Raw genomic sequence first — 115,343 nt, forward strand, 5'->3', positions numbered from 1 at the left:
CCGCCGACACCAGTTCCGGCAACATCGTCGTGGTCCGGGTCGGTGATGGGGCCGCGGCGTTGAGCAGTGTGGCCGCACCGGTCTTCCTCGACGAGTACACGCCCGCGGGTGCGCTGGTGCGCACGATCACGCTGCCGACCTCGGTCTCGGGCAGCAACCGCCGCTTCACCATGGCGGGCAGCGCGACCTCCGAGGGCGCGCTCGCCCTCTCGGCCGACGGCCGCTATCTGACGCTGGGCGGATACGACGCCGACCCCGGCCTCGCCGGTGTGGCCACGAGCAGCACGGCGACGGTGGCGCGGGTGGCCGCGCGGGTCGACGGCGCGGGCGCGGTCGACACCACCACGGCGATCACCGACGCCTTCAGCGGCGCCAACATCCGCGGTGTCGTCTCCGACGACGGCTCGCGGGTCTGGGCCGTCGGCTCCTCCGGCGGTGTGCGCCTGGCCACCGTCGGCGCGGGCACGACGACGCAGATCAACAGCGTCGCGCCGACGAACCTGCGGGCCGTCGCCATCGCCGACGGCCGGCTCTACGTCTCCACCGGCAGCGCCCCGACCGGCGTCTACGCCGTCGGCTCAGGGTTGCCGACGACCGGCGGGCAGACCCCGTCGCTGGTCACCGCCGTGCCCAGCCCGTACGCCATCCTCGCGCTGGACCGCGACCCCGGGGTGCCGGGTGTCGACACGCTCTACGTAGCGGACGACTCCGCCAGCCCCAACGGCGGGATCGCGAAGTACTCGTTCAACGGGTCGGCGTGGACCGCGCGCGGCAACTTCCGCCCGAGCGGCAGCGGCGCCCGGGGCATCACGGGTTCGGTCACCGGTGCCACGGCGACGCTGTTCGCCACGACGAACGCCGGATCGGCGCAGCTGGTGAAGGTGGAGGACACGGCCGCCTACGACGCGCCGATCAGCGCCACGGCCGTCGTGCTGCAGACCGCGGCCACGAACACCGCCCTGCGTGGCGTCGCCTTCGCCCCGGCCGGCGGCTCGGTGCCGACGACTCCGGCGATCACGACGCAGCCGCAGGACATGACCATCAGCTCCGGTGCCACGGCGACGCTGACCGCCGCCGCGACCGGCACCGGCCCGCTGAACTACCAGTGGTACGCGGGCACCTCCGGGGACACGTCGACGCCGGTCGGCACCGGAGCGTCGTACACCACCCCGGCCCTGAGCAGCACCGCCACCTACTGGGTGCGCGTCACCGGCCCGGGTGGACAGGTCGACAGCGTGACCGCGACCGTCACCGTCAACCCGGTCACCCCGGCGTGCACCGGCGCCGTCACGGCGATCGGCGTGGTGCAGGGCACCGGCGATGTCAGTCCGCTGGCCGGGCAGACCGTCACGGTCCGCGGCACCGTCGTCGGCGACAGCGAGGGCCCGAGCCCGGCGCTGCGCGGCTTCTACCTCCAGGACTCCGGCGACGGCGATACCGCCACCTCGGACGGTGTCTTCGTCTTCGACAACGGCGCCAACCTCGTCAGCCTCGGCGACGTGGTCGAGGTGACCGGCCCGGTCTCGGAGTTCCAGGGCCAGACCCAGCTCACCGGCACCGCGACGACGGTGGTCTCCTGCGGCACGCAGGGCACCGTCGCCCCGACCGACGTCACGCTGCCCCGCGCGAGCGCCACCGACCTGGAACCCTACGAGGGCATGCTGGTGCGGTTCCACCAGACGCTGAGCGTCACCGAGCACTTCCAGCTCGGCCGGTTCGGGCAGGTCGTGGTCTCGTCGGGTGGTCGGCTGCGCCAGCCGACGGCCGACATCCGGGCCACCGACACCGCCGCCGTCGCGGCGGCCCAGCTGGCCAACAACCTCAACCGCCTGATCATCGACGATGCCGACCAGGCGCAGAACCCCGACCCGATCGTCTTCGGCCGGGGCGGCCAGCCCCTCTCGGCGAGCAACACGCTGCGCGGCGGCGACACGGTCACCGATCCGGTCGGGGTGCTGACCTACACGTGGGCGGGCAACTCGGCCAGCGGTAACGCGTACCGGCTGCGCCCGCTCGGCGCGCTCGGCGGCACCGCCTCCTTCCAGGCGGGCAACCCGAGGCCGTCCGCGCCGCCCGCGGTCGGCGGCTCGCTCAAGGTGGCCAGCGCGAACCTGCTGAACTTCTTCAACACCTACACCGGCTGTCACCTCGGCACGCTCGGCGCGGTGACCGACTGCCGGGGCGCCACCAGCGACACCGAGTACCAGCGGCAGCTGGCCAAGGAGGTCGCGTCGCTGCGCTTCCTCGACGCCGACGTCATCGGCTACATGGAGATGGAGAACGACGGCTACGGCCCGGACAGCGCGCTGCAGGCGCTGGTGAACGCGCTGAACGCCGCCGACGGCCCCGGAACCTGGGCCTTCGTGAACGCTGACGCGGCCACCGGCAGCACCGACGTCGCCGGTACCGACGCGATCAAGGCGGGCCTGCTCTACCGCACCGCGGCGGTGACCCCGGTCGCCGGTGCCACGTTCGTCGACGTCAACCCGATCTTCGAGCGGCGCCCGGTGGCGCAGACGTTCCAGACCCCGGCCGGGGCGCGGTTCACCGTCATCGCCAACCACCTCAAGTCGAAGGGCTCCTGCCCGACCTCGGGTCCGGACACCGACCAGGGCGACGGCCAGAGCTGCTGGAACGCCCACCGCACCGAGCAGGCCAACGAGCTCGCGAGCTGGATCTCCACCACGGTCGTGCCGGGCGCGGGCGACCCGGACGTGCTGATCGTCGGTGACCTCAACTCGTACGCGGGCGAGGACCCGATCGCCGCTCTCGAGGCGGCCGGGTTCACGAACCTGGTCAAGGCCTTCCACGGCGACGACGCCTACTCGTACGCCTTCGACGGCCAGTGGGGCTACCTGGACTACGTGCTGGCCAGCGGCCCGGCCGTCGGGCAGGTCACGGGTGCCGGGGACGTGCACCACAACGCCGACGAGCCGTCGGTGCTGGACTACAACACCGATTTCAAGACCGCCGGGCAGATCGCGTCGCTCTACGCGCCCGACCGGTTCCGGACCAGCGACCACGACCCGGTGGTGGTCGGCCTCGACCTCGGCGTCGCGCCCACGGTCACCGGCACCCCGCCGGCGGGCACGGTCGGCGAGCCGTACGGCTTCGCCTTCACCGTGACCGGCTCGGGCCCGGTGGCGGCGAGCGTCACGGCGGGCAGCCTGCCGCCGGGCGTGGCCCTCACGGCGGACGGCCAGCTCAGCGGGGCTCCGGCCAGCGCGGGTGACTTCGCCTTCACGGTGCAGGTGGCCAGCGCGTTCGGGCAGGCCGAGCTGCCTGCCTCGATCCACGTCGGTCCGGGTACCAGTGCCACGGTGCTCGGCGCGCAGCCGAACCCGGTCACGACCGGCGCTGCGCTCACCCTGACCGCGACCGTCACCGCGGCCGTTCCGGCCACCGGCACGGTCACCTTCCGCGAAGGCGCCACCCCGATCGGCACGGCTGCGCTCAGCGGTGGCACGGCGACGCTGGTCACCTCGGTGCTGCCGGGCGGCGACCACGCGATCACGGCCGAGTACTCGGGCAGCGCGGATCTGCTCGGATCGCAGTCGGGCCCGCTCGCGGTGGCTGTGGTCGACCCGGTGACGCTCGACGGCGTGCTGCCGGGCGGCACGGTCGGGTCGGCCTACTCGGCGTCGGTCTCGGCCGGCGGCGGTGGCCCGATCACCTTCGCGCTGAGCGATGGGGCGTTGCCGCCCGGTCTGTCGCTGTCCGCGTCGGGTGTCGTCTCCGGTACGCCGACCGTCGGCGGTGGTTACACCTTCACCGTCACCGCCACCAACCCGGTCAGCACGGTGGCCCGGGACTACACGGTCACCGTGGCCGCCGCGGCGACCACGACGGCGGTCACCTCCTCGGCCAGCCCGTCGGTGCTCGGCGCGCCGGTGACCTTCACGGCGACGGTGGCCGGCCCGGCCGGGACCACCCCGACCGGGTTCGTGCAGTTCCGCGTTGACGGGGCTGCGGTCGGCGGTCCGGTCGCGCTGTCCGGTGGTACGGCCACCAGCAGCCCGATCGCCAGCTTGGCGGTGGGGCAGCACCAGGTCACCGCCCAGTACCTCGGTGGTGCGTCCTACCTGGCCAGCGCCGGTACGGCCACGCAGCTCGTCCGGTACGCGGTCCGGGTGATCACTCCGGCGGCGGGTGGCGCGGTGCGGGCCGGTTCGGTGGTGCCCGTCACGTTCCAGCTCACCGACGTGTCGGGGGCACCGATCCCGCTGCTGGAGTCGGCCTGCCTGCTGCTGGCCGGCCGGGTGAAGGTGTCGGCCTCGGGGGCGCAGTCGCTGTCGGCGACGACGCCCGTGTTCGAACCGATCACGCGTACCTTCGCTGTCCTGTGGCCGACCGCCAAGCGTCCGACGGGTCCGGTGACGATCACGGTCACCGTGACCTACCCGGGCGCCCCGGCGCAGCAGGTGGCCACGACGATCACGCTGACCTGACCGTCCGCGTGAGCTGCTGAGGTTTAGCAGTTTCGGGGAAAGTGCGGGAATCTTGGCCTTGATTCGAGCACTTTCCCCGAAACTGCAGACTGTTCACCGGGCCGGGCGCCGTTACGGCGCCCGGCCCGGTCGTGTTCGGGGTGGGGGCTCGGGGGCGGGGGTCAGGGGGCGGGCACGTGGATAGAATCGACCGCTGACCAATGTGGAGGAGAGCAGATGGCGCGCGGCAATGGTCGGTCTGGATGTGGCTGTCTGCTGCTGTTCCTGGTGGCGCCGATCCTGGTGAGCCTGTTCGTCTCCATCCCGGGCATGATCCTCGCCTCGCCCGCGATCGTGGCGTTCCTGCTGGTGCGCAAGCCGGACCAGATCGCGGCGTATCCGTCGTGGTGGATCGGGGTGGCGCTGGCGCCGGTCGTGGCATACCTGGTGGTCCGGATCGCCGCCCGCCGTAAGGCTCATCCCGGCCAGCGCATCCACCTGATCCGGGCGGGCATCCTCACCGCGCTGTGCACGGCCGCGGCGCTGACTGCCCTGTTCCTGGACGAGAAGTACCTGCCTGCGGCGGTGACCACCGCTGCGCCGTCGGCCACCGACGAGGAGCGGCTGAAGTCGCTGGTCTTCGCGCTGCCGATGGTCGGCCCGCTGGCCGCCGCGCTGGTGGCGCTGCTGTTCTACGCGGTGCTGCGGCTGCTCGACCGCAAGGTGCCCGACCGGCGGCCGGTCGTGTACCGGCCCCAGGGCTCGCACGTCTCCGTCGAGCTTGATCCGCAGCCGCAGGAGATCTGGTGGGGCGAGGTGGAGTTCCGGGAGGGAGACGGGTCGAAGGATCGCCCGTTCGTGGTGCTGCGGACATACCCGGAGTATCTGGAGGTTCTGCAGATCACGTCGCAGGACAAGTCCCACCGCGACGACCACATGTGGTTCTGGTCGGAGAGCGACGACGTGTACTCGGCCGGGCCCGGCTATCTGGAGCTGCGGGTCCGGCGCCTGGACCGGATCGACCTGCGCCGCCAGGACTCCGGCTACTGCCCGGACGAGATCTGGAACCAGGTCCGCCATCTGCGCGAAGGCCAGGCGCCCCGCTCCCGTACCTCCTGACGAATGCGGTGCGGTTTCGGGGAAAGTGCATGAATCTTGGCGACTATTCGTACACTTTCCCGGAAACTGCGGCAAACCCACGCGCGTGCGAGGCGATCGCCCGCACGGGCTGGGACCTAGTGGCTGGTGGTGCCCGGTGGCCCGGCTCCGCGCGGTCGTCGGCGTGGTCTAGAGTCGCCGAGTCGTCTTCGGGGAGGATCATGATGGCGGACGTGGATGCCACGGGCGTAAGGCGCCGGCGCACCCTGCGAGTGCTGCTGGCGGCCGGTGCGGCGGTGCTGGCAGGCGGGGTCGCGGTGGCCGTGCTGGCCGCCGGTGGCGCGGGTTCGGGTGCCGCGCCCGGCGCGGTGGACGCGCCGCTATGGTCGGCGCCCACCTCGGCGCAGCCTTCCGCCGTCCCTTCGGCGGACGGCTCCGGCACGCCGTCCGCGCCGCCCTCGCCGAGCGTCAGACTCGTGCCCAGCCCCACCGCACCCAGCCCGGCGGGGGCGCCGAAGCCGACCGCCAAGGCGCCGTCACCAGCGGCGCCGAAGCCGAAGCTGACCGTGACGTCGTTGACCGTCACGTCGCACATCGACGCCACCACCTACACGGCGACGGTGCGGGTGCAGCTGAGCGGATCCGGCACGGGTGAGCTGCACCTGACGGTCTACTACCCGTCGAACCGGGCCTACGAGTCCGACATCGTCCTCAAGAAGTACCAGATCACCGGGCCCGGCACGATCGTCAAGACGATCACCCTGCCGACGAAGACCGTCTGCGCCCAGTACGACCCGGACAACTATCAGCGTGGCTACTACGTGGACCTCAACGGCCAGGTGTTGTATCCGCTGCAGGGCTCGAAGGACTCGAAGGTCGAGTGCGTCAAGCCCGCGGGCTGACAGCGTCAACGGCGGCGGTGCCAGCGCAGCGGGCCGGGGTGCAGGGTCCACAGCAGGCGCCGCCACCACGACCGGCGGGCCTTGAGCTCGTCGATGTAGGCCAGCGCCCCGCTGCGGGCCTTCTCGGCCTCCGCGTCGTCGGAGGTGCCGGGCCCGAACACGGCGGTGTTGACCGTACCGGCGACCTCGTCGAGTGCGGGTGCCCGCAGCCGGACCGTGTGCTTGCCCCGGACCAGCGCGGCCGCGTCGGCGGCGTGCGCGGCGGTCTCGGCGGCGCTCAGGTGCCCGCCCGCCGGGTGCCCGGCCAGCCGTAGCGCGTCGCCGACCTCCAGCCACGCCCCGGCGATCCGCTCACCGGGGGTGCCCTCGTCCAGGCGTCGGCGGCGGAGCGCGGCCCGTGCCAGCAGCACGAACACGATGAAGCCGACCAGCAGCACCAGCAGCAGTCCGCCGCCGCCCGCCCCGGCGATGAGCGCGACGGGCACGCCCGCCGCCTGTCCGGTGGGGCTGGGTCCGGCTTCGGTGGCGGTCGGCTGGTTCGTGTCGTACGTCGGGACCGGCTCGGGGGACTGCGGCGGCGGCGACGAGGTCTCCGGCAGCGGCTTGAACTCGTTCTCCAGCGGCTTGACGTCCTGGTCGGGCTGCGGCAGCGGGTGGAACGGGATCCAGCCGAGGTCGGTGAAGTACACCTCGGGCCAGGCCAGCGCGTCCCCGGCGGTCAGCGCGCGCTGCCCCGCGTGGGCCTCGAAGCCGACCACGACCCGGCTGGGCAGGTTCAGCAGCCGGGCCAGCACCGCGAACGTGGCGGCGAACTGCTCGGAGGTGCCGCGACGACCGCCGCCGTTGGGTGGCCCGAACAGGAAGAAGTCCAGGTTGGGGTAGGCGTGGCCGCTGGGCGCCTGCGAGTCGAGCTGGTAGTGGTCGGACAGGAACTGTTCGATCGCCAGCGCCCGCTGGTAGGGGGCGCCGTTGTCGGCGCCGAGCTGCTGCGCCAGCCGGATGAGGTGGTCGGGGACGCCGGGGCCCAGGGCCAGGTAGCGAGCCATCTGCGACCCGGTGGGGACTTCGGCGCCGGGCAGCAGGTTCACGTCCGGTTCGGCCTGCTGCGACACCACGGTGTACGTGGTGCCGGGGGTGAGCCCGGCCGGGAACAGCAGGGTGCCGGTGAGCTGGTCGTAGGAGACGCGTACGCCGTCGACGCGGCGGGCGGTGGCCGCGGCGGGCAGCAGTTTGCCGGTGAGCCCGGACACGATGATGGTCTGGCTTACCGCCTGCGCGCCCTGGCCGGGCTGGCTGGATTGGGGCGGTGGCGGCAGGGTGCGTCCGGCGGGCCGGTAGGTGGCCCCGACGCGCCAGGTGACACCGTCGTAGTCGGACAGCACGGCCAGCCGGATGCGGGCGTCGTGGTCGGTCTGCACGTCGAGCAGTTGCTGCTGGGGCTGCAGTGCCCAGCCGGACAGCCGGATCAGCGGGTTCTCGTCGAGGGCGTCGAGGTCGGGCGGGTCGATGAGTGAGCGCGGGTCCAGCGGTGCGGTGGTGACCCGCTGTGCGACCGGCTGTTCCAGCGCGGCGGTCAGCCCGATGATCAGCAGCAGCCCGACGGCGCCGGCCAGGGCCGTACGCAGGCGCAGGGCGCGGCGGGTGGCGGCGTCGACGCCGGTGTCGGGGGTGCGCACCCGGCCGGTGAAGACCAGGGCCGCCACGGCCAGGCCCGCGAACGCGAGCACCGGCCAGGTCAGGCGCTTGGCCGACGGTCCGACCAGCCACAGCGCCCCGGCGAACAGCAGCACCGGCGGGGCGAGGCCGATCAGGGTGCGGCGGGTGCGGGTGGCCAGTTCGGTGGCGGCCAACCCGGCCAGCCAGGTGACCACGATGGGTACGGCGACGGTGTCGGGTTGCGGTTCGACCGGCAGCAGTACGGCGATCAGGCGTGGAATCCCGTCGCGCAGCGCGTCGGCGGCCAGCTGGGTCAGCGGCCCGTCGACCCCGGCCCGCTGCGCGGACAGGTGGAGCGCGTAGGCGAGGTAGCCGCCCAGTGCGAGCACCGACAGCGGTGCGACCAGCCAGGCTCGCAGCCGGGTGCAGGCGACGCTGACCAGCACCGAGCCGGCGGCGGCGCCGGCGACGAGCTGTGTGAACAGGGTGCCGGAGTAGATGCGTCCGGCGACGGCGCCGCTGAGCACCAGCATGGCCAGGATCAGCAGCGGCAGGGTCAGCGCCCGCAGCGCTCGGATCACCACCGGGTCACTCCATCCCAGACGGCGGCGAAGTCCTCGCCGTCGTGTGCGCGCAGCAGCAGCACTCCGGCGGCCTGCGGTTCCTCCAGGACGCGGGGGCCGAGCAGGCCGACCGCGACCGACGGGAACGGGCCGCGCAGGCCGCTGACCAGGCCCAGGTCGGCGGCGCCGCCGAGGCCGGTGAGGTAGATCAGGGTGTCGCCGGGGCGGTGCTGGCGCAGCCGCCGGGTGGCGTCGAGCAGCCGGGTGTCCTCGCCGTCCGGGGCGGGTGCGGGTTCGGCTTCGGCGAGCACGTCCAGCAGGGCGCGGGCGGCGCCGCGGATCCGGCCGCCGCCCGCGGCGGCGCCGCTGGCCAGTTGCAGGGTGATGGGGAGGTCTTCGCGGGTGGCGGCGGCGACGATGGAGGCGGCGGCCTCGCAGGCGGCCTCGAACGCCTCCGACACGGGTCCGACGCGGTCGGGCCAGGAGTCGGCGCGGTCGTCGAGCAGCACGACGAGCTGCGGCAGGCTGGTGTCGAGGTGTTCGCGGACCATCAGTTCGCCGACCTTGGCGCTGGTGCGCCAGTGGACGTGGCGCAGCTCGTCGCCGATGACGTATTCGCGGAGGGTGTCGAAGGTGATGGCGCCGTGCGGGACGCGGTCGAGGCGGCCGTCGAGGCTGCGGGAGATGCCCGCGGGCACGGCGCGGATGGGGTGGGTGCGGGGGTAGACCCAGATGCGGCTGGTGCCGCCGTGGCTGCGGGTGGCGGTGATGAGGCCGAGGGGGTCGCGGCGTACCACCTGCAGGGGTCCGACCTCGACGATGCCGCGCCGGTCGGTGGGCACGGGGTAGCTGATGTCGGTGTCGCGGCCGGGGCGCAGGCGTAGCAGTGGCACGGGCACGGTGCGGGCGGGCTGGTCGGCGCGGCCGCAGCGGTCGTGGGCGATGAGTGTGGCGGCGCCCAGGCGGCTGGTGTTGCGTACGGTCAGGGTGACGGTGCTGCTCTCGCCTCGGGCGACCCGGTCGGGTTCGACCGAGCGGGTCACCGACAGGCGTGGCCGCAGCGCGGCGTGTCCGAGGGCGTAGCCGAGCGCGGCGAGTGCCGTGGAGCCGAGCACGGCGAGGTCGGGGTAGCCGAACCGGTACCCCGCCCCGAGCAGTGCCGCACCGCCGATTCCGAGACCGGCCCCCCGCAGTGTGATGCGCATCAGGCGGGCCGTGCTCCGACCGGCCGGGTGGGCTCATGGGTTGGCCCGGTCTGGCCCGGCAGTGGCACCGGCACCGCTTCGACGGCGTCGCGCAGCACCTCGTGGGCGGTGACGCCGCGCAGCTGCGCGTCGGGGGTGAGCAGGATGCGGTGGGCGAACACCGGTTCCAGCAGCACCTTGACGTCCTCGGGCAGGACGTGGCCGCGGCCTTCGGTGAGCGCGTACGCGCTGGCGGCGCGGGTGAGCGCGATGACGCCGCGGGGGCTGACTCCGACGCGCACGTGCTTGTGTTCGCGGGTGGCCGCGGCCAGCCGGACGGCGTAGGTGTAGAGGGGGTCGGCGATGTGGACCCGGTTGGCCAGGGAGATCGCCTCGCCGATGGTGGTGACGTCGGTGACGGGGGTGATCGCTTCGGGGGAGCGCAGCGCGGCGCCGCGCAGCACCTCGATCTCGACGGCCTCGTCGGGGTAGCCGACCGACAGTTTCATCAGGAAGCGGTCGAGCTGGGCCTCGGGCAGCCGGTAGGTGCCGTCCATCTCGACGGGGTTCTGGGTGGCCACGACGAGGAAGGGCCGGGGGACGGCGTGGCGTACGCCGTCGACGGTGACGTATCGCTCCTCCATGACCTCCAGCAGCGCCGACTGGGTCTTGGGCGAGGCCCGGTTGATCTCGTCGGCGATGACGATGTTGGCGAAGATCGGGCCGGGGTGGAACTCGAACCCGCGGTTGGCCTGGTTGAAGATCGTGACGCCGCTGACGTCGGAGGGCAGCAGGTCCGGCGTGAACTGGATGCGCCGCCAGGCGCCCTGCACGGACGCGGCGATGGCGCGGGCCAGGGTGGTCTTGCCCACCCCGGGCACGTCCTCGAGCAGGACGTGCCCCTGGGCGAACATGGCGACCAGCCCCAGCCGCACCACCTCGGGCTTGCCGAGCACGACGGTGCTGATCGCGCCACTGAGCTTGGCGGTCAGATCGGCGAAGGCGCGCACCTGCGCCGGGGTGAGCGGCTGGGGCTGGTTCACGTACTGCGTCCTTTGTGCTCGGTCAGGGTGTGCTCGGTCGGCGGGTGTTCGGTCAGCACTGGGGGAGAAGATCATAGTTGTTGCTGGTGTTGCCCGAACTTTCCAGGTTCACGAAGGCGAACGGCAGGTAGTTGGTGCTGGTGACCTTAATCCACTTGTCGCTCTTCTTGTTGCCGTTGTTGCCGGCCGCGTTGAGGGTGGCCGACCGGTTCTGCGAGTTGGTGGTCACCCCGCCCTGGTACCAGCAGATCGGCGTGACCGAGGTGTTGTTGCTGTAGTACTTGTTCATCGCGCAGCAGCCGTTGTCCTGGGCCAGCACCCCGGAGCCGTTCGGCTTGTACGCCCACACACCGTCGGAGCAGCCGCTGCACTTCGCCCACGCGGCCAGGTCCGGGGTCTGGGGCCCCTGCGCGGCGGTGGTGGCGTTGCCCGCGTCGTTGCTGATGGTGACCGTCCAGGTGTAGGTGTTGCCCGGCCACAGTCCGCTGACGGTGTAGCCGCCGGAGCCGGTGTTGCAGCCGATGCCGCGGTTGCTGCCGTTGAGGGTCAGGGTGCAGGTGGCGCTGCCGCCGCCGTCGTCGTAGGCGAAGTGCACGACCATGGAGTTGTAGCCGATGTTGCTGGTGCTGGGGTTGGACACGGTCGGCGCGGTGATGGTCTTGGCGCTGGTGGTGTCCTTGGCGCCGGTGCCCGCCTCGTTGACCGCGGCGACCTCGACCGTGACGACCTCGCCGTCGCCGAAACCGCTGAGGTTGACGTTGGTGCCGGTGACGGTCTGCGTCTTGCCGCCCGCGGTGACCTTGTATCCCTCGATCGGGCGGCCGTTCTCGGCCGGGACGCCCCAGGTGACGTGGATGGTGCCCTTGGCGGTGCCGACGGTGCTGGCCGACAGCGACTTGACCTGGCCGGGTTTGTTGAACGGCACCACGGTGTCGCTCTGCGGGGACGGCTGCGATCCGGCGCCCTTGTCGTTGACGGCCACCACGGTGAACGCGTACTGCGTGCCGTAGTCGAGTTCGCCGTCGGCGATGGTGAGCTTGACCGCGCCGGTGGTGGTGCCGATGGCGACCGACGAGCCGCCGGAGACCGCGGTGACCTCGTACCGGGTGATCTTGCGGCCCTGGCCGTTGGCGGCGGGCCAGCTCAGGTCGACCGTGCCGTCGTTCTGCGCCTTGGCGGTGACGGCGGTCGGGGCGTCGGGCACCTCACCGGTCGGCATGACCGCGTTGCTGCGCCGGTCCGGGCCCGCGCCCTTGCCGTTGACCGCGTGCACGCTGAACGTGTACGTCTGCCCGTTGACCAGGCCGGTCGCGACGTAGGTGCGCTGGTTCGCGCCGACGGTGACGGGCGTGGCCAGACCCGGCCACGAGATCACGTACTTGGTGATCTTCGAACCGTTCTCGGGGGCCTTGCCCCAGCTCAGCCGGACCTGCTTGTCACCGGCCGCGGCCGTGACGTTGCGCGGCGAACCGGGCTTGCCGACCGCGGGCTTGACCGGCGGCGGCGCCACCGGCGCGGGCGGCGGCTCGGCGCCCAGCACGTCGCGGGCGAACTTCTCCACCACCTTGATCTGGTTGTGCTCGTCCACCACCCGCGCGGTCGAGGAGCCGGGCGCGTTGATGAACAGGTGGTTCTCGCGCACCTCCAGCTCCAGCTTGCCGCCCGGGTTCTTGAAGGTGATCGTGTCGACCGGGTTGCCGTTGCCGTCCAGCACGTACACGGCGCCGGCGAGGTCGTCGGCGACGTAGAACCGGCCCGCCCACGGCACCGCCGCGCTCAACCGGTCGCCGGTGCCCGGCACGGTGAACTCACGCACCTGGTCACCGCTGATGACGTAGACGTGGCGCCCCTCGCCGACGGTCACCGGGATGTCCGGGCCGGTGGCGCTGCCCGGCACGATGCCGCCGGTCGCCTGGTCGACGGTCACCTTGTGCAGGTCCTCCGCGCCGCGCAGCGTGGTCAGCGTGCCGGTGGTCTGGTCCAGCACCGCCACCCCGTTGTCCAGCACCGACAGCGCCAGGTCGTGCGAGGGGGACGCGACGGCCTCGGTACGCACCAGCGACGGGCTGCCGCCACCGGCGCCCCCGGCCCCGGCCGTCCCGAGCGACTTCGCGGGCGTGATCGCCGACACGGTGCCCTGACTCGGCACCGCGATCCACAACCGACCCTCACCGTCGAAGACCCCACCGGTGATGCCCGGCGGGTAGTGCAGCTCCTCGCCGATCGGCTGCAGCGTCGCCGGGTCGAGCTGGCTCACCACGCCCTGCACCGGGTCGATGATGAACGCGTAAGACCCCTGCAGTGCGATGGTCACCCCCAGCCCCTGCTGCGACTCCTGCGCCGCCGTGATCTGCAGCGTGGCCGGGTCGATGGCGCTGATGCGCCCGGTCGACTCGTCGCGCACGATCAGGTAGCGGTCGGACTGGTTGACCTGCACGAAGTGGCCCTGCGAGGCGGTCAGCGCCTGCGAGCGGGTGTCCACCTTGCCGGTCAGGCCGTTGACGCGGGCGAGTTCGCCCTTGGTCAGGCTCCACAGCCACGCGCTGGCGTCGTAATTGGCCGACACCTGGTCGTTGGCGCTCAGCCCGAACCAGGTCAGCCCCATCGCTGCCACGAGTGCGAGCACCGTCACGATGGTGACGATGCCGCCCTTGGTCCGTGCTTTACGTGTGATTGCGCCTGGTGACAGATCCGCCATGGATCGGCCCCTCCCCCTAGAGCGCAGGGCACTGGAGACCCCGCAAAAATGGCGTTCCTCCGTGAAGCCGTCGTCATCCTAGGCGCTCTATGTGACAGGCGAAAGTTCGGTAGGGCTGGTCAACTGCTCGCGGACGGCGTGACCGTACGATTTGTACACTTGAGTGCCGAGCGCAGGAGGTCCTTGCCGGAGTAGATGGTCATCACCGCGAAGCAGTAGTCGAACTTCGGGTTGAGGCCGTCGAAGGTGAACTCGGTCACCCCGTTCTGCGGTGACGCCCAGCGTTGCGGCTCCTCGCCGGGGCGGCCGACCAGGATCCACTGTGCCGCGACACCGTTGGACGGGTCGGACCAGCTCAGCGTGATCTTGTCGCCGTGCTCGGTGAGGAACAGGTCGGTGGCGGCGCCGCGCACGTCGGCGGGCGGCGGGTCGTCCTGCTGCGGGAGCACCACCATCACCAGGGTCACGGCCGCGGCGAGGATCGCCACGACGGCGGCGGTGATGGCCGCGATCACCGGACCGCGGCCGCGCGGGGCGGGCGGCGCGGGCACGGGGCCGGTGGGGGAGACCACCACGGGTACGGGCAGTGCCGCCGGTTGCTGCAGCACATGGCGTACGGGTGTGTCCGGCGGTGCCAGCACCGGGATGCCCGCGGGCAGCTGCGGGACAGCGGTGTCCGGGACCGGCGCGGGTTGCGTGGCCCGCACCGGGAAGGGCTGCGCCGGTGCGGGCTGCGTGGCCGGTGCCGGGAACGGCCGCTCCGGCGCGGTCGGCTGGTGGCGCGTCTGCGGCTGGGGCTGGGCCTCGGGCGGCGCGGGCAGGCGCTGCGCGGGCACGGCCGGGGCGCCCGCCGACGCGTCGGCCGTCGGGGCGGTACCGCCCGGTCGGTTGAGGTGCGGCAGGTCCAGTTCGGGCAGTGGTTGCAGCAGCCGGGCGGACGGCGCGGCGTCCTGCTGCGGCGCGACCGGGTGGTGGATCGGCGCGGGCAGCTGCTGCGACGGCGCGGGCAGCTGCGATGGCGCGGCCTGCTGCGTCGGCGCGGGCAGTTGTGGTGGCGTGGCCTGCTGCGACGGCGTGGCCTGCTGTGATGGCGCGGGCAGCGGCGCAACCGGCGTGAACCGCTGCGCCAGGGTGGGTCGCTGGGGTTCGGGGCGGCGCTCCTCGGCGGGTAGCGGCGGCCACGGCGGCGGCGCGGCGGGACCGCTGGTCGCGGGCTGCGGTGCGGCGGGCCCGCCGGGCAGGGAGTGCGGCTCGACCGGCGTCGCGGGCAGCGGCTCGACCGGCTGCGGCGTCACCGGCAGCGGTGCGACCGGCTGTGGTGTGATGGCCTGCGGTGCGACGGCTTGGGGCCGGTCGGGGACGGTGGGCGCGGCGGCGGCCGCGTCGGTCGCGCCGGGGCCGAGCCAGGCCTGTGCGGCCGCGATGCGCTGCGGGTCGAACCCGGCGTCGGCGCCGTACGACGCGACGCGGGCGTAGTGGCGGCGGGCTTCGTGCCGGTTGCCGAGCTCGTCGGCGATCTCGGCGAGGTCGTACGACATCGCCAGCAGCATCGGGTGGTCGTCGCCGTGCCGGTGTGCCCCGGCGTAGAGCGCGTTCTCCAGCACCCGGCGGGCGGCGGACAGGTCGCCGGACTGTCGGTGCAGGCCCGCCAGCAGGTGGCCGGTGACCAGCACCTCGGGGTGGTCCTCGCCCGCGCTCATGGTGGCGGCGTCCAGTGCCTGCTCCAGCAGGGCACGGGCGCTGCTCAGGTCCCCGCGGTCGCGGCGGGCGAGCGCTTCGGCGCGGATGTCGGACAGCGAAGTGGGCGACGGCACGCGCCCCATGCTGCCGTACGCCCGCCGCCGACGCCACCCCGCAAGATCGCGCCGGGGCAGGCTATTTGCGGCCGGGTTTGGTGTGTTTGAAATGCACGAACAGGCGGCCGAAGTTCTTGGAGTCCTTCTCCACCCGGTGGTACATGGCCTTGATCTCCTTCTGCTCCAGGAAGCGCAGCACGGTCTTCTTGAGCGCGCCGGAGCCCTTGCCCGGGATGATCTCGATCATGGGGGCCTTCTTGGCCACCGCCTCGTGCATGATGTCGTTCAGGGCGCGCTCGATGTCGCGCCCCTTGTTGAAGATGTCGTGCAGGTCCAGTACGAGCTTCACCGCGCTGAGCCTACCTGCCGCATGCCGCGGTTGTCGGCCGGTATTCCCGTTTGCTGACGTTCCGCCGGGTGTATCGCCGCAGGTATCGCCGCAGCTCACCGGGATGGTGATCATTCTTAACAATCGACATATTGAAATGACCATGTTTCTGGTGGTCTGCTGTGAGCCTCCTCAACCCCCTATGGGAGGCATTCATGCGACGACGGTTGACCGTCCTCGTATCCGCAGCCGCGCTGCTCGGCTCACTGGTCCTGACCGGACCGGCCGAGGGCGCCCCGTTCACCGCGGAGCCGATCAGCAGCTCCGCGCAGTATGTCGTCAACGGTCCCAAGACCCTGGCCGACCGCGACGCCGTCGCCCGTACCGGTGCCGCGATCGACGCCGTCGTCGACGGCAAGATCGAGATCACGGCCACCGCGGCCGAGGTCAAGGCCATCAAGGCGCTGGGCTTCACCCTCACCTCGCTGGCGGCGCAGCCCGCTGGGCCGGATGCGCAGGCCCAGGCGTTCCCGTCGGCCGACTCCAATTACCACGACTACGCCGAGATGACCTCCGAGATCAACTCGCTGGTCGCGGCGCACCCCTCGATCATGTCGAAGTCGACCATCGGCAACTCGTACCAGGGCCGGGCGATGCCGGTGATCAAGATCTCCGACAACGTCGCCACCGACGAGAACGAGGTCGAGATCCTGATCAACGCGCACCAGCACGCGCGTGAGCACCTGACCGTCGAGATGGCGCTGTACGTGCTGCACCTGTTCGCCGACAACTACGGCACCGACACCCGGATCACCAACATCGTCAACAGCCGTGAGATCTGGATCGTGCCGGACATGAACCCCGACGGCGGCGAGTACGACATCGCCACCGGCTCCTACCGGTCGTGGCGCAAGAACCGCCAGCCCAACAGCGGTTCGAGCTACGTCGGCACCGACCTCAACCGCAACTGGTCCTACCAGTGGGGCTGCTGCGGCGGTTCCAGCGGTTCCACGTCGAGCGAGACCTACCGCGGCCCGTCGGCGTTCTCCGCGCCGGAGACGACGAACCTGCGCAACTTCGTCAACAGCCGGGTGATCGGCGGGGTGCAGCAGATCAAGGCCAACATCGACTTCCACACGTACTCGCAGCTGGTGCTGTGGCCGTTCGGCTACACCACGGCCAACAACCCCAGCGGCATGACGGCCGACCAGTACAACACGTTCGCCACGCTGGGTCAGCAGATGGCGGCGACCAACGGGTACACCCCGGAGCAGTCCAGCGACCTCTACATCGCCGACGGCACCTCGATCGACTGGATGTGGGGCCAGCACAAGATCTGGGCGTACACCTTCGAGATGTACCCGGGTTCGTCCAGCGGTGGCGGCTTCTACCCGCCCGACGAGGTCATCCCGGCGCAGACCAGCCGCAACCGCGAGGCGGTGCTGATGCTGGCCGAGGCGGCCGACTGCCCGTACAAGGTGATCAACAAGCAGGCGCAGTACTGCTCGTGAGCCGCGCGGTCGAAACCGTGCTGGTCATCCGGCGGTAACCTGCCATTAAGAAGATCAGGGCATCTGGTTCGTCCAGGTGCCCTGATCTTTGTTTCTCGGTCGCCTTGGCCGTGGTCCGGTGGATGTTGTTTACTGTGTGACGATTCTCGGATTGATCACGTGGGGCCCGAGCTGTCTGGTATGGACATGGCCTTGGAGGATGCAGTGACCCAGACCTCCGCCCGCGTGGAGACCCTCTCCGCGGCGCGCGACTTCGCCGACCAGTTGCGCTGGTGGCGCGGTGTGCGCGGGCTGTCGCAGGGCAAGCTGGCGCAGGCGATGCCGCACAGCGAGGCGATGATCGCCAAGGTCGAGTCGGGTGAGCGGTGGCCGACGGAGGATCTGGCGCGCCGCTGCGACGAGGTGCTGCAGACCGGTGGGGTGTTGGCGGTGCTGTGGCCGAGCGTCCGGGCCGAGCAGCAGGCCAGTGACGGGCGGCGGCGCAGGCGCAAGGACGCCGATGGACTTCCGTCGGCCGACGCGCGGCAGTTGCTGGCCATGGTGTTGGCCGACGCCTCCGCGGCGCAAACTCATCCGTTCGTACGTGATGCCTTGGCCGCTTTGGATGCCACGGACAACTAGCCGGTACGGCTAGTTGTCCGGATCGGAGATCTACCCGACCAGCCAGACGTACTTGCAAATGGGATCGCAGGCGTGCGCGCCGCGCCACACTACGTCGAACTTCAGACACAACCGATTCCAGGAGGCACTGCCATGTCTGTCCTGACGCCCCAGGCGGAGGGCTCGCCGACGGCGACCACGCCGGTCGGCGATCCGGATCTCAGCAAGTTCGGGTACACCCCGCAGCTGCGCCGGACGCTGAGCTTCACTGACCTGCTGTTCTATGGCCTCATCTACATGGTGCCGATCGCCCCGTTCGCCATCTTCGGTGGGGTGTTCCAGGCCTCCGCGGGCATGGTCGGTCTCGCCTACATCATCGGCATGGCCCTGATGATCTTCACGGCCGCCTCGTACGCGCAGATGGTCAAGGCCTTCCCGATCGCCGGCTCGGTGTACAACTACGCCGGTCGCGGCATCGGCGCCCCCGCGGGCTTCTTCGCGGGCTGGGCGATCCTGCTCGACTACATCCTCGTGCCGGGTCTGCTCTACCTGGTCGCCTCGATCACCATGAACGGTGTGCTGCCCGACATCCCGTCGTGGGTGTGGCTGCTGGTCTTCGTGGGAATCAACACGATCATCAACTTCTTCGGCATCCGGCTGACCGCCGTCGCGATCAACCTGCTGCTGGTCGGCGAGCTGATCGTGCTCGGCATCTTCCTGGTCGTCGGCATCACCGCCATCGCGCAGGGCAAGGCCAACGGCAACTGGACCGACGCGTTCTTCAACAGCGACAACTTCAGTTGGGCCGTCATCTTCGGGGCGGTCTCGGTGGCCGCGCTGAGCTTCCTGGGCTTCGACGGCATCTCGATGCTGGCCGAGGAGAACAAGGGCGGCTCGCGGCAGGTCGGCCGGGCCATGTCGGCGGTGCTGGTGCTGGCGGGCCTGCTGTTCGTGGCGCAGACCTGGGTGGCGTCGCTGTTCGTGGCCGACCCGGCCGGTCTGATCGCCAACGGCGACCCGGCGGGCTCGGCGTTCTACGACGCGGCGGCCGTGGCCGGCGGCGGCTGGCTGGCCAAGGTGTGCCTGATCGCGACCGCGATCGCGTGGGGTCTGCCGGACTCGATGGTGGCCCAGACCGCGATGTCGCGCCTGCTGTTCGCCATGGCCCGGGACCGGCAGCTGCCGGGCTTCCTGTCGAAGGTGTCGCCCAAGCACGCCTCGCCGACCGGCGCCGTGCTCACCACCGCCGCGATCTCGCTGGCGGTCGGCGGCGTCGGCCTGTACTACCTCAACGACGGCAGCCTCGTCTGGCTCACCAACGTGATCAACTTCGGTGCGATGGTCGCCTGGGTCGTGCTGCACATCTCGGTGATCTGGCACTACGTGGTCCGCAACGGCAGCCGCAACTACCTCGCCCACCTGGTCATGCCGATCATCGGCATCGCGTTCCTCGGCGTGGTCATCAAGTACATGAAGGTCTACACCCTCACGTTCGGGTTCCTCTGGCTGCTCGCCGGCCTGCTCATCCTGGTGATCATGTACCTGGCCGGGCGCCGCCCGCGCCTGTCCGGTCTCGGGGGCGAGCCGGTCGAGTCGGTGGACGCCGCCGCGTGAGCGAGTTCTACGAGTTCAACCCGACCCCGGAGCAGTACGCCTACACCTTCGGCCCGAACAAGCCGCTGGCGAAGGTCCGCCCCGGGGACGTGCTGAAGATCCGCACCGAGGACTGCTTCGGCGGCCTGGTGCGGGGCTTCGGCGACCTTCCCTCGCAGGTGTGCACGTTCCCGTACCTCAACCCGGTCACCGGGCCGTTCTACGTGGAGGGGGCGCAGCCGGGCGACACGCTCGCGCTGCACTTCGCCTCCATCACCCCGGCCCGCGACTGGGCGGTGTCGAGCACGTTCCCGCACTTCGGGGCGCTGACGGCGACGTCGCACACGGCGATGCTGCACCCGCCCCTGGAGGAGCGGGTGTGGGTGTACGAGATCGACAAGGCCGCCGGGATCGTGCGCTACTCGGCGCGCAACTCCGACTTCACCGTGGACCTGCCGCTGGACCCGATGCACGGGACCGTCGGCGTGGCCCCGGGGGCGTTCGAGTCCCGGATGACGATCACGCCCGACGCCCACGGCGGCAACATGGACACCCCGGAACTGCGGGCCGGGACGACCGTGTACTTCGGTGTGAACGTCGAGGGCGCGCTGTTCGGCGTCGGTGACGGTCACGCCCGGCAGGGTCAGGGCGAGGTCTCCGGGGTCGCGGTCGAGGCCGCGATGGAGACGGTCGTCGCGGTCGAGCTGATCAAGAACGTGGCCACGCCGTGGCCGCGGATCGAGTCCGACACGCACCTGATCTCGACCGGGTCGGCGCGGCCGCTGGAGGACGCGTACCGCATCAGCCAGCACGACCTGGTGACCTGGGTGTCGGAGCTGACCGGCCTGGACCTGCTGGACTCGCTCCAACTGGTCACCCAGGCCGGGGAGGCCCCGGTCGGCAACGTGGTGGACACCAACTACACGATGGTCGCCAAGCTGGCCAAGCAATACCTCGGGCGGACCAGCGTGTACGACGGCGTGCACGCGCGGCTGAAGGCGCTGGGCGCCGGGTACCGCTGACACTTCACCGTGGTGGGGGGGGGGGGGGGGCGGGCCCCCCCCCCCCCCCCCCGGGGGGGCAGAAAGTAAAGGAGCAAGGCCACCCGGCGGGGGTCCGGGGGGGGGGCGGGGGTAACCGCTGACATTTCAGGGTGGTGTGGCGGGGTTCGCCCCGCCCACACCACACCCGTTTTCGGAGGACAGCATGGAACTGGCTCTCGCCGACGAGCTCTTCCTCATCGGGCACGACGAGTACAGCGGCAAGACGAAGATCAACAATGAGGTGCTGTCCTGCGGCCTGGCCGCCGCCGCGCTCGGTGAGCTGTTGCTGGCCGGAACCCTGGTGGTCGAGTCGGGCCGGGTCGCGGCCTGGTCGGCGCGGCAGAACGGCGACGCGGTCAACGACCAGGTGGTGGCCGAGCTGCAGAAGGTCGGCACCGGGCATCCGGTGCAGAACTGGATCCAGCATCTGCGTACCGACGTCAAGGAGGTCGTCGCCCACCGCCTGGGCCTGCGCGGTGTCGTGCGCCGGGAGACCTCGCGCGGCCTGACCGGCCGTACCCAGGTCCGCTACCCGGCGGCCGACCCGACCGAGGCGACGCGTTCGGTGGTGCGGCTGGGGTTCCTGCTGGGCCGCCCCAGCGAGGTGCTGGATGTGCCGTCGGCGCTGCTGGCGTCGCTGACCACGGTGATCGGGGTCTCGATCGTGGTGCCGATGTTGAGCAACGGGGCGACCCGCGACCGGCTGGAGTCCGTCCGGCTCGGGTTGCCGCAGGAGCTGCGGGAGCTGGTCAAGGGCGTCGAGTCGGCGATCGCGACGGTGGCCCTGCAGGCGCGGGGCTGAGCGCGGCGGACTCCCACCGGACCCACCGGTTGGCGAACAGTCGGGTACTCAGCCCGTGTACGACGATGCTGAGCCCGACCACGACGACGACCATGTCGGCGACCCAGTCGGCGTCCAGGCCGCTCAGTTGCTCCAGGGCGATGATGCCGAGCACCATGCTGTCCAGGCCGCGCGGTCCCCAGAAGCCGAGCGCGAGCACTTCGCGTCGGGGCAGGTGGGTGCCGATCAGGGCCAGTGCCACCGGGATCATGCGGATGACGGTGAGGCTGGCGAAGGCGTAGAGGAACACCCGCCAGTCCAGGCCGTCGGTGAACGACGGCACGACCAGGGACCCGAACACGAACCAGACCGCGGCCGACAGCACGGCCACGGCGTCCTCGCAGGTCTGTAGGGCTGAGCGGGGCAGGTCGGGTGCGGTGGCGCGGCAGGTCAGTCCGGCGGCGAAGGCGGCGACGAAGCCGTTGCCGTGTAGTACGTAGGCGCCGGCGAACGCGGCGATGGCCAGGGCGAGCAGGCCGACCCGTTCGGCGTCGTCGGTGCTCCAGTCGCGGCGGCGGGCCCAGAGCAGCAGGCGGGCGCCGCCGAAGCCGCAGGCGGTGCCGACGATGACGGAGATGAGCAGTTCGAGCAGCACTTCGGGGACGGTGGTGCCGCCGGCGGCTCCGGCGAGCACGATGAGCAGCAGTGGTGCGGCCAGGCCGTCGTCGAGGCCGCTGACGACGGTGATGGTCTGGCGTAGGTCGCCGGGCAGGCGTTGGTCGTGCAGCAGTGGGGTGATCGGGGTGGAGTCGGTGGCCGACAGGGTGACGGCGGTGATGGCGCAGACCCACCAGCCGGCGCCGGCCAGCAGTGGGATCGCGGCGAGGTAGCCGAGCAGGACGGTGAGTGGGAACGCGATGAGCAGCATGCGCAGGGTGACGCCGGTGTGGGTGCGCAGCCAGCGGATGCCGATGTCGGTGGCGTCGGTGAACAGGACCACGGCGAGGGTGAGTTCGACGAGGTGGCGGACGGTGGGGCCGGTGAGTTCGACGTCGACGAGCGGGTGGGTGCCGCTGGTGAGGATCATGCCGGAGGCGGCCATGGCGATGGGGACCGTGACGCTGTAGCGCTGGGCTGGTCGGGCGATGACGGCCCAGGCGACCAGCACCAGGCCGAGCATCAGTACGGCGAGCATGCGCGACCCCTCACCCTGTCCATTCAACCGGCCGGGGCGTCTCGGCGGGGCGCATTGCGGCGATCGGTGGTTGCGCAGATGGTTGCCGGGTGCGCCATATTAAATGATCGTTGTAAATATTGCGCATGTCGAACGTGCTCTTCCCAACTGAGTGATCAGTCAGGCACACTCTTCGGGTGACGTACGACGTGATCATCGTCGGGGGCGGGCACAACGGCCTGGTCGCCGCCGCCTACCTTGCCCGCGCCGGGCGCCGGGTGCTGGTGCTGGAACGCCGCGAGATCGTCGGCGGGGCCGCCGTCTCCGAACGCCCGTTCGGCCCGGACTTCCTGGTGACCTCCCTGTCCTATGTGGTGAGCCTGCTGCCACCGGACATGGTGCGCGACCTCCGGCTGGCCGAGCACGGCTACCACGTCTACCCGCAGGGCCCCTACTTCGCGCCCCGCCGCGACGGCCGCCACCTGCACCTGGTGAACGAACCGGGGCACCGTTACGCCGAGATCGCGAAGTTCTCCAAGGCCGACGCCGACGCCTATGAGCGTTGGGAGGCGTGGCTGGGGGCGCTGGGTGCCAAGGTCGGGCCGCTGCTGGACGCCATACCCCCGAAGCTCGGTTCGAAGCGGCCAGGTGACCTGCTCGCGCAGGCGGCGCTGCTGGGCAAGGTGCGCGGCGTGGACGTGCGGGCCGCGTTCGACCTGACCCGGCTGTTCACCGCCAGCGTCGCCGACCTGGTCGAGCACCGGTTCGAATCCGACGCGATGCGCGGCCTGCTGTCGGTGTCGGGTGTGATCGGCACCTGGGGCGGGCCCCGCAGCGCCGGGACCGCGTTCGTGACCCTGCACCACCACCTGGACCAGACCGGCGGCCAGGCGGCCGCCTGGGGCTTCCCGCGCGGCGGCATGGGCGGGGTCACCGCCGCGATGGCCGCCTCGGCGCGGGCGTTCGGCGCCGAGATCCGCACGCAGGCGCCGGTGGCCCGCATCGACGTGCGCGACGGCCGCGTCACCGGGGTCACGCTCGCCTCCGGCGAGGAGATCTCCGCCGGTACGGTGATCACCACCGCGCATCCGAAGACCTCGTTCCTGGACCTGATCGACCGGGCCGAGCTGCCCGCCGACTTCGTCGAGGACATCGAGGCGTGGCAGACCCGCTCGGGCACCGTGAAGGTCAACTTCGCGGTGGACCGGCTGCCGGTGTTCACCAGCCACCCCGACTTCGACCCCGACGTGCACGGCGGCACCATCGTGCTGTCGGAGTCGCTCGACGACGTCGAGACCGCGTTCCAGGAGGCCGCTGCGGGCCGGGCCGCGACCCTGCCGTTCGCCGACATCTGCATCCCGTCGGTGTTCGACCCGACCCTCGCCCCCGAGGGGAAACACGTGGTCAGCATGTTCACCCAGTACGTCCCGCACACCTGGGCCGCCGACCCGCACACCGCCGAACTCGACGCCTACGCCGACCGCCTTGTCGCGCGGATGGAAGCCGTCGCCCCCGGCTTCACCGACTCGATCATCGGCCGCCAGGTCATCGGCCCCCACCGGATGCAGACCGAGTACGGCCTGATCGGCGGCAACATCTTCCACGGCGAACTGACCCCCGGGCAGATGTTCCACTGCCGCCCCGCCGCCGGCTACGCCGACCTGCGCACCCCGATCCGGGGCCTCTACCAGGCCGGATCGGCCACCCACGGCGGCGGCGGAGTCACCGGCATCCCGGGACGCAACGTGGTCCGGCAGGTGCTGCGCGACCGGGGGCGGCGATGAGCGCCGCGACGCCGCCCAGTGCCTCGCCGTTGCCCGGTGCCTCGCCGTTGGCCGGAGCCGCGCCGCTGGCCGCCGACGGGCTGGCCGACGCGCTGCGGCCGTTCGGGCAGTCGCGGATGCTGCCGGTCGCCGCGTACACCGACGAGCGGGTCCTGGCCTGGGAGCGGCGGCACCTGTTCGCCGGGTCGTGGACGTGCGTGGGGCGGCGCAGCCAGCTCGCCGCCGAGGGCAACCAGCAGGAGATGACCGTCGGGGACCTGTCGGTCGTGGTCACCGTCGGGGAGCGGGTGCGGGCGTTCGCCAACGCGTGCCGTCACCGGGGCCATGAGCTGCTTGGGTCGGGGGAGCGGTGTGCGCGGCGGGCGATCGTGTGCCCGTACCACGGGTGGTCCTACGACCTGGACGGGACGCTGAAGGCCGCGCCGCGGATGGGCGAGGAGTTCGAGGCGCGCGCGTTCGGGCTGTTCGAGCTGCCCGCCGTCGACTGGCACGGGTGGGTGTTCGTCAACGCGAGTGCCTCGGCGATGCCGTTCGAGGAGCACCTGGGGACGCTGGACGATTTGGTCGCGCCGTACGCGGCCGAGCACCTGACGGTCAAGGCCGTGCACCGGTACGAGGTCGCCGCGAACTGGAAGATCATCGCCGAGAACTACCACGAGTGCTACCACTGCCCGCTGATCCATCCGGAACTGTGCGCGGTCACCCCGCCGACCTCCGGCGACAACTGGCACGAGCCCGGCCACTGGCTCGGCGGGTCGATGCGGCTGCGCGAGCACGCCGAGACGATGTCGTTGGACGGGCGCTCGCGCGGCATCATGCTGCCCGGCGTGGACCCGCGCGAGGTCCGCTACCTGGGGCTGTTCCCGAACGTGCTGCTGTCGCTGCACCCCGACTACGTGATGGCGCATCGGATGGTGCCGCTGGCGGCCGACCGCACGTTCGTGGAGTGCAGCTGGCTGTTCGACGACAAGGTCACCGACCCGTCGTACGCGGTGGACTTCTGGGACGTGACCAACCGGCAGGACTGGGCGGCGTGCGAGTCGGTGCAGCGGGGCATGTCCTCGCCGCACTACACCCCGGGGCCGCTCGCGCCGAACGAGACCGCGATCTATGACTGGGTGACGCTGCTGGCGCGGGCCTACCGCGACCCGGCCGGGGTCCTCGGGCCACAGATGGCGGAAAACCGGTCATAAGCCCACGTAGGGCTTGCTACTCCTTATATGGTGCGAAACGGCGCGTGCCGGGACGGTCGGCGCGCACGACACCATCTGCGAGGGGCAGCTCATGACGGGGTTCACGGGGGTATCACGGCGCCGGGCGGCAGCCTGGTCGGCCACGGGGGCGGCGCTGGCCGCGATGCTGGCGTTGACCGGACCGGCGGCCGCCCACCAGGCCCCCGACGGCGACGCCACCAGTGCCGCGGCGGTGAAGCCGTGCGAGCCGCTGACCAAGTTCAGCCGCAAGAACTTCAGGGACAGCGCCGAGGTGACCAACAAGTTCTACCCGCTGGTCTCGGGCTACCAGTACACGCTGCAGGGCTTCTCCGACACCGGCGGCGGCCTGCAGCCGCACACGGTCGTCCTGTTCGTCACCGACTTCGTCAAGGAGATCGACGGCGTCAAGACCCGGGTGCTGTGGGACGTCGACACCAACGACAACGTACTGGCCGAGTCCGAACTGGCGTTCCAGGCCCAGGACAAGGACAAGAACGTGTGGGTGCTGGGGGAGTACCCGGAGGAGTTCGACGAGAACGGGAACTTCACCGGCGCGCCGAACACCTGGATCTCCGGTGAGGAGGGCGCCCAGGGCGGGGTGCTGGTGCCCGGCAACCCGAAGAAGGGCAAGCAGTTCCTCGAAGGGTTCGCACCCGAGATCGACTTCCTGGACTGCGGGGAGGTGCACCGCAAGAGTCAGGACGACGTGTGCACGCCGCTCGCCTGCTACGACGGGGTGCTCGTCATCGACGAGACCAGCCCGCTGGATGAGGAGGGCGGCATCCAGCGCAAGTTCTACGCCCCCGGCGTCGGCAACGTGAAGATCACCGCGGTGGACGATCCCGAGGGTGAGACGCTGGTGCTGGTCGACAAGCACAAGCTGCCACTGGACGAGCGGCTGCAGGCCGACCTCGACGCGCTCAAGCTGGAGAACCGGGCGTACGAGATCAGCGAGGTCTACCAGAGCACCGACCCGATGTTCCTGGACCCCACCGGCCACGACCGGGGCGACCACGACCGCAAGGAGCTCGTCAAGCGGCTGAGCAAGAAGCTCGCCGCCCGCTCGTGACGGGCTGAAATCCCAGGCCGGTCCCGGGTTCTGTTGACATCTGGTAGATCATGTTGAAACCTGTTTCGCGTGCGATACCTGGAGACGATCAACCCCGGGACCGGCGCCCTCACCCCGCGCGCCCACCTGACCACCGACGCCCCCCGACTGGACCTCAACGGTGTCTGGCGGTTCCGGCTGTCGGCCACCGCCGACGTCGACGACACGTTCGCCGGTGCGGGCTACGACGACAGCGGCTGGGACGAGATCGGACTGCCCGCACACTGGCCCCTGGCCCGGCGAGACGGCAGCTGGGGCCTGCCCGCGTACACGAACGTGCGCTACCCGATCCCGGTCGACCCGCCCCACGTGCCCACCGACAACCCGACCGGCGACCACCGCCGCGTCTTCGACCTGCCCGACGGGTGGCCCGGCGGCGACGCGGTGCTGCGGTTCGACGGGATCGACTCGTGCGGGCGGATCTGGCTCAACGACACCGAACTCGGGATCACGTACGGCAGTCGGCTGCCCAGCGAGTTCGCCGTCGGGCACCTGCTGCGGCCCACCGGCAACGTCCTGGCGGTGCGGGTGCACCAGTGGTCGGCGGGCACGTACGTCGAAGACCAGGACATGTGGTGGCTGCCGGGCATCTTCCGCGACGTCACCCTGCTCGCCCGGCCCGCCGGCGGGCTGCCGGACGTGGCCGTGCACGCCGACTACGACCATCTGACGGGGCTGGGCACACTGCGGGTCGACACCGGCGGTGTCGCGGCCGTGGTGACCTGTGCTGAGCTCGGGTTGAGCGTCGGGGCCGGTGATGCGGTGACCGTGCCGGTCGGCCCATGGACCGCCGAGACACCGCGGCTGTACCGGATCGAGGTCGCCACCGCCGCCGAGCGGGCCGTGCTCGACGTGGGGTTCCGGACCGTGGTCGTCGAAGACGGGGTGCTGAAGGTCAACGGGCGGCGGGTCCTGTTCCGGGGCGTCAACCGGCACGAGTTCGATCCGGACCGGGGACGGGTCGTCGACGAGGCGCTGATGCGCGCCGACCTGGTGCTGATGAAACAGCACAACATCAACGCGGTACGGACCAGCCACTACCCGCCGCACCCCGACTTCCTGCGTCTGTGCGACGAGCTCGGCATGTGGGTCGTGGACGAGTGCGACCTGGAGACCCACGGGTTCGAGGAGAACGGGTGGCGGCGCAACCCGACCGCCGAACCGCAGTGGCGGGACGCGCTGGTCGACCGGGCGCGGCGGATGGTCGCGCGCGACCGCAACCACCCCAGCATCGTGCTGTGGTCGCTGGGCAACGAAGCCGGGGTCGGCGAGAACCTCGGGCACATGGCCGACGCGGCGCGGGCGCTGGACCCGAGTCGGCCCATCCACTACGAAGGTGACCGGAGCTGCCGGTACACCGACGTGTACAGCCGGATGTACGCCGACCACGCCGAGGTCGAACTCATCGGGCAGCGGGCCGAACCGCCGCTGGAGGATCCGGAGCTGGACGCGCGGCGGCGGGCGATGCCGTTCATCCTGTGCGAATACGCCCACGCGATGGGCAACGGGCCCGGCGGGCTGGCCGAATACCAGCGGCTGTTCGAGACGTACGAGCGGTGCCAGGGCGGGTTCGTGTGGGAGTGGCTCGACCACGGGATCCGGTCGTGGACGGCCGACGGGCGAGAGTTCTACGCCTACGGCGGGGACTTCGGCGAAGAGCTGCACGACGGAAACTTCGTGTGTGACGGACTCGTGTTCCCGGACCGGAGTCCGTCGCCGGGGCTGGTCGAATACAAGAAGGTCATCGAACCGGTGCGGATCACCGCTGGTGCGGCCGGGGACGTGGTGATCGAGAACCGGTACGACTTCGTGGAGCTGGCGGGGCTGGTGCTGCGGTGGGCGTACGCGGTCGACGGGGTCGAGCAGGCGGCGGGCGAGCTGGCCTGCCCGGCGCTCGCGGCCGGACAGCGCGCCACGCTGCCGCTGCCAGCCCTCGACCTGGCCCCGGCTGCGGTAGACGAGTCTGATCTCGGGCGGGCGCCCGAGGGCTGGTGGACCGTCAGCGCGGTGCTCGCCGGAGACGCGGCCTGGGCGAACGCCGGACACGAGATCGCCTGGGGCCAGTGGCTGGCGTCCACGTCTCTCGACACGGCGGCCACCGCCGACCCGGCCGCCCACCCAGAGACGGGCTCGACCGGGCGGCCGGAGGCGGACTCGACGGGGCGGCCGGAGGTCGGCTCGGTCACGCGACCTGCCGGGCAAACGGGGGTGTCGGTGCAGGCCGGGTCCCCGAGTGCCCGGCAACTTGGCGAGGGTGACCCGGTCTCCGGCCGGGCGGAACAGCGTGTGGAGGCCGAAGTCGCATCAGGCGCGGGCTTCAGCGCGCCGGACGCAGCGCTGTTCGACGAGCGTGGGCAGGTCGTGCGGATCGGTGGGATCGGAATCGTGGCGCCGCGGGTGGACCTGTGGCGGGCGCCGACCGACAACGACGCGCCCGTGCTGGCGCCGCAGTGGCGGCGAGCGGGGCTGCACCGGGTGCACCAGCGTGTGATCGACATGGTGCGTAGCGACGAGACGGTGACGGTGCGGACGCGGGTCGCGCCCGCAGCGATCGACGCCGGGCTGCTGGCCACCTATCGCTGGTCGGCTTGCGGGGACGTGCTGCGGCTCGACCTGGAGCTGGTGCCCGACGGTCAGTGGGCGGTGCCGCTGCCTCGGCTGGGTCTGCGGTTCGCGTTGCCGGGCCGCTACGACCAGGTGGAGTGGTACGGGCGGGGGCCGGGGGAGGCGTACCCGGACACGCGGCTGGCGGCGCGGATGGGGCGGTGGCGGGCGTCCGTCGACCAGTTGCAGACGCCGTACGTGCGGCCGCAGGAGAACGGGGCCCGGGTCGATGTGCGGTGGGCTGAGCTGCGCGACGCCAGCGGGCGCGGGGTGCGGATCGAGGCGGAGCCGCAGTTCGGGCTGACCGTACGGCGGTGGACCAGCGAGCAGCTCGACGCGGCCGCGCACACCACCGACCTGGTGCCGTCCGAGCACGTGTGGGTGAACATCGACCTCGCCCAGTACGGCATCGGCAGCCGCTCCTGCGGCCCCGACACCCTGCCCCAGTACGAACTCCATCCCCGACCCGCGTCGTTGACCGTCCTGCTACGACCCCTCTGAGCGACAACCACCGGGCGGCGGCATCGGCTGCCGCCCGGTAACCTGTTCGGGCGGCCCGCCGGGCACCGCTGACAGCGTCGTTGCCCCCACCCGCACGTGATGACACGTGCCCAGGTGGGAGAACGTTCGGTGGCGCTGGTCCGCAAATCCGCCGCGGCATTGCTCGACGACGCCCGTGCGGGCACCCTCATCTCCGTGCTCGCAGAGCAGGCCCGCATCGCGCTCAACAGTGGCGTCTCCGTCGCCGAGGTACGCAGCTGGGACAGGAGCCTGCCCGCCTTCCTCGGTGACCTCGTCGACGCCGGGCTCGGCCATGTCGAGGTGCTGCTGGAGCACCAGCTGCCCTACAGCCCCAAACGCGCCGACGTGATCCTGTGCGGCACCCATCCGCGCACCGCGCGGCCGTCGTACGTCGTGGTCGAGCTGAAACAGTGGAGCCGGGCCGAGCCCGCCGGCGAGGACCTGGTGCAGATCGACCACTACGCCCAGCCGGTGCTGCACCCCGTCGAGCAGGTACGCCGCTACTGCCAGCAGCTCGTCGACTTCACACCGATGCTCGCCGAGCAGGCCGACAGCGTCCACGGCATCGCGTACCTGCACAACGCCCTCGACACCGGGGTCTGGAACATCCGCCAGTACCGGATGGACGAGTACGGCACGCTCTACACCCTCGGCACCAAGGACGCGCTGATCGAGCGGTTGCGCGCCCGCCTCGACCCGGGCGCGGACCGCGACCGGGCGCGCAAGGCCGCCGAGGAACTGCTCGCGGCCGAGGTCGCGCCGTCGAGGAAGCTGCTGGACGTCGCGGCCAAGGAGATCCAGGACCGGGAGCAGTTCGTGCTGCTCGACGAGCAGCAGGTCGCGTTCAGCACCGTGAAGGCGGCCGTGGAGCGCTCGCGGACCGCGCGGCAGCAGACCGTGGTGATCGTCCTCGGCGGCCCCGGGTCCGGTAAGAGCGTCATCGCGCTGAGCCTGCTCGGCGAGCTGAGCCGCCACGGCCACCGGGTGATGCACGCCACCGGGTCCAGCGCGTTCACGAACACGATGCGCAGGGTCGCGGGCAGCCGCAACAAGCGGGTGCAGGGCCTGTTCGGGTACTTCAACAACTTCATCAGCGAACCGCCCAGGTCACTGGATGTGATCATCTGTGATGAGGCGCACCGGCTGCGGGAGACCAGCGTCAACCGGTTCACACCCAAGGACAAGCGGCAGGCGGCGCGGCGGCAGATCGAAGAGCTGATCGACGTGGCGCGGGTGCCGGTGTTCCTGCTCGACGAGAAGCAGATCGTGCGGCCGGGGGAGATGGGGTCGGAGTCGGCGATCCGGTACGCCGCCGAAGGGCTGGGCTGCAAGGTCGAGGTGGTGCGGCTCGACGGGCAGTACCGGTGCGGCGGGTCGGAGTTCTACGACGCGTGGGTGGCGCGGGTGCTCGGGCTGCGGCGGGACCCGGCCATGCCCTGGTCGAAGCTGGTGACCCGCGAGGACGAGCACTTCGTGGTGCGTACGGCGCGGACTCCGGCGGAGCTGGAGGCGTGGCTGGTGGGGCGCCAGCACGAGCACTCGGGGACGGCGCGGATCGCGGCCGGGTACTGCTGGCCGTGGAGTGACCCGCGGCAGGTGGGGGACCGGAAGGTGCTCGTCGATGACGTGGTCATCGGGGAGTGGGCGCGGCCGTGGAACGTCAAGCCGGAGCAGAAGGTGCCGGACGCGCCGGAGTCGTACTTCTGGGCCTCCGATGAGCGGGGGTTCGGGCAGGTCGGGTGCGTTTACACGGCTCAGGGGTTCGAGTACGACTGGGCTGGGGTGATCTTCGGGCCGGACTTCGTGTGGCGCGGGGACGGATGGGTGGCTCGGCCGCAGTACTGCAAGGACCCGGCGGTGAAGAAGGCGGACGGGAGCCAGTTCACGGAGCTGATCCGCAACACGTACCGGGTGCTGCTGACCCGGGGCATGCGCGGGGTGATCATGTACTCGACCGATGCGGAGACGCAGGCGTACCTGGAGCGGATGGCTGCCTAACGGGCGTCGGACGGCGGTCTAACGGGCGGCCAGGAGCGCCTTGATCTGGTCGGGGAGCGGTGGTGCGCCCAGGCGGTTGTCGACCGTCAGGTGGGGGACGGGTGGTTCGACACCGGCGCGGATCGTGGTGGTGTAGCCGTCGAAGTTCGCCAGCTTGGCGGCGTCCCGGGGAAGGGCGCGGGTGGTCAGGCGGGAGTGCAGGGTGGCGGGGTCAGTGCGTACCCAGACGAGGTGGACCGGGTCGCCGCCCAGTTCCTCCACCCAGGTGGACCAGCGGTCGGGGTTGTGGATCTGGCTGGTGAACGGGCCGTCGAGGAGGACGGGGCAGCCGTGGGAGCGGATGGCTCGGGCGGTGGCGGTCATGCCGCCGTACTCGTGGATCTTGATGTGGGCGTCGTACCAGGGGCCTTCGCGCTCGCTGAAGGGGCGGCCCGCCGCCGCCAGGGTGGCGGCTACGAAGCTGCCGTAGAGGACGTCCTTGTCCAGGTGGGCGGGGGTGGGGGTGAGGGCCTTGAGGAGCAGTTCGGCGACGGTGGACTTGCCTGCGCCGGGTGGGCCGGCCACTACCCAGATGTCGGCTGTCACGGGAGGGACGATAGCCGGGCGGTAACCCGATGTGCGTGATCAACCTTGGCCGTGTACAGTTATGGCTCGTGCGGCTGACGTCGGACACCTGCGGAAATGTGCGCGGGTGGGCGGGGGAGGTCGGACACCACCGGTCCGGGTGGCGGAATGGCAGACGCGCTAGCTTGAGGTGCTAGTGCCCGTATAGGGCGTGGGGGTTCAAGTCCCCCCTCGGACACACACTAGTACATGATCCATCTGGGCTGGCCTCCGCTTTGATCAAGCGGGGGCCTGGTTCGTATGTAAGCCGAAGTCCGAGTTGTCGATACAGTTCCGCCTTGTCGGCCGGATCGGCGACCTTGAGGATGGCCGCGATGCCTGACATGGCCTCGACAAGCGTTCCGATCTCACCCGGGGTCATGGTTCGGCGGCCGGTAAGCGCCCGCAGCTCCGACTCGGCCGCGGCCTTCTCGGCTTGTGCTTGGGCGATCCACTGCTGGACCAGTACTGGGTCGGTGCCGACTTCGAGCGCTGCGCGGTACCGGTCGAGCTTGGTATTGCAGCCTGCGATCTTGGTCCGGGCGGCGTCGATACGGTGTCTGTCGCGGTCGTCGTGCTGGGAATCGGCCATGGCTTGCAGGGTGTCGCGAAGGTTGGCGGGGGAGAACGCCCTGGCCACCCATGGGTCAATCAGTTCGACGATCTTGTCTTCGCGCAGGTAGACACTGCGTGGATGGGCCAGTCGCTTGGAGTCGGCGTATTCGGCGGCGTAGGTGCACCGGTAGTGCCTGCGGCCGTTGTTGAAGCTGCCGACCATGCGCCTACTGCACAGGCCGCAGAAGATCAGTCCTGACAAGGTGTAGCTGTGCTTGCTCCGGCGGGGTTTGTGCTCGACGTCGGGTCGGCGGGCGCCTGCGGCGATGAGCGTCTGTACCTGTCGGAAGGTGTCATCGTCGATGATGGCTTCATGCGCCGGATCGTTGGAGTAGATCCAATCCTGCTGTGGGCTCCAGCGCATCTTGGTGTCGTGGCCCAGAGCCACGTCCTCGACGTCGATGAGGACTTCGGTCTTGCGCTGCTTGTTCCACACCTGGCGGCCGGTGTAGCGCGGGTTGGTGAGAATCACGCGCACCGCCGACTTGCCCCATGCGTTGACGTGTCGGTGCGGGTTGCGTTGTGGGTCGCTGGCGGACGGGGACAGGATGCCGTCACGGGTCAGGCCCTCAGCGATGGCGTATAGGCCGGTGCCGCGCACGAACTCCCGGTAAATGCGCTGCACCACCGGCGCGGTTGAGGGGTCCGGCTCGAGCCTGTGCAGGCGCCTGCCGTCCGACGCCTTCGCTGGGTTGGGGTGAGGGCCGGCGTCGATGAGGCGGTAACCGTATGGAGGGCGACCGCCGAGGAACCGGCCCTCCATGGCTGCCTGCGCCGCCATGGCGGACCGGACTCGGATCTTGATGCGGTTGCGCTCGCCCTTGCTCATTCCGCCGTACAGCGCCATGACCAGGTCGTGTGCGTCGCTTCCTGGGTCGACTGCACCGCCGACCTCCGGGATCCACAGCTGCACGCCGTAGTGCTCGAAGAGTGGAAATGTCAGGCCGAACTGGTTGCCGTAGAAAGCGCGCTGTGGCTCGCCGATCACCACGCCCTCGAACCCGCGGCGCGGCTCTCGCAGCGCCGTGAGGAGTTCGGCGGCACGCGGCCGCCGCTTCCACGGCAGCGACCTGGATGTTCCGATGTCGAAGTACTCGGCGACGACTTGGTGACCGGCTGGTTCGATCAGGCTGCGGGCCCGGGTCAGCTGCCAGTTCCGTGAGGCTTCTGGATCTTGGTTGTCCTCGGTCGAGACGCGACCATAGAACGCGAATCTCATGTGTTCTCCTGTTGGTGATCTACGGGATGCGCACGGCTGTGTGAGAGGTTTCGAATCAGGCGGAACAGCGCGGACGCTGCCTGCGTGGTGAGCAGCGGGTCGTGGTCCGGCAGCTCAATGGCGAGCGCGTCGGGGTGCGAAGCTGCAGAGGGCTTGCTGGCCAGATCTTCTGCTGAAGATTGGTCGGCCTGGCGGACCTGTGGTGTCGGTGTGCCCGACGGGGTCTGCTCTTGCTCGCGCTTGGGGTGGTCGGCAGTACTGGAGTTCGTTGATGTCATGTGTCCCCAAGGGATCGCTGACGCCGCGATGCGGCGTCGTAGCTCGGTAGGCCATGGGGTCCTCCTTCGTGTCGTGCAGTGCTGAAAAGGGTGATCAACTGCGGTTGGCTGGGTGCGGAAGGGGCACTGGCAGTCGCGGGCAAGAGATCGGCATCTCTTCGATTTGTCGGATGTAGTGTGTGGCCCGGGTACGTTTAGCCATGATCGCTACCCCGCATGATCAACTAGTGGGTGGGGACCGTCGATCGTCGGTCCGTCCAGGGAATTGGTCAAGCCGTACTTGCGGCGGCTGAGCTGGTAAGAGGCAATGAGGAAGGCCCGGTCGACTGCATGTCGATCGGGCCTGCGCGTCCTCGAGAAGAGGCCGGTTGTGGCGTACCGTGCTGTACCCGCCGCCGTTCGAGTTCCCCCGTATCGGAGATACCGGGCGAACTCGAACCGGTGGACCCGATGGGGCGCTCGAACCGGTGGACCCGATGGGGCTCGAACCGGTGGACCATACGTCACAGAATCCGAACCGTGTTCCCGCTGTTCAGGGGCCGGTCGTGACCGTCCCGCCTGTTCGACCGCGCAAGATCCAGCCGTTGTGATCACCAGCGGGGTCGTGGCGCCGCGGGAACGGCAAGATCCGGGCAATCGGCGGTTGCAGAAACCAGCCCGACACCGAGTAGGCAGGTCGGCATGTTGGCATCAGCGGTCTTCGTGACCGCCGAGTAGTGGCTATCAGACCTGCTTGTAGAGGGCGGTGGCTTCGGCGACCCGGCCCGCCTCCTGGTAGGCGCTGGCGAGGTTGTTGCGGGAGATCAGGGTGTGGGGGTGGTCGTCGCCGAGTACCCGCCGACGGTCGGCCAGGACCTGCTCGTAGAGGGCGATGGCCTCGGCGACCCGGCCCGCCTCCTGGTAGGCGTAGGCGAGGTTGTTGCGGGAGATCAGGGTGTCGGGGTGGTCGTCGCCGAGCACCCGCCGGGAATCGGCCAGGACCTGCTCGAAGAGGGCGATGGCCTCGGCGACCCGGCCCGCCGCCCGGTAGGCGCTGGCGAGGTCGTTGCGGGAGATCAGGGTGTCGGGGTGGTCGTCGCCGAGCACCCGCCGACGGTCGGCCAGGACCTGCTCGTAGAGGGCGATGGCCTCGGCGACCCGGCCCGCCGCCCGGTAGGCGTAGGCGAGGTCGTTGCGGGAGTTCAGGGTGTGGGGGTGGTCGTCGCCGAGCACCCGCCGACGGTCGGCCAGGACCTGCTCGTAGAGGGCGATGGCCTCGGCGACCAGGCCCGCCGCCCGGTAGGCGTAGGCGAGGTTGTTGCGAGAGTTCAGGGTGTGGGGGTGGTCGTCGCCGAGCACCCGCCGGGAATCGGCCAGGACCTGCTCGTAGAGGGCGATGGCTTCGGTGACCCGGCCCGCCTCCTGGTAGGCGACGGCGAGGTTGCTGCGGGAGATCAGGGTGTCGGGGTGGTCGTCGCCGAGCACCCCCCGGCGGTCGGCAAGGTTGTCGGACAGTATCGACACGGCGCCGGTCAGATCGCCGGCAGCCTCAAGCGCTCGGCCCATCCAGTCGGCCTGGACCAGCAGCAGCGCGGGAGGATCGCCAGCCGAGTTCTCGCGAACCGCCAACACTTGCCGGGTGAGTTCATCCACCTCGGCCCGGCGCAGCGCTACCTGTGCCAGGGGCAGACCGTCGGTGAGGACGTCGAGCATCTGCGACGCCGTATCGACGGCTTCGGCCAGGCTGGGATGCGCGCCGTCGTGAGAGGCGAGGTGTCGCACCACCCGCGCGGTCAGCCGGTGAACCACGACCAGCACCCCATCGCCCGCTACGCCAGCGGATCCGCTGAGCGTGACCAGCGACCAGCCCGCCAACACATCCAGCGCGGCCCGCACCCCGCCGGACAACCCCAACCCCGCCTCGCCCCGCACCAGCAGCCGACGACTCACACCATCGGCCGACAACACCGACAGCACCCCGAGCAGCCGTAGCGCGTCACCGGAGGCGTCGGCCGCGTCGACACCGGCCATGCTCAGTGCGGTCGCCTTCAACACCCCCGGATGAGACGCCCCCGACTCCTGCCGCAACGTCTCATCCAAACGCTCACCGGCCAACAACCGCAGATACCCCGCGTAGGTCTCCCCGTTACGCGCCACGTAAGCACCTGCCTGTGCCAGACCCAGCGGCAACCACCCCAACTCCCGACCTAACGCCACCGCGTCCGGGCCATCTGCCAGGCCGGTCGTTTCGCGTAGGAACGCCCGCCCTTCCGCCTCGGTGAACACCCCTACTTCCACCGCGGCGACTCCGTCCATCCGCAGGAACTCCCGCCGATTCGACGTGATCACAACCTTCACCCCGCCACGCGTGGGCAGCCACTCCCGCAACACCTGCGGATCGTCGACGTTGTCGAACACCACCAACCGCCGCGCCCGGCCGCCATCGCTGAGCCAGCGCACTGCGAGCCCGGCCAGCACCTCCGGCGCATCGTCCGCGCCACCCAAGCCACGCGCCCGCGCCACCTGCGCCAACCCCGCGACCGGCCCCGACTCGGCGTTCAACCACGCGACCAGGTCGAACCCGGCCGCATCACACTCACGCGCGAACGCCGCCGCCAGCTGCGTCTTACCCGCACCACGCTGCCCCGGCAACGCCACCAACGCCACCCGACCACGACCACCCACCGCCCGACGCAGCGCCTTCATCTCACGCGATCGCGCCTGAAAGTGCGCCGCCCCCAGCGGAACCTGCCCCACCACCCGCGACGACAATCCGACCACCGCCGGACCGCCCGCACCATCGGCAGAGCGCACCTTGCTGACGAGATCGGGAAGGAAGGCCATGACCAGAGCCGCAACCGCCGTGGACACGACCACCACCGGCGGCTTGTCATCGGCGATCAGCGACCAGACAACGGTGGCGGTACCCACGCAGCACGCCACCGCGATCAACCCGTACTTGAACCACCGACGACCGGTCATCACCGCAATCTATCCACGGCCATCAACACGCACTACCGTCCGAACACCCCCCGCCAGGCCAACTAAGTGGGCGCTGGCGTTGTGAGTACGGCCCGCCCACCGCTGCGTAGGCACAGAACAACCCCGACCGACCGCAAGATCCGGGCAATGTACGGATTACACAGCAGGCGAACTGGAATTCCCGCAGGTAGCAGACGCATTGCCGACTGGTCTTGAAAACCGCCGCCAGGCCGCGCCCGGCAGGCGGGTAGACAGACACCGGCGAGAGGGCGCTGAGGACGGCGGTTCGCGCCGGGCCAATCGGACAGTTTGACCAGCGGAAGCCAGAACGGATCCATGGAACGGGTGAAGGCCCAGCTCAACGAGCCAGGCCTTCATGGCGGGCAAGATGCCCGAATTGTATGGGTGGACCCGATGTGGCACAACCCGAACCGCATTCACACTGCTCAGGGGCCTGCCGTGGTTGTTTCGGCGGTCCGGCGGCGCGTCGCATAGCACCGACGCCGCGCAACAGCGCGACCGAGATTTCGGTCGCGCTGTTGCGTGAAACGCCTCCGCCCGCTGGGGCTCTTGTTGACCTCACGATCGCCGTTCCTCCTAGATTGCCGAAGCGGGCACTCCCATGAGCATTGACAGATCCCTCAGCATGGTTGTGTGCGGGGTGAACATGGTGGGGTACGACTTCGCGGCCGGTGGCTTGCGGGAGTTGCTACCTCTGCGGTGGTCGGGGCGGCGATCGTTGCGTCCCTGAGCGTGGCGAGCTTGCCTCGTCCGATTGCGCTACTGGTTGCGGGTCTCGGTGCCGTGGTCGCGTTGCTGGCGCCACCGATCGTTGGCCTCTGGCTGGACGATGTCCGGGCACGCCGCGCTGAGGCGGACCGGAAGCGTTCAGTCCTCAAGGAGCTATCTGGCACGCCTGACGGTGTGTGGCGCACCGTCGCCGAGGTTGCCGCCGAGGCGGCAGCAAAGACGAGCGCCGCCGTTCGCCTGGGGATCCATCAGGCCATCCCCCTGGACGAGACTGCATATCCCCGTCTACCACGGGGCCTGCCTACCTACATTGGACGCGATGCCGACACCCAGCTCCACGGCGCGGTAAGTGCATGCATTGACAGAGGCGGCTTCGTCCTGCTCGTGGGCGAGTCGGCGGTCGGCAAGACTCGATCTGCGCTTGAAGCGCTGCGGGAGTTGGTGCCGGCATGGCGGTTCTTCCGACCGTCAAGTCCGCAGGCGATTCGCAAGCTCGTTGACGCCGGTGTAGACCGTGGCAAGCTCATCGTCTGGCTTGATGACATCCGGCGGTACTTGATCGGCGAGGACGCGATAGCCCCTGAAACACTGCGGGACCTGCTCCTTGGCACGAGTGGCACCATCGTCATAGGCGCAATCTGGCCCGCACATCTCGCGCGGTTGACTGCCCCGGCCGTCGATCTCGGCGGCGACTCGTTCGCAACGGCTCGTGACGTACTACGCATGGCCGACTTCACGATCCATGTGCCAGCTTCGTTCACGACAGAAGAGGCGAATCGAGCGTCAAGATCGGTCGACCCTCGGCTGATCGAGGCCGCTGCCGTGGCCGCCGACGGCCGCCTTCTTCAGGCGCTCGCATCGACGCCTGCGCTCGTGGGCAAATGGACGGACGGTATTGACCCGACACTGGGAGCGAGCCCCTCCGGGGTCGCGGTGCTGCAGGCGGCGGTTGCGGGGACACTTCTGGAACTCCCGCAGCCGCTATCGCCTTCCTGGATCCAGCAGGTCGCCGCTGCGTGGCTGTCGCCTCAGCAGCGCGCCAGCGCTGCTGTTGACTGGTTCGATCAGGGCGTCATGTGGGCGTGCGCGCCAGTTCGTGGCGAAGTCGCAGCCATGTACCCGGTGAGCGCAACTGTGGGTCGGATCGACGGCTACCACGTCGCTGACGCGATCGTGTTCCACGCAGACAGCGTCGAACCCACCCTTGGCTGGCCCAAAGCCGTAGTCGAGGCCATCGCAGCCCAAGGATCTCCCCAGACGTGCGCCCAGATCGGCGACGCCGCCCACGAATTGGGCTTCGACGACATCGCCGAGCGGCTGTGGCGACAGGGTGGCGATGCCGGCGACACCGAGTCAGCCCACAGGCTTGGTTGGCTTTCCCGCGAGCGCGGTGAACTGGCTGAAGCAGAACGATGGTGGACCAAGGCCGCGCAGCAAGGACATCCACACGCCACGATGTTCCTCTATGACCTGCTCCGTGCCGCGGGCCGTGAACATGAGGCCGCCCAGTGGCTCCAAGTCGGCATCGCACGCGAAGACGCCCCCGCGCTTGCTGACCGAGCCGCTGAGCTGATGCAGGACGGCAGGGACGACGAAGCCGAAGCCTGGTACCGGCGGGCCGCCATGGCTGGCGATCGGGACTCCATGTACATCTTTGCGCACCTGCAAAAGGACAAGAATCCGGCTGAAGCCGAGCGTTGGTTCGGTGAGGCAGCCCGGCTCGGCGAAACCGACGCCATGATCGCCCTGGCCGACATCCTCGAGCACACCGGCCGTCTGGAGGAAGCGATCAAAACGCTCCGTGACGCTGTTCGGCAGGATGAGCCGCATGCGATGGTCCGACTTAGCTTCCTACTTCGTCGAACCGGCGACCCGCAGGGCGAAAGCGAAGCGCTGATACGCAAAGCCTCAGACCTCGGCGATTCGTGGGCTATGACCCTCTGGGCAGGCCGGATGTATACCGAAGGCGAGGAGGAAGCGGCGGAACAACTTCTTCGCCGATCGGCGGATCTGGGCGAGAAATTCGCCCACCTCAAGCTCGGAGAGCTGCTACGAGACCGAGGTGATCATGCCGCAGCTGCGGTGGAGTATCAGGCCGCGGCCGACTACCTCGATGCCAACGACATCGACAGCCTCACTGACAGTCTGTCTGAGCTTAGCCGGGCCGATGAGGCACACGCGTGGGTCACCGCATTAGCTGAAGCGGGCAACACCGCCGCGATGATCTACCTGTGGAAGCATCCGCACCAGGCTGGCCCGTCGCAGTCGTTGGACCATTGGCTTGATCAAGCGCTAAACGTCCTGCGGACACAAGCTCAGGCAGGCGAGGCCATTCCCACGAGGTCACTCATTGATCTTCTGTCACAGGCAAGAAGGTACGCCGAGGCTATCGACTGGGCACGGACAGCAATCGCCGACGGACATGCCGAGCATGAGTCGGCGCTCGCCAGACTCCTGCACATCACCGGCAACATCCGCGAGGCGATCACGCACTATCAAACTGCTGGTTCCATGAAGTCGCCTGGCACAACTCGCGTTGATGTCTACGACGCAGAAAACGGCTTCGTCGAAGCGGGCTTGCTTCTTGAGGAACTCGGCCAGCGCACCGACGCCGCCGACTCCTACCGCCGTGCGGCCGACCAGGGCAACGCCTACGCGATGTACCTTCTGGCCTTATTGGAGGAGGAGGACCATCGTTCGGTAACGGCCCGAGTTTGGCTTCACCGTGGGCGGGCCGCCACCCGCTGGATCGGCATCGATGCACTCGTATATCGGAAGCCGATCTCCACGCCGCCGGGAGTGTGGCTACTCCTGTCGAACCTTCCCAGAGTCTTCAGACAAGCGGCAAACGTCCATCCAGCAGTCGCGCTCATGATTCTGCGGTACGCCGCCCTCCGGCGAGACGGCACGGCCATGATCTGCATCGGCCTTCACCACTACCAAAACGGCCGACAGGCACGGGCGGAAAGGTCGTGGAGAAACGCCATCAGCGAGGGCAACTACTCGGCCGCATTCTTCCTGGCCAAGATCCTGATCGAGCGCGGCAACCTAGCCGAAGCCCGCGACCTGCTACAGGACGGCGTCGATGCAGAGAACATCCAGGTGCTCCGCTTGGCGTACAGCATCCAGCGTCAGGCCGAGCTCGCCCAACCCGAAGCAACCGAAAGGGTGGCGTCGGCGGAGCCGCATGGGTCAATGTAGCAACGAACCCGCATCGCCCCTGGTCAGAGCGATGCGGGTACCTCACAAAATCGGACATTCCAATACGAATATCCCCACGGTGGACCCGATGTGGCACAACCCGAACCGCATTCACACTGCTCAGGGGCCTGCCGTGATTGTTGCCGCCGTCCGCAGGCGGGAGTCGTAGACGATTCACTACATCAAACGTATGGGCCTGCCCGTGTCACCCCGGCACTGGCAGGCCCCATCTTTTGTTGTGGACTAACCGGCCTCTGTGTTGTGTTCAGCCTCGTCCTGCTCGTCTTGCCGGGCGCTGCCCGCCGGATAGTTGAGGCGGCGTCAGGAGTAGATACCGAGGTTGATCAACCGGTAGCTCATGGCCGAGGTGCTGACGTCGAATATCTGGGCCAGGTAAGAGATGATTCGGTCGCGGCCTGACAGGTCGGAACGTTGAGCGGCCAACCTAACCTCGCGGACGACTAGGTCTTGGGGCATCAACAGCGCCGCAGCGAAGGCGTTCGCGTCAATCTCCTTGGGGTCGACGGCAAGGCTAGAGTTCTCATCTCGCCAGTTAACCTCCCGGTCCACCACGAGAGGGTCCTGTAGGTGGAGAGTCATGTGACCGATCTCGTGGGCGATGGTAAATCGTTGCCGTCTGCGTCCCGAACTCGTGTTAATGCCGATGATGCGCTCGCGACCTTCTCGGTACATGAAGCCGGACTGTTCGCCTTCGAAGCGTTGTCGGACGACCTGCGCACCCTCCCAGATAGCGATTTCCTCGACGGGGACCGGCAACCGGTCGATGCCGTACTTGTTTAGCAACTGGCTGGCAGCGGTTTCAGCTTGGACGCGACTCATCGGGCGCTCACCGACCTGCGGACGGCACCTACGACGTTAAGCACGAAGGCACGGTCATCTGCGGGAAAACTACTAGCTTGCTCGCTGAGCTTCACAAGGTCGACATCCTTCGATTGCCGTCGCTCCGGCATGAGGTCAGCCGGGTCGAGGTCGAGCGCATCGCAAATCCCATACAGCGCATGCAGTAAAACCTTCTGGCGGCCAGCCTCCAGGTTCGCAATCGAAGACCGGGTCAGGCCGATGCGTGCCGCCAACTGACCCTGGGTCACGCCCGCCTTCTCCCGAGCCACGCGGACACGCCGCCCAAAATCCTCGTAGAACCCCTTGACATCCCCGCCGTCCATGTGCCGAATTCTGCCGGTCCACGCCCCCGAGTGTCAATCACACAAACATAGGTTTGCATCACAAACGGCCAGCACGTCACTCGATCGTGTCGTTGACACGATCGATTCTTCTCAAGTAGCGTCACTCACGCAATCTTCGGATGCCAGGTAAGTTTGTGTAACAAACCTCGCCCGCATTCGAGCCCGACTGACTTGGGGATACGGCATGAGCCAGGACGATCGCGGGAAGAAGCCCGTAACGATCATCGTGAATACCCGCTCGTACGAGTGGGCCGAGAAGGAAATCTCCTACGAGGAGGCGTACGACCTTGCGTATCCCAATCAGCCGTTGGGCGACGGCGACACGGCGACGATCGAGTACTCCCGTGGCCCGGACGGTCACGGCGGCGGCTCGCTGACGGCCGGCCACAGCGTCCACGTTAAGGATGGCATGGTTTTCGATGTCTACCGCACCTCTCGTTCGTGACCCGTCCACGAGCCGCCTCCTGGATGACGGCTACGACCTCGCCATCCAGGGCGGACATCTGATTGTTCGTAAGGTCCCGTACGTCACTCCCTCCGGCGCGGTGGCGTACGGGTGCCTGGCGTACCCGATTACGGTCAGCGGCGACCGGATCAACGATGACAGCGGTGACCACCGGATCTGGTTCGTCGGTGAGCAGCCGTGCGACGAACACGGCAGGGTGCTGCCAGCAGCGTCGGCGCAAGTCCGCCCGATCACCAAAAACCTCGCGGCGGAATACATGCTCTCCAGCAAGCCGCCAAGCGGGTACGCGGACCAATACGCGAAGGTCACCTCGTACGCGCGAATCCTGTCCCACCCCGCCCAAGCAATCGATCCCGCAGTTACCGCGACCCTCGGAGCGGGATGGGACGAGGTTGAGGATGGTCTGCCCTTCGTGTACCGGGACACCGCGTCGTCTCGCGCTGGTCTTGCTGAGCTCAACAGCAAGTTTCAGGGCCACAAGATCGCGATTGTCGGCCTCGGCGGCACAGGCAGTTACATCCTCGATCAGGTTGCGAAGACGTGGGTCGATGCCATCGACTTGTTCGACGGCGACTTCCTCGACAACCACAACGCCTTCCGTGCACCCGGCGCCGCGGACATCGAGGAGCTGCGTAGCAGACCGAACAAGGCGGAGTACTTCGCGGCGCTCTACTCGCACATGCACATCGGCATCACCGCCCATCCTGTGGATCTTGACGAGGAGAACTTCTCACTCCTCGATGGGGCTACGTTTGTTTTCCTCGCCGCAGCGGACGCAGAGTCCCTGCCTGCTGTCATGGCATGGCTGTCCGGACGAGGAGTCCCATTCATCGACGTCGGAATGGGGATCGAGGAAACCGACGGACGCCTCTCGGGTCTGCTGCGTGTGACGACGCACTTTCCGGAAGACCATGTTCGCCCGCCGCGACCGCCCGCCGTCGCTCGCGGCGGTGTAGACGACTACGACCGGAACATCCAAACGGCTGATCTCAACGCGCTCAACGCCATCCTGGCCGTCATCGCCTGGAAGAAGCATCTCGGCTACTACGCCGATCACACCGCCGCCGTCGAGACGCTGTACAAGGTGTTCACAGGAGAGATTCGAAATGTGGAGGCCGGATGAGCAGGGTGTCGAACATGGTCGCGGAGTTCGCCGCGACCTTTCCGACGACTCTCAGACCGGGGGTGCTCTATGTTTCTGGCGCCTACTCCACCGCAGCTCACCTGTGCTGCTGCGGGTGCGGCCATGAAGTCATAACGCCACTATCGCGAGCGCAGTGGGTGCTTACGTTCGACGGTACCGTGTCGCTGCGACCGTCAATTGGAAACTGGACGCTTCCGTGCCGGTCCCACTACTTCATCGATAGTGGGTCCATCCGATGGGCTAGGCGGTACTCCGAACCAGAGATCGAGGCCAACCGCGAGCAAGACCGTCAACTGCTTGCCGATGCACGAGTCGACAAGCCAGGTGGGTGGCAACCCCTCATCCAATGCTGCCGATCAGTATGGCGGCGTCTACGGCGGCTATAAGCCTCATTGCCGCCGCCGACGGCGTTCGACGTCGTGGTGACCTGGAGCGACGTCATGCCTGGCCGCGGCAAGCCGGAGCCCGACATCTTTCTGCTCGCAGCTGACAAGCTGAGCGTCGATCCGACAAGGTGTCTCGTGTTTGAGGATGCGGAGGTTGGCGTCAAGGCGGCCCTAGCGGCGGGCATGGACGTGTTCAACGTTGAGACTCGCGCCTTCAGCAGGCCATTCCGTTAGGAGAGCGGAGCTCGTCGAGTAGGTACTGAACGTCGGCCGTCACGATCTCGGTGATGGGTCCGGCGAACTGGACCGCCGGGGCTGCTTTCGCGATGTTTAGCTATGGCTCCGTGCCAACGTCGAGCGGTGATCGCGGTCATTGCTGAACAGAAGTGGAACGAACTCGTCTTGACCGTAGCCGCTGTCGTGCAGGAGTTGTGTCGCCTCGTCTAGGGGGCGGAACCGGCAATGCACGTCGTGCCCGGTATCCCATGCTTCAGGGTCGCCGATCATAGTGTGGCTCCAGGCATCGCGGGGCTCCTCTGCACGTAGGTGGAAGAACACGCTGATGCAAGGGTTGCCGTTGTTGTAGAGGCTTTGCTGCACGCCGACCACACCTAGCACGGTGAGACCACCGGTGACGCCTGTTTCTTCGATCGCTTCCCGTATGGCGGCTTGGTCGGGTCTCTCCGGGATCGATGCCGCCGCCGGGGAGGTGTGTACCCAGGTCGCGCTTGGCTGAATAGTTGAAGATCAGCAGCTCAGGGCGGCGGTGGATCATGCGGGTGATGTATGAGGTGGCGCGGACCCGCGCAAGCGGTGCGTGCATGGGTTCAATGATCTCGCGCCCTCGCGCCTCTGCGCATCCTCGGGTGTCGTGTCGGCCTTGGGCTTGTCAGGACCGATGCGGGGCGAAGTAGTCCACCAGCATCTCGGTCGGCCAGGTCGCCTGGTGGATCTCGCCGCGTGGGCCGAACTCGTTGAACCATGGCTTGATGTCGAGTACCGGTGTGCCGTCGACGGCGTCGAGGTCTTCGACGTGGAGGTCAAGGCCGTCGACCTTGAGCAGCCGGCACCGGGAGACACCGAGCCAGTTGATGCGGCGCATATTGCGGTGTCCGAAGATTCCGACGGCTGGCCAGTCGGGGTTGTCGCGAGCGCTGCGGGCCCCGAGGTGGAGGTCGGTCTGATCAGTGAGGTGAAAGTGGAAGACCACTTCTAGGTGCGAGAACTCGTCCAGTCCTTGGGTGGCTTCAGGGGTGAAACGTTCGTCGTCGATGCGGATGATCGCCCTGGTTCCGCCCCAGTAGTCGTCGGTGGGCTCGGCGCGCCCGCCGATGACGTGGGCGATCGGTGTGACTTCGATGGGCCGGCCTGCCATGTGTTCCTCTTTCGTGCGCGGACGCTGTCAGGTGTGGGTTCTAGGCCGCTGTGGCCGCGAGGTAGGCGGCGGCGCGGGCGTCTAGCTCGGCGGCCGTGGTGATGCCTCGCCGCCGGAAGGGCGACAGCGCTGAGCGCATGTCGGCGACGGTTTGGCGGGCGCGGGCAGAGCGTATGCCGTCCATCGCTTCCAGGGCGGTGGACCAGTTGCCGCAGGCTTCGTCGAGGTTGCCTTGCCGGGCCTGAACTGCCCCTAGATAGCCGAGGGTGACCGCGTGGGTGCGGGTGAATGTGGCGGCCTTGCGGGTCCGGACGCTGCGGCGAAGCTCTTTGGCGGCCCCGGGAAGGTCTCCGATGTCGCGCAGGGCGCAGCCGGTCTCGTGGGCGAGGCTGGCTTCGCCGAAGAAGAACACCCGCGACGGTTCGTCGTCGCCGGGCTCGGCCTTGGCCAGGTCGTTCTCGGCCTTGATCAGGGCCGATGCTGCGGCGGCCTTATTCCCGGTGGCGGCAAGACCCCGGGCGTGCACGACGCCGAGGAGGGCGCGTTCGCGGGGGCTGGCCAGCCGGTACCGGTCGCCTTCCATCGACGCTGCCGCGAGGGCGAGGCCCTGCCGCGCGTGTCCGAGGTCGATGGCCTGATGAGCCATTGCACGCAGGGTGTGGGCAGCCATGGCAGGGTCGTCGCCTTCGGCGGCGAGCTTGACCGATGCAGTGAAGAAATGCTGCGCGGCAGAATGCTCGGCGCTATCAAAGGCCATCCATCCGACAAGGTAGGCAAGCTCGCTCGCGGCCGAGAACATCTCCCGCCGCACACGATCGTCGGCGTAGGCACCTTGGAGGTATCGAGCGACGTCGGAGGTCAGGTACTGCACGACGGACGAACTGGCGTGGCCACCGCCTCGGCGTTGGTCGAGCCGGGAGAACAGCAGCACCATCTCACGGACGGCTTCCACATCGCCGCGTCCGACCGTGATGGAGCCCAACGCGGAGCGCTCTGTGCTGCGGTCGGCCATTGACGTCCACCACGAGGACGCGGGCAGCGCGAGCGCGGCGACGGAGTACGCGGCGGCTCCCAGTAAGGACCTGCGTCCTGCGTCCACGCTGATTCTCCCGAGGTCGGCTAATGAAGCCAGCGTATCGAGATTCCAGTCCACCCCGGCAATCGACGGCGGCATCGTGGGCGCGAGCCCGATGTCTTCGACCGTGACAATCCGTCCCAGCCGACGCGACAGAAGCTCGGCCAGAAGGACGGGCGCGACTCCGGACGGATGCGAGCCAGCGACCCAATGAGAGACATGAGACCGGCTCACGGCTGCGAGCTCGCGTGCGCCGCTCTCTGCGGCAACGCGCACAAGCGCGCTGGCCACCTGCCCGTGTGACCATCGGGCCTCACCGATGACCTGCGCGAGCTTGGTGTTCGGTTGACGGCCCTGTGCCACCAGCGCCCCCTACGTCAGATGATCTTTCACCGCTTTCACCGCGTTCAAACCCTTGACAGCGTACCGATGCGCTGCCGCCCATGGTTCTCTAATTTGCATCGGCGTTACTGAATGACTACGCCACGTGCGCAAACGCTGTCAGCGAAATTCCTGACGCACTCCAAGGGGTGAGCCATGACCGATCAGATCCTTACGGACGTGGATCTCGACGATCCGCCGACCGATCCTCCAGCCGGTTGCGAGGACCCGTTTCTGTGGGAGCTTGCGCGAAGGAAGTTCGAGCTGCACCGGAGGACCGGGGCGGGCGACTGCGTGACCTGCCCTAGATGGCGGCGCTGCGGCGGCTCGCTGCTGGCGCGCGACGGATTGGCGACCGCGATGGGCCTCAAGGTCCGCGAGAGTCCGTACTGGCAGGCCTTCGCGCAGATCATGAGGTCTGATCGCGAGCGGGGCCAGCCCGCGCTAGGACCTCACTGCTGATGGTATTCGTCCCCAGCGATCTGACGCCGCACGCCCGTGAGCGCTGTACGGAACAACCACCGTGGTTAGCCACTTATGAAATCCCCGTCGTACGTGGATTTCACAAGTCCTAAGCGGAACGGGTGCGGGGGTCGTTCGCAGCGGCACCATCCAGCACAGTGAATACAACACGGCGGCAGCCCGCTACACCAGCGGCGCCGGGGCGGACGTGACAACGCCTCCGTCCGCCTCGGCGCACCTTTGACGAAGGAGACGGCAGTGGAGACCGACGACGCAACACTGGCCCAGGTCGCCCTGGACGGCTGGGAGGACCTGGCGGGCCTGGACGTGCTGGTCGGGCAGTTGCTCGAAGCGCCGACGAGCACCCACGGCCTCCGGCGTGCCTTGCGGGGGCTGCGACGCGAGATCGGCGTGTTCCAGGCGCACCGGGCCGGGTGCGAGGACCTGCCCGAGCGGATCACGGCCCGGCGAGTTCAGCTCGGCGGTGGTAGCCGCCTGCTGCCGGGCTTCGTCAACATCGACATCATCCCGCCCGCCGATGTGATCTTCGACGTGCGCGAGGGCCTGCCCATCGTGGACGGTGAAACCGAGTTCATCTTCGCCGAGCACTTCCTGGAGCACATCGACTACCCGGTCTCGGTCAAGCGGGTCATCGCCGAGTGTTATCGGGTCTTGCAGCCGGACGGGCAGCTCGTCCTAGGGGTGCCCGACGCCGGGATGATCATCGACGCGTACGTGGACAGCGATCCCGACATCCGCGAGCGCATGATGGAAGAGTGGTACGCAAACAGGGACGATCGGGCGCACTTCAACACGTATCTTGACCTCGTAAACTACGTGTTCCGCGATCAGGACGACAGCGACCGGTACACGCCTCACCTGTGGGCGTACGACCTGGACAAGTTGGTGTCTTTGTGTGCCGAAGCGGGGTTCCGTAAGGTCGAACCCTGGCCCCACGATCCGACGATCGCCAACCCCGATCGCGCGTGGGGCTCGGTGTACACCGTGGCGTACAAGTAACAGGGAAAGGCAGTGTCGTGACCACTCTGGAACGGACCCTCGTCGTACTCAAGCCCGACGCCGTGGCCCGAGGACTCGTCGGGCGGATCGTCGGGCGGCTGGAAGATGCCGGGCTCAAGATCGTCGGCGTCAAGATGGCCCAGCTCGACGACGAGATGACCCGCAAGCACTACTTCGACCTGGAAGAGCGGTTCGGCACGGCCATCTACGAAGCCAACGCGCGGGCCATGCAACGCGGCCCAGTGATCGCCATGGTGGTCGAGGGCGTCGAGGCGGTCGCGAACGTGCGCCGTCTGGTCGGCGGCACCTACCCCAACGAGGCGCCTCCCGGCACGATCCGCGGCGACTTCGCACACCAGTCCAAGGCGTACGCAATGAGCCAGGACAAGGGCGTGGCGAACCTCGTCCACGCCTCCGGCAACACCGATGAGGCCAAGTACGAGGTCGAGCTGTGGTTCGGCCCGGCCGAGCAGTTCGACTACCACACCCTCGCAGAAACCTTCACCTTCTAACGAGTGACAGGACACCGCCGATGACGACGATGCCCCCGATCCAGCTCTTGCTGGACGAATATGCGCAGGCCAAGGCATCCGGGCAGGACCGGGTGCTGGCCGAGACCGCCTACGCGCTGGCCATCCGCACCCGCGACGACGGCCAGTTCGAGAAGGCGCAGGAGTACGCCCGCGAAGCCCTCGCCGCTGCCGAGCGGCTGCCGTCGAGCACCCTCGACGACGTGGCCTCCACCCGCCAGGCGGTCGGCGGGGTGCCGCTGCCGGAGCTGTTCCACGACGGCGTGATCCGCTCCCGGCTCGAAGGTCTGCTCAACGAGTACATCCCCTAACCGCTTCGGCCGCCTGCGCCGGGAAGGACCCGACGATGACCCTGGAAATCGAGTACCGCGCGCAGCTGACCGAAGCCGAGTTCGCCACGCTGGCTGACCAGCTCGGCCAGCGTGGCGACGACCTCGGGCAAGACGACAAGCACATCTGGTTCTACGTGCTGCCCGACAAGCTGCTGAAAGTCGTTCACAACATCTCCCACGGCACCGGCAAGGTTGTGGTCAAGACCAACCGGATCGGCTCCGGCGCGGCGTTCCCGGAGACCGAGCTGCCGATCGCCGCCGCCGACGTGGCAACCGCCGTGCGCCTGTTCGATGCGCTCGGCTACGCCCCGCACATGCACGACGCCCACAACGAGCGGCGCAACTGGCGCTACCGGGACGTCGAGATCGCCATGAAGTGGAGCCAGGCGTGGGGTCACCACGCCGAGTTCGAGGTCGCACTCCCCGACGACGCCGGCACGGACGAGATCGAAAAGGGCCACGCCCTGATCGCCTCGGTCGCCGCTGAGCTGGGCGTGCGCCTGATGACCGAGGACGAGCTGACCGAGTTCACCCTCCAGTTCGAAGCCCGCCAGGCCGCCACCTCCGCCAGCTAGCACCACGCCAGCCGCTCTAGCGGCGTCCTCAATATCCGCAGTTCACGACCGTGCCCACCGGGAAGGACAGGCATGGCTGACTTCAACGCGCCCTTCTTCGGGTCCGTCGACGCGCCATTGGTGACCCTGGCAGAGCAGCGCCGCCTGCCTCGCCACCAGCGCATGGACCCGATCACGCTGCGCTGGATCGCCGACAACCGGCCCAGCGGGCTTCCGAACGCGCCGGTCGCGCACCCGCCGATGACCGTCGCCCGGTACGCGCTCGTCCCCGCAGGCTGGTACGCGCAGCAGCAGGTCACCGAGTCGATCCACGGGCTGCGTCATGGCGCACGGGTGGCGATCCTGGCCGCGCATATCGCCCGGCTGATGGACCTGCCGGTCCGCGAGACGCTGGAGGCCGTCATCGCCGGTGCGCTGCACGACTGCCGCCGCCTGCACGATCAAGACGACCCCGGTCACGGAGCACGGGCGGCCCGCTGGTTCGCCGAGCGGCACACCAATGTCATGGCGCATCTGCTGCCTCCAGCCCGCGACGCCCGCGCCGTGGTGATCGCCGCAGCCATGGAGCTGCACGACGTGGACTACCCCACCTTCACCGACTGGCAGCGGCAGCGCTACGAGATCGCTCCCGTGGTGTGCGACGTCGTCAAGGCCGCCGACGCCCTGGACCGTTACCGGCTGCCAAAGCTCAAGTGGTGGCCCAACCCCGACTTCCTGCGGCTCATCCCACCGCCGTGGCTGCACCGTTACGCGTTCGACCTGATGCTCGCCACCGAGCGGCATCACCTCGACGGCATGAGCAGCGAGCGGGCCGTGATGGCCGTGCTGGCCAAGGAGAACCTGTGATGGACTTCCCGGACTCGTACCGGCTGTGGGCCGACTCCCACGTGTTCTACCAGCCCGGCCCGCGCCGCATCGGCGATGGTGACTTCATCGCGGCCAAGCTCGCTGCCTGGGACCACCGCATGATCCACGACACCCCGAACGGGTCGCTGCTGACGGGCAACTCGCTGTTCGACCTGCTGCGCAGCGGCCAGAAGGTGCCGCTGCTGCACGTCACACACGCCCTTGACCAGATCACCGATCGTGGCGTGCTCTACCCCAGCGGCGGCTGCCTGGTCGGCAGCGTCTACTGCACCCCGTTGACCCGCGCCGGCGACTCCTACCGGATGCACAACCTCGGCTCGTACGTGCTGACCAGGGAGGCGGTGCTGGCCGAGGAGAACGGACACGCACTCGCCCGCCCGACACCGCTGATCATCGAGGTCGGGCTGCCGCGCAGCGCCTACCGGGGCGTCGTCGGCGTGGACTATCTGCGCCTAGGTGAGATCCACCTAGCGATCTATCAGCACCTGGAGTACCTGCTTGCGCGCGACGAGCGGCACCGGCTACGCGACACCGTGGTCGGCCGGGTTCGCAACGCGATGCCGTTTCTCGGCGCGTGCGTGACGCGCTGCGTGCAGGAGGTCGCCAGCGATTCCAGCGTGTTCCTCGACTGGCTGTCGGACACCGTCGACCACCTGCCGATCCTGGGCTACCTCTACTTCGAGGCGCTCAGCGAATACCTGATGCTGCACTCGACCGGCCCGCGCGCCGGCCACGCCAAGGCACACGGAGAATTCGACAACTGGCTGTACAAGGAGCTGCTGTTCGACACCTTCCCCGGCATGGCGGGCAAGTTCGACCTGGCGCGTTTCCGCCCGACCACCGCCGGGCTCGCTGCCAAGCTCGCCACCATTGACCCGACGATCGACATGGGTCACCTGGCCGAGTACCTCGCCGACCGGCTGGCGCTGTTGGTCTGCGCCCGGCTGCTGCACCCGGCCATGTACACCGCCGACTGGACCCGCCTGCGCTGGGAGTTCGACGAGCTACGGCCGTTCGTAGCGCCGCTGCTCGGCCACCTGATCCACCGCGAACTACGCACCTTCGGCCGCTACCCGGACTTCTACTTCTACTTCGACCAGTACAAGGCGCTGCAGGCGTGGAACTACTGGAACCACATGGACATCGTCCTGCCGTTCAACGCCACCATGCCCAAGGGCGAGATCGGCGTGAACCCCGCCTATCCCGCCCTGCGCACCACCGTGCACCGCGCCGAACTGACCGATGACGGCCTCGTCCCGGTCGAACGACTCGACGTGACGATCGCCCCCAGGCTGATCGACCTGCGTTACACACTCATGCGTGCCCGCCCTGACACCCTGACCGCCGCGAGGTAGCCATGACCCTCACCGACCTCGGCCCCGCTGCGAACGCCACCATGTTCATCGGCATTATCGGTCCGCCCGCCAGCGGCAAGAGCACCCTGGCCGCAAGCCTGTCCACGGCACTTGACGCGCCGATCATCCGGCCCCGCGACGCGATACGCGCCGCCGTCAACCACGAGCCGCAACTCCATGAGCTGTTCGTGCCGATCAACGAACTCGGCTGGGTCTCCGACGGCGCGCTCGGCCTGGCCGTGCGCGCGGCCGTCGCCCGCGTCCCAGCCACATGCCGCGCCGTCGTGCTTGAGAACCTGCCCGGCGACAACTTCCAGGTCGCCGACATCCACATGGCCGTGCGGCAACGAGGCGGCCGGTTCGTCGTGCTGCACCTCGAAAGCGCCAACGAAGTCCTCATCGCCCGAGGCACCGGCCGCCGCGTCTGCCAGACCTGCGAGGCAGACAGCACCGCCGACCCCCACGATCCCGCCCAGCCCAGCACCATTGACCCAAGGCTGTGCGGGCGATGCGGTAACCCGTTGACGGTTCGGCCCGACGACGAAGACGGCGTGCTGCGCGAGCGCACCGTACGCCACCGCCACTATGCACGCGGCGTGCTGCGCATGGTGACCGCACTCGACATCCCGTTGATCGGAATCGACGCTGCCGCAACGCCTTCGGCCGTTCACGCCGCCGCATTCGACGCCGTGACGCTACTGGCGACACCCGCCCACCACGACGGTTAACCGGGTTCCGCGATATAGATCAAACCCGTAGTGTGTAACGGACGTACTACAGTCCGGGGGATTGATCACCATGGCCAGGACGGCGCGGGCGCTACGCGAAGACGCCACGCGCCTGCGCGAGTCCGGCTGGACCTTCGGCGCCATCGCCAAGGACTGGGCCACCCGCCACGGCCTCAACCCCCGTGTCGCGATGCGGCTCGCCCACGGGCTCACCCAAGCCGAAGTCGCCAGCCGCTGGAACGACCTGTGGCCCGACCCCGTTCCCAAGACCGCCAAGCACATCTCCTACTGGGAGATCTGGCCCGAAGCCGGTGGACGCGCCCCCTCCCTCGACACCCTCAACCGGCTGGCGCTGATCTACCAGTGCAGCGCCGGTGACCTGCTCGGCGGCGAGGACCACACCTATCTCGACTCGGCCGCCTCCGCCGCGCTTGCCCCGCCGAGCACACCACGCGGCGCAGGCGGCTCGGTACAGCTGCTCACCGTCGCCATTGCTGTGGTGCGCGATGGCCGCCAACTGCTGCTCGTCTGCCGACGCGACGAAGCCGGAGGCTCCTGGCAGTTCCCCGCCGGCGTCGTCAAGCCCGGCGCCGATCCCGCAGCCGTCGCTGTCGCCGAGACCCTCGCCGAGACCGGAGTTCACTGCCGCGTGACCAAGCACCTCGGGCGAAGACTCCACCCGGTTACCCAGGTCATCTGCGAATATTTCCTCTGCGACTACCTCACCGGCACGCCCGACAACGGGGACCCGGTAGAGAACCTGACCGTCACCTGGGTCGACGACTCTAAGCTCACCAAGTTCATCCCGGCCGAAGCCATCTTCGCGCCGGTCTTCGACCTGCTCACGGAGGAAATGTGACGCCACCCCGACCAGCGATCGTCGCCGCGGTTGCCGTACATGAGGGCCGCGTCCTGCTCGTACGCCGCCGCATCGCGGAAGGCACGCTGTCGTGGCAGTTCCCCGCAGGAGAGCGCGAGCAGGGCGAGACGGCAGAGCACACTGCCGTCCGCGAAACGGCCGAGGAAGTCGGCCTGCACGTGCGGCCTGTTTCTGTCATCGGTGAACGGGACCATCCGGTGACAGGGCGGCACATGATCTACATCGGCTGTGAGGCGGACAGCGCTGACGCGACTGTCGTCGACATTGAGGAGCTGGCCGAGCTGGCGTGGTGCGATCAAGCCGCGCTGGCCGAGAAGATCCCCTCCGGACTTTTCGAGCCGGTCGCCGCGTACCTGGGTGAACATCTGGGTTAGTGCGGCACCCGAGCGACCACGCCACGCGGCCACGGGGCTGAGCGATCAGGAGATCGTTGTCGAGCAAGGAGCCTTGAGGCCGCCATCGCCGGGCTCGGGCTTCGCTATCCGTCCTCGTGTGCTTCCCGGTGGAAGCCTGTACGCAGAATATGATCTGGGAAGGCGAGCCTGACCGCCTCGCGTGGCGTCGTAGCCTCGCGTAGGCCAGGCACATCGATGATTCGATCAATACCCTCTGAGATCAACTGTTCGTCGGTCGCTTGCTCTGCCATGATCTCGGCATACCTAGTCACGACGTCTGCCGGAATTACCTTCGCCCTGCCTGCGTTCTGGGCTAATACCGTCGCCAGGTCAGCGGTGAACCGGGCAACCCATACCGGGTTGCCGATCCTCGCGGACCAGGCGATCATCCTGAGCCGGGCCTGGCTCGTCACGTTGGTTGCGTCTACCACTGCGGGCAGCCCCAGCAATAGGCGCTGTTGCACCAGCTCGTCCATTTGCTCGAATACCGCCGGATCGGCGAGGTCGTCGCTGACGTCGGTGCCGAACATGGCGGCCTTGATCGCTCCCGATCGGCGATCAGCTGGCGTAGCAGCGTCCCATCCTGCATCGTGACTCACCTGCGCCTATCCGACGAATGACCTCGACCGCGGTCCCGGTGCCGCCGACTGGACGTTGACAGCGATAGACACATTATTCACATCGCTGGATCAATACGGGGGCACCCCGTACCGCGAATGGACAAAGCAGAAAAGGGCCGGATGCGCGTGGTGGTGGTGGGCGAACCCACCACCACCACCACTACGGCCTACCTACTCGCTGCTTGTTCCCGGTGTGCGGTCGTCATCGGTGCGGCGGCCGAGGATGCGCACGGTGGTGCTGAGTTTGATGGGCAGGTCTTCGTCGCCTTTCAGGAACGGTTGGATTTCGATCTTTTGTCGGAGGCTGCGGCCGGGGCCGTACGCCTGGTTGCGCTCGTGTCCGCTGACCCAGAACCGGTGAGTCGGTTTGGCGCGGGTCCGTCCGGCAGCCGGTTCCGCGTGCCGTGCGGGCTCGGCGGAGCGTGGCTGGATCTGTACGACCCTGATGTCCGGGGCGGGTCGCTTGGCCCGTGCGTACGCCTTGGCGGTGGACTTGTCGGGCTTTGCGGCGACGGTCTCGGTCATGCGTTGGTGGATGAACAGCCACGTGGTGGCCAGCGGGCCGAGCGGGTGGTCTCCGTCGATGCCGGTACCGCGGGCGATGTACTCGGCGTGGATGGGTACGAGCCAACCGATCTCGTGCCGGACGCTCTGCATCAGGTCTTGATCGACGCCCGCGCCGGCCCCGACACTCCGGTACCCGATGAAGTGCCAACCGTCCGCTTGCGGCGTCCAGGAGACGGCGGCGAGCTGGCTGCTGTGGCCGACCGGTTCGGGCCACACGAGGAGTCCGGCCTCGGACGGCGCGAGCTCGTCGTTGATCCACGCGGTGGGCTGGTTGGCGGTGAGGGCCTGGACCTGGGCGGTGTACTCGTGGTTGATCCAGTACATCGGGATCAGGTCCAGCCGCGCGGCCAGAGCTTGGCGCTGGTCGGTGTTGTTGATGGGTGTGGGCAGGTTGGCCGGGCCGCGTAGCAGGCCGGTCAGCCGGTCGCGGATCTTCGGCAGCATCTCGGCGGTGAGCCGGGCCGGTGGCCACGGTGTGGTGGTGAGCAGGGTCCGTTCGTTACGGCTCAGGACGATGCCTCGGTGTAGCAGGCGTAAGACGGCGTAGTCGGGGCTGTCGGGGTGCCAGCGCATGCGGCCAGCGCAGCGCGCGGTCAGGCCATCGGAGTCGTCGGCTTCGATGAACTGTGCGCATCGCAGGCAGACATGCCACTGCTCGTTGTAGGTCTCGATGGGGCCGTCGATGGAGGTGCCGATCTGGAGGCGGGAGGTGTGGTAGTTCCAGACCGGTGGTGCTCCGGTGCAGGTGTGGCAGGCATTGCGTACCGACTTCAGGAGGCTGGCGTTGACCGGCCTGGGCTGGTGGTCGCTCTCGGTGACGGCGTGCCGGTAGATGATCGTGTCGTCGTGCTGATCGGCTGTGAGCGCGTCGCGGCAGGTGGCGCAGGCAATGAGGGTGGCGAGGTTCATGCCGCTTCCGCCTCGCTGTGCTGGTGGTGCAGGTCGCGCAGGCGAGGTCCGCGGCGGGTGTCGCTGGCGGGCATGGTCATGCCGGGGGTGTAGAGGGTGTGCTGGTTCCGGCCGCTGCGCTTGGCGTGGTACATGGCGATGTCGGCGCGGTGCAGGGCGACGTCCTCGAACGGGTCGCTGCTGTCGACCACGGCGAGGCCGATGCTGGCGGTGAGGGCGACGACGACCGGGCCGGTGTCGGCCTGGATCTTGACCGGCGTCGCGATGGCGGCGAGCAGCGCGTCGGCGATCTGGGCGATGCCGCGCTGGCGAACGGGGAACAGGGCGGCGTACTCGTCGCCGGAGTGCCGGGCGACGTCGCCGCCGAAGAAGGCGGCGATGGGCGTGAGCCGTTTGGCGATCTCGATCAGCACCTCGTCGCCAACGCCGTGACCGTGCTCGTCGTTGATCTCCTTGAACCCGTCCAGGTCGATCAGGATGGCCACGACCGGCTGGGCCGGGTGGGCGGCGGCGAAGGCGGCGTGCGCGGTGCGTAGGCCGTGCCGGTTGTAGATGCCGGTCAGCGGATCGTGGGCGAGCTGCCAGGCGGCATCGGCCAGCTGGTCGCGCAGCTGCGCGACGATCGGCCAAGCGGCCAGTTGGCCCAGGCCGTAGCCGATGCAGGCTCCGGTAAGGAGGATGATCGCCGTGTAGATGCTGGCGATCACCGGGGGTGTGGTGAACACTGGATTCTCCAATTCAGGTTGGAGAACCCGGGACGCGAACGTTGTCTAGGCGGTGCGTCCCGGGTCCTGGATGCGAAGACGGCCCGCCATGTGGCGGGCCGTTTTTCGTGCTTCTGCCGCCCATCGATCGGGCAGCGTTGCGGGTGATGCGGTTCGGGAAGGTCAGCTCGGCGTGGCCGGCGTGGTGGAGCCGTCCAAGCTCCAGACGGCGCCGACGCGGGCCGGGTACCGTCCCGTGCTGGACCCGCCGCCGGAGTGCGGCGAGCGGTAGGGGTCGTCGGTGCGAGGCCACCGGCCGCGCACCTCGTTGGGTTCTCGACCAGCGCCTGGTAGCCGGTGCTCATACCGTTCGCTGATCACCTGGACGTAGTCCACGTCCGAGGCGTGCGCCACGTATAGGCCGTTGCGGATGGTGCCGCCGAGCCGGTCGCAGCAGGCCACGGCGACCGGGTACCAGCCGTTGACGAACAGGCTGACCAGGTGACCGCAGGACAGCGACACCAGGAACACGCACAGCCGGTGCAGCTGCCAGCCGTTCGGCGAGGCCGGTTCGGCGGGGCCGGAACCGTTGCCGTGGCCGGGTTGCGCGCACGGGGCGCAGATCGGCCCCTGGTCGGGGTCGTATCCGGCGTCGCAGCCTTCGCAGACGATCAACAGACACGAACGGCACTCTCCGGAGGCGGTGGTCCGCAGGTCGGTGCCGCAGAATCCGCACGGGCCGCTCATGCAGGCGTCGTCGTGGTGGCCTGGCCGATGCCGCTGGCAGGGATGTCTACTCATCGCCGACGCCTCGGTTGTGGCGGTAGACGGCCTCAGCGGTCAGCGGCTTGCCGGTCGGTGCGGCCGGGGCGGTGATCTGCCGCCAGCCGATGAACTCGCACGCCAGCCACGTCGTGTGACCTTCGGTGGTGACGGCGAGGACATCGCCGACCGACAGCGACCGGCGTCGCATGAGCCGGTAGACGCTGGCGATGAGGAAGTCGGCCTCGCCCTGCGGCGTGCCGCGGCCGGACTCCAGCATGTCGAGGTCGGCGTTGAACACGTGCCAGGCCCAGTCGGCGATCTGGAGCGGGTCGGTGCCGGTGGGCCAGTGCCGCCGGTGGGAGATCACCTGCTGGAGCTGGTGGCCGTCCTCGTACGGGAAGAACCGCGACTCGGTGTTGTGGTACACGGCGATCACGTGCAGGGTCATGATGCGGCCTCCCCCGACGTGGCGGTGATGGGCCGGACCCGCAGCAGCTGCTCAGGCAGGATCAGCGCGGCGAGCTGCTTTGTGCGCGGGTGCATGTAGGGCCGGTAGCTGCTCGCCCAGGCCAGACTCCACCGCTGTGCCGGTTGGCCGAGCCGGGACTCGGTGGTGGGGTCGCCGTGGAACGCGAGGTCGAGTGCGGCCAGGTGTGCGGCGGTCGGGGTGTGCTGGTGGTGGCTCATCCGCCCGGCCAGCATCGGACAGGCGCTCGCCGAGTAGGCGGCGCATTCGGGGTGCATGCCCGGCTCGTGGCTGGTCAGCTCGGCCAGGTCGGTGTCGCGCATCGCGAACACGATCCGGTTGCCCAGGCCGGTGCCGCAGGTCTGGCACAGCTTCTCGGTGAACGCCGTGGTCTGGCGGGCGTAGTCGATGGCACCGAAGCGCCAGCGCCCGTCGGGCATGGCCAGGGTGGTGTAGGGGACGACGAGTCCGCCCACGGTGGGGCGGTGCAGGAGCCGGGGCGGGATGCCGGAGCTCGGGTCGTTGGTGTGCAACGGATTCTCCCTCAATGGGTGGGTGGGAATCCGGGCACGGCTGTCGGCCGTGCCCGGAAGGTGCGCGGGTTCGCGCGGTCGGCCGGGCGACGGCCGGAATTTCGGTGCGGGTGCTACGCGGCGCGCAGCGGGATCAGGTCAGCGACGCTGGGATTCAGTCGTCGGTGCTGGGCTGAAGGTCGATTGCTCTGGGCTCGGCGTGCAGCCAGATCCGCGGTGTCGTGATCCGATCGAGTTGTGCGCGCATGCCGCGCCGGATCTCGTCGGTGAGGTCGATGCTGACGTGGCCGGCGGTCCAGGGCGGCAGGAAGCTGATCTCGACTGGTAGCCCGTTGAGGGTGGCGGTGAACGTGCTCTTCCAACCCCACGGGCGCAGATGTGCGCGCACGTCGGTGGCCGCAACCAGCAGGTTGAGCAGGTTGTCGAGGTCGCGGCGCGCGAAGATGCCGTCGAACATGTTCAGCATCAGCACGGGGCGCTCCCGTCGTGGCTGCTCGGGTGCTGATCGAGTGGCCCGTGGGCTCCCTGGGTGCAGGCCCAGCGGGAGTAGCGCGCCTCGAAGAGGTAGGTCCCCGCGTGGGGTGACTTGTAGAGCTTGTCGTCGCTGCCGTGGAGCATGGGCGATTGTTCGGCACGCTGCTTGCGATCGGCCTGGTACAGACTGCAGGCTTCGCACGATGGGCCTTCGTGTCTCGGCTCGACGTCGTTGATCTGGCGCATGGCGAACGGCAGTCGCCAGCCGATGTTCGCCTGTCCATCGAGCTGGGCCTGCGGGCCGGGGCTGTGTCGTTCCAACGGATTCTCCCTGGTGGTGGGTGGGGTCCGGGCACGGCTGTCGGCCGTGCCCGGAAGGTGCGCGGGTTCGCGCGGTCGGCCGGGCGACGGCCGTTGGTGGTGCTGGTGTGGTGTCTCGTGCTCAGGTGAGGTGCCTGCTGGCGGCGTGGCGCTGTGGGCGTGCCGCCATCAGCGTCGGTGGCAGATGCTCCAGGTCCACTGGTAGGCACCGGCCGCGTAGAGCCCTTCGGCGTCGGGGTAGCAGCGGTCGATCTCCAGGACGCGTTCGTCGCTGAGGCTGTGCTGCTGCCAGGAGATGACGGCCACCTCGCCGTCGAAGCGCATGCTGGGGAACTCGCCGGGCATGCTCGCCGGGTGGCTGTTCAGCTCGCCGAGGTCGGCGATCATCTCGGCGACTGTGTCTCGGGTGAACCGGGGCAGCACACCGTCCGCGCCCTTGTAGCCTTCGGCGATCACCGCTTGGTAGCTCAGGTCTTCCAGGGTCGGGGCGGCGACCTCGGCCGTGACCCAGGTGGCGTCGGCCGGGACGATCTCGTTGCGGTGGTCGGCGGTGCCGCAGGCGAACGGCCGCGTGGTGGCGATCCAGAACCAGTGGTGCTTCTTCTTGACCCCCCACCGGATGGTGTCGATCAGGGGACGGGTCGCGTTGGCTCGGCGGCGCACCTTGAGCAGGAGGAGATCGTGCTGGGGGTTAGCGTGGTCGTGGGTGCCGCTGGTGCCCGAGACGGGGTGCTGCCAGGTGAGGGCGTGGGCGCGGTGGGGCTGGCCGGTCTTGTCGTACCAGCCGGGCCAGCCGTTGGACCGCAGCGTTTCGCTGCCGGTCTCGTCCTGCTCCCAGATCAGCGCTGATACGCCGCTGGGTGCACGCAGCAGGTGGGTGGGGGTGTTGACGGTCGGTGTGTGGACGGCGTGTTCGGCTAGGGGGCTGACGTCGGCCAGCCGCCACCAGATCTTCGACATGGGGACTCCTGTGATCGTCGGGTCAGGGAAGGTGCACGATGTGGGTCTTGTCGTCCAGGTCCAGGACGTGCACGGTGCCGTCCGGGCGGGCGAAGGCCAGCAGGGTCGCGGCGAGCCGCAGCGCGCCATTGATGGCGTCGGTCTTGTTGTCGCCGGACGCGGCCATGAGCGCGTCGATGCTGCGGCTGGTGCGGGCGGTGGCGTTGAAGGTGGTGCGGGTCAACCCGTTGTCGAGTTCGGCCATCGGGATCTCCAGGACAGGTAGAAGGCGCGCGTCCGCTGCGGGCGCGCGCCTTCGGGGTGGATGGGGGTTACTGCGTCAGGCCGCGCAGGGCGAGGTGGGCCTCCTTGAGGTGCCCGGCGCTGATCTCGCCGCTGGCGCCGGCCTGGCTGAGGCTGTTGGTCAGTTCCTTCGTCGCCGCGGCGGGTACGGCGGCCGAGCCCCGGAAGGCGTGGCCGTGCATGTGCTCGGCGAGGCGCTGGACGATCTGGGTCAGGTGCGATTGCAGGAGGTTGAGGCCGCCGACCAGCCGGGCCAGATCAGCCAGCTCGTGCTGCCCGCGCGCGTACGTGAGAACGTCGCCGAGGTGCTCGGCGGCCAGCAGCATCACGTGGGTGGTGGCCACGGTCTTGGCCGGGTTGAAGTAGGACTCGTCACCGAACAACTCGGCGACTAGGCCGATGACGGCCTGACCGTCAGGGTGCAGACGGGGTGCGGTGGGCAGCTGGGCGAACCAGTCGCCGTCTGTCAGGTACCAGGTGGGCTGAAGCATTCGTCCTCCTCGGGGACGCGGAAAAAGGCGGCCACCGGGTGGTGGCCGCCTGTGTGCGGGATGGGATTACCGCGCCCTGGTCGCGTACGCGAAGGGCGTCGGTATATGAGTGCCTGATCTGGGTCTGGCGGCGGCGGCCGACCGGGATGCGGTGGGCACGGTGCCGTCGCGGACGACGTCAGATAAAGGGGCACATGGGAAAGAAGGAGAACCTCTAGGTTAAGCCGTCCGGCGGGTCCGCGAGGCGGGTTGTCAGGTTTGCTTTTCTGACCGGACCTGTCCCGGACCTGACAGCCCGCTCGGCTGTCAGGTCACTTCTGTTGCGGCTTGTCATCATCCGAAGGCGGCAGCGGCCACGGCGTCCAGCCGCCGCCGGGGGTGGGCCAGTACGGTGCGGGCGGCGGTCCCGAGCGGTCGGCGGCCCGTGACAGCAGCAGCGGTGTGATCAGGATCAGGCTCGCCGCGAGCCGGACCGGGGGCAGCTTGCCGTCAGCGGACACGGCAAGGAACACGGCGGTTGCGCCGATCGTGGCGATGTCGATGACGATCTGCGCGGCCTGCGACAGCCGCCACGCATAGGTCGCCTGCGACCAGTAGGCGCGCTCGCGTAGCGCCTGCCCGGCCGACTCGGCGACCATGAACGGCAGCCAGCAGACGAACAGCAGCAGCGCGACACCGGCCAGGACCGGCCACGAGCCGGTCACGGCCGCCAGCAGAAGGCAGGCGGTGGCCGATCCGATCAGCGGGCCGATCCACCGGTTCGCGGTGTAGACGAGGCTGTAGAGCAGCCGCGACCATCCGGCCAGGCACAGCCCGGCGACGGCGGCCACGACCAGGACCATGGCGACGTTGCCGCTGGTCACCGCGAGCACGTTCACCGCGATGACGGCGACGGGCAGCGTCAACGCGTTGGCGCTGCTGTAGGTGTTGCGCTCGGAGAGCGTCAGGGTGTTCAGCATGTTTGCCTCCCAGGGGTTGAGGTGTCCGGCACGGCCCCGGTTGGCGGCGCCGGGCGGACTTCGTTGTGGATGAGGTAGGGCGTGCGCCGCTGGCGGTATGGGGACCGCCAGTGGCGGTGGTCCCGCCGAGCGGGACTCGCCGCTTGCGGGGGTGCGGGATGAGTCCCGGTGCCGGCGCGTGGAGCGGGACCTCGAGCGGGACTGGTCCCGCTGTGCGGCGGGCCGGTCCCGCTCGCGTTCGCGTCGGGGTCCCGCTGCGCCTCGGCGCACCGGGACTCGTTCCCGCGCCGCCCACGCCCCGTGCGGGACACAGCGGATGGGTAGCGGGACTCCAGGCGGGCCGGTCTGCCCGCGAGCGGGATCGTCCGACGCCGCAGGTGGCGGGACCGGGCTGAGCTGCCCGTATCCCGCCACCCGCCCGTTGCCGGGCCCTGCGTCAGCTACTGTGTCGAGTGGCCGTCACAGGGTTTGACCTGCGGTTATGTTCAGCGGCGCGGACCTTCACATGCGCTGGAGAACCCAGACATCCTCGTGCGCCACGAGGTGCACGGGGACGCCTTCGGCGCGGGCGCGGCGGACCGCCATCAGGCCAAACATGCTGGCCCGGTGCACGATCTGCCCGTCGCGGACGGCGGCGAGCATCGCCGCGCACCGCTCCACCGGCACGAAGCCCACCGACGTGGCGACGGCGAGCAGCTCGCCGGGCAGGTCGACGAAGTCGTCCCGCTGGCGGCGTACCGGTCGGCAGGTGATGACCACGGTCCCGCCGGGACGCAGCAGCTGATAGGACGCGGCGAGGATTTCGGCGAACCCGTCGAGCAAGCGGGACCATCCCGCGTAGGCGAGGTTGCCGCGCTCGCGGTCCCCATAGAGGTGGTCCCGCTTGCGTACCCCGGTACTGGTCGCCCGCACGAGGCCGTGAGTCCCCCTGCCGTACGGCGGGGAGGTGAGCACGAGTCCCACCTTGCCGACCGCGGACGCGGGCACCAGGTCGAGCAGCCTGGTGGCATCACCGGTGATGACTTTCCCGGTGCCGGCGGCGCCCTGCGACGCAGCCAGCGAGACGTTGGCCTCGGCCAGGGCGGTGAAGCGGGGTTCGATGTCGATGCCGATCCCCTCCCGGCCGAGGTGCATGGCCTCGACGAGGGTGGTGCCCGACCCGCACATCGGGTCGAACACCAGATCCCCGGGAGCGGTGTAGGTCCGGATGGCGTGTGCGGCCAGGTTGGGCAGCATCTTGCCCGGGTGGCTGCTGCTTTCCGGCACGTACCGGCCTCGCCGCTGGTCCCGGGCGGGCTGCTGGCAGGTCAGCCACACCGACGTGACCGGCATCGGCTCGGTCATCGCACCCCGTTTCCGACCGCACTGAGGGTGAGGATCAGGACGTCGGTGTGGATGTCGAGCAGCGTCTGCTGGCCACGCCGGGGCGGCTGGTCGGCCGCCACGATGTGCTGCAGGTATGCCAGCCCTGTGTCCTTGGCGGCGATGATGACGTCGACCGGTGCGGTCACGTCGTGGCTGAGCAGGACGGCCACGCAGCCGCCCGGCAGCAGTTTGTCCCGGCACCGGTTGAAGAACTCCACCGGCGAAAGGTCGTCGAGCGGCCAGCCGGTGACGATGAGCCGCGCCGACTCCTTGCCCCAGCCGACCTGCCGGGCCGCCTGCAGGTGGCTGCGGCGGCGGGCGGCGATGACCGCACGGGCCAGCTGCGGCCCGTCGGCCAGGTCGACGATCAGCTCGCCGGGGTGGGTGAGGTTGTGCACGAGCCGCACGCCCAGGGCGTTGGACATGGTCTCGCCCCGCCGTGGTGCGGGCACCGGCCAGACGGTGATCGGCACGGGCACATCGCCCGGCACGACGTCCCCGATCGGGACCGGTGCGCTGTAGTGGTTGGTGTTATCGGTCATGGGCACGTGGCCCCCGGATCGGCGGGCGTACTGACAGTGCCTAGAACGGCGCTGTTGGGCCGATCGAACCCCCCCACGGTCCTGTCAGGACCTGACACGCGCCGGGCGCGCGGCCGGTCTGACAGGCGAAAACCTGTCACGACCTGTCCAAACCTGTCCCGATCTGACAAACGCTTGTGCTGTCAGGTCGCCCCTCTCCAATCGAGGTCGTGAGCCGCCGCGCTTGGGCGTTCGGCTTGAACCTCGAGGGGACACGACATGCCAACCACCACCACCTCCTTTCGCACCGGCGGCGCGCTGGGCCAGGCCGAGAAGGCGTTCGAGCTGCTGACCTGCGAGCCCGCCCCACTGTCGTTCGACGCCCGGCCGGTGCCGGGCCTGCCGGACAAGACGATGCCCCTGGACCAGCTGCGCAAGCTGGTGCTGTTCGAGCGCTACGACTCCGACACCACCGACGCGCTGTGGCGGCAGTTGGCCCTGCACGCCCGCGAGTGGGGTCCGGCCTGGGTCGTCGGGGCGATCGGCGTGGCCCTGCCCGCCCTGACGCACCTCGCGGCGAAGATCAGCCGCGGCCACCGCCGCCACGCCGAAGACGTCGACTCCGAGGTGCTGGCCGGGTTCCTGGCAGCGCTGCGCACCGCCGACCTGGACACGCCCCGGCTGTGGCTGCGGCTGTGCTGGGCGGCGTGGCGCGCGGGCGTGGCGGTCATCAAGCCCAGCGATACCGAGGAGCTGCCCCTCGACCTGTCCAGCGGCTCGCGTACGCCGAAGATGCCCTACGGCCACCCGGACCTGCTGCTCGGCCGGGCCGCCGCCGCCGGCCTGATCTCGACCGAAAGCGCGGAGCTCATCAGCGCCACCCGCTTCGGTGACACCCTTATCGAGCAGCTGGCCGCCGAGCGCGGCGTGACCGCATCCGTGCTCAGGATGCGCAGGAGACGTGCCGAACGGGCCGTGGCAGCGGCGGTCGTGCGAGGCGACCTGTCCGGCCCGGTCTGTAACACCCGCCGCGAACCCGCCATGGCGGTCTGATCTGCACACCCACGCACCCGCGAGGCCGCCCCGGGCAGATGCCCGGGGCGGCCTTTTCGCGTGCCCGGCGCTGCATCCGTTGCACGGCAAAGCTGTCAGGTTCCGCGATCCGGGGGCGCTGTCAGGTTCTGCAAGGTCGCGACAGGTTCGGGGCGAGTTCATCTGACCTGACAGCCGAGATCTGTGCGGTGCATGTCATCCACGGCATGCCCGCCCCGGTGGGGACAACCCAAGGGCGAGGCCCACAGGTCCGGCACGGCTGGCGCGGCGTACTGACACCGCAATCCCTTCCCATGCAAGGGAGGAGCGCCCCCACCGGACCCTTCGCGGACTTCGCCCGGTCCCCACCGCGGCGGCCCCACATTCCTGTGGAGCGCCGCAATGCAGACAACCCTGCACGTCCTGAACAACCTCAACGACCTCGTCCTGGCCGCGCCCGATCCGGGCGGCGGCGGACCGAAAACCCTGCCCGACGTCATCAACGGCATCCAGGGCTGGATCATGGGCATCATCGCGGCCATCGCGACGATGTTCCTCGTCGTCGGCGGCCTGCGCTACATGGCCGCCGGAGGCGACCCCAGCCAGGTCGAACAGGCCAAGGGCAACTTCAAGAGCGCGTTGATCGGGTACGCGCTCGCCGTTCTCGCCCCGGTGGTCCTGAAGATCCTGGCCGGCATCGTGGGCGGACCGAGCTGATGGTCTCCTGGCTGATGAACGGCCTGGTCGAGTGGCTCGCCGACAGGTTGCAAGACCTGCTCGGCGGGCTGCTCGCCTACCTGACCTCCGGCATGTTCCTGTCGCCGGACGTCACCGTCTTGCCGCAGGTGCAGTCGATCGCGGGCAAGAGCGCCCTGGTCGTCAACGCCTGCTTCGTCCTGGCGATCATCGCCGTGGGCATCGCCACGATGGTCGGCGGCTCGGTCGAGATGCGTTATGGCATCAAGGAACTGGTGCCCCGCCTCATTGTCGGATGGGTCGCCTCGAACTTCGCCGTCGCGTTGACGGCGGCGCTGATCGAGGTCGCCAACGCGTTGACGGTGTCGATGGTCGGCACGGCCGCCCCGACGACCGAGGCGGTCAACATGACCCGCCTGCACGTGACCGCCGCCCTGTCCGACCCGGGTACCGCTCTCGTGGCGCTGATCATCGGTCTGCTCATCGTCGGGCTGATGTTCACGCTGTTCGGCAGCTGGATCGTGCGGGTCGGCGTCCTGGTGATCCTGGCCGGGATCGCCCCGGTCGCGATGGCCTGCTACGCCACGCCGTGGACCCAGGAGGCCGCGCAGCTGTGGTGGCGGACCCTGCTGGGCTGCCTGGCCACCCCGACGCTGCAGGCCATCGCCTTCAGCACCGGCGTGCAGCTGATGATTGACCCGAACAGCAGCCTGCCGATACTGATCGGCCTGCCCGGCTCCGACCTGCTCAACCTGATGCTGGTCGCGGTCCTGCTTTGGGTCACGATCAAGATCCCCGGGATGATGCGCCGGTACGTGACCCGCAAGGGCGGCCCGAGCATGGGCGGCGTCCTGATACGGGCGGTGCTGATCCAGTCCATCACCCGCAAGCTGCCGTTCGGCCGCACGGTGCGAGGTGGGCGATGACCCACGAAGACAGCACACCCCGTGCCGTGGTCCCGACGGGCGCTTCATACTGCCTCTCCGAGGATCGCTGTTGGGTTCATGAACACGGGGCCACCTGCTGACGTCATCTCGTGGCGACGTCGGACGGGTGATGCGTATCGGTCACCTCGCGCCACGCGAAGCTGACCCGTGTCCTTCAACGATCGAGTCGCGGCAGTCGCCCGCTCCGACCGCCAAGCCCGGCGGTCGGAGCGTAACGGTGTAACGGATAGCCCGGGTTACTGAGAATGGTCACCGTACGGGGTAAATGAGAATGTGCAGGTCCTGAGCGTCGTCGAAGTCGGCGAGGGCCGTGACCTGTCCGGTGAGGGATCCCCTAACGGACACCGGGACTCAAATCGCCGCCACCTCGGTCGCTGCGGGGGGCGCGTGCAAGACTACTTCGTACTTGCGAGGTGAGCGGGTGGCTGGGGCTAAGGAGCCGTTCACAGTCGGCCAGCAAGTTCTCGTACAGGTCGATGGCCTCATCCAGCCGTCCCGTCGACTGGTAGGCGTCGGCGAGTCCGTGGCGGGAGACCAGTGTGTGCGGGTGGTCGGCACCGAATGCCCGCAGATAGTCGGCCAGCACCTGCTCGTGCAAGTCGATGGCCTCATCCAGCCGTCCCGCCGACTGGTAGGCGCCGGCGAGTCCGTGGCGGGAGACCAGTGTGTGCGGGTGGTCGGCACCGAATGCCCGCAGATAGTCGGCCAGCACCCGCTCGTACAGGTCGATGGCCTCATCCAGCCGTCCCGCCGACCGGTAGGCGCCGGCGAGCTCGTAGCGGGAGACCAGCGTGTGCGGGTGGTCGGCACCGAGTACCCGCAGATAGTCGCCCAGCACCCGCTCGTACAGGTCGATGGCCTCATCCAGCCGTCCCGCCTGGTATGCGCGGGCGAGTAGGTGGCGGGATTTCAGCGTGTCCGGGTGGTCGGCCCCGAGTACCCGCAGACAGTCGGCCAGCACCTGCTCGTGCAAGTCGATGGCCTCGTCCAGCCGTCCCGCCGACTGGTAGGCGCTGGCGAGTGCGTGGCGGGAGACCAGTGTGTGCGGGTGGTCGGCACCGAGCAGCCGGACACGAACAGCCAGCACCCGCTCGCACAGGTCGATGGCCTCGTCAAGCCGTCCCGCCGACTGGTAGGCATCGGCGAGGTTGCTGCGGGAGGTCAGCGTGTCCGGGTGGTCGGCCCCGAGTACCCGCAGACAGTCGGCCAGCACCTGCTCGTACAGGTCGATGGCCTCGTCAAGCCGTCCCGCCGCGTGGTAGGCGTAGGCGAGATTGTTGCGGGTGAGCAGTCTGGTGTGGTGGTCGGCACCGAGTACCCGCAGACAGTCGGCCAGCACCTGCTCGTGCAGGTCGATGGCCTCGTCAAGCCGTCCCGCCGACTGGTAGGCGTGGGCGAGGCTGGTGCGGGAGGTCAGCGTGTCCGGGTGGTCGGCCCCGAGTACCCGGGCGCGATCGGCCAGCACCTGCTCGTGCAGGTCGATGGCCTTGTCCAGCCGTCCCGCCGACTGGTAGGCATCGGCGAGGCTGGTGCGGGAGGCCAGCGTATCCGGGTGGTACGCGCCTAGCACCCGCAGCCGATCGGCGAGGGTGGCCTCGAGGATGGATATGGCACGCGTGAGATCACCTGCATCCGTCAGTGCCCGGCCAGCCCACGAACGCTGGATTAGCAACAGCTCGGAAGGCTTCTCGACGTGCTCTCGTACGGACTCGATGTGCCTTACCAGTTCATCGAGGTCGGCACGCCTGTGAGCGACCTGATCGGTGGGCAGATCGTCGGTGAGCTGATCCAGCAGCCGGGTCGCATCCGTGACGGCGGTGGAGAAACTGCCGTCAATGCCGGCCTGGTATCGGACCACGGCGGCAATCAACCGGTGCACCACGACCACCGCGCGATCACCCTCACCATCAACGCCGACGGCGCTGATCGCGACAACGGATCGGCCGGTCAGCAGCGGCAGCGCCCGCCTAGCATCTATCCCGCTGGCCCGTCGCCACGCACGCCACCACCTACGCGCAGGCGCGAACGCCGCGGTGGCAGCCGGGCCGGTCAGGAAACGGCGGCTGATACCGTCCGATGACAGCAGTGCCAGCACCGTCAGCAGCCGATTGGCCTGGCTGGTGGGGTCGTCGCGGCGCAGCGCGGCAAGGCTCAGCCCGGTGGCCTTCAACACCCCCGGATGTTCGGCCCCCGCCTGCTGCCGCAGGATCTCATCCAGCCGCACCCCCGACAACAGGTCCAGATACTGCCGGTACGATAGCCGGTCGGCGGCGATGTTGGCCGCTGCCTGTGCCAGGCCCAGCGGTAGCCAGCCCAGCTGCTCGCCCAGCCGCTGCGCGTCCTCGCCGTCGGGCAGCCTGGTCGCCTCGGCCAGAAACGCGTGACCCTGTTCCGGCTGGAATACACCCACCTCGACACTGGCCACACCGGGCAGCGTCGCCACCGCCGGCCGATTCGTCGTAATGATCACCTGGGTCGAGCCGGTCGACGGCAGATACCGCACCAGCTCCGCCGGATCCTCCACATTGTCGAACACCACCAGCCGCCGTCGACCATCGACGCGCTCCAACAGCCGCCGCACCGCGGCCGCGACCTGCTCCGGCAACACACCATCCCCAGCGAGGCGAAACTCTTCCCGGCCCAACCTGGCCAGCTCCGGCACCACCCCTGACTCGGCGTTGATCCACGCCACCACGTCAAAGCCGTGGCCCGCACACTGGCGGGCCACCTGTGCCGCCAGCTGCGACTTGCCCGCTCCCCGCATCCCATGCAACGCCACCAACGCCGCTGCGGACCGGTCTTCCAACGCCTGTACTACCTTGGCCGTCAGATCCGGCCGCTCCTGAAACGACCACGCCCGATGCGGAATCTCTCCGAACAACACGCGCTCGCCTGGCTGGCGCGGCGCATCGGAGCTGGGTTGGGGCGGGTTTGGTCTGCGTAGCAGGCCAGCGGTCAGCACGCCGGTGGCAGCCAGTCCAGCAAGAGCCCACGCACCGTCGTCTCGCAGCTTGGCCAGCCCCGAGGCCGCCCACTCGGCTGTCGTCCACCTGGCTGCCCAGTCCACTACACCGGGAAGCAGCCACTGTCCGGCGAACAACACCACCACGAAGGTCACGCCTGCTGCGGCCACCACCAGCAGACGCCAACGTACCCGCCACCGCGCAGCCCAGTCATGCATAGACAGCCCCTGCTTCCGGTCGGACACAAGAAGTACGCCAGCGTTACACGTCAATGCCACTCTGCGCGAGACCTCAATTCGTCCGGTCAGGGTTCCCCTAACGGACACCCGCCGCGGGAGGGTTCGGCTTGAGCCGGAACGAGCCGGCGACCTTCTGCCGGTAGACCTCCTGGGTCTGGGCGTCCCAGGGGATGCACCAGCGGCCCGCACGGGTGTTGGCGGGGACTTGGTCCAGGCGCAGCCAGTTGTAGATCGCGTCAGCGGGGATGCCGAGTAGCTGGGCTGCCTGTTTGACGCTGATCTCCCCGTCCTGCACGGCGACGGTGCGGGGCGTGAAGATCTGGTAGATGCCGCGCACCGCGGCGACGTGCCGTGGGGTGAAGCGCAGGTTCTTGCCGGTGCGCAGGCCGGCGTCGTTGAGCATCTTGGAGATCTGGACATTGCTATGGGTAGCGCCGTACTCGCGCACGATGGCGAGGGCCTGTGGTGGGGTGCGGCCTGGCCCGCGTCGCTCGACGATCAGCTCGTCGCTGGCGCCGGTGTGCCAGCGCACGCCGATCCGCACGGCGTCGGAGTCCTGCTCCAGGAGAAGCGTCACATCGGCGATCAGCGTGCGCAGCAACCGCTTGCGGTCGCGGTGACTGGTCGTCGGCGCGTCCCACAACCGGGGAAGGTCTGCGGCCAGTGCTTGCAAGGCGTCGTGGTCGGGCACCGCGGGCTTGACCACGCGTGCGGTTGCCAGCGCGGCCTCGGCCTCGGCGAGGGCGGCGAGTTTGGCCTCCCACCGCGTTTCCAGCGTCCGCGCCACGAGCCGGTTGTCCGGTTCGACCTGGCTGAAGGCACGTTCGGCGCGGTCGGCTTCGTAGTGTGCGCGTTCGACTGCCAGTTCGGCGGCGCGGTGGCTGCGGACCTGCCGGTCGATCACCTCGTCGGCAGCGGCCAGGGCGACCTGGATCTGTTGCGGGGTAACAGTCTTCAGTAACAACGTCGCGACCGTGTCGTCAACCGTGTCGGCGGTGACCGTGCGGCACCGGGTGGTGGGCTCGGCGCACTTGTAGGTGACCTTGCGGTCCTTGCGGCTGTAGCGGGTGCCGACCCGGCCGCCGCAGGTGCCGCAAAGGATGATGCCCTGACATAGGGCGGAGCCCTCCCGGACCGGCCGGGCACCGCGCTGGGTGTTGTTCGCGGCGAGCCTGGCCTCGGTGGTGAGGTATTCGGCCCAGGTCACGTATCCCTCGTGGTGGTCTTCGATGAGGACCGTCCACTCCTCGCGGGCCCGGCGCCGGCGGGTGGAGCGCACCGTGCCGTCGGGCAGCACCCGGCGCACCTCGCGGGTCTTGCCGAACGTGTACACCCCGGCGTAGGTGGGGTTCTTCAACGCCTGCGCCACCCGGGCGTGGGTGAGCTTGCCCCACTTGATCGTGCCCGCCCACGCTCCGGCCCACGCCCTTTGCGGGAACAACCTGCCCGTCTCGTGGAACGCCCGGACCGTCTTCAACGCAGACCCTGTCCGATGGAACTCGGCGAACAGGTCCTCGACCGCGCGGCGGACCTGCTCGTCGGGGTCTTTGACGATCAAGCCCTCGTCGTCGTAGACGAACCCGACGGGCAGGGGATGGCGTAGTTCACCGCGGTGGGCCGCGGCCAGCTTCGCCCCGTGCAACCGGCCGAGCAGGAAATGCATCTCGATTTCTGACATTTGGCCCTTGAGCCCCAACAGAATCCGGTCGTTCACATTCGCCAGGTCGTACACGCCATCGGCGTCGATCAGCAGCGTGTCGGTCAGCCGCGCCAACTCCATCAGCCGGGTCAGGTCGGCGTTCGAGCGCCCGAATCGCGACACCTCCAGGCCCAACACCGCCCCGACCTCGCCCATGCACAACTTCGCGACGATCTCCCGGTAGCCGTCGCGTTCGGACCCGAACCGGCTCGACACACCCAGATCGGCATCGACGACGACGATCTGCTCGGCCAGCCACCCGAGTTCGGCGGCGGTCGTCGCCAGCCCGTACTGCCGGGCGGTGGACTCGGTGTTCTGCCGCACCTGCGCCATCGATGACTGCCGCAGGTACACGATTGCCAGCCTCGACAGATGACTCGACGTGATCTTCGAGCTGGGAGTCATCACTGCTTCCTCTGTGCAACAGCGATTCGACCATGTTCGCCACGACCATCAGGGCTTGGCGAATGTCCCACCCGCTCATCCGTCCCCGTTCCCGGCCCACTCGGGCCACCAGCGTTCACTTCAGCGTCAGGAGCCAGTTCATGGGAATCCGCCACCGCCAACACTGGATCGATCTTGTCGATCAGCGCCCGCGCCGCCGACAAGCCCTCCACCGCCAACCGATCCGACGCCGCCGCGACACCCCGGTCGGTCCAGTCCTGCGCCACCGTGATGCGCCGCCTCCCCTCGACCTCACACACGAAGAACAGACCATGCCGCTTGCGCTGCATGAACAGCACAACCAAGCTCTGCCCCTTCAACGGATGGAACGGATGAGTGATCACCAATGAGTCCGAAACATGACGAGACTGACGGGCCGTATACGGCACGGATTCCGGCCAACGTCAACGAGGCCGACCGGATCGCGTTCGGGCTCACGTTCCGGCAGCTGGCCATCGTCGGCGGCATCGGCCTGGGCGGCTTCGGTCTCTACCGCACCTTCGGCCCGCTGCTGCCCCCGGTGGCCTGGATCATCGCCGGGATCATCGTGTTCTCCATCGCGATCGTCGTCGCCCTCGGCCGCCGTGACGGCCTGCCATTGGACGTCTGGCTCAAGCATGGGCTCACGCTGACGCGAAGCCCTCGCCGGCTCACCCCCGGCACGGCTCGGGCCACCTCGGTCGCCGCGGTGGCCGGCAAGACGAGCGTCCCGGCGCCGCTGCGCTCACCAGTGACAGCGGTCAGCCCGAGCGGCGTGGTCACCTCCGAAGGCAAGCACCGGGTGCTGATCGCCTGCGGGACAACGAACATCCACCTGCGCACCGGCAACGAGCAAGGCGCGCTGCTGGACGGGTTCGGCCGGTTCCTCAACTCCCTGACCAGCCCGGCGCAGATCGTCGTGGCCGCCCAGCGTCACGACCTGACCGCCCACGCGCAGGCGATCGTCGACCACGCGCCGCGCCTGCCGCATCGGGCGTTGCAGGACGCTGCCGACGACTACGCCGAGTTCCTCCTAGACCTCGACGAGGAACGCGATCCGTTGCGTCGTCAAGTTTTGGCGGTCATCACCGGCGAGCAGGTCGCCGACATGGCCGTCCGCGCCCTGTCCGGGCTCGGCGTCGAAGCCACCGCCCTGGACGGGCCGGCGGTCACCGCCGCGCTCGCGGCGGCGGCCGATCCCTTCAACCCCCCAGTGCCCGGACCGCGAGCGGTCCCGGGCGCACCGATCACGCTACGGAGCATCGAATGAACCTGTTGAATACCAAGAAGAAGACGGTTGCGGCCGGGGAGGGCATGCCCTCCCCGGCCGCTTTGTCGGTCACGCCCTGGCACGTGCAGGTCGGCGACGGCTACGCCGCCACCTACGCCGTCACCGGCTACCCGGCCGAGGTCGGCCCCGCGTGGCTCGATCCGCTGCTGTCCTACCCCGGCCGCGTGGACGTCGCCGTGCACATCGACCCGGTCGCGGCGCAGCTGGCCGCGACGATGCTCAAACGCCAGCGCGCCCGCCTCGAATCGACCCGGCAGCTCGACTCTGATCAGGGCAAGCTCGGCGACCCGATGACCGACGCGGCGGCGGCCGACGCCGCCGACCTGGCCGAACGCGTCGCGCGAGGCGCGGCGAAGCTGTTCGACGTCGGGATCTACGTCACCATCCACGCCCGCGACCTCGACGAGCTGCGAGCGGTCACCGCGGGCGTGAAGTCCGCCGCCGCCAGCGTCTTGCTGGACCTGCAGCCGACGACGTTTCGCCACCAGCAGGGCTGGGTCGCGACGCTGCCGATCGGGGTGGACCCGCTGCGGATGCGCCGCATCCTCGACACCACGTCGCTGGCGGCGGCGTTCCCCTTCGCGTCGGCAGACCTGGCCGCCCCGCCGCCCGGTGTCGTCGCACCGCCGGACGGGGTGCTCTATGGCGTCAACACCACCGGCAACGGCGTCCTGCTGTGGGACCGCTGGCGGCAGGACAACCACAACAGCGTCGTCCTCGCGCGCAGCGGCGCAGGCAAGTCCTACTTCGTCAAGTTGGAGGTCTTGCGCAACCTCTACCAGGGCACCGCCGTCTCCGTCATCGACCCCGAAGACGAGTACGCACCCCTCGCGGAACATGTCGGCGGCACGGTCGTGCAGCTGGGCCTGCCCGACGTCCGCATCAACCCCCTCGACCTGCCTACCGACAACCGGGCCGACACCCTGACCCGGCGCGGCCTGTACCTGCACACGCTGATCGCGGTCATGCTCGGCGCACCACCACCGCCGACCGAACGCGCCGCGCTCGACCGCGCGATCACCGCCACCTACGCGGCGGCAGGGATCAACGGCGACCCGGCCACCTGGTCGCGCCCAGCCCCGCTGCTACGGGATCTGACCGTCACCCTGGCCGCCGATGACGACCCGGCCGCTGAGCAACTGGCCGCGCGGCTCGCACCGTGGACGATCGGGAACTTCAGCTCCTTGTTCGACGGGCCGACCACCACCCGCCCGGACGGGCACCTGGTGGTGTGGAGCCTGCGGCATCTGCCCGACGAGCTACGCACCGTCGGCACGCTGCTCGCGCTCGACTCGATCTGGTCGGGCATCGACACTCCGAACACCGGCGCCCGCCGGCGGCGGCAACTCGTCGTCGTCGACGAAGCCTGGCTGCTCATGAGAGACGGCGAAGGCGCGAGGTTCCTGTTCCGGATGGCCAAGGCCGCCCGCAAGCGGTCGGCCGGGGTGTGCGTCATCACCCAGGACGCCGCCGACGTGCTGTCCACCGACCTCGGTCTCGCCGTCGTCGCCAACGCCGCGACCCAGATCCTGATGCGTCAGAGCACCCAGTCCATCGACGCGGTGTCTGAGGCGTTCAGCCTGACCGCCGGGGAATCACGGCTCCTGCTGTCGGCGCCCAGGGGCGAAGGGCTTCTCGTCGCTGGCCGGTCCCGGATTCCGTTCAGGAGTGTTGGGTCGGCGGCCGAGCACAAGATCGCCGTCACAGGTCTGGAGTTCGCTGAATCTTCGGGAGGTATAGGAGCTGAACTCAGGGGTCAATACTGCGCCTACGGCGTGGTGCCGCCCCTGAGTTCGCCAAGTTCCCCTTAATGCTGACATTTGTCGTATCGCCGCCGTCGGCACCGCGCTGCGTGATGGGCTTCGCTTCGAGGGTGAGTTCTGGGCTCTGGGACAATCTTCGTGATCGCTAGACGTCTACGTTCTTGCGCGGCCCAGCGACGCCGATGGCTGTCGGCAGTGTGTTGACGGTCCTGGCCGCGACAGGGCGGGTCGCCTGGCGTTGAACGGGGTATGAGCATCGACTCTCTCGCTGTCGCAGAGCCGGTCAAGTCGGGTCTGCGGCCGGTTGGCATGACCCGAACGGCTGGGCTGATCATGGTGGCGGCCGGAGCCATCGGTGTGGCTGCGGTACTGGTGCCCGGCTGGGACTGGACACCGGCTGGGCCGGTCCGGCTGGTGTGGCGGTACTCGCCCGCAGCGGGATTGTTGGCCCTAGGTGGCTTGGCCGCATTCCGGCCGCGGCGTACGCCTGCCGAGGCCACGGCGGTGGGTGGATTGCTCGGGCTGCTGATCGCCGGTGAGGGGTTCGTCGCCGTGCGGGACTGGTTCAACGTCGCTGGTGCGCGGGGTGTGGCCTTGTCGAATCTGGCCGACGTGGTCACCATCGCCGCGATGACCGCCGTTGCCGGGGTGGTGGCGGCGCTGGCGGGCGGTGTGCTGGCGTGGCCGGCCGGGCGGAGCTCGGGCCCACCGCAGCGGGCGCTGCTTGTCATCGCCGCCACTGTCGCTGTCGGTGTGCCCGTCATCGGGGCGGCCGTATCCGGGCAGATGACCGTGACGACGGTCGGGGCGGTTGCTGTCGCCTGGTCGCTGCCGTGGACCAGCGGGCTGGTGGCCGCGGCTTATGCCAAACCCGAGGTTCGGCGGGCCCTGGTCGCTGCTGTCGCTGTCTGCGCCGTCGTCGCGGTCCTCTCGGTAGTCCTCCAGCCTCAGTGATTCTCGGCGGGCAGCCCGTTTGCAGGCGAAGGTGCTTAGGCAGGCGTCCAGGTCGGTGACGGGATTAGTGATGGTGGCCGGTCAGCGGCGTACCAATGCTGAGCTCCATCCCAGCCGATCACGGAAGTGTGCCAGAGCCGAGTTCTGGCGCCAGCTGGGAGCGGATTCTGGCTCCGCATATCGATCACCGGCGGTTCCGACTGGGAACCAGTAGTGGCCCCGGGCCGTGCCGGTCGAGCGGCAGGCGGGAGTCACTGTCGGTGACTGCTCGCCCGGAAGCACCGTTCTATGTTGTCGAGAGTCCTGACAGTTGCCTGTCAAACCAGGCGAGCATGGTGCTGGTGTATCGAGGGCTGATGGCCGCGAGACTCGGGCTCTCGTTCAGGGTCGGTTGGTGTCCGCAGCCGGGCAGTCGGCAGATCGTCAGATCGGGGTTGTTTTTGGTGGCGTACGCATGACGCCATGCGGCGATGCTGTCGTCGATGGGCATCCACTCATCGGTCTCGCCGTAGAACAGCAGCACGGGGCAGGGCAGCCCCGCGATCGCGGATGTCGGGTCGAAGTCCATGTCCGCCCAGGTGCCTGATCGTTCGGGTAGTTGTCGACGAATGTAGGCCAACGGGAACCATGGCCGCTCGGCGGCGTGGTCGACGGCGGTTTGCGCTGTGGCGCGAGGGACGTCGCCCCGTAGATATTCCTCGACGGTGGTGCGGAGGTGGATCAGCTCGGCAACGGCGGCCGGGTCGAAGCCGTGCCGCCTTAGCTGTTCGGCTGTGCCGAAGCGCATCTGGTGCGCTGGAGATACTCCGCACGAGGACACCAGCACCAGGAATGCAACCTCGTCGGGCTTGGTGCTCGCTGCGACGGTCGCGGCCCAGGCGCCCTGGCTGAACCCCCAGAGCCCTATCGGAACGTCCCCGATCTGCCGACGCAGCGCTTGTACTGCCGCGTACGCGTCGGCGGCCTGCACCGCCAACGGCACGTCGTTTCCGTCTTTCGCGGGCCGCCGGTCGTAACGCAGCACCCCAATCTCTGCGGCTGGGAGCAGACTGGCAAGGTGCTCATACAGGAAGAAGGAGCGCTGGCCGGCCTCGGCGCCATGCAACGCCACAACAGCGGCGCGTGCATGCCCCATTGGCAAATCCAGTGAGGCGGGCAGGACGACACCTTCAGCCTCAACGACCAACTCCATTGATCAATTACATCACGGATCGAACGTGTGCATGCACCGCCCAATGCCCTCAAGCCGCGATCCGGTCGGCAGTCCGTACGGCCCATCGCCGAGGAGGATCCTCGGCCGTAACCGTGCGTAGCGTCGCCACGTGAGCGATGCCTCTAACCTGGGTGGGGGGCCAGTTCTCGCTAACACGCCGCCGGAGCCTATCTCGGGACGCTGCAGCAGTGCAGGCGAGATAGCTCGGTGAGGTCTTGACTATGAGCGGTTGACGTCGTCGTTCGCGGCGCGGTTGAAGCTGATCACGTGGGGCATGGCTCCTGCGGCGGTGAGGCCGAACAGGTCGGTGAGTGCGCGGATGTCGCCGCTGGTGGCGTGGACTTCGTCGAGGATGCGGTCACGGCGGATGACTTGGCCGGACATGCCGAGTTGCTGGTTGATCCACGCTGGCCATACCGGCCGCTGGTGTGACCAGCTGCGCTGGTGGATGAACAGGTGCGGGTTGGTGCTGGTGGGCCAGTTCTGCTGGCGGTAGTCGAGGTATGCGGCCAGCCGCTGTCGTACCGGTTCGGCCAGCAGGATCACGTGGTCACCGATATGCAGCCTGCCGTCGCACAAGTCGGTGAGCAGAAGATGGCGCAGCTGGCGGATGCGTACAGCGTGGAAGGCCAGTAGCGCGCTGAGCGCCGCTTTCGTGGGGTCTGTCGAGTTGAGGTTGTCGCGTAGTCGCTGCAGGTCGACCGGAGGCGGCGGCGCGGCTATCGGACCGGTGACCTTGATCCGGATGGTGGGGTTGACGAACACCAGTTTGCGGCCCTTGAGCACGGTGAAGATGGAACGCAGTCCCTGCAGCAAGGTCGACCGGGCCGTGCCCGGCTGAGGGGGAATGACCTCGAGTACGTTCTCGCGCCCGACCTCGCGCAGAGAGTCGTGGGCGGCGGCCCAGTGCCGTAGCGCGGGCATCGCCCATCGCAGCTTGGTGCTGATGGTGGTGTCGGAGCGCGGCTTCTGCCGCGGGGTGTCGGTGGAGCCGTTGCGCATGACGTCGAACCACACCTGCAGTTCGGCGCGCATAGGCTCGGGCAGCTCCTCGACGGTGACGTGGAACCAGCGCACCACGGCCGGTTGGCGGTCTTCGTCAAGCAGATCGGCCTCGGCGAGGACGTCAGCGACGACCTGGGCGGAGTGCTTGATGCGCGACAGCAGCGCGATGTCGCTGCGTTTGAACCTCGCACCGGGGGTGTCCTGGGTGCCCTGCAGGATCCGGATGGCGCGCTTGATCCGCTCGGACTTGCCGCTGTGCCAGCCGTGCCTGGCCGCGTGGTCGTTGACGAGCTGATTGAACGCGGCAACGCGCGCGTCGTCGGGCGGCGGCGGGAATCCGCGGGTCATGCCCAGCCGCAGATCCCGCGGGACGTCGCCGATCGTCAACTGCTGCCACGACACGGGCTTGAGCAGCCTCATATCGGCCGGTGCGGTCCGTTTGCGGTAGGCGGCCTTGCCGCCGCTGCCGTGCCACATGTCGGCGAAGAACAGCTGCTGGCCGATGCGCGCGACGTCATCGACGGTGAAGTCGTCGACGCGGCGGCCGGTGAACCGGGCCAGGATGCCCCGCTGCTTGTGGCAGAGCCGGCAGATCCCGTCGGCAGAATGCACGGCGACTTCCCGGCCGCACCCCGGGCACAGGGCCACGTGCGGATGCGACTCGCGCCATGACTTGCAACCCCAGCACAGCCACCGCGTGGTCCGGGTGACGCCCCACGCCTGGCAGTCGACGCAGGAGTCGATGACGACCTGGTTCTCCGTGAACACGCCGCCGCCGCGCCAGACCGACGACTTCGCGCCGGGTGCGCCCGGATGGCAGCGCGAACACAGCCCCGAACTCCAGTAGGCCAAGGTGGATCCGCACTTGTAACAGGGCGGCGGCGTCACCGGACCGCCCGGCCAGCACACGAAGCAGTACGGGATCTCCCGCATCGCCGGAGGACGGACCCGGCAGACCCGGCACGGTCGGCGTTTGCCCGTCATGCCGGCGGCGCGCTTCTGTTGCGGCCCAACCGCGGCGGCAGCTGCCCAGCCGCTGCGGCTGGTTGCTCCACGACTGCAGGTCGGCCGGTGCGCACCCTGCCCGGTTCACAGATCAACAGGTCTGCTGGCGTGCAGTCCAGCACCGCGCAGATGACCTCCAAGTCGTCCAGGCGGATCGTGGTCGGTGTCGTCGTCCACAGCGCCGACATCTTGCCGTGGCTGACCTCAAGCCCGGCAACAGCCAGACGTCGGCGCATCTCCGTCGACTTCCAGATGCCCAGCTGGGCTGCGCGCATCCGCAGATTCCACCGCACCGCCCTCACCCCGCCGTCAGTCCGAGCCGAATCGCGGTCCGCGCGTTCGTGGCGGTCCACGCATGTTCGACATGCTCTGCCGGGACGTGCACATACCGGGTCGTCGTGGACAACCAGGAGTGCCCAAGCAGCTCCTGGATCGCCTTGATGTCCATGCCACGCCGATACAGCGACGACGCACAGAAGTGCCGCAGCACGTGCGGCGTCAAACGCCCGCTCCACGCAGGCAGCCACAGGCCGACCGCCCGAGTCAGCCCATCGCGCAGCACCTGGTCACCAGCCCGGCGGCACAACCCAGTATCCGGGTCAGGCAACCGCTCACTAGGCAGCAGCGGCGCATCGGGGTTGGTGTAGTCGTCGCCGAACTGGTGGCGCGCATCAACCATCCACCAGTCCAGCAGATCCCGCGCCGAGTTGATCGCCGGAACAAGCCGGGTCTTGTAACCGCGGCCGAGGCTGCCCTTACCGAAGCGCACATGCACGTTGCCGTACTCGCCCAGATCGCGGCGCCAATCGCGGATGTCGAGCATGTAGCTCTCGTGGATCCGCAGACCAAGCCGCCGCCACAACGACGCGGCCATGTAGTCACGAGCCGCGGTCAGGAACTTGCGCGCGTCGGGCAGCCACTGACCCCAGCGCTCGAACAGCAGCACAACCTCCTCCTCGGCCGGCGGCACCCGGGCCGCGCCGAAGTCGGTGCTGGCCGGGCGGTTGAACTCGTCTATCACCTGTTCGACGACGTGCCCGGTGAGGGCGTGAATGTCGCCCTGGTGCCGGACCGTCAGGAAGTCGAAGAACTGGCCCAGCGTGATGGCCTTGCCCGCCACCGTGGAGTGCGCCCGGCCGAGGTCCCGACGCTAGTGCGCCAGATAGCGATCCGCATCAGCCGGTCTCGCGGTCCATACCGGTCTGCCCAGGAACCGGATGAACTCGAACAACACGCTTCGGTCGCCCGCGATCGTCGAGTCCCGGCAACCGGCACCGACCGACGCCAGCAGAAACCGGTCCACCAACTCCTGCTCGTAGTCCTCGATCTCCTGCGCAGTGCCCAGGCGCCGCGGCGAGTCGATGGACCTCACCAATGCCAACGCCATCGGACACTAACCTTCCCGAGAACAGGAAGAACGCCATGAATCCCTACAAGTCGTCAGTGTTGCTGACGCAAAGTCAGAATCGCGTCCCCTGCACGGGCGACCTCAACAACCAGCCCTGGCCAGCGCCAACACCACGCAGCCAACGAGGGCGCAGCGCGGAACTCCAGGAAGTTCTGACAACGGGGATCGGTGAGGCGTCATGAATCCCGACACCTGGACCCGGCTGGGCGAGGTCTGGTCATGGATCTCGGCCCGGCCTTGGCTGGCGTTCGTGGCCGCCGCCGCCATCATCGCCACTGTTGTCGCCCGCGACAAGGTGCTCGCCTGGCGGCACCAGCGCTATGTGAGCGGGGCGCGGTGGCTGACGGTGGCCGCGCCGCCGGAGGTGACACCGGAGTCAGCGGCGGCGTTCTGGACCACGATCATGGGTGTCCTGACGCCCTCGGTGTGGCGGCGGCGGATCTTCGGTATGCCGCACATCGGGTGGGAGTACACCTGGACCGGCCGCACGCTGACGATCCGGGTGTGGGTGCCCGGTACGGTGCCGCCCGGCGCGGTCGAGGCCGCGATCCGGGCGGCGTGGCCCGCCGCCACCCTCACCGTGCAGGATGCCGCCCCGCCGATCCCGGCGAGCGTGGTCGAGCAGGTCGGCGGGGCGCACTGGACGCAAGCAGCCGATGCGCTGCCGCTGCGCACCGAGCACGACGCGGACCCGTTGCGGGCGCTGCTGTCGGCCGGGGCCGAGGTCCGCGACCGCGAACACGCGTGCGTGCAGATCTTGGCCCGACCGGCAGCACCCCGGCGGGTCCGTGCCGCGCGAAGAACGGCGGCGGCGACCGGCACCCACCCTCACGGGCGGCCCGATGTGGCCGCCCGTGCTGTTTCCGGGGTCGCCCGGCTGCTCACCGAGCCGCTGATCTGGGTCCTGGATGCGTTCACGCCCGGCCCGTCACGGCGGACACCGGCGCGTACGCAGGTGCGGGCGGGTGAGCGCGATCCGGTGGCCACCGCCGACGCCCGCACGATCGTCGACAAGGCGATCCGGGTGCCGCACTTCGAGATCGCGGTCCGGTTCGCCGTCGCAGCCGACGCGGGCAAGACCGCGCCGGACAAGGCGCGGGCTAAGCAGATCCGCGAGCGCCTCGTCGGGCTGAGGCACACGGTCGCTTCGGCCGCCGCGGCGTACACCGGTCCGAACCGGTTGCGGCGCATGAAGATGCCGCATCCGGTGGCGACTCTTGCGGGAAGGCGGTTGCGGCGCGGGTTCCTGGCGACGGTGCCGGAGCTCGCAGCTTTGGCCGCGCTGCCGCAGGATTTGGCGGTGCCGGGCCTGGACCGGGCTCGGGCCAAGGCGATGCCGGCGCCGGTGCAGATCCCCTCCGGCGGACGGGGTGTGAAAGTCCTTGGCCGGTCGCAGATCGGCGGCCACTCGGTGGGCATCAACGTCACCGATGCCCGCCAGCACATGCACGTCATCGGCAAGACCGGCGTCGGCAAGAGCACGCTGCTGCTGAACATGATCGTCGGCGACATCAAGGCGGGCAGAGGAACGGTGGTCATCGACCCGCGCGGTGACCTGATCACCGACATCCTGGACCGGGTACCGGCGTCGCTGGCGAAACGGATCGTGCTCATCGACCCCGACCAGCCCAACCCGGGCCGCTTCAACCCCTTGGAGGACACCAACGATCCGCACCTGGCCGTCGACAACCTCGTCGGGATCTTCGCCAAGATCTTCGCCCGGCAGTGGGGTCCGCGCATGGACGACACCCTGCGGGTGGCGTGCCTGACCCTGATGCGCCACGCGGGTTCGACGCTGAGCCTGGTACCGCCGCTGCTGTCGGACCGCACCTTCCGGGGCCGCTACACGGTGGGCCTGGACGATCCGGACGGCCTGGCAGGGTTCTGGACCTGGTACGACTCGATCAACGAGAACTTCCGGGGCCAGGTCATCGCCCCGGTCCTGGCCCGGTTGCGGCAGTTCCTACTGCGCGACTTCGTCAAGTCGGTGATCGGGAACTCGACCAGCTCGTTCCAGATGGGCGACATCCTCAACGGCGGAGTGCTGTTGTGCCGGCTGCCCAAAGGCCAGCTCGGCGAGGAGACCAGCCGCATCCTGGGCTCGCTGATCGTCGCCCGGGTGTGGCAGGCCGCCATCGCCCGCGCCGCGATCCCCGAAGACCAGCGCAAAGACGCCTGTCTTTACGTTGACGAGGCCCACAACTTCCTCACGTTGCCGGGCTCGGTCGACGACATGCTGGCCGAGGCCCGGGGCTACCGGCTCGGCATGGTCCTGGCGCATCAGGATCTGGCTCAGCTGCCCAAGGAGACGGCCGCCGCGATGTCGGCCAACGCCCGCTCCAAGGTCGTGTTCAACATCGACCCCAGCGACGCGCGGGAGATGGCCCGGCACACCAAGCCGGAACTCGACGATCACGACCTCGGGCATCTGGACGTCTACACCGCCGCGGCGCGGCTTCTGGTCAGCAACCGGGAGATGGCCGCGTTCACCTTCACCACCAACCCACCCGCGCCGATCGTCGGCGAGGCCACCGCACTGCGTCAGGAGATCGCCGCCGCGCACGCCGTGACCGGTGAGGAGCCGCCGATGCATCGGGTGGCCCGCGAGGCGATGCGGCGGCGCATGAGCGGCACCGACTGACCGATCTCGCTCGGGCCGTTGGGGCTGCCCGGGGCGGCTGCGTGGGGGGCTCCGTTGGGGATGTCTTCGATCGGAGCCCCCAACGGAACCCGTCCCGGGCCGCCTGTCAGGTGCCTGACCAGCCCAAACACCGGCACCGGTCGGGTCCGGAGGAAAGATCAACTCATCCAGACTCCCAATAGGGACTCCTCTTCTCCACACAGGGGTGACATCCATGCCGCATACGCGGTCCTCACACGGCCTGCTGGCCATCTACCCGCACATCACCTCACGTGACCGTCAGCTCATGACCCTGCTGGACCACCACCAGGTCCTGACCACCGACCACATCACCCGCCTGTTCTTCCACGCCCCGCGTACCGCCCGGCACCGCCTCGCCGAGCTGCTCGGCCTCGGGCTGGTAGACCGGTTCCGGTTCGCCCGCACGGGCGGAGGCACTGACCCGTACCACTGGGTGCTGGGCCATGAGGGGCAACGGTTCCAGGCTGCCGCACGAGGTGAGCCCGAACCGTCCGCACGAGCCTCCAGCCAGCGCATCACTCGGCTGTCGGCCAACCCGCGCCTGACCCACCTGCTGACGGTGAACGAGTTCTTCGTACGCCTCGGCGAGCATGCCCGCCGGCACGACGGAGCATCGCTAGACCGGTGGTGGTCCGAGCAGCAGGCCAAGCAGTTCAAGAGCAGCAAGGCGATGATCAACCCGGACGGGCACGGCCTGTGGACCCGCGACGAGACCACGGTCGGGTTCTGGCTGGAGGCCGACACCGGCAGCGAACCGCTGACCCGCGTGATCGGCAAACTCGACGGCTACCGGCGGTTCAACACCGACAGCGGGCCTCGCTATCCGCTGCTGTTCTGGCTGGCAAGCCCCATCCGGGAGGAGCACCTGCACCGGCTGCTACGCCAGGAGCCCGGCGGCGTCACCGTGGTCACCGCGACCCAGAACGCCGACCCGGCGCAGGCGGTGTGGCTGCCCGGCGACGGCACGCAGCGAGTCCGGCTGGAGCAGCTGCCCAGCTCCCACGGCAGCAACAACCCCTCCAACCCCAACTACGTCGAGGGTGTCTTGCATCTGGGCGCCTGACAGAACCTGACCGGCTGACCGCGAAACCTGTCAGCGCAGGTCAGAGGCATGGTCGAGTTTCCTGACAGGGGTTGTGCTGACAGGTCGGGCCGCTACGGTGCAGCTTCTTCTCTTTTCTTTTTGCTCGCACCGCCGCCCGTCTGTCCTTCCTGGACCTGCCCACGCCAGCGGGATCACATAGCCCACCTTTCCGGTCGGCCCCGATCCCCGCCCCCCGCGCCTTTCACGGCAGCACTCCCGGTACAGACGCCGCGATCCGGTGGCACCACCAGCACACCAACCCCAACCCACTCCTTCGCGAAGGGAGCACCCCGCCATGCCCAAGCCCACCCCGCTCACCGACCAGGTCGTCACCGTGGCCTTCAACCCCGGCGAAGACGCCGACTGGTTCAGCGCCGCCGAGAAGGTCAACAAGCTTCTCAACGCCAACGGCACCCCCGCCCGGCGCTTCCACGTGCGCCACCGCAGCCTCATCGGCTGGTTCACCCGCTTCTTCAGCTACTACCTGGTCGACACCGCCCGCAAGATCGGTGCCATCACCATGGCCGCCGGTGGCCGCAAGAGCCGCCTCGACCTCAACGGTGGCGCCGCCAAAGCCGCCAACGAGGCGATCCTGCGCTGGCGCGCGTGGCACACCCACATCGTGGGGACCACCCCGAACGCCCGCACCTGGGAGGACTTCCTGGCCCAGCACACCGCCGACCCGAAGAAGGTCAGCCTGGCCGAGGCACGCCGCCGCTTCGAGCAGCAGCCGCGCATCCTCGCGATGCTCGCCTACTCCGGAGGCCACACCTTCGACCCCTATGAGTTGTCCGTCTACCAGGCGGGCGAAGCCACCTACGCCGGTCTGCACTGGCGCATCGCCATCGTCGGCGACATGTTGATCACCACTGACGGGCGTCTACTCAAGCCCACCAGTGACTCGATCGCCGACCGGTTCCGCTTCCTCAACGAGGCGTGCACCTACCTGCGCAGCCTCAAGCCCAGCGCACGCCTGTGCGCCGTCACCATCGCCTAAACCCCAACGAACACCCGAGGACCGGTCGCAGCCCCGCTGCGACCGGCCTTCGCCATGCCCCCACCCCACCCCACGACAAGGAGACCTCCATGTTCCTGACCGATCACGCCCTTCGGCGCATCGCCGCCGCCACCAACGAGGTCCTGCCCGATCAGCTGTGGCGCTACGACACCGCCGCCGAAGACGCCGTCGGCGACCTCGCCCGCCTGCTGCACAAGACCGCACGGGCCTACAACGCCACCACCACCTACCTCGACAGTGCGGTCCCGAAGCTGACGGCCCGCCCCGAACTCCGAACCGCCGGCCAACGCGAAGACCTGTCCGGCATGCTCGCCGCGATCGAGCGGCACCACGTGCTGGCCGACGTGCTCCTCGACGCCTACATGGCATGGCGCAGGCACCGCACGATCAGCGGCGGCGACGAGCAGCACCTGCTGCTATACCCCGGCGACCCGGCCCACGGCGTGATCACCCTGTCACGCACCTCGCCCCGCTTCTGGCGCGCGACCGCCGACACCGAAGCCGCCAAGGCATTCGGCGTCCCCTACGCCGACCGAATCGTCGGGCTGATCGCCGAGACCCCGGACGGGAAGTACGAGGCCACGGCCTGCAGCAGTCAGGCACATGCCGAATCCGGGTCGCCCATGTCCTACCGGCTTCCCGACCGCGACGACCTGACCACCGCCTGCCGCTCGCTGCTGCGCTGGTGGCAGCTGCGGCACTCGGCCGCCTGGCGCAGCCGCACCCCCGACCAGCTCGACCCGACCGAGCTGGACCAGCTCGCCGCCTAGGAGGCCAACATGATCAGCATTGATGCGGTGGGCCGCTGGATCACCCAGCTCACCGGCCGCACCCTCGACCAGCACGCCGCCGACCCGATCCCCGCCGCCGCCGACCTGCCGCAGGCCGCCATCAACCTTCGCCACGCCCGCACGCAACTGCTGCTCACCGTCGACCGGCTGCGGACCGCGCTGATCAACGAGGACGACCTGTCCGGCACGATCGCCGCCGTCACCGGGCCGCTGGACGGCATCGAGCAGCTGGGCCGCGAATACCGCTACGCCCGCAACTGGGCCGAGGCGCTCATCGGCGACGCCGACCGCGCCGCGTACGCCAAGGAGAACGCCGGAAAGCCGCTGCGGCGGCGCTACGTCAACCCCGGCGACACGATCCTCGTCATCCTGCCCCACACCAACTCGTGCCGCCAGCGGCAGCTCGCTGGACGGCGCACCCGTGTGCGGGTCGGCCGGGCCGACGCCGAGCTCGACCTGATGGTCGGTCCCGGGCAGCTGCGCCTGGCCCACGCCGACGCCGGGATCTACCACGACCCGGCCCACGGCTTCTACGTCCTGGAGCCCGCGGCCGACGAGCCCGCCGCCTCCGGCGACTGACCCCGGGCGGCCAACCGCCGCCCATCTAGGCCACCGGGCCGCCATCACAGCAACCCCATCACGGCAGCGCATAGCTCCACGCGCCTGCCGCGACGACTGCTGCCCGCGACCCGGCGCACCACAGCCCGGCACACCAGCGTGCCGGGCTGCCAACCCACAAGTCCCAGAGAGGGGACACCACCATGCAAGAGCACGACCTGTCCACCATGACCCCCGCCACGCGGGCCGTCTTCGACGCCCTGCACTACCTCGGCCAGGGCAACGTCCACGAGCTGGCCGAGCAGTCCGGCAAGGCCCGCTCCACCGTCGACAAGGCGATCAAGGCCCTGGCCGACGCCAGTCTGATCGTCCCGGTCGACACCGACGCCGACGCTGCTGAGGGCGTTCCCACCCGGTGGACCATGGCCGAGGGCGTCGCGGAGAGCGTCACCGCCGACGACACCGACACCGACACCGACACGGGCGCGGAGAGCGGACTCGGTGACGGCGACCCCGCCGGCGACGACGAGCCCGACCTCGGCGACGGCAACGAAGAGGACAAGACCACGGCCGACGAGCCCCAGCCCGGCACCCAGCCGGACGACGACGCCACCGAGACCGACGAAACCCCGCAGGCCGACGCCGACGCTGAGAACAGCGACGACGACACCGACGAGGACTCGGGCGAGGACGAGGACGACGAGACGGAGACCGACTCGGACGAGGACGACACGGAGACCGACGACGACTCGGACGACGACGAGGACGACGAGGACGACGAGGACGAGCCCGCACAGGGCAAGGCCCGGGTCACCGTGGTCCAGCCGAGCCGTCCAGGTGACCGCAAGGTGATGGCGATCAAGGGCGTGCTGGCCGAGTTCGGTGACGACGGCGCGACCCTGGACGAGATCGTCGCGGAGAGCGGCATCGGGCACCCGACTGCCTCCCGGCTGCTGACCGCGATGGAGCAGGCCGACGCCGCCCGCCGCCTGCCCGGCACGCCGGGGCGGTGGATCGCCGGACCGACCAAGGCCAGCGATGTGGACCCGAACCCGGAGCCGCCCCGCTGCCCGGTGTGCTTCCAGGTGGTTAAGGGACTGTCCGAGTCGCCGGAGGCGGTCGCTCAGATCATGCCCCTGGTCCGCCCGGACGGGACGCTGCACGTGGTGGCCGAGGACGGCACAGCCCACGTGGTGACGCTGCCCAAGCGGATGCCCATCCGCACGGCGGGTTTCGCGACGGCCGGGCCGGTGCGCCGCACCGACGTCACCGTCAACGCGGACGGCAGCCAGCCGTTCGCCAAGGGCGAGCTGGAGCGGCTGACGTTCGACACGCTCAAGGCCAACGCGGGCCGCACGATGACCCCGCAGGAGATCGCCACCGAGATCAGCGCCCAGCTCGGCGGACGGGCCGTCAGCTCCGGGGCGGTGCGCAACAACTGCGGCAAGCTCGGTTCGGCCGGCCGCATCCTCATGGTCTCCGAGTCGCCGTGGGCCTTCCAGTTCCCGCTGCCCGCCGAGGGCAACGGCGACGCCGACCAGGACGACGACGCCACCGAGGACGCTGCCGTCCTCACGGCCGAGGCCGACGACGCCACGGGCGAGCAGTCCTGACGGCACTGCCGGGGTCGGGCGATGCCCGGCCCCGGCCGCGCCGAGCGGAGGCAACCATGTCCGACCCGCCATCCCTGGCCGAAGTCGTCATCGAATTCCTGGCCCAGCAACCCGGCCAGGCGTTTACGCCCCGGCAGATCGCCGAAGGCGTCAGTGCCCGCCTCGACGGCCGACACGTCGGCGTCGGTGCGGTCATCACCACCTGCCTGCACCTTGCCGCCCAAGGCCGCCTCGTGCAGGCCAGCCCGGCACCGAAGACGTTCGCGCATCCCGTGCGAGCCGAGGACCCGTCCGGGCAGCAGTAACCCCGTCACATCCCTTTCAGGGGCCGAGCCGTCACGGCTCGGCCCCTACCTCCATGTCTGCAAAGGAGAACCCCTGTGGCACATGAACTTGAGACCTTCGCCAACGGCCAGACGGCCTTCGCCAGTGCCCGTTTGTCCGCGTGGCACCAGCTGGGCACCGTCACCCAGGACACGATGAGCGCCCACGAGATCATGGGCGCCGCCCTGCTCGGCAACTGGGGCGTGCGCACCATCCCGGTGCGCGGCATCGACGTCGTGGACGGCATCGAGATCCCGATCCTGGCCGACGACCGGCGGATGACCGTGCGCCGCAACCCGGTCACCGGCGACACCGAGTATCTGGGCATCGTCGGCACCGACTACGAGGTCATCCAGAACGAGCAGTGCGCCGAAATGCTCGACAGACTGGTCGATCAGGTCGGCGGCGCGCACTTCGAGACCGCGGGCAGCCTGCGTAAAGGCAAGAGCGTGTTCGTCACGCTCAAGCTGCCGAACGCGATGGAGATCGCCGGAGTCGACCGGATGGACCTGTATCTGATCGGTACGACCTCCCACGACGGCACCGCTGCGCTGCGCGTGGACGCTAGCCCCATCCGGGTGGTGTGCGCCAACACCCAGCGGGCGGCCTTCCAGCACGCGGTAGGCCACTACACGTTCCGGCACACCTCCAACGTCAACTCCCAGATCAGCCAGGCCCGCGAGGCCCTCGGTCTGATGTGGAAGTACATGGGCGAGTTCGAGAAGGCCGCCGAGCGGATGCTCCAGACCTCGCTGACCAACCGCGAGTTCGAGAAGATCATCGCGCAGGTGTGGCCGGTCGCCGACAACGCCTCGGACAAGACCAAGGCCAACGCCCGGGAGCGGCTCGGCACGCTCAAGTACCTGATCACCGAGGCCGACACGCAGAAGGCCATCAAGGGCAGCCGGTGGGCCGGATACCAGGCCATCACCGAGTACCTCGACCACTTCCAGGCCGCCAAGGACGCCACCACCCGCGCCAACCGGGTCATCACCGGCAAGACCGGCGAGCTGAAGCTGGTCGCGTTCGACCTGCTCAAGGTCTGACCCCGCCCCCTCCCTTTCCGCCGGGGCGGCGGTCACCTTCGGTTGCCGCCCCGGCCCGTCGCGAACGGACCGAACATGACCCACACCATCGGATGCCGCTGGAGCGGCCGATGATCCCGCACATCCGCCATCCCCGCGACGAGCGCCAAGCCGTTTGCGGCATACCCGCCGACCAGGTGACCCGGTGGGAGACGGAGGACCCGCCGCGTTCGGAGTACGCCTGCGAGGACTGCCTGACGCTCCTGGAAGACGCGGCCCGGCCCGACGACTACCAGCACCCGATCGGCGACGCGACCCTCATCGACTCGCTGCGCACGATCGTCGCCCACCGTCAGCACGCCAAGATCGACGGGGTGCTGGTCGACACGTGGTCGGCCGAGGTGACCGTGACCGTCTGGGACCGGCTCAAGGACCGGCACCGGCAACGGCTGCTCACCCTGCCGTCGCACGAGCTGATCCTGCGCTGCGTCGCGATCTACAGCCGCCTCACCGGCAAGGCGGACGGCCGATGACCGAGCCGCCCCGGGAGCAGTGGTTCCACTACAACGTGTGGGTGTTCGCGGTGCACACCGCGATGGCGCTGATCGCCGACGCACCCCGCCCCACCCGGCCCCTCGACGTGCCGACGTGGGCGCAGGCGTACGGCCTGACCCGCATCGACAACCCGACGCCGCACACGATCGGGCTGCTCGGCCCGGACCCGGACGGCTTCGACCGCGACTACGCCATGGGCACCGACCTAGTCCAGCCGGTCATCGTGGCCCACCTGCTCATCGACGGCGTGGAGCCCTCACCGCTGCTGATCGACGGCACCCACCGGCTGTACCGGGCCTGGCGCGAAGGCGTCCGGCAGCTGCCCGCGTACGTCCTCACTGTCGCCGAGAGCCGCCAGGTCCAGGAGGACCTGCGGCTCGGCCCCGGGCGGACCTGGCTCGCCCCGCCGCGCTGACCGCGGCTCACCACTCCACCCCTTCGTACGCCTCGCAAGCCGCCCACAGCCGGCGGCCTGCGAGGCGTACCCGTCTGTCATCGGAGAACCGCAATGGACTACATCCCGCCCGCCCAGCGGCTGTGTGACTGCCGCTGCCCGCTGCACCACCGGCTTGTGCGCACCGTCTTCAACGAGCGCGGCTGCGCCTGCACCATCACCGGCGCCACCCAGCCGATGACCCTGCTGATCGAGCAGTGGCGCTGTGCGCTGTTCCTCACCACCGAAGGCATGCACTTCGTCAACGCGATCGAGGGCGGCCAGTGGGACTGGGCCGAATCCGGCCGACTTGACCCCAGCTACGACGGCTTCCCCATGGGACAGCTGCTCGAACACCTCATGCACGCCTCCCAGATCGCCATCAGCAACACCGACCGCTAACCCACATACCGACCAGCTCAAGGTGGGCCGCCCGCGTGGGCGGCCCACGGCCCTTTTCGTGCTTCACCACCAAGGAGACAGCTATGCACCGCACCTACCGCAGCCCCTACGAGCGTCCCTGCGACTGCCGATGCCCCATCCACGACGGGCAGCCGCGCGCCGTCTACAACGACCCGGGCTGCCACTGCCTGGCCACCTGCGCCAGCCAGCCCATGACCCTGCTCGCCCCGCAGATCGGCGGCGCCCTGTTCCTCAACTGGCACGGCACCTTGTGGTTCGTCCCGGCGCTGGAACCCGGGCACTGGGACTGGCGCTACGCCACCCCGGTCGACCTCGGCCACCCCGTCGATCCTGCCGCCGACCTGATCGCCGACTTCCTCCACCAGACCCACGAAGGACTGCTTCCGCTGATCCACCGCATGTAACCCGAGCCTTTGCTCGTTCCCGCCGGCCGCGCACCCGCGCGGAGCCCGGCCTTTTTTGTTTTCACCGAAAGGCATACGTCATGACCAAAGCCATCATCGGCATCGTCACCGTCGTCATCATCGGCTGCTTCGGCCTGCCCATGCTCCTGCTGTCGGCCGTCATGGGCGGCCCCGGCGCCTGCGGCAGCACCACAGGCGTCTCCGCCGCGCTGGCGTCCGGGCAGCCACCCAGCGTCGGAAGCTGGGACGCCGAACAGCTGGAGATCGCCGCGACCATCATCGACGTCGGCGTCTCCAAAGGCGTACCCCAGTGGGGATGGACTGTCGCCCTGGCCACCGCCATGCAGGAGTCCGGGCTGCGCAACCTGCCGTTCCTCGGCGACCGCAACGACCACGACTCGATCGGGGTGTTCCAGCAGCGGCCCAGCCAGGGCTGGGGCACCGTCGAGCAGCTGGCCAAGCCCGAGTACCAGGCGGGCAAGTTCTTCGACAAGCTGTTGACCATCAGTGGCTGGCAGACCATGCCGCTGACGAAGGCTGCCCAGGCCGTGCAGATCTCGGCGTTCCCCGACGCGTACGCCAAGTGGACCGACGACGCGATCAACCTCGTCCAGCAGCTGACCAGCACCCTGGCCGACTGCGCGGCCGACGCGCTCGCCGCCCTGCCGGACGGGTTCACGCTGCCGCTCAACACCCCGCCGCAGGTGATGACCGCGATCTTCTGGGCGGTCGGGCAGCTCGGCACCCCGTACCACTTCGGCGGCAGCTGTAGCGACCCGCACTCCGGCGACCCCGACAAGCAGTGCGACTGCTCCTCGCTCATGCAGCAGGCGTACCGGGCCGCCGGAGTCTCCATCCCACGGGTGACCACCGACCAGGTCCACGCCGGGACCGAGATCACCGACCCGGCACAGCTGCTGCCCGGCGACCTCATCCTCATCCCCGGCAGCGAGGGCACCATGTCCAACCCGCGACACGTCGGCATGTACCTCGGCCAGGGCCTGATCATCCAAGCCCCGCACACGGGGGACGTCGTGAAGATTTCCCGCCTTTCGGGATGGATTGATCAGATCGCTTCGATCCGAAGGATCGTCGAAGTCGGAAGCCACGGAAAGGCAGGTCCCGCGATTGCCTTCGTCAGGGGCGTCGAGACCGACCAATCGGCGTGAGACCGCGACGATTCGAGAGCAACGCTACGTCCTTCTGGCTGGTGCTCCGTTGGAGACTGCCGACAACAGCTTGCTGGGTCTCGGGTGTCCAGAATATCCGCAGATCCTCACGTGCCCGGGTGACGGCTGTGTAGAAGATGCTGTGCGTGATGTCATCTTCGTTAGCGTCGGTGATGACGACCTTGACGGAGTCGTATTCGAGGCCCTGCGCCTTGTGGATGGAGACGGCGTAGGCGACTTGGAACGGCACGGTGGTGTTGAGCGAGTCGTCGTCCTCGTCACTGGTGTCGTGGTCGTACACGGGGAAGCGCACAGTCGAGCCTTCCACCCATTCCAGCTCTCCGCCGACGACATCGACATCGAACTCGCTGAGCGGTCGGTCAAGCTCTACGTCGAACTGTATCTGGCCTGTGGCGTAGGCGATACTGACGATCCGGCCCTTCAAGTTGTTGTAGATTACCGGCCGAAACCGCTCGGTCTCGTTGAACAAGACCGGATCGCCCACCTTGTAGGTGGAGACACGCCAGGTGTGCGCCGGGTTCGGGTTGCTGCTCTGGAGGAATCGGTTGACGTTGTTGATCCCGTAAAGACCGTCGTAGTTCAGGCAGAGGATGATCTCGTCGTCGCGCTGGGCCTTAAACAGGGACTTGTCGAGCACGGTTGAGTAACCGTTGCGGGCGATGACCTCGGCGATGTCGTCGTCGATGTTTCGGACCTTGCCCCAGAAACCTAGAAGAGACTGGCTCTTGGTTCTGAACGGCGTGGTCAGCTCGAACACCGACGTGCTCGGGATGAACGACCGGATGATACTGAACCAGTTACCGAACTGGATCGACTCGATCTGATAGACATCGCCGACAAGCACGAGCAGCTTGAAGGACGTCTGCTCCAGCACCTTGAGTAGATCAGCGTTGCTGACGGTGCTGCACTCGTCGATGACCAGGAGATCGTACTCCGGCTCCGAGGTGGTCCGGTGGATATGGCTGCTGATCGTCCGGAAAGTCGAGTCCTGCGCAGTGACCTTGCGCTTGAGGTTGTCGATCGCTGGGTTAGTGTGGGCGAGGAAAAGCTTCGACTTGTCGTTGAAGTAGCTCGCTATGTGGTCCACCATGGTGGACTTGCCCGTGCCGGCCGCGCCGTAGATCAGCGCGACCTTCGACTGGCTGAACAACTGCTTCAGCGCATCCTTCTTGAGTTCGTCGTCGATACCGCGAGGCGTCGCATCGAGCCAGCGCTCGACGGCCTGGCTGTAGCCGGCGATCCCCGAGGACGAGAACGCTGTGAGCTTCTCGACGATGGCGAAGGTGTCGTCCTCGTACCCCCGGACGAACACATGACCGTTATCCAACAGAAGTTGTCGCGCCGTGTGTCGGTAGTAGAGCTTGCCGTTGTAGGTGGCGATCATTCGGTTGACGTCTCCGAGCTCATCGAGATCGGCCACTGGCGTGTAGAGAACGCCGTGGCGCTCGACGTTGTTCTTAACGCGCCGGGCGAGCAGCTCATGGCTCCGCCCGGATACGTCGAGGCTCTCGGCAAGGTCCCAGTACCGCGGATTGTGTCCCGGCAGCGAGGTGCAGAAAGGCATGTCGTCGAACGGGATGCAGCCCCATTGCAGATTCAGCTCGGACAGACGGCCGCAGCTATCCCAACTGTGCTGGGACTTCAGAACTTGGTTATGCATCCGGAGCATGAGATAGCGGATGACGTTGTGTCCTGGCGACCCTGAACGCACGATGCGGCGTGCTTCGTCCAGGGCGTGGAAAATCTGCGGTCTGGTGACGCTGGCCGTGCCTGCGGCTTTCGTCGCCTGGTACTGGCCGTCAGGCATATCTATCAGGTCGAGCAGACTGCCTGAGCCCACCGTCAACCCTCGCATCAGGTAGCCGTACTCCGTAGAATTGGCCCGGACGGCGGTGTCGACGCCGAGGAGACGGGCGAAGTTGTCGAACTCGCATGGGCGGATCGAGACCTCCCACTCGCGGATGATCGTGATCGGCATCGTCTGATCGAGCACCTCGATCGCATCATGCTGGAGCGTCAACATCGCCGAGTACTTGTCGGTCATGTCGATGTCCGTGAACGCAATGATGCGATCAAACTTGCTGACCTTGTTAATAGCTCGATAGAAGGTGACCTCGTAGTAGATGCGCCCGCCGACGAAGAACGGGCGTGTCTTGTGGATGTAATAACGGGCGCGTGGACTGCCGTCAGTCCGCGTCGAACGAATCGCGTCGATCCTCGCGGCAATCTTCTCGTGATACTCGCGCAACGACGGATCCAGATCGACTGGAAACGACTCGAGGTTGGCCAGGACCGAGATCCCACAGCTGTCCTGGAGCAGGCTGCGAATGCGGTGAAGGTACTCGTAGTACTTGAGCATCAAGCGCTCCGAGGCATCGCTATCCAGGGTGTAATGGGAAGCGACGATCTGGATGAGCTTGTGGAACTTGCCGAGGAAGTTCAGTTTGCCCTTGGCCCTCACGAAGTCGAGACCCGGGTCCACCGCCGCATAGTTGAACTCGGCATCATCACTACCCGTGTGGAAGCGAACGGCGACACCCTCGACTAGGTTCCGGAGCTGGGCAAGGACATTCTGCGAGAGCAGACCGCGCTGACCAACGAGCGATTCGATGTTCTGGCAGATCGCCCCATCCGCTCGCTGAATCTGTTCGCCGACCGTGGTCATGAGGCTTCTTCATCTCCGTGGTGGAAGGTAGTCCAAGGGATCGCTCAGGGTAGGCCGTGAGCCTATCGAGTGTCCTCGGCACCATTGAGGACGGCCGGAGTGGTCACGTTTCGAGCTGGAACCCTGACGCCAGGCTGAGCCCGACCCGCCTTGGTCAGTTCACGGCGCGAGACACTCGCGCCGCTCCACGCCATGATCATGATGGGGCTGGGACTTCCGGGTCAGGAATACGACCTGGTTCGGATATAGATACTCCGCCAGTTGCTTGGTGATCAATGAGTCACGGCGCTCTGGGTCGGGATGGACTATCGCGCTCGCCATGATCGCCGGTAGCGTCAGGCCGCCGCTGTCGAAGGGCGGGCTTCCGGGTGGTCGAGCCAGACAGTAGTCGGGACGGTTACCCGACACCCACCCGCCGGGGTGAACCGCATCAGGAACACCTCGGCGGGAGTCGCCGGTTCAACTAGGCGGTCACATTGTGACGACGCCATCCGTGCAACGCCGACCAGCGCAGCACCTCGGCGCCCTCGGGGGTAGGGACCGCCAGCCATACCGTGGTGATGTTGCTATCGACCACGGGGGCGGCGGTCGGGTCGCCCTCATCGAAGGCGCGCACGACATCCCACCGGCTGTGCATGTCGACCCACATGAACAGGTGCCGCTCGCTGGCCCCCGACCGGCCGAGTTTGGCCGCGTCCTTCTGGTGCCGGTCGAGCTTCAGGATCTCGGTGAGCTCGTTCGCCGTGTGGTTCGGGTCACCGGCCGGCCGGGACTTCAGGTTGGAGACGTAGCTGAGCACGACCATCCCTGCGGGTGGCCCTGCGACGGCGGAGGCTTCGAGGACTCCGGCTGCGGCCAGCCCGTTGGTGATCGGGTGCTGATAGATCCGCTCGCCGTCCCACTTCCCCGTCTTGGTAATCCCTTCCGTCTCCAGCGCCCGCAGCCACTCGGCCAGCTTCTCGGTGAGCGCCGTGGCCTTGACCTCCTGGTCGACCACGAGCATCCAGGCCGAGGAGAGACCGCTAACGGTCGCCTCGAATCCCGGCCCCGTCTTGCGCCAGTGCATGGCATGCGTGATGGTGTCCTGCTCGGCCATCCTGGTGATCTCCAGCGCCTCGCGTCCCGCGCTGGTGTGCAGCCAGAAGTCGTGCGCGCCCTGGCGAGGCGGGATGTCCCAGTCTTCGATGGTGACTGGCTCTCCGCGTTCGTCGGAGAGCACCGTGGCCACGATCCTGCTCGCCAGCGCCTCGGCTGGCTTCATCGTCGAACCGGCGAGCGGTTCACCTACAGTCATAGTGAAAAGTCTTCTTGCTGGGGCATACCGGACGCAACTTGATAACGTTCTGTGACCGGCCCGCGTGAGCAAGGTCACGGTTCACGAAGAGGCACCGGGGATCGAGGTGACCGCCGTAAGCCGTCGTCCGCCCTTCGGTGACGGCCAAGCTGTTTGCCTGGTTGGTCGTGAGGTGCTGCGCAGGGGTAGCCGCCTCGTACTGAGCCTGCCGCTCGATCCGTGCTGGCTGCCGGCGCTCAGGAGGCGCCGAGCCGGGGGCTCGTGACGAGAGTTCGAGCAGCGGCGACCCCGTGATGCGCATTTTCCCTGGTCGGCAGCCGTAGACGGGGGCACCGATGCTTGGCTTGACACGCGGGGCGGATTGAGTGGGAATCGGTGGTGTCTACCTGATCGCACCATCCGACACCCGGGGGCCGCCATGACCCATGACCACGATTCGCTGGCCATAGCCGATGCCCTGGCGGGCGTACGCGATGCCGTAGACCGGTGCCGCGCCGTGCTGGCCGAACCCGGCCGTCAGCACGTTCTCGACCTGCTGGACACCGCGTCAGCGACGAGCGAGTTGACAGCGGCGATCCTGTATCTGGTCGCGCCGCTGGCCGACGAGACCGAGCCGGGCACCGACGACGCGTTGGAGCGGGCGGCGGACCTGGCAGCCGACAGCCGCCGCTACATCGTCACCGGCCTGCACCTCATGGCCGGTGCCCAGGCGATCGTCAATGCGGTGGTCTCGCTGCGACAGATCACGGCACGGCCTGCGCACAGGCGGGCCGTTCCCCGGCCTGCTAATAGCCGGTGGTGGCCGGGCTGGGCGGCGGTGCGGGCGTGGGCCGTGCGGTTCTGGCAGGAGGCATGGATGCCGCCTGATCCTGATCCCCGCCAGGCGCCGTGAACCTCTGGCCCAACGGATGGCGGCTGATCCCTCGCGCGGGGGACAGCGGCCACGGCGCGGCGGGCTATCGTTGACCCCACGCCCTACGCCGGTCTTCCCCCGTTCTTTGGGGGTGTCGAGTGTGGTGGCACCGGTAGTCGCAGTTCGTCGCCCGCTTTGACGAGTTTTCCAATGCAACACATGTTGCGTGGCGTTGACACGCCGCGTTTATAGGGTGAGATCTCCGAGGTTGGCCTTCCCCCGTGGGCCAACCTCGGTCTCGTTAAGCTCCTTCATCTGCGCGCGGCATAGTGGGTATCTCGGTGTCACGGTCGCGATATGTGGTGCACCATGTGCGCAGGTCCGACGCTCCATCGTCGCCGTCGGCGATGAGGGAGTTCAGCGAATCGAGCTCGGCCGACGGACTCTCATCAAGGCGCAGGACAAGTTCTGCCACACGTGCTACCGGCCGGAGTCCGGAGATCTTTTCGTCCCGGTCCAACGCGTCGAGCAACGCCGCCCGTGACAGGAAACGCCTCGCCGCCGTCATCCTGTCGGTGCTCAGCGAGATGACGATCTCGTCTGCGATGTCGTCCGGTCCAGCCGAGAACTCGTATTCCCAAGGCCACGGCCCATGCGGCGAATATGTCCTGACGTCGATCATCCCGTCGTTCGCGTCAGGCACAAGCTCTCTTCCTGCCGTGCGAGATGTTTCGCGCACAAGACACAGCCATGGCAGTGGCACCACTTGCAGGCTGACGTAGAAGGCAGTCCTCTCGTCGGGCATCGTCCATGAGTGCTGCAGCGTTACCACCAGGAAGTCGCCGACCGAGTTTCGGTGCCACAGGTAGTTCTGGCCCACGGCGAAGCGACCGAAGCCGGCCCGCTCCAACCGTGGAGCCAACAGGTCGGTCACGGGTCGAATCAGCTCGGCGAACTCCGTTGACGTCATCTCGTCTGCCTCCTGCGTTCGCACCCAACCTAGGCCGTGACCTGACGCCAGTCGAGGAGCTATCGGGCGTTCAGTCGGAGCATCAGCTCCCGGTTGGCGGCTCGGGCTGCGGTCAGGTCGCGGTCGCGGTCCTCGATCTGGCCAGCGAGTACGGCATTCTGCTGCTCCAGTTCGACGATCCTTCGCTGGAGGGTTTCGATGTCGGTGGGCGCGCCGAGGCCCGAGTCCCGCCATGCTTGATCGCCCATGAGCTCGGACAGCCGCCGTTCCAGTAGTTGGCTGCGTGCTTGGAGGCGGCGGTTGCGTTCGTGGGCGTTGGCGAGGTCGGCTTGCAGCGACGCCCGGCTGATCGTGCCAGCTGATCCGGCTGCCGGGCCGCACTGCGTCTGGTGGATGAGTTCGAGCAGGTCACGGTGCCGGTAGAGGTAGGACCGGTCGACGCCTGCCTGGCGGGCGACGGCGGCGACGCTGAGGTCGCCGCCTGCCTGCTGCGCCAGGTGGATGGCCTTGGTGACCTTTTCACGGCGTCGGACGGCGTCGTCGGCGCGGCCACGGCTCATGTTCATGCGGTCCTCATGGGCCGGAGGTTGTCGTGCGGGTGCCGGTGGGTTGGAGTGATGCGCAAGCTGATCCGGCCGCGGCGGACGACGGCGACTGCCTGTTCGATCTGGTCGCGTTCGGCATCGGTGAGGTCGTCCAGCTCTGCTTTGATGCGGGTGATGAGCTGCTGGACCCGTGTGATCTCCTCCGTCGAGGGAAGTGCTTCGGCTCTGGCCCAGTCGTCGGCGTCGATTCCGGTGGCGAGGATGCGTTCGCGGTTGCGCAGCAGGTCGGCCAGGTATGCCTCCAGGTCGGGAAGGTAGGAGGCGTCGGTGCGGAAGTGGCCGCAGCCGACGCAGCGGAATCTGATCGGGCAGGCCCCGCCGCCTGCGTTGACGTTGCTCGGTTCGTTGCAGCCGCCGTAGGAGACGGCCACCTCGCCGACGGCCAGACGCATGCGTTCGTCGTCCAGCAGAGCGGTCGCGTCGCGCCAGATCCGAGAGCCGTGCCGGTCGAACTGCATGACCGCGACCCGGTCGACGGCCTCGCGGCGTCGTTTCTCCCCGATGCGGTAGTACCGCTGCGTGGTGTCCATCCTGAGGTGGTCGAGCAGTTCCCGTAGGACGTCGACGGGCACTCCGGCGTCGGCGTGGCGTTGGGCGTAGGTGTGCCGGTATGCGTAGACCGTGATCGTCGCCGTGTCGTATGGAAGCGAAACGACGACGGCCTTGCCGTCGGAGGTCGTCTCGGTCGCGACGGTGACCTGCGGCAGCCCCATGATCCATCGCCGGTGCATGCTGGACACGTTGTCCGGGCTGATCGGGCGTCGCCCATGGGGGTTGTTCCTGGTCGAGGGCAGCAGCTTGAGCTCACCGACAGGGGTGTCGGGGAAGCGTTGCCGAGCCCGGGCCTGCGCGGCGCGGATCAGATCGGCGGTGGCGGTGGCGACGGGCAGGCGACGACCGAACCGCTTGGACTTGACGTTGTCGTAGATGAGCACCGGCTGCCCGTCGGTGTCGTGCTGCAGGCAGTCCCACGCCAGTGCGCAGATCTCGCTGGGCCGCCGTCCGGTGTCGATCAGCAGCTCGACCGCGGTCTGGATCTCGTCGTTGGCCTGCTGGCCCAGCTGCGGCAGGTGCCGGCAGATGACCTGTATGACTTCCTTGGGCAGGTCTTTGCCGGGTTCGTCGTCCTCGCTGTCGTCGGGGATCTGTCCGCGACGTATGGCGAAGTCGTCGGGCAGTCCGGACAGCGGCTGTCCGGGCCTGGTCAGCCCCAGCCTGCGGATGCCGTCGAGAACGACACGGGCCATCAGGCAGGTGCTCAGCCGTAGCCGCGCCGAGACGACGCCCTTCGCCTGCAGGAACGCCAGTCGGTTGCAGAACGCGGAGATGTCGGCTGCGCCCAGGACGGTGAAGTCCTCGCCGCGGTCTTGGCGTTGCAGCCGCAGGCTCGCCGACAGCTTGACCACCGCCATGACCCGGGCGCGGACCTTGCCCGCCGGGGTCTTGCCCTGACGGGTGGGCAGGAAGTCCAAGGCCCACCGTTTGACGGCCTCACGCAGCCAACCCTGGCTGATCTCGCTGAAGTCCAGGGTGCCGCCGTAGCCGAAAGCACTCATCTGCCAGACGTCCTTGTGTCTCTCGGTTTCGGGATCGAGCACCGCCTGCCGCAGCGCGGCGACGATGGTGCTGTGCAGCGGGTCGTCGCGCCTGGGCGGCAGGTCCTCCATCGACGCCAGGCCAGCCATGCGGATTCTGCGTACCAGATTGCCCAGGGCGCGCCATGAGGTTCGTGCGCCCCTGCGGCATCGGTGCTGCAACCCGTAGAGAACCTGAGCCACCACCCGCTCGGGCAGGCCGTGCAGGCTCACCAAGCCGGGCACGAGCTCGGCCTGGACCACGGTGCGCCAGTAGGCCTCGTCGACGCCGTCGCTGGGACCGCGCGTCGCCCTCCACTCGACCCGATGAAGTTCGCAGTAGCTGCCGTTTCCCTGCCGGTCCAGCGGACAGCGCCCCACCGCGCAGGAGCCGCTGCCGGCAGCCACCCGTGCCGCCCAGTCGGCGAGGGGATCGGCCGGGCCGTCCCATCCCAGCAACGGATGCCTGGTCGGGAAGACAAGCGCCTTGCGCACCGGGTCCCAGCCGGCCTCGGCCAGGAACTGCGGGGAGATCAGCGCCCGCAGCCGATGCGTGGGGTGGTGGTCGGTGCCGAGCACGTCCGAGGCGACGGCGGCCAGGGCGGCTCCGGTCATCGCGTCGGCTCCAGGTCCCACGCGCGTGGCGAGGCCACCCGCTGCACCGCCTCGCGCAGCCGTGCGGCGGAGGCGTGCAGGTAGGGCTGCGCGGACCACGGGCTCTTCTGCCCGAGCAAGGTCTGGATCTCGTCAAGCGCGCCGCCGGCATCGGCGAGGTTGCTGGCGAAGGCGTGCCGCAGCATGTGCGGAGTGAGCGCCCGCCCCAGGCCGGCGCGCCGCGACAGGCCCTCGACCAGTTCGTTGAAGGCGTCCGGGCGCATCGGCGCTCCGACCGGTGCCCGGAACAGGTTCACCAGCAGGAAATCGCTGTCACGGGCGGCAGCACAGTCCTGCCGCTCGAACGCGTACTGATCAGCGGCGTGCACCAGCAGGAAGTCCACGGGCATCGCCCTGCTGCGCCGCGACTTCGCCCACGCACCGTTCACATTCTCCCGCCGCACCACATGCAGGTGCGAGCCCTGCACCGCACAGCCGAGCCCCCGCGAGTCGGCCATCAGGTGCATGTCTTCCAGCCGCAGTCCGGTCGCCTCGCCACGGCGCAGGCCGACCCGCGATAGCAGCAGGATGACCAGGCGGTCGCGTGCCGACCGGCACGCGCGCAGCAACGCCACGACCTCCTCGTCGCTGGCCCTGTCCACCGCCCGGTTCTCCTCGGCCAGGTGGTGCCGCGCCGCCATGCGGTAGAGCACCTGCCCGTCCTCGGACTGCGCCTCCACCGGCAGATCCCTCACATCTGCCACCTCGTACAGCGATCCGAGGACAGCAGGCGGCACATCCTTGTACGTCACAGCCGAGGTCAGGAACAGGCGCACCGCCGACAACACCCGGTTGATCCGCCGCGCCTGGCGCACCGGCCGCGCCCCCGGCCCAGCCACCACGGCCGCATCGGCATCCAGGTCCGAGGGGGCGAACCGCAACCACACGATGAACGCCGCCATGTCCGTCGCCGCCGTCCGCCAGTCACGCCCCGTCCGAGCGCACCACAGCAGGAACAGCATCACCCCACCGGCGTGCGCCTTCGTGGTCAGCTCAGCACGATCCCGCCCGAAGCGTTCGTCCCGCAGAAACCGGTCCGCCGCCGGGACCGGCACGAGGTCATCATCGAGTACCGTCCAATACCGGCCACCTGACGGCATCCGCACCGCAAAGATCTGCACAAGGAACTCCGTATCGTCGTCGCACATGCCACAACGCACGACAGAGCCACAACCGCAGAGAACTGTCGGAAACCTGTTCCAAACAGACCCTCACGCCACAAAATGCAGCAAGGCACCCACCCCCAGAGAACCCCCGTGGATCGACGTGGGGCTTTTTCGTGTCTACCGTCGTCGCGTAGTCGGCCTCGTGCCGTGCCCTGACGGCGGCTCCGCTGCCGGTCTACCCGTCGCCAACGGCGGCGAGGGGTCGGCGTAAGTGATCGGGCAGTTCGGCCTCCCACGCGCGCCGCTTGCGCCGTCCCAGCCCGGTCCGGGGCGGGACACCGGCGGCTCGGGACAGTTCGGCCCCAGTGGGCACACGACCCTGGCTGATTTCTGTTTCCCAGAACCGGCGCATGGCCGTCACCGCCGACCCGTCCGCGTCGTCGTCCTGGGCGGCGTCCTCGTCTTCGAGTTCGTCGTCGTCTTCGGTCAGGTCGTCGTCGGGTCGCCGCTCGGTGTCACCGTCGCGCGTGGTGCCTGCGGTGTCTGCCTTGGCGTCGTCGGCCACCGCGGTTGTCGGAGCGGTCTCACGTTCGGGTTCGTCGCCGAGGCCGGTGCCGGTGGCGTCGATGGTGGGCAGGGCGTGGCCGTTGACTCGTTGCGGCAGCACTGCGGTTACCAGTTCGGCGGGTGTGAGTGTGGTACCCGGGTTGTCGTGGGCGATGCCGGTCGTCTCCTGGATGGGCGCGGGCCGGGTGGTGTGCCACGCGTTGAGGTGCGCGACGGCTTCGGGACTGGTGGCGTCGACGATGCCGTAGATGGTGGCCATGTACATCTGGATGGCTTCGCGTTCGGTGGCGGCGTCGGGGATGTCGGCCAGACCGGCGTGTTCGGCGGCCTGCATCGCGCGGCGGATCACCTTGTTGTGGGCGCGGCGCAGCCGCCGCGCCGAGGTCTTCTTGCCTTGCAGCAGGTACAGGTCGAGGCGGGCTCGTCCGAGGCGGGCGCGCCGGCGGACCCGGTCGATTTCGGACACGTCGCGGCCTTGGGCTTCGGCCAGGTGCAGCCACACGAAGACCCGCTCGACGGTGAGGGTCCAGTGGATGCGCCGGGTGGTGGTGCCTGTGCGGGCGTTGCGCTCGGCGGCGAGGGCTCGCTCCCACATCCACGCAGCGACCAGCGGCGCGGCCAGCCGCAGGCACACCTCTCGGAAGCTGTCGGCATCCGTTGCCGACAGTGATGCGGTGAGGGCGGCGAAGACCCACACGGCGATGCCGTCCGCACCGGTGGAGGCGTTGGCCGGGTCGCGCAGCAGCCGGGCACGGGCCAGCAGCGCACTTGCGAACAGGGCGACTTCGATGAACCAGAAGAACGCGTACCGCAATGGGCTGTCGCCGAGGATGTCGGTGAAGAACTTCCACATGCCGCTGGCCGAGACCATGGTGGCCAGGGCCGCCGCAACGACGGTGAGCAGGTTGGCGACAAGCAGAGTGGCGCGGTGCGCGCCCATCTGGCGCATGCGGTGCGCGGTCAGCAGCAACAGACCGACCATCACCAGGAGTGCCAGGCCGGTCAGGACGGTCTGGTTGGCCTGGTAGAGCGTGGTGAGGTCGTCGAAGATCACGACCGCATCACGCACGCCGACACGGCCGGCTGCGATCGTGGCGCTCATTTCTGCTCCAGGCTGGTGCGCAGCTTCGCCGCCAGAGCGCGGGTTTCGTCCTGGGGTTCGGCGTCCAGGTCCGCCAATGCCTTGGTCAGAGCGCGGAGCAGGGTCCGGATGCCGTCGGCGTCGCCAACGGCGTGGCGGGCGTGCATCGCCTTGACGTAGAGGGCTTCGCTGTAGCGGTCCAGGCCGATGGCCTTGTCGAGCAAGTTCGACGCTTCCTGCGGGCGGCTGTCGAGCAGGTCGTCGGCCAGCAGGAGGTGGGCTTCGGTGCCCCAGCGGCGCACGGTCTCGCGGTGCGGTGTCAGCCACTCGTAGTCTTCGCCGTCAGCCAGGGGAGCGGTGTAGAGGTCGCAGGCCGCGGTCAGCAGCTCGCGACGAGTGGTGCCCGAGGCGATGGTGGCTTTGCGCATCAGGTCGCGCAGGGTCCAGACGTCGACATCGACGGTGGCCGGGTCGAGCCGGTAGCGACCGGAAGATTTGGTGACGTACGCGTTGGATGCGGCGGGGTTGCCGGCACGGCCGAGCACGTGCCTCAGGTTGGAGGCGTTGGTGTGTACGCGCTGCGCGGCCTGGCTTATGCGGGCGTCGAGTTCGATGTTGTCGCCGATGTCCTTGGTGGCTGCTCCGTCCGGGTGCACCGCGAGGTACACCGCCAGTTCTTTGGCCTTGGCCCGCAGTGGGCGGCCCTCGTGGACGATGTCCTCGATGCGGGGCGGGCCGAGGACCCGCAGCTTCGCCTTTATCGGTGCGGGTGCCCCGACCGATGCGGCCGACACGGCGGCGGGCAGCTGCGGCTCGTCCTCGGCCGTCTCGGTACGGCTGGCGTGCAGGGGCACGACGGTGACCGGCACGGCCGAGGACACGATGGCGGGCGGCTCGCCGGTTTGGGCCTCCCGCAGGGTGGTCAGGATCTGGATCGCGGTGGCCGGGTCGAGCACAGGCAGCCGAGCCGGAACCGGCTCGGCGGGCTGCCCACCAACGAGCTTGGTGTGCCCATCGGGGGGGACTTCAACGGTGGCGCCGTGCTCCCACTCGCCCAGCAGCAGCCCGGTCACCTGGAGACTGCCGCCCAGGGCGAGGGCGACCTTCGCCCGCATCCGGGCGCCCGCGGGCGGAGTCTCGGTGATGAGCATGACCGGCGGCATGGCCTCCTCGTCCGGTAGCCGCTGGCGCAGCTCGTCCAGGTCGGTCAGGGCGTGCTCGTCGAGGACGCGGCTGCGGTGCAGCAGCCTTTCCTCGATCATCGTCAGCGCGTCATCCACGGTGTCGGCCACGTGCAGGCGCGGCCACGCGCCAAGGACCACCATGTCCGAGCCGAGCAGGGTCGCCAGGGTGGCGGCGTCGATGACGACTTCGCCGCGTGTGCCGGGGTGGTGTGGGTCGCCGGATACCAGCACTGCGACCAGGGCCGCTCGTGCGGCGGCAGGAGCGGCCTGCCCGGTGAAGCCCGTGCCGCCGGGCGGGAGCGGTGCGAGGTCGGGCACGAGCGCGGACGGCTCGGGATCATCGTTGCTGGGTGGCACCAGCCGGGGGGTGCGGGCAATGGCACGGCGCAGCTTGACCACCGGCTCGGGCAGCTCGGTCGGTGGGTCGTCGTCGAGCTGGCCGGTGAAGCGGCGGCGGCGTTGCAACCACACGAGCATCACGGCGGCGCTGATGGCCAGGGCGAGACTCCACGGCAGCCAGCTCGACGGTGACAGTTGCACTCCATGCTCATCCGTCGACACCTCGAGGTCGCCGTCGCTGTCGGCCGGCGACGCCGAGGTCCTCTCCGACACCGCCGGGGTCGCAGACGCGCTCGGTGACGGCGACGTGATCGGCGAAGCCGAGCCGGGCATCGTCGACGACGCCGCACTGGGCGCTACTGCCGGCCCGTCGACACCAGGGCTGACTGTGATGCGCGGGTTTGCTGTTTCGCTGGGGCGCGGTGTGACGGCCGGGTTGCTTGGCGCGTTCGATGGCACTGCGGTGGGCGGGGTGACGACCGGCGGCGGGGGAGGGGTGGTCGGTGGCTTGACCGGCGTGGCTCCGTGCGGTGGGCGGGCGTCGGCGGGCAGCCGAAGGTCCCAACCCGGGTAGATCAAGTTGCAGTCCCGTAGCGTGCCGCCGACCTTCGCGAAGTGCCGGTGCCAGTTCAGGCGGCAGATCTCCGGCCACCGGTCAGCATCGCCAAGCCACACCTTGGCGATCTTGGATAGATAGTCTCCGCGCTTGACGACGTACACGTACCTCTGATCGCCGACGTGGAACGTCGCCGCCCCCGCAGCGGCCCGTGCAGGCACAGAGGCCGACCGCGAAACGGAGGCGGTCTCCACTCCGGCCGGATCAACTGCGGCCGCCTCTGCCCGAGGCGGTGCGCTCGCGCGGGCCGCTGCGCTGGTCAGGGCGATAACGACAGCACTGACCAGACCGGCAACCACAGCTTGCACGGGCGTCGCCAGCCGCAGGCGAGGCACCTCCACACGGGTAACGCGTGCCACCACCTCGGCGACCACCGCGGCAATGATCAGGGCCCAGATCAACCAGCCCGTACAAGCCATCGCCTTGACGACGAAGTCCACGGTCAACGGCTGCCGACCCCACTCCAGCCACTGCTCACCGGTCGGCCACTGCCGCGGCAGCGGCCAACCGACCAACTCGACCAACGCCACCGGCAGCCCAACAAGGACCACAAGCAGACCGGCGAGCGAACCGACGCCCCGCGCGATCTGTCCCAACATCACAACGGGGCGACTGCGTCGCTGCCCGAATCCGATGTTCATCGACTACCCCCCCGATGCGATATGCCCCAGCACCAAACGCAGGCGCCCACCTGCACCTAAGCGCACCCATCGAGACTAATCACATTCATCAACTTGCAGCCAATGATAAAAATGGCCCTCATGGACTCCGCCACGCTCGCTATCAACATCGGCATGGACGGGATCACCGCGATCGCCGCCACCTCCGGCCGCCGCACACCACTCCGCTTCGGCGACTCGAACGTGCTACCAGCACAGGTATGGCAACCCCACGAGCAGCCCATATCCGCAACCCCCGTCAACGGCGCGACCGTCATCGACGTGCCCGACCTGCTGTCCACGGCACCCCCCGACCAGAGCCCACGCGCGGTCGAGGCCATGTCGGCACTGCTCGCCCAAGTCGCAGCCCATGTGCCGGACGTCACCACAGTCGGCCGCCTGATCCTGGCGTTACCCGACCAATGGGGACCCCGCAGGCGCGCGCTCATCCGGCAGGCCGCCGAACACGCCGGACTCCCCACACCTGTCCTGGTCAACACCGCCGAGGCCACCGCCACACACGCCACCAGCACCGCGCCGATCGAGGTCGGCTCCAGCCTGCTGGTCTGCGACCTCGGAAACCACGCCAGCAGCATCACGCTGCTCGCGCGGGAAGCGACCGGATGGCGCAACCTCGCCTCCATCCCCGCACAGGCCACCGGCGCGCACCTCGACGAAAACGTGCTCGCCCGCCTCGACTTCGACGACAGCCTGCGAGAGCAACTCACCGCCACAACCACGGCCAACAGCTCGCAAGCCCGCGGTCAGATCCTGGCCGCCATCCGGACCGCGACCGCCACCGGCGCCATCACCCGAGCCGCGATCCTGCTACCCGAGCCCTACCCGCCCACCGTGGTGACCGGCGCACAACTCGACGCCGCAGCACAACCCATACGCGAAACAACCACAGCCGCAGCCCGGCAAGCCATCGAGGCCGCAGACATCGACATCGACACCATCGCCGGCGCCATCGTCACCGGACCAGCGGCAACCCGCCTCAACGTCGCCGACCACCTCGCACGCCAACTCGGCATCACGCCCCTGCCGACACCGTCACCGGAACTGGCGGCCGCCAACGGCGCACTCACCATGCACACCAGCCAGAACCCTCCGGACACCCTCGGCCTGCTGAAGGCCAAACATGTCGGCATGCGCCACCTCGGCGCCGTCGCCACCCCCATGATCCTCGGCTCGATACTGCTACTGCAGATCGTCACCGACGCCCGCCGCCTGCTACCCACAACCAACTACACGGGCACCTACCACCTCGACGAACTCAACGCCTACCTCAGCATCAACGCCTACGCCCTCACCGCACTCTGCGCCGCCCTCGGCCTCATCGCCGCAGGAAGAATCGGCGCCGCCGTCTGGACCCGCCACGACCACGACAACGACACCCCCGGCCGCCACAGCACCCAAGCCGGACGCACCCTCGCCGCAGCCGCCGCACTCGGCCTCGCCATCGCCGCGATGTTCGGACTCCTCGGCGAAACACTGTTCGGCACCACCGACAGCACCAGCGGCATGTTCCTGCGCGCAACCATCCTCGCCGCGCTCGCTCCCACCGTCCTCGCCGCAGCCATCGGACTGCTGGCGCCGTACTCCAGCCGCATCCGCGACGCGTGGGCCGACCACCTGCACTACCCGGCTACGCCCGTCATCCTCGCCGTCGCCGGGACCGCTGCCACACAGGCCGCCGCCGCCGGACTGCCATGGCTGACAGCCATCGACTACGCCTACATCGAGGCCTTCGGCGGGCGCATCGGCACCGGCCTGCTCGGTGTCGCCATCGCGCTGACCCTCGCCCAGACCCGACTCACCCGCATCGGCCTCGCGGCGGTCCTCGGCATCGGCGGCGTCCTGGTCTACGGCATCACCAACGCACGCCTGTTCACCTTCGCCTACCTGGTCGCCGTCGCGCTGTGGTGGGGCGCCAAAGCAGTCCGCCTCATCATCGCGGCCGTCCCGCGAGCAGCCGCCTGAAGTCATACCGCCAGACCACTGCCCGCCGAACTCCCGCTCGGCGGGCAGTTCCGTATCCCGGCCCAGCCACAGAGGAGTCGATCATGACATGTTGCCACGCCACCCGACAGGACCGGCAGCCGACACCGGCCTTCGACCCACGCAAGAACGCCTATGGCTGAGCCGACACGCGACCCACAGCCACAGCAACACCGCAACGCCAGGCGCGGCACAACACCGATAAGACTCACCCAACCCCGCGTCGTACCCATCACCGACGAAGACCACGAGCAGGCCATCACCGCACTCGCTGCCATGATCAGCCAATGGTGGCTGGATCAACACCAACGTCTCGACCCGTGACCGATCACGCCCGGCCGTGACCACGCCAGGCTACGGCCGGGCCGCAGAACCTCCGCCACCACCGACAAGCCCGCCCGGCGATGCTCAGCGCTCGATACGGAACCCGCGCGCCAGAGCCAGCAGCGTCTGCATGGCGAGCGCATCCGCCGCGTCCGGGTAGTCCGCAGGCGCGTCGACGTCGCCATACCGGCTCATATCCCGGCCGCCGATGGTCTGCTCGCACAGAGCGATGACCTCACGCAGCGCCTCGACCATGTCCAGCGCACGCTGCGGATCGTGAAGAGCAATGTGCTCATCCTGAGCCCCACTCGGAGTCCGACCCTCGCGAGTCAGACCCTCGGCAAGGTAGATCGGCCCGATACCGCCATCGACACCACCGCGGACATGATCCGCGACCCAAGTCGCACCTCCGCCACCATCGGAGTTCGGCTCCTTGGCCCCCCACGCGACCAGCTCGATCTCATCCAACGCCGCCCGCAGCCGGCCGAACGGAGGCCACCCCTGCGGAATCAGCTCAACCTCACAAAACTCCTGCTCACCGTCGCAACCCCAGCCCACCGTATGAGTACGGCACCGGCGCTGCTCACCGAAATCGACGGGTCGTCGCCACTCATCCATACGTACATGATGTTCGATGCCAACAACATTTCTGAACCCGCCCGGAAGGGCCACGCATCATCAGGCTCATATACCCACCAGCGCGCAACGGCCGCTTGAGTGCGAACGCCACCCATCCTGCCGAACCCATCACGCGAAAGCGTCGCGGCGCCGCACCCAAGGTCAGTGCACGTCTTGATCACTGCAGCACCCGCCAAGCTGCCCAGATCCGGTGTACCCGACATGACCGATCGCCGGGGCACCGCACCTGTCATCGATACACTACTGTGCGAACATGGCTGAGCTTCAAGGCTTGTCCCAGGACCCGCAGCGCGAAATCCGCGTCGAACCAGCGACGCTGCAAGCCGCCGCCGACGTGTGCCGCACCCTCCGCCAGGCGACGGCTCGGGCCGCCGAGGGCGTACACACCGACACCGACGCGGCGTCACGGGCCATGCCCGGCTGGGAACTCGCCTCCGCGCTGCGCGACCTACACAGCCAATGGGAAGACGACCTGGCACGACTATGCAAGGGCCTCAACCACACCGCCGATGGCCTAGACGAATGCGCCCGCCAATACCAGGCCTCCGACCACGCCAGCATGGACAACTTCTACGCAGCCCAACACCCATGGTGACCATCACCGACCTGCGCGACCTACGACACAAACACATCGAAGCCGCCGCACAGGCATGGGACCGGCTCGCCGACGATCTCGACCGCCTCAACCACCGGGTCGTCGACGAGCTGACCGGCCCGACACGCTCCAGCGGCTGGTACGGCACGGCAGCGACCGCCGCCTACAACGTCATGGACCGCCTCGACGACGAGTACGAACTCGCCGCCATCAAGGTACGCGTCGCCGCCGCAGTACTACACGAAACCGCCACCCGAATGCGCCGACTGCAAGACGACCTACACGAGGCACTCGCCGCCGCAGCCGCCATCCGCGGCCTGTCCATCGACGACCACGGCAGAGTACGGCTGGCACCAGCACTGGCGCGCATCCCCGCCGGAGTGGCTCGCGCCGAAGAGATAGTGCTACGACTACGACAACTGGCCAACAACTTCAACGGCCGCATCGACACGATCCTGGCCAACGCCGCCGACCTCGACACCCGCAGCGCCGCAGCGCTACGCGCCGTCGGACCGCAGTTCCCCGGCCAGCTCACCCCCGGCGAGTACACCGACGCCACCGCCGACGCCCGCAAAGCACTACAACTCCTCCATCTGTCCGAGACGATGATCCCTACCAACAACAACCCCACCACGGCAGCAGCATGGTGGAAGGCCCTACCCGCTCCACAACAAGCACTGCTACTCGCGGCCTACCCCGACAAAATCGGCGCCCTGGACGGGTTACCCGCCACCGACCGCGACCGCGCCAACCGACTCGCACTGCACAACATGCTGGCCAGCCTCCAGCCCACCACCTCCGGTCAGCAACACGCACCCGAGTACACCCGCCTGGTCCGTCTGCGCGACCGCCTCGAAGCCTCCGAGTACGGACCCAAACCCCACCAGCTCTTCCTTCTCGGCCTCGACAACGTCGCCGACGGCCAGGCCATCGTCGCGATCGGCAACCCTGACACCGCCGCCCACACCGCCATCCTCGTCCCCGGCGTCTCCACCAACCTCGACGGCATGGGTGGCCAGATCGACCGAGCCCAACGCATGCTCGACACCGCCGACGACTACAGCCTCAACGGCGGTGCAGTGTCCGTCATCGCCTGGCTGGGCTACGACCCGCCTTCGATCAACGTCCCCGACATCGCCACCGCCCCGTTCGGCGCCAAGGCCGCCGACGGAGCTCAAGCACTCGACACCTTCGTCGACGGCCTGCGCACCGCCCACAGCACCTCCACCGACCACATCACCGCAGTCGGACACAGCTACGGATCAACACTGCTGGGCCACGCTGCTACCCACGGCAACGGCCTCGCCGTCGACGACATCCTCACCGTCGGCAGCCCAGGCATGCGCACACCTCACGCCGCCGACCTCAACGTCGGCGCTACCCACACCTGGGCCGGAGCCGCATCCGACGACCCCATCGCCAACCCGCAGAACCACGCCGCCGCCTACACCGGCATCCCCATCATCGGCCCCCTGCTGGCCGACACCGAACTCGACATACACGGGATCAGCCCACACCAGGCCGAATTCGGTGCCAATCAGTTTCACGTCGACACCCACGGCCATAGCGGCTACTGGGACCTCGGCTCCAAGAGTCTGGCCAATATCGGCGCCGTCATCGCCGGACGACCTGAACTGACGACCCTCGACCGCAAGGCCACACCATGAGACGAAAGCTCACACCGCTCGCCCTCGTCGCCGTGCTGGCGCTGGGCGGCTGCACCAGGGAGCCAGACTTGCAGCAGAAGTCCGAAGCCGAGGTCGTCACGGCGCTGCGTAGCTACGCCGACGACATCGGCACTGTGTTCACCATGCCGATCACCAACTTCCGCACAAACACGGTCGCCTGCGAACAGAACGGGGGAGTACCGGCCACAGACGGAACCTTCGACCTGTCAGGGCACGGGAAGTACATCGTGAAGCCCGGCAGCCACGTGGCGTTGCTGCGCAGCGTGGCCGAGCACTGGCTGGCCCAGGGCTATGAGGTAGACCCGCTGCGCGAGGTCGGCAACGGAGGGCAGCTAACTGGACGCAATCCTGCCGACGGAATCTCCGTCACCCTCACTTCAGGAGATCCCGAGGTCATCGCGTTCCTTGCCGCAACACCCTGCTATAAATCTCGCTAAGCCTCACCTGGGTGGTCGCGGCCGCTTCGCGAACGTGTGCTTGTCGCGGTTGGTCGATGTTGGCCTGCGGCTTGATCCTTCGCAAGCTCGGTTGGCGCCTGCCGTCGATGATCGCGCGATTCGGATGGCGTGGCTTCGACTCCGATAGGCGGTACCGACGCCTGCCGCCGACCAGTCCGTCGACAATATGCGACCACCGAGCGCCGGAGATAGACCGGGCCCATGGCCAGCCGGGCGACCGGAGTGGGAAAGCCCTCTGTCAGAGCCAACTGTGCGATGCGTTGGCGGCTCACACCGAGCAGCGTCGCGATCTCGGCGACACCGATGATCTGGCCCAAGTGATCGTGTCGCTCCTGAGGCGCTGCCCGCATGCCAATCGGTTCGATGAGCTGGTACCGCGCGGGGGCATCGCCGAACCAGCTATTGAGGTGTCCGAGAGCCGTGGTGACCGCCTCATGCATCGTCGGCGCGGTCACCCTGCAGCGGACCACGATGTCACCGGTGTCCAGGTAGTCGATCAGCTCAATCGGCGGCGCCTGCGTGCTCGTCATCCACAGGCGCAAGGTTTCGCTGTTGACCCGCTCCGGGTACTCGACCTCGACTGTCCAGCGCATGAGCACCTCCAACGTGCTGGCCGTCGACATCTTGCCGACGGCCAGCTCTCACCATGTATTACTTGCCGATCCAGTTGTCGAGCGCTCCCCAGGCCAGCGTGGAAAGAACCGCTGTACTGGGGAAGTCTCCGTGGCTGTATCGCCACATTGCGGCACCCATCGCCGCCGCGGCGGCGACCACCACGAAATCCCGAAGGGTGATGGACGGGCGGACGGTGATCGGGCGATCCGTCTGGTCATCGCCGTCAGGTTGCACTAGCTTCAACATGGGTCTCCTTCTTGCAGCCACGCATGAGGTGATCTCTGACGGCGTCCGGGTGCCAGCCCGGACGCCGTCGCTCTTCCTGCGGACACGTCTGCGCTGACGCCCGCTTCATACAAGTCCCATAGTTCAGCGCGCGGGGCTGACCCGTCGCACACCGAGTGCGACTCGTCTGTCGCCGCATGCGGGCCAACCGTGGGACCGCCCTTGATGAGTGTCAAGCTCCTCTCCGATCTACGCCGCCTGCTGTGGTGGGACTTGCCCGATCAACTACGCCAAGCTCTGCGAGTCCCTCCTCGGCCTCTCAGAAGTGCGATCGGACGAGATCTTGGCCGTGCTGCGGCATGTCCCGTCCCCAACGGCGTCTTTGTAGACCCATCACGGAGCCACGCGTCGCACAAGTAGTGCGACAAAAATTCTTACTCATCGGTAAAGCACTTGACCTGCGAAAATAGCTGACGGTCCCCGACGTCGGTGCGCAGGATGCAACCTACTGAACCCGTGGGTTCAAATCTCTGTCGACCCCAAGCACAGTCCACCGCCACGCCACCAACAGCCTGAACATGCTAAGCCTCGACAGCAACCTGACCCCGCATTGCGTGCAATTGCACATGGAAGCCGGTAGCATCCCCCACCATGACAGCCGACGCCGTCTCGAGGTCCGGCGTCACCCACAGACGTCCGATCAACAAAACCCGCCGCGACATCATCACCGAAAGCGCATACAGGGTATTCCTGCGCAACGGCTATGCGGCCACAACGATCACCGACATCGCGGCCGAGGCTGGAGTCGCAAAACCTACGGTCTACAACTACTTCGACAGCAAAGACGCCGTCTTCGCCGAAGCGATCCAACATGCCGTCCAACAAGCGGTCCCACGCCTAGTGACGGCGATCGGCCCCGTCTCAACCTCGGTCTGCGGCGCCCACGTAGCGGACGCACTTGCATGCCTGGCCGAACGCCTCGTCGATGTCTATTGCGACGAATCGACGACGAAACTGCGCAGACTCATGATCGTCGAGATCGACCGGCTCCCGCCAGGCATGGCCGGCATTTCAGACATCGTCACCTATCCATGCATCGGAACGGTGACCCAAAAGCTCGCCGAACTGCAACAACTCGGCCACCTACAACTCGACGACTCAAGACAAGCAGCCGATCTACTACTGGCGCTCGCACTCCAGAAGTTTCCGCAACTGGCGCTCATCGGCCAATCGGCAGACTCGGCATCACTGGCCACATACATCCGAGCCGGTGTCGACTGCTTCCTCGGCCGATTCCGCATCCCCGACCGACAGGTCATGCCCAACCACCCGTACCTCAAGACAGAGAGCTGCCCCGGTGTCAGCCTATGGCGCGCTCACAATCATCACTGACGTGTGAGACGCCGTCGCTTGCCAGTCGAGCTACAGCTGGCGGCGGTTTTCAAGACCAACCATGCTAACCCTCATGACCTGCATTTATTCGCCCCGCCTGACCCCCGTGCCCGCCCCTTGCCCGGATCTTGCCCGGATCTTGCCGTACGAGGGC

General features: G+C 68.6%; 98 protein-coding genes, 1 tRNA gene and 3 pseudogenes (1 of these 102 cut by a window edge). 54 read left to right on the top strand and 48 right to left on the bottom strand.

Going from position 1 to position 115,343, the window contains the following annotated elements; all coding sequences use genetic code 11:
- From KUA19_RS30710 to KUA19_RS30720, 3 genes are all read left to right on the top strand, one after another.
- Positions 1-4,448: the 3' portion of an ExeM/NucH family extracellular endonuclease gene (locus KUA19_RS30710; protein ID WP_308167742.1), read on the top strand. The gene continues 91 nt to the left of window position 1, outside the view; 4,448 of the gene's 4,539 nt are visible here — the last part of the coding sequence; the start codon falls outside the window, past its left edge; the stop codon is at positions 4,446-4,448.
- Positions 4,449-4,664: 216 nt separating this feature from the next.
- Positions 4,665-5,546 (top strand): hypothetical protein, encoded by an 882-nt coding sequence (locus KUA19_RS30715; protein WP_217401566.1) that lies wholly within the window; start codon positions 4,665-4,667, stop codon positions 5,544-5,546.
- A gap of 203 nt (positions 5,547-5,749) precedes the next feature.
- Complete coding sequence (locus tag KUA19_RS30720) at positions 5,750-6,427, top strand: hypothetical protein (RefSeq protein ID WP_217401567.1); 678 nt, start codon at positions 5,750-5,752, stop codon at positions 6,425-6,427.
- Between the two features lie 5 nt (positions 6,428-6,432).
- On the opposite strand, the gene KUA19_RS30725 is transcribed toward KUA19_RS30720, so the two are convergent.
- From KUA19_RS30725 to KUA19_RS30750, 6 genes are all read right to left on the bottom strand, one after another.
- Complete coding sequence (locus tag KUA19_RS30725) at positions 6,433-8,667, bottom strand: transglutaminase TgpA family protein (protein WP_308167743.1); 2,235 nt, start codon at positions 8,665-8,667, stop codon at positions 6,433-6,435.
- Complete coding sequence (locus tag KUA19_RS30730; RefSeq protein ID WP_217401568.1) at positions 8,661-9,851, bottom strand: DUF58 domain-containing protein; 1,191 nt, start codon at positions 9,849-9,851, stop codon at positions 8,661-8,663. Before KUA19_RS30730 ends, KUA19_RS30725 begins: the two co-directional genes overlap by 7 nt.
- Entirely contained in the window at positions 9,851-10,873 is a 1,023-nt protein-coding gene (locus tag KUA19_RS30735; protein ID WP_217401569.1) for an AAA family ATPase, read from the bottom strand. Before KUA19_RS30735 ends, KUA19_RS30730 begins: the two co-directional genes overlap by 1 nt.
- Positions 10,874-10,925: 52 nt before the next feature.
- Complete coding sequence (locus KUA19_RS30740; protein ID WP_308167745.1) at positions 10,926-13,505, bottom strand: fibronectin type III domain-containing protein; 2,580 nt, start codon at positions 13,503-13,505, stop codon at positions 10,926-10,928.
- A gap of 185 nt (positions 13,506-13,690) precedes the next feature.
- Positions 13,691-15,385: a tetratricopeptide repeat protein gene (locus KUA19_RS30745; protein ID WP_217401573.1), complete on the bottom strand. Its 1,695-nt coding sequence runs from the start codon at positions 15,383-15,385 to the stop codon at positions 13,691-13,693.
- A 61-nt stretch (positions 15,386-15,446) separates the two neighbouring features.
- Positions 15,447-15,716, bottom strand: a complete 270-nt coding sequence (locus KUA19_RS30750) for a Smr/MutS family protein (RefSeq protein ID WP_217401575.1) — start codon at positions 15,714-15,716, stop codon at positions 15,447-15,449.
- 194 nt (positions 15,717-15,910) lie between these two features.
- Between KUA19_RS30750 and KUA19_RS30755 the strand changes: the two are divergent.
- From KUA19_RS30755 to KUA19_RS30775, 5 genes and pseudogenes are all read left to right on the top strand, one after another.
- Positions 15,911-17,200 (top strand): annotated as a pseudogene (locus KUA19_RS30755) (M14 family metallopeptidase); the annotation flags it as partial.
- A 210-nt stretch (positions 17,201-17,410) separates the two neighbouring features.
- The gene (locus KUA19_RS30760; protein ID WP_217401579.1) at positions 17,411-17,827 is read left to right on the top strand and encodes a helix-turn-helix domain-containing protein; all 417 of its coding nucleotides are present in this window, start codon (positions 17,411-17,413) and stop codon (positions 17,825-17,827) included.
- A gap of 132 nt (positions 17,828-17,959) precedes the next feature.
- Complete coding sequence (locus tag KUA19_RS30765; RefSeq protein ID WP_217401581.1) at positions 17,960-19,420, top strand: APC family permease; 1,461 nt, start codon at positions 17,960-17,962, stop codon at positions 19,418-19,420.
- On the top strand, positions 19,417-20,421 hold the full coding sequence (locus KUA19_RS30770) for an acetamidase/formamidase family protein (protein WP_217401583.1): 1,005 nt from the start codon (positions 19,417-19,419) through the stop codon (positions 20,419-20,421). The genes KUA19_RS30765 and KUA19_RS30770 overlap by 4 nt, the downstream gene beginning before the upstream one ends.
- A gap of 184 nt (positions 20,422-20,605) precedes the next feature.
- Positions 20,606-21,244: a GOLPH3/VPS74 family protein gene (locus tag KUA19_RS30775; RefSeq protein ID WP_217401585.1), complete on the top strand. Its 639-nt coding sequence runs from the start codon at positions 20,606-20,608 to the stop codon at positions 21,242-21,244.
- Here the strand turns inward: KUA19_RS30775 and KUA19_RS30780 are convergent.
- On the bottom strand, positions 21,192-22,418 hold the full coding sequence (locus tag KUA19_RS30780; protein WP_217401587.1) for a cation:proton antiporter: 1,227 nt from the start codon (positions 22,416-22,418) through the stop codon (positions 21,192-21,194). The genes KUA19_RS30775 and KUA19_RS30780 overlap by 53 nt on opposite strands.
- A gap of 176 nt (positions 22,419-22,594) precedes the next feature.
- Between KUA19_RS30780 and KUA19_RS30785 the strand changes: the two genes are divergently transcribed.
- From KUA19_RS30785 to KUA19_RS30805, 5 genes are all read left to right on the top strand, one after another.
- A complete protein-coding gene (locus KUA19_RS30785; RefSeq protein WP_217401589.1) occupies positions 22,595-24,181 on the top strand; it encodes a phytoene desaturase family protein in 1,587 nt (528 codons plus the stop codon).
- Positions 24,178-25,374 (top strand): aromatic ring-hydroxylating oxygenase subunit alpha, encoded by a 1,197-nt coding sequence (locus tag KUA19_RS30790; protein WP_217401591.1) that lies wholly within the window; start codon positions 24,178-24,180, stop codon positions 25,372-25,374. Before KUA19_RS30785 ends, KUA19_RS30790 begins: the two co-directional genes overlap by 4 nt.
- Positions 25,375-25,465: 91 nt before the next feature.
- Complete coding sequence (locus KUA19_RS30795; RefSeq protein WP_217401593.1) at positions 25,466-26,464, top strand: hypothetical protein; 999 nt, start codon at positions 25,466-25,468, stop codon at positions 26,462-26,464.
- Positions 26,465-26,533: 69 nt separating this feature from the next.
- Entirely contained in the window at positions 26,534-29,608 is a 3,075-nt protein-coding gene (locus KUA19_RS43295; RefSeq protein ID WP_308167749.1) for a glycoside hydrolase family 2 TIM barrel-domain containing protein, read from the top strand.
- 114 nt (positions 29,609-29,722) lie between these two features.
- Positions 29,723-31,627 (top strand): DNA/RNA helicase domain-containing protein, encoded by a 1,905-nt coding sequence (locus KUA19_RS30805; RefSeq protein WP_308167750.1) that lies wholly within the window; start codon positions 29,723-29,725, stop codon positions 31,625-31,627.
- 18 nt (positions 31,628-31,645) lie between these two features.
- On the opposite strand, the gene KUA19_RS30810 is transcribed toward KUA19_RS30805, so the two are convergent.
- On the bottom strand, positions 31,646-32,212 hold the full coding sequence (locus KUA19_RS30810) for a P-loop nucleotide/nucleoside kinase family protein (protein ID WP_217401597.1): 567 nt from the start codon (positions 32,210-32,212) through the stop codon (positions 31,646-31,648).
- 133 nt (positions 32,213-32,345) lie between these two features.
- Between KUA19_RS30810 and KUA19_RS30815 the strand changes: the two genes are divergently transcribed.
- Positions 32,346-32,429: transfer RNA gene (locus KUA19_RS30815), tRNA-Leu, on the top strand.
- Here KUA19_RS30815 and KUA19_RS30820 read toward each other — a convergent pair.
- The 3 genes from KUA19_RS30820 to KUA19_RS30830 form a co-directional block, all read right to left on the bottom strand.
- The gene (locus KUA19_RS30820) at positions 32,385-34,064 is read right to left on the bottom strand and encodes a recombinase family protein (RefSeq protein ID WP_217401774.1); all 1,680 of its coding nucleotides are present in this window, start codon (positions 34,062-34,064) and stop codon (positions 32,385-32,387) included. The two genes, KUA19_RS30815 and KUA19_RS30820, sit on opposite strands and share 45 nt — an antisense overlap.
- Complete coding sequence (locus KUA19_RS30825) at positions 34,061-34,342, bottom strand: hypothetical protein (protein ID WP_217401599.1); 282 nt, start codon at positions 34,340-34,342, stop codon at positions 34,061-34,063. The genes KUA19_RS30820 and KUA19_RS30825 overlap by 4 nt, the downstream gene beginning before the upstream one ends.
- Positions 34,343-35,065: 723 nt before the next feature.
- A complete protein-coding gene (locus tag KUA19_RS30830) occupies positions 35,066-37,303 on the bottom strand; it encodes a tetratricopeptide repeat protein (protein ID WP_217401601.1) in 2,238 nt (745 codons plus the stop codon).
- Positions 37,304-38,107: 804 nt separating this feature from the next.
- Between KUA19_RS30830 and KUA19_RS30835 the strand changes: the two genes are divergently transcribed.
- Positions 38,108-41,254, top strand: a complete 3,147-nt coding sequence (locus KUA19_RS30835; RefSeq protein ID WP_217401603.1) for a tetratricopeptide repeat protein — start codon at positions 38,108-38,110, stop codon at positions 41,252-41,254.
- Positions 41,255-41,575: 321 nt separating this feature from the next.
- On the opposite strand, the gene KUA19_RS30840 is transcribed toward KUA19_RS30835, so the two are convergent.
- A complete protein-coding gene (locus KUA19_RS30840; protein ID WP_217401605.1) occupies positions 41,576-42,094 on the bottom strand; it encodes an ImmA/IrrE family metallo-endopeptidase in 519 nt (172 codons plus the stop codon).
- Positions 42,091-42,438: a helix-turn-helix domain-containing protein gene (locus KUA19_RS30845; protein ID WP_217401607.1), complete on the bottom strand. Its 348-nt coding sequence runs from the start codon at positions 42,436-42,438 to the stop codon at positions 42,091-42,093. Before KUA19_RS30845 ends, KUA19_RS30840 begins: the two co-directional genes overlap by 4 nt.
- Positions 42,439-42,643: 205 nt before the next feature.
- Between KUA19_RS30845 and KUA19_RS30850 the strand changes: the two genes are divergently transcribed.
- The 4 genes and pseudogenes from KUA19_RS30850 to KUA19_RS30860 form a co-directional block, all read left to right on the top strand.
- On the top strand, positions 42,644-42,904 hold the full coding sequence (locus KUA19_RS30850; RefSeq protein ID WP_217401609.1) for a multiubiquitin domain-containing protein: 261 nt from the start codon (positions 42,644-42,646) through the stop codon (positions 42,902-42,904).
- Positions 42,879-44,048 carry a ThiF family adenylyltransferase gene (locus tag KUA19_RS30855; protein WP_217401610.1) on the top strand — a complete coding sequence of 390 codons (1,170 nt, stop codon included), beginning with the start codon at positions 42,879-42,881 and terminating at the stop codon, positions 44,046-44,048. Before KUA19_RS30850 ends, KUA19_RS30855 begins: the two co-directional genes overlap by 26 nt.
- A 14-nt stretch (positions 44,049-44,062) precedes the next feature.
- Complete coding sequence (locus KUA19_RS45065) at positions 44,063-44,455, top strand: ubiquitination-like system serine protease family protein (protein ID WP_372451897.1); 393 nt, start codon at positions 44,063-44,065, stop codon at positions 44,453-44,455.
- A gap of 24 nt (positions 44,456-44,479) precedes the next feature.
- Positions 44,480-44,689: pseudogene (locus tag KUA19_RS30860) on the top strand (HAD family hydrolase); the annotation flags it as partial.
- Positions 44,690-44,785: 96 nt separating this feature from the next.
- On the opposite strand, the gene KUA19_RS30865 reads toward KUA19_RS30860, so the two are convergent.
- From KUA19_RS30865 to KUA19_RS30875, 3 genes are all read right to left on the bottom strand, one after another.
- The gene (locus tag KUA19_RS30865; RefSeq protein WP_254550360.1) at positions 44,786-45,064 is read right to left on the bottom strand and encodes an NUDIX hydrolase; all 279 of its coding nucleotides are present in this window, start codon (positions 45,062-45,064) and stop codon (positions 44,786-44,788) included.
- A gap of 280 nt (positions 45,065-45,344) precedes the next feature.
- The gene (locus KUA19_RS30870) at positions 45,345-45,830 is read right to left on the bottom strand and encodes an SAM-dependent methyltransferase (protein WP_217401614.1); all 486 of its coding nucleotides are present in this window, start codon (positions 45,828-45,830) and stop codon (positions 45,345-45,347) included.
- 40 nt (positions 45,831-45,870) lie between these two features.
- Entirely contained in the window at positions 45,871-47,268 is a 1,398-nt protein-coding gene (locus KUA19_RS30875; RefSeq protein ID WP_217401616.1) for an NsdA family TPR-like regulatory protein, read from the bottom strand.
- A 174-nt stretch (positions 47,269-47,442) separates the two neighbouring features.
- On the opposite strand from KUA19_RS30875, the gene KUA19_RS30880 reads away from it, so the two are divergent.
- The 10 genes from KUA19_RS30880 to KUA19_RS30925 all read left to right on the top strand — a co-directional run bounded on the left by KUA19_RS30880 (position 47,443) and on the right by KUA19_RS30925 (position 54,409).
- A complete protein-coding gene (locus tag KUA19_RS30880) occupies positions 47,443-47,748 on the top strand; it encodes a hypothetical protein (protein WP_217401618.1) in 306 nt (101 codons plus the stop codon).
- Positions 47,749-48,006: 258 nt separating this feature from the next.
- Positions 48,007-48,768, top strand: a complete 762-nt coding sequence (locus tag KUA19_RS30885) for a class I SAM-dependent methyltransferase (protein ID WP_217401620.1) — start codon at positions 48,007-48,009, stop codon at positions 48,766-48,768.
- A gap of 17 nt (positions 48,769-48,785) precedes the next feature.
- Complete coding sequence (locus KUA19_RS30890) at positions 48,786-49,280, top strand: nucleoside-diphosphate kinase (RefSeq protein WP_217401622.1); 495 nt, start codon at positions 48,786-48,788, stop codon at positions 49,278-49,280.
- Positions 49,281-49,300: 20 nt separating this feature from the next.
- Positions 49,301-49,609: a hypothetical protein gene (locus KUA19_RS30895; RefSeq protein WP_217401624.1), complete on the top strand. Its 309-nt coding sequence runs from the start codon at positions 49,301-49,303 to the stop codon at positions 49,607-49,609.
- A 35-nt stretch (positions 49,610-49,644) separates the two neighbouring features.
- Positions 49,645-50,205, top strand: a complete 561-nt coding sequence (locus KUA19_RS30900) for a hypothetical protein (RefSeq protein WP_217401626.1) — start codon at positions 49,645-49,647, stop codon at positions 50,203-50,205.
- 72 nt (positions 50,206-50,277) lie between these two features.
- Entirely contained in the window at positions 50,278-51,051 is a 774-nt protein-coding gene (locus tag KUA19_RS30905) for an HD domain-containing protein (RefSeq protein ID WP_217401628.1), read from the top strand.
- On the top strand, positions 51,051-52,427 hold the full coding sequence (locus KUA19_RS30910) for a hypothetical protein (RefSeq protein WP_217401630.1): 1,377 nt from the start codon (positions 51,051-51,053) through the stop codon (positions 52,425-52,427). The genes KUA19_RS30905 and KUA19_RS30910 overlap by 1 nt, the downstream gene beginning before the upstream one ends.
- Positions 52,428-52,429: 2 nt before the next feature.
- Entirely contained in the window at positions 52,430-53,155 is a 726-nt protein-coding gene (locus tag KUA19_RS30915; protein ID WP_217401632.1) for an adenylate kinase family protein, read from the top strand.
- Between the two features lie 70 nt (positions 53,156-53,225).
- Positions 53,226-54,014 (top strand): NUDIX domain-containing protein, encoded by a 789-nt coding sequence (locus tag KUA19_RS30920; RefSeq protein WP_254550390.1) that lies wholly within the window; start codon positions 53,226-53,228, stop codon positions 54,012-54,014.
- Positions 54,011-54,409, top strand: a complete 399-nt coding sequence (locus tag KUA19_RS30925; protein WP_217401634.1) for an NUDIX hydrolase — start codon at positions 54,011-54,013, stop codon at positions 54,407-54,409. The genes KUA19_RS30920 and KUA19_RS30925 overlap by 4 nt, the downstream gene beginning before the upstream one ends.
- Positions 54,410-54,513: 104 nt before the next feature.
- Here KUA19_RS30925 and KUA19_RS30930 read toward each other — a convergent pair whose 3' ends face one another.
- The 14 genes from KUA19_RS30930 to KUA19_RS30995 form a co-directional block, all read right to left on the bottom strand.
- Positions 54,514-55,029, bottom strand: a complete 516-nt coding sequence (locus KUA19_RS30930; protein WP_372451899.1) for an AAA family ATPase — start codon at positions 55,027-55,029, stop codon at positions 54,514-54,516.
- A gap of 192 nt (positions 55,030-55,221) precedes the next feature.
- Complete coding sequence (locus KUA19_RS30935; RefSeq protein WP_217401637.1) at positions 55,222-56,526, bottom strand: hypothetical protein; 1,305 nt, start codon at positions 56,524-56,526, stop codon at positions 55,222-55,224.
- Positions 56,523-57,251 carry a GGDEF domain-containing protein gene (locus KUA19_RS30940; protein ID WP_217401639.1) on the bottom strand — a complete coding sequence of 243 codons (729 nt, stop codon included), beginning with the start codon at positions 57,249-57,251 and terminating at the stop codon, positions 56,523-56,525. Before KUA19_RS30940 ends, KUA19_RS30935 begins: the two co-directional genes overlap by 4 nt.
- 162 nt (positions 57,252-57,413) lie before the next feature.
- Entirely contained in the window at positions 57,414-57,977 is a 564-nt protein-coding gene (locus tag KUA19_RS30945; protein ID WP_217401641.1) for a hypothetical protein, read from the bottom strand.
- 46 nt (positions 57,978-58,023) lie between these two features.
- Positions 58,024-58,443 carry a hypothetical protein gene (locus KUA19_RS30950; RefSeq protein WP_217401643.1) on the bottom strand — a complete coding sequence of 140 codons (420 nt, stop codon included), beginning with the start codon at positions 58,441-58,443 and terminating at the stop codon, positions 58,024-58,026.
- Entirely contained in the window at positions 58,440-58,994 is a 555-nt protein-coding gene (locus tag KUA19_RS30955; protein ID WP_217401645.1) for a hypothetical protein, read from the bottom strand. Before KUA19_RS30955 ends, KUA19_RS30950 begins: the two co-directional genes overlap by 4 nt.
- A gap of 154 nt (positions 58,995-59,148) precedes the next feature.
- A complete protein-coding gene (locus KUA19_RS30960; RefSeq protein WP_217401647.1) occupies positions 59,149-59,466 on the bottom strand; it encodes a hypothetical protein in 318 nt (105 codons plus the stop codon).
- Positions 59,460-59,789 (bottom strand): hypothetical protein, encoded by a 330-nt coding sequence (locus tag KUA19_RS30965; protein ID WP_217401649.1) that lies wholly within the window; start codon positions 59,787-59,789, stop codon positions 59,460-59,462. The genes KUA19_RS30960 and KUA19_RS30965 overlap by 7 nt, the downstream gene beginning before the upstream one ends.
- Positions 59,790-59,957: 168 nt before the next feature.
- Positions 59,958-60,749: a hypothetical protein gene (locus tag KUA19_RS30970; RefSeq protein WP_217401651.1), complete on the bottom strand. Its 792-nt coding sequence runs from the start codon at positions 60,747-60,749 to the stop codon at positions 59,958-59,960.
- Positions 60,750-60,771: 22 nt separating this feature from the next.
- A complete protein-coding gene (locus tag KUA19_RS30975) occupies positions 60,772-60,993 on the bottom strand; it encodes a hypothetical protein (RefSeq protein WP_217401653.1) in 222 nt (73 codons plus the stop codon).
- Between the two features lie 67 nt (positions 60,994-61,060).
- Complete coding sequence (locus tag KUA19_RS30980; protein WP_217401655.1) at positions 61,061-61,522, bottom strand: hypothetical protein; 462 nt, start codon at positions 61,520-61,522, stop codon at positions 61,061-61,063.
- A 311-nt stretch (positions 61,523-61,833) separates the two neighbouring features.
- On the bottom strand, positions 61,834-62,481 hold the full coding sequence (locus KUA19_RS30985; protein WP_217401657.1) for a hypothetical protein: 648 nt from the start codon (positions 62,479-62,481) through the stop codon (positions 61,834-61,836).
- Positions 62,482-62,982: 501 nt separating this feature from the next.
- Entirely contained in the window at positions 62,983-63,825 is an 843-nt protein-coding gene (locus KUA19_RS30990; RefSeq protein WP_217401659.1) for a TRM11 family SAM-dependent methyltransferase, read from the bottom strand.
- Positions 63,822-64,388 (bottom strand): hypothetical protein, encoded by a 567-nt coding sequence (locus tag KUA19_RS30995; protein ID WP_254550392.1) that lies wholly within the window; start codon positions 64,386-64,388, stop codon positions 63,822-63,824. The genes KUA19_RS30990 and KUA19_RS30995 overlap by 4 nt, the downstream gene beginning before the upstream one ends.
- Positions 64,389-64,646: 258 nt before the next feature.
- Between KUA19_RS30995 and KUA19_RS31000 the strand changes: the two genes are divergently transcribed.
- The 3 genes from KUA19_RS31000 to KUA19_RS31010 all read left to right on the top strand — a co-directional run bounded on the left by KUA19_RS31000 (position 64,647) and on the right by KUA19_RS31010 (position 67,021).
- Positions 64,647-65,420 (top strand): hypothetical protein, encoded by a 774-nt coding sequence (locus KUA19_RS31000; RefSeq protein WP_217401661.1) that lies wholly within the window; start codon positions 64,647-64,649, stop codon positions 65,418-65,420.
- A 381-nt stretch (positions 65,421-65,801) separates the two neighbouring features.
- Positions 65,802-66,116, top strand: coding sequence for a pilin (locus tag KUA19_RS31005; RefSeq protein WP_217401663.1), 315 nt, complete (start codon positions 65,802-65,804; stop codon positions 66,114-66,116).
- The gene (locus KUA19_RS31010; protein ID WP_217401665.1) at positions 66,116-67,021 is read left to right on the top strand and encodes a hypothetical protein; all 906 of its coding nucleotides are present in this window, start codon (positions 66,116-66,118) and stop codon (positions 67,019-67,021) included. Before KUA19_RS31005 ends, KUA19_RS31010 begins: the two co-directional genes overlap by 1 nt.
- 355 nt (positions 67,022-67,376) lie before the next feature.
- Here KUA19_RS31010 and KUA19_RS31015 read toward each other — a convergent pair whose 3' ends face one another.
- The 3 genes from KUA19_RS31015 to KUA19_RS31025 all read right to left on the bottom strand — a co-directional run bounded on the left by KUA19_RS31015 (position 67,377) and on the right by KUA19_RS31025 (position 72,731).
- A complete protein-coding gene (locus tag KUA19_RS31015; RefSeq protein ID WP_217401667.1) occupies positions 67,377-70,223 on the bottom strand; it encodes a tetratricopeptide repeat protein in 2,847 nt (948 codons plus the stop codon).
- Between the two features lie 97 nt (positions 70,224-70,320).
- Complete coding sequence (locus tag KUA19_RS31020; protein WP_217401669.1) at positions 70,321-72,348, bottom strand: recombinase family protein; 2,028 nt, start codon at positions 72,346-72,348, stop codon at positions 70,321-70,323.
- Positions 72,348-72,731 carry a DUF5372 family protein gene (locus KUA19_RS31025; RefSeq protein WP_217401671.1) on the bottom strand — a complete coding sequence of 128 codons (384 nt, stop codon included), beginning with the start codon at positions 72,729-72,731 and terminating at the stop codon, positions 72,348-72,350. The genes KUA19_RS31020 and KUA19_RS31025 overlap by 1 nt, the downstream gene beginning before the upstream one ends.
- 2 nt (positions 72,732-72,733) lie before the next feature.
- Between KUA19_RS31025 and KUA19_RS31030 the strand changes: the two genes are divergently transcribed.
- The 3 genes from KUA19_RS31030 (at position 72,734) to KUA19_RS31040 (ending at position 76,374) form a co-directional block, all read left to right on the top strand.
- Complete coding sequence (locus KUA19_RS31030; protein WP_254550362.1) at positions 72,734-73,636, top strand: PrgI family protein; 903 nt, start codon at positions 72,734-72,736, stop codon at positions 73,634-73,636.
- Positions 73,633-75,468 carry a VirB4 family type IV secretion system protein gene (locus tag KUA19_RS31035; protein ID WP_217401673.1) on the top strand — a complete coding sequence of 612 codons (1,836 nt, stop codon included), beginning with the start codon at positions 73,633-73,635 and terminating at the stop codon, positions 75,466-75,468. Before KUA19_RS31030 ends, KUA19_RS31035 begins: the two co-directional genes overlap by 4 nt.
- 465 nt (positions 75,469-75,933) lie before the next feature.
- Positions 75,934-76,374, top strand: a complete 441-nt coding sequence (locus tag KUA19_RS31040) for a hypothetical protein (protein WP_217401675.1) — start codon at positions 75,934-75,936, stop codon at positions 76,372-76,374.
- Positions 76,375-76,660: 286 nt separating this feature from the next.
- Here KUA19_RS31040 and KUA19_RS31045 read toward each other — a convergent pair whose 3' ends face one another.
- The 4 genes and pseudogenes from KUA19_RS31045 to KUA19_RS44725 all read right to left on the bottom strand — a co-directional run bounded on the left by KUA19_RS31045 (position 76,661) and on the right by KUA19_RS44725 (position 80,984).
- A complete protein-coding gene (locus KUA19_RS31045) occupies positions 76,661-77,566 on the bottom strand; it encodes an alpha/beta hydrolase family protein (protein ID WP_217401677.1) in 906 nt (301 codons plus the stop codon).
- A 240-nt stretch (positions 77,567-77,806) separates the two neighbouring features.
- Positions 77,807-79,525 carry a site-specific integrase gene (locus KUA19_RS31050; protein WP_254550363.1) on the bottom strand — a complete coding sequence of 573 codons (1,719 nt, stop codon included), beginning with the start codon at positions 79,523-79,525 and terminating at the stop codon, positions 77,807-77,809.
- A gap of 47 nt (positions 79,526-79,572) precedes the next feature.
- Complete coding sequence (locus tag KUA19_RS31055; protein ID WP_217401681.1) at positions 79,573-79,890, bottom strand: helix-turn-helix domain-containing protein; 318 nt, start codon at positions 79,888-79,890, stop codon at positions 79,573-79,575.
- A 5-nt stretch (positions 79,891-79,895) separates the two neighbouring features.
- Positions 79,896-80,984, bottom strand: a pseudogene (locus tag KUA19_RS44725) (tyrosine-type recombinase/integrase).
- A 199-nt stretch (positions 80,985-81,183) separates the two neighbouring features.
- Between KUA19_RS44725 and KUA19_RS31065 the strand changes: the two are divergent.
- From KUA19_RS31065 to KUA19_RS31125, 13 genes are all read left to right on the top strand, one after another.
- Positions 81,184-83,646: a type IV secretory system conjugative DNA transfer family protein gene (locus tag KUA19_RS31065; protein ID WP_217401683.1), complete on the top strand. Its 2,463-nt coding sequence runs from the start codon at positions 81,184-81,186 to the stop codon at positions 83,644-83,646.
- A gap of 214 nt (positions 83,647-83,860) precedes the next feature.
- Positions 83,861-84,730, top strand: coding sequence for a replication-relaxation family protein (locus tag KUA19_RS31070; RefSeq protein WP_217401685.1), 870 nt, complete (start codon positions 83,861-83,863; stop codon positions 84,728-84,730).
- A gap of 316 nt (positions 84,731-85,046) precedes the next feature.
- Positions 85,047-85,748, top strand: a complete 702-nt coding sequence (locus KUA19_RS31075) for a hypothetical protein (RefSeq protein WP_217401687.1) — start codon at positions 85,047-85,049, stop codon at positions 85,746-85,748.
- 89 nt (positions 85,749-85,837) lie between these two features.
- Complete coding sequence (locus KUA19_RS31080) at positions 85,838-86,539, top strand: hypothetical protein (protein ID WP_217401689.1); 702 nt, start codon at positions 85,838-85,840, stop codon at positions 86,537-86,539.
- A 9-nt stretch (positions 86,540-86,548) separates the two neighbouring features.
- A complete protein-coding gene (locus KUA19_RS31085; RefSeq protein ID WP_217401691.1) occupies positions 86,549-87,139 on the top strand; it encodes a hypothetical protein in 591 nt (196 codons plus the stop codon).
- Positions 87,140-87,321: 182 nt separating this feature from the next.
- A complete protein-coding gene (locus tag KUA19_RS31090) occupies positions 87,322-88,731 on the top strand; it encodes a MarR family transcriptional regulator (RefSeq protein WP_217401693.1) in 1,410 nt (469 codons plus the stop codon).
- Positions 88,732-88,787: 56 nt separating this feature from the next.
- Positions 88,788-89,036 (top strand): hypothetical protein, encoded by a 249-nt coding sequence (locus tag KUA19_RS31095; RefSeq protein WP_217401695.1) that lies wholly within the window; start codon positions 88,788-88,790, stop codon positions 89,034-89,036.
- Positions 89,037-89,111: 75 nt separating this feature from the next.
- Entirely contained in the window at positions 89,112-90,101 is a 990-nt protein-coding gene (locus tag KUA19_RS31100) for a DUF932 domain-containing protein (RefSeq protein ID WP_217401697.1), read from the top strand.
- A gap of 110 nt (positions 90,102-90,211) precedes the next feature.
- Complete coding sequence (locus tag KUA19_RS31105; RefSeq protein ID WP_217401699.1) at positions 90,212-90,613, top strand: hypothetical protein; 402 nt, start codon at positions 90,212-90,214, stop codon at positions 90,611-90,613.
- A complete protein-coding gene (locus KUA19_RS31110; RefSeq protein ID WP_217401701.1) occupies positions 90,610-91,050 on the top strand; it encodes a hypothetical protein in 441 nt (146 codons plus the stop codon). Before KUA19_RS31105 ends, KUA19_RS31110 begins: the two co-directional genes overlap by 4 nt.
- Positions 91,051-91,143: 93 nt before the next feature.
- On the top strand, positions 91,144-91,470 hold the full coding sequence (locus KUA19_RS31115) for a hypothetical protein (RefSeq protein WP_217401703.1): 327 nt from the start codon (positions 91,144-91,146) through the stop codon (positions 91,468-91,470).
- Between the two features lie 83 nt (positions 91,471-91,553).
- Positions 91,554-91,895 (top strand): hypothetical protein, encoded by a 342-nt coding sequence (locus KUA19_RS31120; protein ID WP_217401705.1) that lies wholly within the window; start codon positions 91,554-91,556, stop codon positions 91,893-91,895.
- A gap of 80 nt (positions 91,896-91,975) precedes the next feature.
- Positions 91,976-93,064 (top strand): C40 family peptidase, encoded by a 1,089-nt coding sequence (locus KUA19_RS31125; RefSeq protein ID WP_217401707.1) that lies wholly within the window; start codon positions 91,976-91,978, stop codon positions 93,062-93,064.
- Here the strand turns inward: KUA19_RS31125 and KUA19_RS31130 are convergent.
- Complete coding sequence (locus KUA19_RS31130; protein WP_217401709.1) at positions 93,033-95,750, bottom strand: ATP-dependent DNA helicase; 2,718 nt, start codon at positions 95,748-95,750, stop codon at positions 93,033-93,035. The genes KUA19_RS31125 and KUA19_RS31130 overlap by 32 nt on opposite strands.
- 463 nt (positions 95,751-96,213) lie before the next feature.
- On the bottom strand, positions 96,214-97,044 hold the full coding sequence (locus tag KUA19_RS31135; RefSeq protein ID WP_217401711.1) for a hypothetical protein: 831 nt from the start codon (positions 97,042-97,044) through the stop codon (positions 96,214-96,216).
- A gap of 418 nt (positions 97,045-97,462) precedes the next feature.
- Here KUA19_RS31135 and KUA19_RS31140 point away from each other — a divergent pair, with 418 nt between their 5' ends.
- Positions 97,463-97,936: a hypothetical protein gene (locus tag KUA19_RS31140; RefSeq protein WP_217401713.1), complete on the top strand. Its 474-nt coding sequence runs from the start codon at positions 97,463-97,465 to the stop codon at positions 97,934-97,936.
- A 262-nt stretch (positions 97,937-98,198) separates the two neighbouring features.
- Here KUA19_RS31140 and KUA19_RS31145 read toward each other — a convergent pair whose 3' ends face one another.
- The 6 genes from KUA19_RS31145 to KUA19_RS31170 form a co-directional block, all read right to left on the bottom strand.
- On the bottom strand, positions 98,199-98,867 hold the full coding sequence (locus KUA19_RS31145) for a hypothetical protein (protein ID WP_217401715.1): 669 nt from the start codon (positions 98,865-98,867) through the stop codon (positions 98,199-98,201).
- A 59-nt stretch (positions 98,868-98,926) separates the two neighbouring features.
- Complete coding sequence (locus tag KUA19_RS31150; RefSeq protein ID WP_217401717.1) at positions 98,927-99,433, bottom strand: DUF6262 family protein; 507 nt, start codon at positions 99,431-99,433, stop codon at positions 98,927-98,929.
- Complete coding sequence (locus tag KUA19_RS31155; RefSeq protein ID WP_217401719.1) at positions 99,430-101,661, bottom strand: tyrosine-type recombinase/integrase; 2,232 nt, start codon at positions 101,659-101,661, stop codon at positions 99,430-99,432. Before KUA19_RS31155 ends, KUA19_RS31150 begins: the two co-directional genes overlap by 4 nt.
- The gene (locus KUA19_RS31160; RefSeq protein ID WP_217401721.1) at positions 101,658-102,848 is read right to left on the bottom strand and encodes a tyrosine-type recombinase/integrase; all 1,191 of its coding nucleotides are present in this window, start codon (positions 102,846-102,848) and stop codon (positions 101,658-101,660) included. The genes KUA19_RS31155 and KUA19_RS31160 overlap by 4 nt, the downstream gene beginning before the upstream one ends.
- A gap of 193 nt (positions 102,849-103,041) precedes the next feature.
- Complete coding sequence (locus KUA19_RS31165; protein ID WP_217401723.1) at positions 103,042-104,475, bottom strand: hypothetical protein; 1,434 nt, start codon at positions 104,473-104,475, stop codon at positions 103,042-103,044.
- Positions 104,472-107,033, bottom strand: coding sequence for an AfsR/SARP family transcriptional regulator (locus KUA19_RS31170; protein WP_308167751.1), 2,562 nt, complete (start codon positions 107,031-107,033; stop codon positions 104,472-104,474). The genes KUA19_RS31165 and KUA19_RS31170 overlap by 4 nt, the downstream gene beginning before the upstream one ends.
- Positions 107,034-107,354: 321 nt before the next feature.
- Between KUA19_RS31170 and KUA19_RS31175 the strand changes: the two genes are divergently transcribed.
- Positions 107,355-109,235 carry a hypothetical protein gene (locus KUA19_RS31175; RefSeq protein WP_217401727.1) on the top strand — a complete coding sequence of 627 codons (1,881 nt, stop codon included), beginning with the start codon at positions 107,355-107,357 and terminating at the stop codon, positions 109,233-109,235.
- Between the two features lie 426 nt (positions 109,236-109,661).
- On the opposite strand, the gene KUA19_RS31180 is transcribed toward KUA19_RS31175, so the two are convergent.
- Positions 109,662-110,195 (bottom strand): DUF6221 family protein, encoded by a 534-nt coding sequence (locus KUA19_RS31180; RefSeq protein ID WP_217401729.1) that lies wholly within the window; start codon positions 110,193-110,195, stop codon positions 109,662-109,664.
- A gap of 274 nt (positions 110,196-110,469) precedes the next feature.
- Here KUA19_RS31180 and KUA19_RS31185 point away from each other — a divergent pair, with 274 nt between their 5' ends.
- From KUA19_RS31185 to KUA19_RS31195, 3 genes are read left to right on the top strand one after another with little or no spacing between them, the layout of a single operon-like run.
- Positions 110,470-110,811 carry a hypothetical protein gene (locus tag KUA19_RS31185; RefSeq protein ID WP_217401731.1) on the top strand — a complete coding sequence of 114 codons (342 nt, stop codon included), beginning with the start codon at positions 110,470-110,472 and terminating at the stop codon, positions 110,809-110,811.
- Positions 110,805-112,478, top strand: a complete 1,674-nt coding sequence (locus KUA19_RS31190) for an alpha/beta hydrolase (protein WP_217401733.1) — start codon at positions 110,805-110,807, stop codon at positions 112,476-112,478. Before KUA19_RS31185 ends, KUA19_RS31190 begins: the two co-directional genes overlap by 7 nt.
- A complete protein-coding gene (locus KUA19_RS31195) occupies positions 112,475-112,936 on the top strand; it encodes a hypothetical protein (RefSeq protein WP_217401735.1) in 462 nt (153 codons plus the stop codon). The genes KUA19_RS31190 and KUA19_RS31195 overlap by 4 nt, the downstream gene beginning before the upstream one ends.
- Here the strand turns inward: KUA19_RS31195 and KUA19_RS31200 are convergent.
- Entirely contained in the window at positions 112,933-113,550 is a 618-nt protein-coding gene (locus KUA19_RS31200; protein WP_217401737.1) for a hypothetical protein, read from the bottom strand. The two genes, KUA19_RS31195 and KUA19_RS31200, sit on opposite strands and share 4 nt — an antisense overlap.
- 58 nt (positions 113,551-113,608) lie before the next feature.
- Positions 113,609-113,818, bottom strand: coding sequence for a hypothetical protein (locus KUA19_RS31205; protein ID WP_217401739.1), 210 nt, complete (start codon positions 113,816-113,818; stop codon positions 113,609-113,611).
- Between the two features lie 630 nt (positions 113,819-114,448).
- Here KUA19_RS31205 and KUA19_RS31210 point away from each other — a divergent pair.
- The gene (locus KUA19_RS31210) at positions 114,449-115,189 is read left to right on the top strand and encodes a TetR/AcrR family transcriptional regulator (protein ID WP_217401741.1); all 741 of its coding nucleotides are present in this window, start codon (positions 114,449-114,451) and stop codon (positions 115,187-115,189) included.
- Positions 115,190-115,343: the final 154 nt, after the last annotated feature.

The sequence above is a fragment of the Catellatospora tritici genome, assembly GCF_019083965.1.
Classification (GTDB): domain Bacteria; phylum Actinomycetota; class Actinomycetes; order Mycobacteriales; family Micromonosporaceae; genus Catellatospora; species Catellatospora tritici.

Excerpts from the sequence above, each read along its gene's own strand:
- KUA19_RS31190 (WP_217401733.1), top strand. The coding sequence starts at position 110,805 with ATGGTGACCATCACCGACCTGCGCGACCTACGACACAAACACATCGAA.
- KUA19_RS31030 (WP_254550362.1), top strand. The coding sequence starts at position 72,734 with ATGAGTCCGAAACATGACGAGACTGACGGGCCGTATACGGCACGGATT.
- KUA19_RS30870 (WP_217401614.1), bottom strand. The coding sequence starts at position 45,830 with ATGGCAGGCCGGCCCATCGAAGTCACACCGATCGCCCACGTCATCGGC.
- KUA19_RS30910 (WP_217401630.1), top strand. The coding sequence starts at position 51,051 with ATGGACTTCCCGGACTCGTACCGGCTGTGGGCCGACTCCCACGTGTTC.
- KUA19_RS30795 (WP_217401593.1), top strand. The coding sequence starts at position 25,466 with ATGACGGGGTTCACGGGGGTATCACGGCGCCGGGCGGCAGCCTGGTCG.
- KUA19_RS30880 (WP_217401618.1), top strand. The coding sequence starts at position 47,443 with ATGACCGATCAGATCCTTACGGACGTGGATCTCGACGATCCGCCGACC.
- KUA19_RS30980 (WP_217401655.1), bottom strand. The coding sequence starts at position 61,522 with ATGCTTCAGCCCACCTGGTACCTGACAGACGGCGACTGGTTCGCCCAG.
- KUA19_RS30935 (WP_217401637.1), bottom strand. The coding sequence starts at position 56,526 with ATGAACCTCGCCACCCTCATTGCCTGCGCCACCTGCCGCGACGCGCTC.
- KUA19_RS31000 (WP_217401661.1), top strand. The coding sequence starts at position 64,647 with ATGCCAACCACCACCACCTCCTTTCGCACCGGCGGCGCGCTGGGCCAG.
- KUA19_RS30730 (WP_217401568.1), bottom strand. The coding sequence starts at position 9,851 with ATGCGCATCACACTGCGGGGGGCCGGTCTCGGAATCGGCGGTGCGGCA.
- KUA19_RS31095 (WP_217401695.1), top strand. The coding sequence starts at position 88,788 with ATGTCCGACCCGCCATCCCTGGCCGAAGTCGTCATCGAATTCCTGGCC.
- KUA19_RS31015 (WP_217401667.1), bottom strand. The coding sequence starts at position 70,223 with ATGCATGACTGGGCTGCGCGGTGGCGGGTACGTTGGCGTCTGCTGGTG.
- KUA19_RS30915 (WP_217401632.1), top strand. The coding sequence starts at position 52,430 with ATGACCCTCACCGACCTCGGCCCCGCTGCGAACGCCACCATGTTCATC.
- KUA19_RS30995 (WP_254550392.1), bottom strand. The coding sequence starts at position 64,388 with ATGACCGATAACACCAACCACTACAGCGCACCGGTCCCGATCGGGGAC.
- KUA19_RS31115 (WP_217401703.1), top strand. The coding sequence starts at position 91,144 with ATGGACTACATCCCGCCCGCCCAGCGGCTGTGTGACTGCCGCTGCCCG.
- KUA19_RS30765 (WP_217401581.1), top strand. The coding sequence starts at position 17,960 with ATGTCTGTCCTGACGCCCCAGGCGGAGGGCTCGCCGACGGCGACCACG.
- KUA19_RS30715 (WP_217401566.1), top strand. The coding sequence starts at position 4,665 with ATGGCGCGCGGCAATGGTCGGTCTGGATGTGGCTGTCTGCTGCTGTTC.
- KUA19_RS30900 (WP_217401626.1), top strand. The coding sequence starts at position 49,645 with ATGACCCTGGAAATCGAGTACCGCGCGCAGCTGACCGAAGCCGAGTTC.
- KUA19_RS31210 (WP_217401741.1), top strand. The coding sequence starts at position 114,449 with ATGACAGCCGACGCCGTCTCGAGGTCCGGCGTCACCCACAGACGTCCG.
- KUA19_RS31155 (WP_217401719.1), bottom strand. The coding sequence starts at position 101,661 with ATGACCGGAGCCGCCCTGGCCGCCGTCGCCTCGGACGTGCTCGGCACC.
- KUA19_RS30985 (WP_217401657.1), bottom strand. The coding sequence starts at position 62,481 with ATGCTGAACACCCTGACGCTCTCCGAGCGCAACACCTACAGCAGCGCC.
- KUA19_RS31165 (WP_217401723.1), bottom strand. The coding sequence starts at position 104,475 with ATGAGCGCCACGATCGCAGCCGGCCGTGTCGGCGTGCGTGATGCGGTC.
- KUA19_RS30720 (WP_217401567.1), top strand. The coding sequence starts at position 5,750 with ATGGCGGACGTGGATGCCACGGGCGTAAGGCGCCGGCGCACCCTGCGA.
- KUA19_RS30855 (WP_217401610.1), top strand. The coding sequence starts at position 42,879 with ATGTCTACCGCACCTCTCGTTCGTGACCCGTCCACGAGCCGCCTCCTG.
- KUA19_RS31135 (WP_217401711.1), bottom strand. The coding sequence starts at position 97,044 with ATGACTGTAGGTGAACCGCTCGCCGGTTCGACGATGAAGCCAGCCGAG.
- KUA19_RS30840 (WP_217401605.1), bottom strand. The coding sequence starts at position 42,094 with ATGAGTCGCGTCCAAGCTGAAACCGCTGCCAGCCAGTTGCTAAACAAG.
- KUA19_RS45065 (WP_372451897.1), top strand. The coding sequence starts at position 44,063 with ATGGTCGCGGAGTTCGCCGCGACCTTTCCGACGACTCTCAGACCGGGG.
- KUA19_RS31110 (WP_217401701.1), top strand. The coding sequence starts at position 90,610 with ATGACCGAGCCGCCCCGGGAGCAGTGGTTCCACTACAACGTGTGGGTG.
- KUA19_RS31105 (WP_217401699.1), top strand. The coding sequence starts at position 90,212 with ATGATCCCGCACATCCGCCATCCCCGCGACGAGCGCCAAGCCGTTTGC.
- KUA19_RS31205 (WP_217401739.1), bottom strand. The coding sequence starts at position 113,818 with ATGTTGAAGCTAGTGCAACCTGACGGCGATGACCAGACGGATCGCCCG.
- KUA19_RS30775 (WP_217401585.1), top strand. The coding sequence starts at position 20,606 with ATGGAACTGGCTCTCGCCGACGAGCTCTTCCTCATCGGGCACGACGAG.
- KUA19_RS31080 (WP_217401689.1), top strand. The coding sequence starts at position 85,838 with ATGTTCCTGACCGATCACGCCCTTCGGCGCATCGCCGCCGCCACCAAC.
- KUA19_RS31085 (WP_217401691.1), top strand. The coding sequence starts at position 86,549 with ATGATCAGCATTGATGCGGTGGGCCGCTGGATCACCCAGCTCACCGGC.
- KUA19_RS31175 (WP_217401727.1), top strand. The coding sequence starts at position 107,355 with ATGGACTCCGCCACGCTCGCTATCAACATCGGCATGGACGGGATCACC.
- KUA19_RS30820 (WP_217401774.1), bottom strand. The coding sequence starts at position 34,064 with ATGAGATTCGCGTTCTATGGTCGCGTCTCGACCGAGGACAACCAAGAT.
- KUA19_RS31120 (WP_217401705.1), top strand. The coding sequence starts at position 91,554 with ATGCACCGCACCTACCGCAGCCCCTACGAGCGTCCCTGCGACTGCCGA.
- KUA19_RS30895 (WP_217401624.1), top strand. The coding sequence starts at position 49,301 with ATGACGACGATGCCCCCGATCCAGCTCTTGCTGGACGAATATGCGCAG.
- KUA19_RS31200 (WP_217401737.1), bottom strand. The coding sequence starts at position 113,550 with ATGCGCTGGACAGTCGAGGTCGAGTACCCGGAGCGGGTCAACAGCGAA.
- KUA19_RS31180 (WP_217401729.1), bottom strand. The coding sequence starts at position 110,195 with ATGGATGAGTGGCGACGACCCGTCGATTTCGGTGAGCAGCGCCGGTGC.
- KUA19_RS31075 (WP_217401687.1), top strand. The coding sequence starts at position 85,047 with ATGCCCAAGCCCACCCCGCTCACCGACCAGGTCGTCACCGTGGCCTTC.
- KUA19_RS30920 (WP_254550390.1), top strand. The coding sequence starts at position 53,226 with ATGGCCAGGACGGCGCGGGCGCTACGCGAAGACGCCACGCGCCTGCGC.
- KUA19_RS30970 (WP_217401651.1), bottom strand. The coding sequence starts at position 60,749 with ATGTCGAAGATCTGGTGGCGGCTGGCCGACGTCAGCCCCCTAGCCGAA.
- KUA19_RS30905 (WP_217401628.1), top strand. The coding sequence starts at position 50,278 with ATGGCTGACTTCAACGCGCCCTTCTTCGGGTCCGTCGACGCGCCATTG.
- KUA19_RS31065 (WP_217401683.1), top strand. The coding sequence starts at position 81,184 with ATGAATCCCGACACCTGGACCCGGCTGGGCGAGGTCTGGTCATGGATC.
- KUA19_RS31005 (WP_217401663.1), top strand. The coding sequence starts at position 65,802 with ATGCAGACAACCCTGCACGTCCTGAACAACCTCAACGACCTCGTCCTG.
- KUA19_RS31150 (WP_217401717.1), bottom strand. The coding sequence starts at position 99,433 with ATGAACATGAGCCGTGGCCGCGCCGACGACGCCGTCCGACGCCGTGAA.
- KUA19_RS31195 (WP_217401735.1), top strand. The coding sequence starts at position 112,475 with ATGAGACGAAAGCTCACACCGCTCGCCCTCGTCGCCGTGCTGGCGCTG.
- KUA19_RS30790 (WP_217401591.1), top strand. The coding sequence starts at position 24,178 with ATGAGCGCCGCGACGCCGCCCAGTGCCTCGCCGTTGCCCGGTGCCTCG.
- KUA19_RS31125 (WP_217401707.1), top strand. The coding sequence starts at position 91,976 with ATGACCAAAGCCATCATCGGCATCGTCACCGTCGTCATCATCGGCTGC.
- KUA19_RS31140 (WP_217401713.1), top strand. The coding sequence starts at position 97,463 with ATGACCCATGACCACGATTCGCTGGCCATAGCCGATGCCCTGGCGGGC.
- KUA19_RS31010 (WP_217401665.1), top strand. The coding sequence starts at position 66,116 with ATGGTCTCCTGGCTGATGAACGGCCTGGTCGAGTGGCTCGCCGACAGG.
- KUA19_RS30945 (WP_217401641.1), bottom strand. The coding sequence starts at position 57,977 with ATGAGCGGCCCGTGCGGATTCTGCGGCACCGACCTGCGGACCACCGCC.
- KUA19_RS30825 (WP_217401599.1), bottom strand. The coding sequence starts at position 34,342 with ATGACATCAACGAACTCCAGTACTGCCGACCACCCCAAGCGCGAGCAA.
- KUA19_RS31020 (WP_217401669.1), bottom strand. The coding sequence starts at position 72,348 with ATGACTCCCAGCTCGAAGATCACGTCGAGTCATCTGTCGAGGCTGGCA.
- KUA19_RS31050 (WP_254550363.1), bottom strand. The coding sequence starts at position 79,525 with ATGCGGGAGATCCCGTACTGCTTCGTGTGCTGGCCGGGCGGTCCGGTG.
- KUA19_RS30950 (WP_217401643.1), bottom strand. The coding sequence starts at position 58,443 with ATGACCCTGCACGTGATCGCCGTGTACCACAACACCGAGTCGCGGTTC.
- KUA19_RS30845 (WP_217401607.1), bottom strand. The coding sequence starts at position 42,438 with ATGGACGGCGGGGATGTCAAGGGGTTCTACGAGGATTTTGGGCGGCGT.
- KUA19_RS31160 (WP_217401721.1), bottom strand. The coding sequence starts at position 102,848 with ATGTGCGACGACGATACGGAGTTCCTTGTGCAGATCTTTGCGGTGCGG.
- KUA19_RS30780 (WP_217401587.1), bottom strand. The coding sequence starts at position 22,418 with ATGCTCGCCGTACTGATGCTCGGCCTGGTGCTGGTCGCCTGGGCCGTC.
- KUA19_RS31070 (WP_217401685.1), top strand. The coding sequence starts at position 83,861 with ATGCCGCATACGCGGTCCTCACACGGCCTGCTGGCCATCTACCCGCAC.
- KUA19_RS31090 (WP_217401693.1), top strand. The coding sequence starts at position 87,322 with ATGCAAGAGCACGACCTGTCCACCATGACCCCCGCCACGCGGGCCGTC.
- KUA19_RS31130 (WP_217401709.1), bottom strand. The coding sequence starts at position 95,750 with ATGACCACGGTCGGCGAACAGATTCAGCGAGCGGATGGGGCGATCTGC.
- KUA19_RS31035 (WP_217401673.1), top strand. The coding sequence starts at position 73,633 with ATGAACCTGTTGAATACCAAGAAGAAGACGGTTGCGGCCGGGGAGGGC.
- KUA19_RS30975 (WP_217401653.1), bottom strand. The coding sequence starts at position 60,993 with ATGGCCGAACTCGACAACGGGTTGACCCGCACCACCTTCAACGCCACC.
- KUA19_RS31145 (WP_217401715.1), bottom strand. The coding sequence starts at position 98,867 with ATGACGTCAACGGAGTTCGCCGAGCTGATTCGACCCGTGACCGACCTG.
- KUA19_RS30850 (WP_217401609.1), top strand. The coding sequence starts at position 42,644 with ATGAGCCAGGACGATCGCGGGAAGAAGCCCGTAACGATCATCGTGAAT.
- KUA19_RS31045 (WP_217401677.1), bottom strand. The coding sequence starts at position 77,566 with ATGGAGTTGGTCGTTGAGGCTGAAGGTGTCGTCCTGCCCGCCTCACTG.
- KUA19_RS30990 (WP_217401659.1), bottom strand. The coding sequence starts at position 63,825 with ATGACCGAGCCGATGCCGGTCACGTCGGTGTGGCTGACCTGCCAGCAG.
- KUA19_RS30830 (WP_217401601.1), bottom strand. The coding sequence starts at position 37,303 with ATGACCGGTCGTCGGTGGTTCAAGTACGGGTTGATCGCGGTGGCGTGC.
- KUA19_RS31185 (WP_217401731.1), top strand. The coding sequence starts at position 110,470 with ATGGCTGAGCTTCAAGGCTTGTCCCAGGACCCGCAGCGCGAAATCCGC.